104 protein-coding genes and 1 riboswitch (2 of these 105 running past the window's edge) are annotated in these 113,970 nt (G+C 71.1%); of the genes, 57 read left to right on the top strand and 47 right to left on the bottom strand.

The genetic code is table 11. The annotated features are described in order from the left end of the window. The 7 genes from D0Z08_RS03575 to D0Z08_RS03550 all read right to left on the bottom strand — a co-directional run. Positions 1-649 carry the 5' portion of an HNH endonuclease signature motif containing protein gene (locus D0Z08_RS03575; RefSeq protein WP_118922639.1) on the bottom strand. It extends 749 nt beyond the left edge of the window, so only the first 649 of its 1,398 coding nucleotides appear in the window; its start codon is at positions 647-649; its stop codon lies off the left edge, out of view. Between the two features lie 172 nt (positions 650-821). Further along, a complete protein-coding gene (locus D0Z08_RS03570) occupies positions 822-1,937 on the bottom strand; it encodes a TolB-like translocation protein (RefSeq protein ID WP_118922637.1) in 1,116 nt (371 codons plus the stop codon). A gap of 182 nt (positions 1,938-2,119) precedes the next feature. Next, positions 2,120-3,340: a hypothetical protein gene (locus D0Z08_RS03565; protein WP_118922635.1), complete on the bottom strand. Its 1,221-nt coding sequence runs from the start codon at positions 3,338-3,340 to the stop codon at positions 2,120-2,122. Beyond that, positions 3,337-3,876: a SigE family RNA polymerase sigma factor gene (locus D0Z08_RS03560; RefSeq protein WP_118922633.1), complete on the bottom strand. Its 540-nt coding sequence runs from the start codon at positions 3,874-3,876 to the stop codon at positions 3,337-3,339. Before D0Z08_RS03560 ends, D0Z08_RS03565 begins: the two co-directional genes overlap by 4 nt. A 141-nt stretch (positions 3,877-4,017) precedes the next feature. Continuing rightward, complete coding sequence (locus tag D0Z08_RS03555) at positions 4,018-5,139, bottom strand: YncE family protein (protein WP_147381304.1); 1,122 nt, start codon at positions 5,137-5,139, stop codon at positions 4,018-4,020. A 46-nt stretch (positions 5,140-5,185) separates the two neighbouring features. Further along, a complete protein-coding gene (locus D0Z08_RS31885) occupies positions 5,186-5,350 on the bottom strand; it encodes a hypothetical protein (RefSeq protein WP_182481118.1) in 165 nt (54 codons plus the stop codon). An 85-nt stretch (positions 5,351-5,435) separates the two neighbouring features. Continuing rightward, on the bottom strand, positions 5,436-6,635 hold the full coding sequence (locus tag D0Z08_RS03550) for a class I SAM-dependent methyltransferase (protein WP_118922629.1): 1,200 nt from the start codon (positions 6,633-6,635) through the stop codon (positions 5,436-5,438). 222 nt (positions 6,636-6,857) lie between these two features. On the opposite strand from D0Z08_RS03550, the gene groES reads away from it, so the two are divergent. From groES to D0Z08_RS03520, 6 genes are all read left to right on the top strand, one after another. Next, positions 6,858-7,151: a co-chaperone GroES gene (gene groES / locus D0Z08_RS03545; RefSeq protein WP_118922627.1), complete on the top strand. Its 294-nt coding sequence runs from the start codon at positions 6,858-6,860 to the stop codon at positions 7,149-7,151. Positions 7,152-7,242: 91 nt separating this feature from the next. After that, the gene (gene groL, locus D0Z08_RS03540) at positions 7,243-8,874 is read left to right on the top strand and encodes a chaperonin GroEL (protein WP_118922625.1); all 1,632 of its coding nucleotides are present in this window, start codon (positions 7,243-7,245) and stop codon (positions 8,872-8,874) included. A 126-nt stretch (positions 8,875-9,000) separates the two neighbouring features. Further along, entirely contained in the window at positions 9,001-9,750 is a 750-nt protein-coding gene (locus D0Z08_RS03535) for a DUF1684 domain-containing protein (RefSeq protein WP_118922623.1), read from the top strand. A gap of 58 nt (positions 9,751-9,808) precedes the next feature. Beyond that, positions 9,809-10,672, top strand: coding sequence for a GNAT family N-acetyltransferase (locus D0Z08_RS03530; protein ID WP_245993596.1), 864 nt, complete (start codon positions 9,809-9,811; stop codon positions 10,670-10,672). A gap of 155 nt (positions 10,673-10,827) precedes the next feature. After that, positions 10,828-12,258, top strand: a complete 1,431-nt coding sequence (locus tag D0Z08_RS03525) for a cytochrome ubiquinol oxidase subunit I (RefSeq protein WP_245993594.1) — start codon at positions 10,828-10,830, stop codon at positions 12,256-12,258. Further along, the gene (locus tag D0Z08_RS03520; protein WP_118922621.1) at positions 12,255-13,256 is read left to right on the top strand and encodes a cytochrome d ubiquinol oxidase subunit II; all 1,002 of its coding nucleotides are present in this window, start codon (positions 12,255-12,257) and stop codon (positions 13,254-13,256) included. The genes D0Z08_RS03525 and D0Z08_RS03520 overlap by 4 nt, the downstream gene beginning before the upstream one ends. An 82-nt stretch (positions 13,257-13,338) precedes the next feature. On the opposite strand, the gene zwf is transcribed toward D0Z08_RS03520, so the two are convergent. After that, positions 13,339-14,808 (bottom strand): glucose-6-phosphate dehydrogenase, encoded by a 1,470-nt coding sequence (gene zwf, locus D0Z08_RS03515; RefSeq protein WP_245993592.1) that lies wholly within the window; start codon positions 14,806-14,808, stop codon positions 13,339-13,341. 56 nt (positions 14,809-14,864) lie between these two features. Between zwf and guaB the strand changes: the two genes are divergently transcribed. After that, positions 14,865-16,373, top strand: a complete 1,509-nt coding sequence (guaB, locus tag D0Z08_RS03510) for an IMP dehydrogenase (RefSeq protein WP_118922619.1) — start codon at positions 14,865-14,867, stop codon at positions 16,371-16,373. A gap of 3 nt (positions 16,374-16,376) precedes the next feature. Here the strand turns inward: guaB and D0Z08_RS03505 are convergent, their stop codons facing one another. Then, positions 16,377-17,009, bottom strand: a complete 633-nt coding sequence (locus D0Z08_RS03505; RefSeq protein WP_182481117.1) for a TetR/AcrR family transcriptional regulator — start codon at positions 17,007-17,009, stop codon at positions 16,377-16,379. A gap of 50 nt (positions 17,010-17,059) precedes the next feature. On the opposite strand from D0Z08_RS03505, the gene D0Z08_RS03500 reads away from it, so the two are divergent. Together D0Z08_RS03500 and D0Z08_RS03495 are read left to right on the top strand one after the other, a co-directional pair. Continuing rightward, positions 17,060-18,814 (top strand): hydroxysqualene dehydroxylase, encoded by a 1,755-nt coding sequence (locus D0Z08_RS03500; protein WP_118922615.1) that lies wholly within the window; start codon positions 17,060-17,062, stop codon positions 18,812-18,814. A gap of 118 nt (positions 18,815-18,932) precedes the next feature. After that, entirely contained in the window at positions 18,933-19,787 is an 855-nt protein-coding gene (locus D0Z08_RS03495) for an alpha/beta hydrolase (RefSeq protein WP_245993590.1), read from the top strand. 28 nt (positions 19,788-19,815) lie between these two features. Here the strand turns inward: D0Z08_RS03495 and D0Z08_RS03490 are convergent, their stop codons facing one another. Together D0Z08_RS03490 and D0Z08_RS03485 are read right to left on the bottom strand one after the other, a co-directional pair. Next, the gene (locus D0Z08_RS03490; RefSeq protein ID WP_245993589.1) at positions 19,816-20,259 is read right to left on the bottom strand and encodes a GNAT family N-acetyltransferase; all 444 of its coding nucleotides are present in this window, start codon (positions 20,257-20,259) and stop codon (positions 19,816-19,818) included. 62 nt (positions 20,260-20,321) lie between these two features. Next, entirely contained in the window at positions 20,322-22,379 is a 2,058-nt protein-coding gene (locus D0Z08_RS03485; protein WP_118922613.1) for an AAA family ATPase, read from the bottom strand. 154 nt (positions 22,380-22,533) lie between these two features. Between D0Z08_RS03485 and D0Z08_RS03480 the strand changes: the two genes are divergently transcribed. Further along, positions 22,534-23,640 carry a GuaB3 family IMP dehydrogenase-related protein gene (locus tag D0Z08_RS03480; RefSeq protein ID WP_118922611.1) on the top strand — a complete coding sequence of 369 codons (1,107 nt, stop codon included), beginning with the start codon at positions 22,534-22,536 and terminating at the stop codon, positions 23,638-23,640. Next, positions 23,637-25,148, top strand: a complete 1,512-nt coding sequence (locus D0Z08_RS03475) for an MFS transporter (RefSeq protein ID WP_245993586.1) — start codon at positions 23,637-23,639, stop codon at positions 25,146-25,148. The genes D0Z08_RS03480 and D0Z08_RS03475 overlap by 4 nt, the downstream gene beginning before the upstream one ends. Before the next feature lie 23 nt (positions 25,149-25,171). On the opposite strand, the gene D0Z08_RS03470 is transcribed toward D0Z08_RS03475, so the two are convergent. From D0Z08_RS03470 to D0Z08_RS03460, 3 genes are read right to left on the bottom strand one after another with little or no spacing between them, the layout of a single operon-like run. After that, on the bottom strand, positions 25,172-25,903 hold the full coding sequence (locus tag D0Z08_RS03470; protein WP_118922609.1) for a dienelactone hydrolase family protein: 732 nt from the start codon (positions 25,901-25,903) through the stop codon (positions 25,172-25,174). A 20-nt stretch (positions 25,904-25,923) separates the two neighbouring features. Then, positions 25,924-27,039: a DUF1214 domain-containing protein gene (locus tag D0Z08_RS03465; RefSeq protein ID WP_220453995.1), complete on the bottom strand. Its 1,116-nt coding sequence runs from the start codon at positions 27,037-27,039 to the stop codon at positions 25,924-25,926. Further along, positions 27,036-27,632 carry a TetR/AcrR family transcriptional regulator gene (locus D0Z08_RS03460; RefSeq protein WP_118922607.1) on the bottom strand — a complete coding sequence of 199 codons (597 nt, stop codon included), beginning with the start codon at positions 27,630-27,632 and terminating at the stop codon, positions 27,036-27,038. Before D0Z08_RS03460 ends, D0Z08_RS03465 begins: the two co-directional genes overlap by 4 nt. A gap of 44 nt (positions 27,633-27,676) precedes the next feature. Here D0Z08_RS03460 and D0Z08_RS03455 point away from each other — a divergent pair, with 44 nt between their 5' ends. From D0Z08_RS03455 to D0Z08_RS03440, 4 genes are all read left to right on the top strand, one after another. Further along, positions 27,677-28,939, top strand: a complete 1,263-nt coding sequence (locus tag D0Z08_RS03455) for a sulfotransferase family protein (protein WP_118922605.1) — start codon at positions 27,677-27,679, stop codon at positions 28,937-28,939. Between the two features lie 73 nt (positions 28,940-29,012). Beyond that, the gene (locus D0Z08_RS03450) at positions 29,013-30,158 is read left to right on the top strand and encodes a phosphotransferase family protein (RefSeq protein ID WP_118922603.1); all 1,146 of its coding nucleotides are present in this window, start codon (positions 29,013-29,015) and stop codon (positions 30,156-30,158) included. Next, positions 30,155-31,303 (top strand): Rv3169 family protein, encoded by a 1,149-nt coding sequence (locus tag D0Z08_RS03445; protein ID WP_118922601.1) that lies wholly within the window; start codon positions 30,155-30,157, stop codon positions 31,301-31,303. Before D0Z08_RS03450 ends, D0Z08_RS03445 begins: the two co-directional genes overlap by 4 nt. Before the next feature lie 50 nt (positions 31,304-31,353). Beyond that, complete coding sequence (locus tag D0Z08_RS03440; protein ID WP_118922599.1) at positions 31,354-32,808, top strand: aldehyde dehydrogenase; 1,455 nt, start codon at positions 31,354-31,356, stop codon at positions 32,806-32,808. A 73-nt stretch (positions 32,809-32,881) separates the two neighbouring features. On the opposite strand, the gene D0Z08_RS03435 is transcribed toward D0Z08_RS03440, so the two are convergent. Further along, positions 32,882-34,522 (bottom strand): PP2C family protein-serine/threonine phosphatase, encoded by a 1,641-nt coding sequence (locus D0Z08_RS03435; protein ID WP_118922597.1) that lies wholly within the window; start codon positions 34,520-34,522, stop codon positions 32,882-32,884. Between the two features lie 85 nt (positions 34,523-34,607). Then, a complete protein-coding gene (locus tag D0Z08_RS03430) occupies positions 34,608-34,826 on the bottom strand; it encodes a DUF6458 family protein (protein WP_118922595.1) in 219 nt (72 codons plus the stop codon). Positions 34,827-34,955: 129 nt separating this feature from the next. Between D0Z08_RS03430 and D0Z08_RS03425 the strand changes: the two genes are divergently transcribed. Next, positions 34,956-35,945 carry a phosphotransferase gene (locus tag D0Z08_RS03425; protein ID WP_118922593.1) on the top strand — a complete coding sequence of 330 codons (990 nt, stop codon included), beginning with the start codon at positions 34,956-34,958 and terminating at the stop codon, positions 35,943-35,945. Then, positions 35,942-36,706 (top strand): class I SAM-dependent methyltransferase, encoded by a 765-nt coding sequence (locus D0Z08_RS03420; RefSeq protein ID WP_182481116.1) that lies wholly within the window; start codon positions 35,942-35,944, stop codon positions 36,704-36,706. Before D0Z08_RS03425 ends, D0Z08_RS03420 begins: the two co-directional genes overlap by 4 nt. On the opposite strand, the gene D0Z08_RS33345 is transcribed toward D0Z08_RS03420, so the two are convergent. Further along, positions 36,693-39,812 carry an ATP-binding protein gene (locus tag D0Z08_RS33345; RefSeq protein ID WP_182481115.1) on the bottom strand — a complete coding sequence of 1,040 codons (3,120 nt, stop codon included), beginning with the start codon at positions 39,810-39,812 and terminating at the stop codon, positions 36,693-36,695. The two genes, D0Z08_RS03420 and D0Z08_RS33345, sit on opposite strands and share 14 nt — an antisense overlap. Before the next feature lie 111 nt (positions 39,813-39,923). Here D0Z08_RS33345 and D0Z08_RS03410 point away from each other — a divergent pair, with 111 nt between their 5' ends. The 5 genes from D0Z08_RS03410 to guaA all read left to right on the top strand — a co-directional run bounded on the left by D0Z08_RS03410 (position 39,924) and on the right by guaA (position 46,886). After that, a complete protein-coding gene (locus D0Z08_RS03410; protein ID WP_118922587.1) occupies positions 39,924-40,316 on the top strand; it encodes a cupin domain-containing protein in 393 nt (130 codons plus the stop codon). A 139-nt stretch (positions 40,317-40,455) separates the two neighbouring features. Then, positions 40,456-42,090 carry a succinic semialdehyde dehydrogenase gene (locus D0Z08_RS03405; protein ID WP_118922585.1) on the top strand — a complete coding sequence of 545 codons (1,635 nt, stop codon included), beginning with the start codon at positions 40,456-40,458 and terminating at the stop codon, positions 42,088-42,090. A gap of 3 nt (positions 42,091-42,093) precedes the next feature. Then, positions 42,094-43,809, top strand: a complete 1,716-nt coding sequence (locus D0Z08_RS03400) for a GMC oxidoreductase (RefSeq protein WP_118922583.1) — start codon at positions 42,094-42,096, stop codon at positions 43,807-43,809. Between the two features lie 366 nt (positions 43,810-44,175). Beyond that, positions 44,176-45,213: a hypothetical protein gene (locus D0Z08_RS03395; protein ID WP_245993585.1), complete on the top strand. Its 1,038-nt coding sequence runs from the start codon at positions 44,176-44,178 to the stop codon at positions 45,211-45,213. A 92-nt stretch (positions 45,214-45,305) separates the two neighbouring features. Continuing rightward, on the top strand, positions 45,306-46,886 hold the full coding sequence (gene guaA, locus D0Z08_RS03390; protein ID WP_118922581.1) for a glutamine-hydrolyzing GMP synthase: 1,581 nt from the start codon (positions 45,306-45,308) through the stop codon (positions 46,884-46,886). 3 nt (positions 46,887-46,889) lie between these two features. Here guaA and D0Z08_RS03385 read toward each other — a convergent pair whose 3' ends face one another. Genes D0Z08_RS03385 through D0Z08_RS03375 form a run of 3 tightly spaced genes read right to left on the bottom strand, consistent with a single transcriptional unit; the run spans position 46,890 to position 49,396 of the window. Next, positions 46,890-47,855 carry an ATP-binding cassette domain-containing protein gene (locus D0Z08_RS03385; protein WP_118922579.1) on the bottom strand — a complete coding sequence of 322 codons (966 nt, stop codon included), beginning with the start codon at positions 47,853-47,855 and terminating at the stop codon, positions 46,890-46,892. After that, positions 47,855-48,907: an ABC transporter permease gene (locus D0Z08_RS03380; RefSeq protein WP_118922577.1), complete on the bottom strand. Its 1,053-nt coding sequence runs from the start codon at positions 48,905-48,907 to the stop codon at positions 47,855-47,857. The genes D0Z08_RS03385 and D0Z08_RS03380 overlap by 1 nt, the downstream gene beginning before the upstream one ends. Positions 48,908-48,952: 45 nt before the next feature. After that, positions 48,953-49,396: a MarR family winged helix-turn-helix transcriptional regulator gene (locus tag D0Z08_RS03375; protein WP_118922790.1), complete on the bottom strand. Its 444-nt coding sequence runs from the start codon at positions 49,394-49,396 to the stop codon at positions 48,953-48,955. 42 nt (positions 49,397-49,438) lie between these two features. On the opposite strand from D0Z08_RS03375, the gene D0Z08_RS03370 reads away from it, so the two are divergent. Next, complete coding sequence (locus D0Z08_RS03370) at positions 49,439-49,864, top strand: organic hydroperoxide resistance protein (protein ID WP_245993606.1); 426 nt, start codon at positions 49,439-49,441, stop codon at positions 49,862-49,864. A gap of 25 nt (positions 49,865-49,889) precedes the next feature. Here the strand turns inward: D0Z08_RS03370 and D0Z08_RS03365 are convergent, their stop codons facing one another. The 3 genes from D0Z08_RS03365 to D0Z08_RS03355 are packed head-to-tail and all read right to left on the bottom strand — an operon-like array spanning position 49,890 to position 53,504. Continuing rightward, positions 49,890-50,603: a flavodoxin family protein gene (locus D0Z08_RS03365; protein WP_118922573.1), complete on the bottom strand. Its 714-nt coding sequence runs from the start codon at positions 50,601-50,603 to the stop codon at positions 49,890-49,892. A 29-nt stretch (positions 50,604-50,632) separates the two neighbouring features. After that, positions 50,633-52,129 (bottom strand): SDR family NAD(P)-dependent oxidoreductase, encoded by a 1,497-nt coding sequence (locus tag D0Z08_RS03360; protein WP_220453994.1) that lies wholly within the window; start codon positions 52,127-52,129, stop codon positions 50,633-50,635. A gap of 31 nt (positions 52,130-52,160) precedes the next feature. After that, entirely contained in the window at positions 52,161-53,504 is a 1,344-nt protein-coding gene (locus D0Z08_RS03355; protein ID WP_118922571.1) for an FAD-dependent oxidoreductase, read from the bottom strand. Between the two features lie 77 nt (positions 53,505-53,581). Here D0Z08_RS03355 and D0Z08_RS03350 point away from each other — a divergent pair, with 77 nt between their 5' ends. The 4 genes from D0Z08_RS03350 (at position 53,582) to D0Z08_RS03335 (ending at position 57,855) form a co-directional block, all read left to right on the top strand. Then, entirely contained in the window at positions 53,582-54,523 is a 942-nt protein-coding gene (locus D0Z08_RS03350; RefSeq protein ID WP_220453993.1) for a LysR family transcriptional regulator, read from the top strand. 24 nt (positions 54,524-54,547) lie between these two features. Further along, a complete protein-coding gene (locus tag D0Z08_RS03345) occupies positions 54,548-55,429 on the top strand; it encodes a DUF1295 domain-containing protein (RefSeq protein ID WP_245993583.1) in 882 nt (293 codons plus the stop codon). After that, on the top strand, positions 55,426-56,574 hold the full coding sequence (locus D0Z08_RS03340) for an FAD-dependent oxidoreductase (protein WP_118922567.1): 1,149 nt from the start codon (positions 55,426-55,428) through the stop codon (positions 56,572-56,574). Before D0Z08_RS03345 ends, D0Z08_RS03340 begins: the two co-directional genes overlap by 4 nt. Before the next feature lie 63 nt (positions 56,575-56,637). Further along, positions 56,638-57,855, top strand: a complete 1,218-nt coding sequence (locus D0Z08_RS03335; protein ID WP_118922565.1) for an endonuclease/exonuclease/phosphatase family protein — start codon at positions 56,638-56,640, stop codon at positions 57,853-57,855. On the opposite strand, the gene D0Z08_RS31880 is transcribed toward D0Z08_RS03335, so the two are convergent. Together D0Z08_RS31880 and D0Z08_RS03330 are read right to left on the bottom strand one after the other, a co-directional pair. Then, positions 57,848-57,994 carry a GPGG-motif small membrane protein gene (locus tag D0Z08_RS31880; protein ID WP_182481114.1) on the bottom strand — a complete coding sequence of 49 codons (147 nt, stop codon included), beginning with the start codon at positions 57,992-57,994 and terminating at the stop codon, positions 57,848-57,850. The two genes, D0Z08_RS03335 and D0Z08_RS31880, sit on opposite strands and share 8 nt — an antisense overlap. A gap of 89 nt (positions 57,995-58,083) precedes the next feature. Beyond that, complete coding sequence (locus D0Z08_RS03330) at positions 58,084-58,569, bottom strand: DUF5709 domain-containing protein (RefSeq protein WP_118922563.1); 486 nt, start codon at positions 58,567-58,569, stop codon at positions 58,084-58,086. A 74-nt stretch (positions 58,570-58,643) separates the two neighbouring features. On the opposite strand from D0Z08_RS03330, the gene D0Z08_RS03325 reads away from it, so the two are divergent. After that, complete coding sequence (locus D0Z08_RS03325) at positions 58,644-59,252, top strand: DUF4126 domain-containing protein (protein WP_118922561.1); 609 nt, start codon at positions 58,644-58,646, stop codon at positions 59,250-59,252. A 4-nt stretch (positions 59,253-59,256) separates the two neighbouring features. On the opposite strand, the gene D0Z08_RS03320 is transcribed toward D0Z08_RS03325, so the two are convergent. Then, positions 59,257-60,447 (bottom strand): ROK family transcriptional regulator, encoded by a 1,191-nt coding sequence (locus D0Z08_RS03320; protein WP_118922559.1) that lies wholly within the window; start codon positions 60,445-60,447, stop codon positions 59,257-59,259. Between the two features lie 161 nt (positions 60,448-60,608). Here D0Z08_RS03320 and D0Z08_RS03315 point away from each other — a divergent pair, with 161 nt between their 5' ends. From D0Z08_RS03315 to D0Z08_RS03300, 4 genes are read left to right on the top strand one after another with little or no spacing between them, the layout of a single operon-like run. Beyond that, positions 60,609-61,811 carry a sugar ABC transporter substrate-binding protein gene (locus D0Z08_RS03315; protein ID WP_118922557.1) on the top strand — a complete coding sequence of 401 codons (1,203 nt, stop codon included), beginning with the start codon at positions 60,609-60,611 and terminating at the stop codon, positions 61,809-61,811. 1 nt (position 61,812) lies between these two features. Beyond that, complete coding sequence (locus tag D0Z08_RS03310) at positions 61,813-62,592, top strand: ATP-binding cassette domain-containing protein (RefSeq protein ID WP_118922555.1); 780 nt, start codon at positions 61,813-61,815, stop codon at positions 62,590-62,592. Between the two features lie 9 nt (positions 62,593-62,601). Beyond that, the gene (locus D0Z08_RS03305) at positions 62,602-64,035 is read left to right on the top strand and encodes a sugar ABC transporter permease (protein WP_118922553.1); all 1,434 of its coding nucleotides are present in this window, start codon (positions 62,602-62,604) and stop codon (positions 64,033-64,035) included. A 40-nt stretch (positions 64,036-64,075) separates the two neighbouring features. Beyond that, complete coding sequence (locus tag D0Z08_RS03300; protein WP_118922551.1) at positions 64,076-64,642, top strand: GNAT family N-acetyltransferase; 567 nt, start codon at positions 64,076-64,078, stop codon at positions 64,640-64,642. Here the strand turns inward: D0Z08_RS03300 and D0Z08_RS03295 are convergent. From D0Z08_RS03295 to D0Z08_RS03285, 3 genes are all read right to left on the bottom strand, one after another. After that, positions 64,639-67,245, bottom strand: a complete 2,607-nt coding sequence (locus D0Z08_RS03295) for a bifunctional FO biosynthesis protein CofGH (RefSeq protein ID WP_118922549.1) — start codon at positions 67,243-67,245, stop codon at positions 64,639-64,641. The genes D0Z08_RS03300 and D0Z08_RS03295 overlap by 4 nt on opposite strands. A gap of 80 nt (positions 67,246-67,325) precedes the next feature. Further along, positions 67,326-69,464 (bottom strand): MMPL family transporter, encoded by a 2,139-nt coding sequence (locus D0Z08_RS03290; RefSeq protein ID WP_118922547.1) that lies wholly within the window; start codon positions 69,462-69,464, stop codon positions 67,326-67,328. Positions 69,465-69,632: 168 nt separating this feature from the next. After that, positions 69,633-70,676 (bottom strand): LLM class F420-dependent oxidoreductase, encoded by a 1,044-nt coding sequence (locus D0Z08_RS03285; RefSeq protein WP_118922546.1) that lies wholly within the window; start codon positions 70,674-70,676, stop codon positions 69,633-69,635. Between the two features lie 95 nt (positions 70,677-70,771). Here D0Z08_RS03285 and npdG point away from each other — a divergent pair, with 95 nt between their 5' ends. After that, positions 70,772-71,500, top strand: a complete 729-nt coding sequence (gene npdG / locus D0Z08_RS03280; protein WP_245993581.1) for an NADPH-dependent F420 reductase — start codon at positions 70,772-70,774, stop codon at positions 71,498-71,500. Between the two features lie 19 nt (positions 71,501-71,519). On the opposite strand, the gene D0Z08_RS03275 is transcribed toward npdG, so the two are convergent. From D0Z08_RS03275 to D0Z08_RS03250, 6 genes are read right to left on the bottom strand one after another with little or no spacing between them, the layout of a single operon-like run. Beyond that, positions 71,520-72,161, bottom strand: a complete 642-nt coding sequence (locus D0Z08_RS03275; RefSeq protein WP_118922542.1) for a hypothetical protein — start codon at positions 72,159-72,161, stop codon at positions 71,520-71,522. Beyond that, complete coding sequence (locus D0Z08_RS03270; RefSeq protein ID WP_245993579.1) at positions 72,154-72,684, bottom strand: SigE family RNA polymerase sigma factor; 531 nt, start codon at positions 72,682-72,684, stop codon at positions 72,154-72,156. The genes D0Z08_RS03275 and D0Z08_RS03270 overlap by 8 nt, the downstream gene beginning before the upstream one ends. Positions 72,685-72,733: 49 nt before the next feature. Beyond that, the gene (locus D0Z08_RS03265) at positions 72,734-73,678 is read right to left on the bottom strand and encodes a hypothetical protein (protein ID WP_147381303.1); all 945 of its coding nucleotides are present in this window, start codon (positions 73,676-73,678) and stop codon (positions 72,734-72,736) included. Positions 73,679-73,682: 4 nt separating this feature from the next. After that, positions 73,683-74,216, bottom strand: coding sequence for a YbaK/EbsC family protein (locus tag D0Z08_RS03260; protein WP_425454038.1), 534 nt, complete (start codon positions 74,214-74,216; stop codon positions 73,683-73,685). After that, positions 74,216-74,476, bottom strand: a complete 261-nt coding sequence (locus tag D0Z08_RS03255; RefSeq protein WP_118922536.1) for a hypothetical protein — start codon at positions 74,474-74,476, stop codon at positions 74,216-74,218. The genes D0Z08_RS03260 and D0Z08_RS03255 overlap by 1 nt, the downstream gene beginning before the upstream one ends. Next, positions 74,476-75,603 (bottom strand): PspC domain-containing protein, encoded by a 1,128-nt coding sequence (locus tag D0Z08_RS03250; RefSeq protein WP_182481113.1) that lies wholly within the window; start codon positions 75,601-75,603, stop codon positions 74,476-74,478. The genes D0Z08_RS03255 and D0Z08_RS03250 overlap by 1 nt, the downstream gene beginning before the upstream one ends. A gap of 255 nt (positions 75,604-75,858) precedes the next feature. On the opposite strand from D0Z08_RS03250, the gene D0Z08_RS03245 reads away from it, so the two are divergent. From D0Z08_RS03245 to pcrA, 5 genes are read left to right on the top strand one after another with little or no spacing between them, the layout of a single operon-like run. Next, positions 75,859-77,136: an ATP-binding protein gene (locus D0Z08_RS03245; protein WP_118922532.1), complete on the top strand. Its 1,278-nt coding sequence runs from the start codon at positions 75,859-75,861 to the stop codon at positions 77,134-77,136. A gap of 2 nt (positions 77,137-77,138) precedes the next feature. Next, positions 77,139-77,792: a LuxR C-terminal-related transcriptional regulator gene (locus tag D0Z08_RS03240; RefSeq protein ID WP_118922530.1), complete on the top strand. Its 654-nt coding sequence runs from the start codon at positions 77,139-77,141 to the stop codon at positions 77,790-77,792. Between the two features lies 1 nt (position 77,793). Then, the gene (locus D0Z08_RS03235) at positions 77,794-78,702 is read left to right on the top strand and encodes a M15 family metallopeptidase (protein ID WP_220453991.1); all 909 of its coding nucleotides are present in this window, start codon (positions 77,794-77,796) and stop codon (positions 78,700-78,702) included. A gap of 30 nt (positions 78,703-78,732) precedes the next feature. After that, positions 78,733-79,089: a hypothetical protein gene (locus D0Z08_RS03230; protein WP_118922528.1), complete on the top strand. Its 357-nt coding sequence runs from the start codon at positions 78,733-78,735 to the stop codon at positions 79,087-79,089. A gap of 47 nt (positions 79,090-79,136) precedes the next feature. Next, positions 79,137-81,656 (top strand): DNA helicase PcrA, encoded by a 2,520-nt coding sequence (pcrA, locus tag D0Z08_RS03225; RefSeq protein ID WP_118922526.1) that lies wholly within the window; start codon positions 79,137-79,139, stop codon positions 81,654-81,656. Between the two features lie 3 nt (positions 81,657-81,659). Here pcrA and D0Z08_RS03220 read toward each other — a convergent pair whose 3' ends face one another. After that, positions 81,660-82,661 (bottom strand): M23 family metallopeptidase, encoded by a 1,002-nt coding sequence (locus tag D0Z08_RS03220; protein ID WP_220453990.1) that lies wholly within the window; start codon positions 82,659-82,661, stop codon positions 81,660-81,662. A 321-nt stretch (positions 82,662-82,982) separates the two neighbouring features. Here D0Z08_RS03220 and sucC point away from each other — a divergent pair, with 321 nt between their 5' ends. Beyond that, on the top strand, positions 82,983-84,158 hold the full coding sequence (sucC, locus tag D0Z08_RS03215) for an ADP-forming succinate--CoA ligase subunit beta (RefSeq protein WP_118922524.1): 1,176 nt from the start codon (positions 82,983-82,985) through the stop codon (positions 84,156-84,158). Between the two features lie 12 nt (positions 84,159-84,170). Then, positions 84,171-85,067 carry a succinate--CoA ligase subunit alpha gene (sucD, locus tag D0Z08_RS03210; RefSeq protein WP_118922522.1) on the top strand — a complete coding sequence of 299 codons (897 nt, stop codon included), beginning with the start codon at positions 84,171-84,173 and terminating at the stop codon, positions 85,065-85,067. Between the two features lie 95 nt (positions 85,068-85,162). Here the strand turns inward: sucD and D0Z08_RS03205 are convergent, their stop codons facing one another. The 5 genes from D0Z08_RS03205 to D0Z08_RS03185 form a co-directional block, all read right to left on the bottom strand. Further along, entirely contained in the window at positions 85,163-85,537 is a 375-nt protein-coding gene (locus D0Z08_RS03205; RefSeq protein WP_118922520.1) for a VOC family protein, read from the bottom strand. 81 nt (positions 85,538-85,618) lie between these two features. Further along, positions 85,619-86,341, bottom strand: a complete 723-nt coding sequence (locus tag D0Z08_RS03200) for a hypothetical protein (protein ID WP_118922519.1) — start codon at positions 86,339-86,341, stop codon at positions 85,619-85,621. Positions 86,342-86,437: 96 nt separating this feature from the next. After that, complete coding sequence (locus D0Z08_RS03195; RefSeq protein ID WP_118922517.1) at positions 86,438-88,426, bottom strand: hypothetical protein; 1,989 nt, start codon at positions 88,424-88,426, stop codon at positions 86,438-86,440. After that, a complete protein-coding gene (locus D0Z08_RS03190; protein ID WP_118922515.1) occupies positions 88,419-88,931 on the bottom strand; it encodes a SigE family RNA polymerase sigma factor in 513 nt (170 codons plus the stop codon). The genes D0Z08_RS03195 and D0Z08_RS03190 overlap by 8 nt, the downstream gene beginning before the upstream one ends. Before the next feature lie 116 nt (positions 88,932-89,047). After that, positions 89,048-90,952 carry a SigE family RNA polymerase sigma factor gene (locus D0Z08_RS03185; protein WP_118922513.1) on the bottom strand — a complete coding sequence of 635 codons (1,905 nt, stop codon included), beginning with the start codon at positions 90,950-90,952 and terminating at the stop codon, positions 89,048-89,050. 134 nt (positions 90,953-91,086) lie between these two features. Between D0Z08_RS03185 and D0Z08_RS03180 the strand changes: the two genes are divergently transcribed. Then, complete coding sequence (locus tag D0Z08_RS03180; protein WP_118922511.1) at positions 91,087-92,388, top strand: cell division protein PerM; 1,302 nt, start codon at positions 91,087-91,089, stop codon at positions 92,386-92,388. Between the two features lie 24 nt (positions 92,389-92,412). Here the strand turns inward: D0Z08_RS03180 and D0Z08_RS03175 are convergent, their stop codons facing one another. After that, a complete protein-coding gene (locus D0Z08_RS03175; RefSeq protein ID WP_118922509.1) occupies positions 92,413-92,943 on the bottom strand; it encodes a hypothetical protein in 531 nt (176 codons plus the stop codon). 62 nt (positions 92,944-93,005) lie between these two features. Between D0Z08_RS03175 and purN the strand changes: the two genes are divergently transcribed. The 4 genes from purN to D0Z08_RS03155 all read left to right on the top strand — a co-directional run bounded on the left by purN (position 93,006) and on the right by D0Z08_RS03155 (position 96,595). Continuing rightward, on the top strand, positions 93,006-93,623 hold the full coding sequence (purN, locus tag D0Z08_RS03170; RefSeq protein ID WP_118922507.1) for a phosphoribosylglycinamide formyltransferase: 618 nt from the start codon (positions 93,006-93,008) through the stop codon (positions 93,621-93,623). 11 nt (positions 93,624-93,634) lie between these two features. After that, positions 93,635-93,710: riboswitch (ZMP/ZTP riboswitch) on the top strand. Between the two features lie 34 nt (positions 93,711-93,744). After that, entirely contained in the window at positions 93,745-95,370 is a 1,626-nt protein-coding gene (gene purH, locus D0Z08_RS03165) for a bifunctional phosphoribosylaminoimidazolecarboxamide formyltransferase/IMP cyclohydrolase (RefSeq protein ID WP_118922505.1), read from the top strand. A gap of 29 nt (positions 95,371-95,399) precedes the next feature. Beyond that, on the top strand, positions 95,400-96,254 hold the full coding sequence (locus tag D0Z08_RS03160) for a bifunctional methylenetetrahydrofolate dehydrogenase/methenyltetrahydrofolate cyclohydrolase (RefSeq protein WP_118922503.1): 855 nt from the start codon (positions 95,400-95,402) through the stop codon (positions 96,252-96,254). Between the two features lie 89 nt (positions 96,255-96,343). Continuing rightward, positions 96,344-96,595: a DUF3017 domain-containing protein gene (locus tag D0Z08_RS03155; protein ID WP_245993578.1), complete on the top strand. Its 252-nt coding sequence runs from the start codon at positions 96,344-96,346 to the stop codon at positions 96,593-96,595. A gap of 67 nt (positions 96,596-96,662) precedes the next feature. Here D0Z08_RS03155 and D0Z08_RS03150 read toward each other — a convergent pair whose 3' ends face one another. Continuing rightward, on the bottom strand, positions 96,663-97,649 hold the full coding sequence (locus D0Z08_RS03150) for a malate dehydrogenase (RefSeq protein WP_118922501.1): 987 nt from the start codon (positions 97,647-97,649) through the stop codon (positions 96,663-96,665). Between the two features lie 120 nt (positions 97,650-97,769). Here D0Z08_RS03150 and D0Z08_RS03145 point away from each other — a divergent pair, with 120 nt between their 5' ends. After that, entirely contained in the window at positions 97,770-98,474 is a 705-nt protein-coding gene (locus D0Z08_RS03145) for a hypothetical protein (protein WP_118922499.1), read from the top strand. Here D0Z08_RS03145 and D0Z08_RS03140 read toward each other — a convergent pair whose 3' ends face one another. Continuing rightward, positions 98,475-99,485, bottom strand: coding sequence for an MIP/aquaporin family protein (locus tag D0Z08_RS03140; protein WP_118922497.1), 1,011 nt, complete (start codon positions 99,483-99,485; stop codon positions 98,475-98,477). A gap of 178 nt (positions 99,486-99,663) precedes the next feature. Between D0Z08_RS03140 and D0Z08_RS03135 the strand changes: the two genes are divergently transcribed. Beyond that, complete coding sequence (locus D0Z08_RS03135; RefSeq protein ID WP_118922495.1) at positions 99,664-101,850, top strand: NADP-dependent isocitrate dehydrogenase; 2,187 nt, start codon at positions 99,664-99,666, stop codon at positions 101,848-101,850. Positions 101,851-101,923: 73 nt separating this feature from the next. Here the strand turns inward: D0Z08_RS03135 and D0Z08_RS03130 are convergent, their stop codons facing one another. Next, positions 101,924-102,850 carry an NADP-dependent oxidoreductase gene (locus D0Z08_RS03130; RefSeq protein ID WP_118922493.1) on the bottom strand — a complete coding sequence of 309 codons (927 nt, stop codon included), beginning with the start codon at positions 102,848-102,850 and terminating at the stop codon, positions 101,924-101,926. Between the two features lie 141 nt (positions 102,851-102,991). Between D0Z08_RS03130 and D0Z08_RS03125 the strand changes: the two genes are divergently transcribed. Next, on the top strand, positions 102,992-103,390 hold the full coding sequence (locus D0Z08_RS03125; RefSeq protein ID WP_118922491.1) for a winged helix-turn-helix transcriptional regulator: 399 nt from the start codon (positions 102,992-102,994) through the stop codon (positions 103,388-103,390). Positions 103,391-103,415: 25 nt separating this feature from the next. Here D0Z08_RS03125 and D0Z08_RS03120 read toward each other — a convergent pair whose 3' ends face one another. Then, positions 103,416-104,042 (bottom strand): class I SAM-dependent methyltransferase, encoded by a 627-nt coding sequence (locus D0Z08_RS03120; protein ID WP_118922489.1) that lies wholly within the window; start codon positions 104,040-104,042, stop codon positions 103,416-103,418. A 23-nt stretch (positions 104,043-104,065) separates the two neighbouring features. Then, a complete protein-coding gene (locus tag D0Z08_RS03115; RefSeq protein ID WP_118922487.1) occupies positions 104,066-104,917 on the bottom strand; it encodes an alpha/beta fold hydrolase in 852 nt (283 codons plus the stop codon). Positions 104,918-104,987: 70 nt separating this feature from the next. On the opposite strand from D0Z08_RS03115, the gene D0Z08_RS03110 reads away from it, so the two are divergent. From D0Z08_RS03110 to D0Z08_RS03075, 9 genes are all read left to right on the top strand, one after another. Next, the gene (locus tag D0Z08_RS03110; protein ID WP_118922485.1) at positions 104,988-105,587 is read left to right on the top strand and encodes a TetR/AcrR family transcriptional regulator; all 600 of its coding nucleotides are present in this window, start codon (positions 104,988-104,990) and stop codon (positions 105,585-105,587) included. A 230-nt stretch (positions 105,588-105,817) separates the two neighbouring features. Continuing rightward, positions 105,818-107,041 carry an MFS transporter gene (locus D0Z08_RS03105; protein WP_118922483.1) on the top strand — a complete coding sequence of 408 codons (1,224 nt, stop codon included), beginning with the start codon at positions 105,818-105,820 and terminating at the stop codon, positions 107,039-107,041. A gap of 49 nt (positions 107,042-107,090) precedes the next feature. Beyond that, positions 107,091-108,170 (top strand): tryptophan--tRNA ligase, encoded by a 1,080-nt coding sequence (gene trpS / locus D0Z08_RS03100; RefSeq protein ID WP_118922481.1) that lies wholly within the window; start codon positions 107,091-107,093, stop codon positions 108,168-108,170. Between the two features lie 4 nt (positions 108,171-108,174). After that, positions 108,175-108,693 (top strand): 2'-5' RNA ligase family protein, encoded by a 519-nt coding sequence (locus D0Z08_RS03095; RefSeq protein WP_118922479.1) that lies wholly within the window; start codon positions 108,175-108,177, stop codon positions 108,691-108,693. Between the two features lie 19 nt (positions 108,694-108,712). Continuing rightward, a complete protein-coding gene (locus D0Z08_RS03090) occupies positions 108,713-109,774 on the top strand; it encodes a YihY/virulence factor BrkB family protein (protein ID WP_182481112.1) in 1,062 nt (353 codons plus the stop codon). Positions 109,775-109,860: 86 nt separating this feature from the next. After that, entirely contained in the window at positions 109,861-111,729 is a 1,869-nt protein-coding gene (locus D0Z08_RS03085; RefSeq protein WP_118922475.1) for an ELWxxDGT repeat protein, read from the top strand. Between the two features lie 194 nt (positions 111,730-111,923). Further along, entirely contained in the window at positions 111,924-112,409 is a 486-nt protein-coding gene (locus tag D0Z08_RS31875; protein ID WP_182481111.1) for a hypothetical protein, read from the top strand. A 22-nt stretch (positions 112,410-112,431) separates the two neighbouring features. Beyond that, on the top strand, positions 112,432-113,160 hold the full coding sequence (locus D0Z08_RS03080) for an ATP-binding cassette domain-containing protein (RefSeq protein WP_182481110.1): 729 nt from the start codon (positions 112,432-112,434) through the stop codon (positions 113,158-113,160). Then, positions 113,160-113,970: the 5' portion of a DUF7224 domain-containing protein gene (locus tag D0Z08_RS03075; protein ID WP_118922471.1), read on the top strand. The gene runs 425 nt beyond the window's last position; 811 of the gene's 1,236 nt are visible here — the first part of the coding sequence; the start codon lies at positions 113,160-113,162; the stop codon falls past the right edge of the window. The genes D0Z08_RS03080 and D0Z08_RS03075 overlap by 1 nt, the downstream gene beginning before the upstream one ends.

Below are 113,970 nucleotides of genomic sequence, written 5' to 3'. Positions count from 1 at the left end.
CCGCGGTACCGTCGAACCCGACCCGGTCGAGATCGATGTCGACGTGCCGGGCCTCCTGGGCCGCCGTGCGCTTCTCCTCCGCCGCGGCCGGGTCGTAGCGGACCATGGCTTCCTCGACCAGCCGGTCGATCTGCGCCCAGGAGACCCCGTGGGCGATGGGGGCGAGCTGCCGGTCCACGAACCCCGCAGCATCGGCCGGGAGGGTGCGGGTGGTGTCGGCGAACCGCAGTGCCTTCCACACCGGCACCCGGCCCTCGAGGACCCGGGCCCAGGTCCTGGGGAGCCGGTAGGCCAGCTCCACCACCTGACCCACATACGCACGACCGGAGTCCAACGACCGCCCCAGGAGGGCGGAGAGCTCCATCACCGCGAAATCGCTGATCAACGGGGCACCGGGTCCGGCGACCGGAAGCCCGGTGTCCAGACCCCGCTCGGTGATCGTCGAAGCCTCCGCCCCGTCGGCCACCACATGCTCGGCAGCCCACTCGGCGATCCGACGGATCTTGGAGATCTCGTGCTCGGTGATCGCGGTCTGGTCGTCACGGATCCCGGCCAACAGCTCCCGCGAACGCGTCACCGGGACACCTTCGACGGCCTCGTCCGCCACCGGGGCGGAGAGGCCGAAGAGGGGCGCGGTCCCGAGATCCATACTGAACATTCAACACCCGACCACCGACACATCGAAACGCTCGGAACCCGCCTGTGGACAGGCGGTTCGTCAAGCTGGCCTGTGGACCACAAGTGGCTCGCCGGGCGAAGACAAGAACGCCGGCCGGCCGAGGAGGATCTCGGCCGACCGGCGCCACAGGGGCCCGAAGGCGTCAGTGCTGGATCAGCGTGAACGGGTGATCGACGTCCTCGCCCGCGATCGGCTCGCCGATCTCGGTGACGGAGCCGTCGGCGGCCATCGCCATCAGGTGCCAGTTCGCGCCGTCGTACGTCTCGAAGACGACCTGCCCGTCGGTCGACCAGGCCCACTGCGAGATGAAGCCGCCCTCGGGTGAGTACTGGCCGGTGGGGTTGCCGGTCCTGGCGTCGAGGACGGAGAGGGTCGGGATGCCGAGGCCGTCGTAGTAGCTCGGCAGGCCGATGACGTGCTTGCCGTCGGGCGAGATCTGGGCGGCCTCGAACTCACAGGTCTCCCAGAGGGGCTCGCTGCCGGGGTCCTTCAGGTCGACCAGTCCGCCGCAGGAGCCGGCGTCCTCGATCTTGTCGACGTAGGAGACCAGGTTGTCGCCCGACACGTCGCTGAACTCGACGACGAACGGCACCGGGTTGTCGTTGACGCCGTGGGAGTCGAACGTCTCCGGCTCACCGAGACCCGAGTTGAGGAAGACCTGGCAGCCGTCGACGTCCTCGTGGCAGTTCGGCCCACCGGTGACGGCGGCCACGGAGTAGGCGATCGTCTCGCCGGGAGCGGAGAGGTCGACGGTGCCGATCGACACCTCGTCCCCGTCCCAGGCGGTCATGACGACGCCCTCGGTGTCGACCCACGCGATCGTGGTGCCGGCCTCGTTGACCGCCACGGTGTAGGTGGTGTCGAACGTGTCGACGAGGCTGCCGTCGGCCGCGAACACGTCGGCGGCGGCGAACACCTCACCGTCGGGGCGGGTCGCGACCAGCTGGTCGTTCCAGATCACCGCGCTGTAGTAGTCCTTGTCGGGGAGGTCCACGGTGCCGCCGTCGGCCTGGTGCCAGACGCCGTCGACGACGTAGTCGAGGCCGGTCGGGTCGGCGGTCCCGGTGGGCTCGCTCGGCTCCGTGGTCTCAGTGGTGTCGCTGGGGGAGGTGGTCTCCGTCGGCTCGGAGGACGAGGTCGCCGGGTCCGAGGCTGCGGACGAGGTGCCGTCGCCGTCGTCGCCGCAGGCGACCGCGAGGAAGGCGAGCGGTGCGATCACCGCCGCGACGGCGATCCGGGGGTGGCGCTTGATGGTCATCGTTGTTCCTTGGAGGTCTGGAGGCGGTCATCGCGATCCCGGGAGGGGACGCTGTTCGGCCTGTCTGGCAGGAGGACGCGAAAGAGGCCGAAACGGTTGCAACGGACGGTCGCCATGGCAGGGGTACGGCGAACGCCGGCCGGTCCGAGGGGAACGGACCGGCCGGCGTTGCGGTGGTGTCGTCAGGGCGCGCCGACGATGGTGAACGGACTGCTCACGTCGTCGTTGTTGGCGATCGGGTCCGCGATCTCCTCGACCTCACCGCTGGGCGCCAGCGTCATGAGGTGCCACTGCGCGCCGTCCCACGTGTCGAAGAGCAGCTTGTTGTCGTCGGTCCAGGCCCAGGTCCCGATGTGACCGCCCTCCGGGGCGAACCGACCCGCCGTCTCGACACCAGTCCGTGCGTCGAGGATCGACAGCGACAAAGGCCCGGCACTGTCGCCCTGGCTGGGGATCGCGGCGACGTACTGCGCGTCGAGCGAGAACTGCTGCGGCTGGAAGTCGCAGTTGCGCCAGGCGTACCCGAAGGTCGGCAGGGCCGCGTCGAACACGCCGCCGCACGCGGTCAGGTCGTCCTTGACCTCGTCGATGACGGAGTACAGCCGCTGCCCCAGGTCGACGTCGAAGCACTTCGAGGCCGGTGCGCCGTCGAGGGAGCCGACGACGGTGTCCGAGCTCTGAGCGTCGGAGCATCCGCCGGCCACCCCGCTGTCGTTCACGAGGTAGCGGCACTCGTCGGAGCTGCAGTCGGGACCGCCCGAGATCGCCGCAACGGAGTAGGTGCCGCGATCCGGCGTGAGCCCGGTGTGCAGGACCTGCTGTGTGCCGTCGGGTGCCACGCTGACGAGGTCGCCGCCAGGCTCGATGTAGGCGAGGGTCTCGCCGGTCTCGTTGACGACAGGCGCGGAGACCACCGGAATCGTCTCGACGATCGTCCCTTCGTCGTCGATCACGTCGATGGCGGCCTCGGTCTCGCTCGTCGCGTAGTAGCCGACGAGCTGGCCGTTCCAGAGGACGGCGGGGTCGTAGAAGTCGTTGGGCAGGTCCACGGTGTCACCGTCGGCCTGGTGCCAGACGCCGCCGAGGACGTAGTCGCCGGGGATGCGGCTGGCCGACGTGGACGTCTCGGACCCGCCGGGCGGTGCGAAGTCCGGCTCCTTGCTGTTGGTGGTGTCACCCCCGTTGGTGAGCACGGCGATCGGCGTGACGATCGCGGCGACGCCGAGGATGCCGCCCGCGACCGCTGCTCGGCGGTTGCGGCGGATCGTGCGCGCCTTGCCCTTGACCGAGTTGAAGTCGAGCGGCGCCTCGTGGAGGTCACGGACGCGCGCGTCGAAGTCGCGGCTCATCGCTTCCTCCCAGGGGGCGTCGGAGCTGGTGGGATCGTTCGGGTTCTTGTTCATGACGCGGACTCCTCGCCGTAGCGGGGGTGGAGCTCGGCGGGCACGCGCTCGCGGAGAGCGGAGAGGGCCCGACTGCACTGGGACTTGACGGTGCCGATCGAGATGCCGAGCGCGTCGGCGACCTCGGCCTCGGACATCTGCTCGTAGTAGCGGAGGACCACGACCGACCGGGCCTTCGGAGGCAGGGTCTGCACGACCTGCCAGAGCTGGTCGTGGGTGCCGTCGTCGTACGCGTCGTGGTGCGGCGCGCCCTCGGGGACCTCGTCGGTGGCGTACTCGCGCTTCTTCCACGCCCGCCGCCACAGCGAGTTGTTCTCGTTGACCATGATCCGCCGGACGTACGCATCGACGGCGCCGCGATCGTGGACCTTGTCCCACGCGAGGTAGAGCTTGGCCAGCGACGTCTGGAGGACGTCCTCGGCCTGGTGGCGGTCGCCGGTGAGGAGGTACGCCGTGCGCAGCAGCGTCGGCTGCCGTACGGCGAGGTACTCGGTGAACTCAGCGTCCCGCTGTGCCTCGCGGTCCTTCCGGCTCATCAGCCCGCCCCTCGGGGTCGCGCCATCGTGCTCTCCTCGTCAACCAGCCCCGGTCGGGACTCTTGGTGGAACTGTGTCGGGTGAAGGACGCGACTTGTCGGAGAATGGTTGCAATTGCCCTCTGCGCGTCTTCCGCGTTCGTCAGGGCCGGGTCTCGAAGGCGACCGCGAACGGCCCGTCGGTCGGCGTCCAGTCCACGGCGAGCTCGACCTCGCTGGTCCGCACGTCGATGCGTACGACGGCCGCTCGGTGCTCGAGCTCGATGCTGGCCAGCAGGTGCCGCTCGTCCTCCCAGGCGAGCTGTTCGGCGTACCACTGCTTCTGGCGGTACGGCGGCGGCGCGACGTCATGGCGCACCTCGCCCGAGCGGGCGTTCACGACCGACATCCGGCGGCGAGTGCCGACGAGGAGCTGTCGGCCGGACGGGCTGAACGCCATCGCGTAGCTGTGGGGCTGGCGCCAGAGCACCTTCCTGGTGTCGAAGTCGAGCACCTTGATCCCGACGTCGCCCAGTGCGGCAACGACGAGCCGGGCGCGGGCGCTGACCATGCTCGCCCGGTCCAGCACCGGCGTCCGGGTGAGGCCGGCCGCGCCGTCCGAGACCCATGTCTCGCCGCGTCCGCCCCAACCGGTCTGGAGGATCGCCCTTTGATCGATCACCCCCGTCACCTCGGTCAGGAACGACGGCGCGAGGTCGAGCCGGACCGTGGTGACGTCGCCGGTGTCGACGTCGCCGGTGTGCAGCAGCGTCGGCAGGTCGAGGCCGCTCTCGGGCGGGGTGAAGGTGAGCCAGTGCAGGGTCGCGCCGTCCGCGCTCAGGACGGGGTACCCCGACACCGTGGCCGCGCCGGGGACATGTCCGGGCTGGCCGGCGGACGTGTCGACCCGGCCCCGGTCGTCGAGGACGTAGACGCCGGTGCTGCCCTCGAAGATCTGGTCGCTGGTGACCAGGAATCCGTCGCCCAGCCTGGCGATCGACGTCACGCCGTGGTCGCGCAGCACCCGCACCATCCGGCCCTCGGGAGAGTGGTACGTGTTCCCGATGACGTAGCCGATCTCCGGCGGCGGCCCGACCGGCAGCCCGTCGACCCAGGCGCCGGGGCGGACGGGCGCCGTACTGGTGGCAGACGTCGGTGACGACGGGGAGGTCGGCGACGTCTCGTCGGGCGGGGCCGCCGCCTGCTGAGGGTCGCCGGCACACCCCGCGGCGAGGACGGCCAGCGCCACCAGGGTGACCGCGGCGGCGCGACTCCGAGGGCTCATGCCCGTACGACGCCCGGGCACCGGCCGCGGTTGCCTTCTGGGCCGGTCAGCCTCGAAGGCTCATGTAGACCGCGAGAACGATGAGGAGCGTGCCGATGCTGACGACGAGCACGGTGTCCGCGGTGCGGTGCGCGCGGTGGGAGCCGGCGTCCTCGGCACGGACAGGGGCGGGCAGGGTTTCGGTCGCGCGGTGCTTGCTGGTGGTGGGCATGTCGATCCTCCGAGATAGGCAACATTCACCAGTCCGGACGTACCGCTGCCCCGAAACATCACGCGATTTTGAAAGAAAGCGCGGATCAGAAGGGCGCGACGAGCAGCGCCGTACCCTGCCCGGCCACGCGGGTCAGCACCAGCGTGGCCTCCTCGTCGCCCTCGAGCGCGAGCCGCTTGCGCAGCGCGTCAGGCGCCACGTCGACGCCCCGCTTCTTGATCGTGAGCCGCCCGATGCGGCGCTCGCGGAGCGCCGCCTTGAGCTGCTTCTCGCGGTAGGGGAGGTGCTCGAGCACCCGGTAGCCGCGGGCGAACGGGCTGCGGAACGAGGCGTCCGAGGTGACGTAGGCGATCTTGGCGTCGATCAGCCGGCCCTCCACGCCGGCCGCCACTGCGGTCACCAGGCCGGCCCGGATGACCGCGCCGTCCGGTTCGTAGAGGAACGCGCCGACCTCGCCGACGCCGACCGCGTCGGCGCCGGGATCGTCCTCGTCGGTCAGGGAGGCCAGGCCGCCCGCTTGCCCAGAGGTCGTCGACGGGATCACGGTGGCGCGGCGCTGGGCGGTCGCCGTACGACCGGACCAGAGCGCGGCCTCCTTGACCTCGCCGCCGTCGCTGACCCACTCCGCCTCGACGTCCGCCGGCACCAGGGCGTGCGGGATCCCGGGGGCGACCTTCACGCACGCGTCGCGTCGCAGCAGCCCCTCGATCCAGGACCAGGGCGGCACCCAGTCGTCGACGTTGAAGCTGCGTCCGGCTCCGGTACGGCGGGCGGGGTCGGCGAACGCGAGGTCGAACCCGGCGTGGTTGACCGTGGTCGCGTCGGCGACCTGGACCGCGCCGGGCAGACCGGCGGCTGCCAGGTTGGCCTCGGCCATCGCGACCCGGACCGGGTCGAGGTCGACGCCGGCGCACACCAGGCCGGCGCGGGACGCAGCGATCAGGTCGCCGCCGATCCCGCAGCCGAGGTCGATCAGGGTCTGCGCGCCGAAGGCCCGGTAGCGGCCGGCGCGGTGCGCCGCGACCGACTGCCGGGTGGCCTGCTCGAGGGCGTCCGGCGTGAAGTAGAGCCGGTCGGCGAGGTCGCCGAACTTGGCCCGCGCCTTCTCCCGGAGCTCGACCTGGGTGAGCGCGGCAGCGACCGCGGCCGGCGGCGCCGTACGGCGGAGCTCGGCCTGGACGTGCAGCTCGCCGCCGGTCCCGGTAGCCCCAGCCAGCTCGGTGGCCTGCGCGAGGAGCGCCTGCCCCTCATCGGTGAGCAGCCACCGGAATGCGTCGAGGTCCACGCCACGATCCTGTCAGGCCCGGCCATCGGGTGGGCCGCCCTGGCACTCGTTGGATGAGAGTGCTAGTTTCGTGCTGGCACTCTCGCATCGAGTGTGCCAGCGCTTGCCGAAGAGCGTGCGACCCCCGCGACGGCGTACTCCCCAAGGCAAGCCCCAACGTGGGCGGGCGCCAGCCCGTCAGACCCCTGCACACACCCGCAATGAAAGTGGAGGTCGATCGACGTGTCGATCAACATCAAGCCGCTCGAGGACCGCATCGTCGTCAAGGCGCTCGAGGCCGAGCAGACCACGGCTTCCGGCCTGGTCATCCCGGACACCGCCAAGGAGAAGCCGCAGGAGGGCGAGGTCCTCTCGGTCGGCCCCGGCCGCATCGACGACAACGGCAACCGCGTGCCGCTGGACGTGTCGGTGGGCGACAAGGTCATCTACAGCAAGTACGGCGGCACCGAGGTCAAGTACGGCGGCCAGGAGTACCTCATTCTCTCGGCGCGCGACGTCCTCGCGATCGTTTCCTGATCTCCTGCACGGGTCGTGTGCCTGAGGCCTCGCCATAGCGCGGGCTGAGGCACACGACCCGTTTGCAGTTCCACCCCCTGAAGGAGAAGTAATGCCGAAGATCCTGGAGTTCGACGAGAACGCCCGGCGCGCCCTCGAGCGCGGCGTCGACAAGCTCGCGAACACGGTCAAGGTGACGCTCGGCCCCAAGGGCCGCTACGTCGTCCTCGACAAGAAGTGGGGCGCCCCCACGATCACCAACGACGGTGTGACCGTGGCGCGCGAGATCGAGCTCGACGACCCGTTCGAGAACCTTGGTGCTCAGCTCACCAAGGAGGTCGCGACGAAGACCAACGACATCGCCGGTGACGGTACGACGACGGCGACCGTGCTCGCCCAGGCGATGGTGCACGAGGGCCTCCGCGCGGTGGCCGCCGGCGCCAACCCGATGGGCGTCAAGCGCGGCATGGACGCCGCGGCCTCGGCCGTGTCCGACGCGCTGCTCGCCTCCGCCCGCGAGGTGGAGACCAAGGAGGACATGGCCAGCGTGGCCACGATCTCCAGCCGCGACAGCCACATCGGCGCGCTGCTCGCCGAGGCCTTCGACAAGGTGGGCAAGGACGGTGTCATCACCGTCGAGGAGTCCAACACCATGGGCACCGAGCTCGAGTTCACCGAGGGCATGCAGTTCGACAAGGGCTACATCTCGGCGTACTTCGTGACCGACCCGGAGCGGATGGAAGCGGTCATCGACGACCCCTACATCCTTCTGCACCAGGGCAAGATCTCCGCGATCGCCGACCTGCTGCCGCTGCTCGAGAAGGTCATCCAGGCCGGCAAGCCGCTCTTCATCCTCGCCGAGGACGTCGACGGCGAGGCGCTCTCGACGCTCGTGGTCAACAAGATCCGCGGCACCTTCAACGCGGTCGCGGTGAAGGCCCCGGCGTTCGGTGACCGGCGCAAGGCGATGATGCAGGACATCGCGATCCTGACCGGCGGTCAGGTCATCGCCCCCGAGGTCGGCCTCAAGCTCGACCAGGTCGGGCTCGACGTGCTCGGCCAGGCGCGACGCATCGTCGTCACCAAGGACAGCACCACGATCGTCGACGGCGCCGGTGACTCCGCGCAGGTCGAGGGCCGGGTCAACCAGATCAAGGCCGAGATCGAGAACGCCGACAGCGACTGGGACCAGGAGAAGCTCCAGGAGCGTCTCGCCAAGCTCGCCGGCGGCGTCTGCGTGATCAAGGTCGGCGCTGCCACCGAGGTCGAGCTCAAGGAGAAGAAGCACCGCATCGAGGACGCGGTCTCCGCGACCCGTGCGGCCATCGAGGAGGGCATCGTCCCCGGCGGTGGCTCCGCGCTCATCCACGCGGTGTCGGTGCTCGACAAGGACCTCGGCCTCACCGGCGACGAGGCGGTGGGCGTGCGGATCGTGCGCAAGTCCGCCGACGAGCCGCTGCGCTGGATCGCCGAGAACGGCGGTGTCAACGGCTACGTCGTCACCACCAAGGTCCGTGAGCTCGGCGTCGGCAACGGCTACAACGCCGCCACCGAGGAGTACGGCGACCTGGTCGCCCAGGGCGTCCTCGACCCGGTCAAGGTGACCCGCTCCGCGCTGGTCAACGCGACCTCGATCGCGGCGATGCTGCTCACGACCGAGACGCTGGTCGTGGAGAAGCCCGAGGACGAGGACGAGGCCGCTGCGGCCGGCGGCCACGGCCACGGGCACGGCCACGGTCACTGATCCGTCGCACACCTCGCCGAGCCGGCTCATCTCAGGATGAGCCGGCTCGGCGCATTTTTCGCGCAGAGATGAGACGGGTCGGCGGCTTCCGTGGCCTGATTTGCGCCGGGTCGGCAGGATCGAGGGGTGGTGGACGTGGTGGACGACTTTCTCGGGGAGTGGCAGGCCTGGCGGCAGGCGCGTGAGGACCGGCTGACAGCGCCGCACGGCTTCCTCTCGATCACCGGCCTGCACTGGCTGGACGCGACGCCCCAGCGCATCGACGGGGTGCCCGGCGCGTGGGCGCTGGGTCCCAGCGGCGTCGAGGTCGATCTGGGGCCAGGCGAGTCGCTGACGGTCGACGGCCGGGAGGTCAGCGGGCACGTGCTGCTCGGACCGGTCGATGACGCCGGCATCCGGGTCCATTCCGGGGAGCTCGTCGTGGAGGTGGCCAGCCGTGGCGCCGGCGTACTGCTGCGACCGCGGGACCCCGCCCATCCGCTGCGGACCGGTCACCGTCCGACGCCCGTCTACCCGCCGTCGCCCGACTGGGTTCTGACCGCGCGGTTCCACCCGTACGACGGCGACCGGCCCACCGCGGACGCGGTCGGCGAGGTCTCGTTCACCGTCGCGGGGGAGCCGGTACGGCTGGTGGCGTACGACGACGACGGCGGCCTGTGGCTGGTCTTCGCTGACGCGACGTCGGGCCGGGCGACGTACCCCGCCGGCCGCCAGCTCGTCGCCCCGCCGCCGTCCGCCGACGGCATGGTGGTGCTCGACTTCAACCGCACGACGAACCTGCCCTGCGCCTACACGGAGTTCACGACCTGCCCGGTCCCGCTGCCGCAGAACCGGCTGACCGTCGCCATCGAGGCGGGCGAGAAGATTCCGGACTGACCGAGTTTCGCAACGCTGACGATCGCCGCGCGTGACCTTGATGCGGCATGCTGGACCCATGCTGTGGAGGGTGCGCGCGAACCTGCCGGATCGTCCCGGGGCTCTCGGGTCGCTGGCTCACGAGTGCGGCAAGAGCGGCGTCAACATCCTGCGGGTCCAGGTCTTCCCGGGCCGGTCCTCGGTCACCGACGAGCTGGTCGTGGACGCGCCGGAAGGTTTCGGCGTCGCGGACATGGTCGGCCTGATGCAGCGCGCCGGTGCCGAGTCGGTGGTCGCGATGGAGTGCACCGAGGCGGCGCTCGACGACCAGCCGACGCGGTTCGTGAAGGCGGCGCTCGCGGTCCTCGACCAGCCCGCGACGTTCCCCGACGTCGTCGCGCACCTCTTCGACGCCGATCTCGCTCCTGCCGGCGGCCACGAGGACGTGCTGGAGATGACTGTCGGCAACGCGACCGTCCAGATCCGACGGTCCACGTCGTTCACCTCGACCGAACGGGTCCGCGGGGCTGCGATGGCCGAGCTGGTCACCCACGTGCTGAGCCGGGAAGCACCGCCCGCGCCGCAGAGTGCGCGCGAGACCGCCGAGCTGGAGTACGTCGCCACCGGCGATGCCGTCGCCGCGCTGTCCGGTGGCCGGGTGGCCGGTCGCGCCTCGGTGGCACCGGCCGCCGCCGAAGGCGATCCGTGGCCGGTCGACATGTGGGTCGACCCGTCGTGGCAGCGGCGCGGCATCGGCACCCGACTCCTCGCCGACGTCGCCCGGATGGCGCGGGCGCGGGGCGCCGAGGAGATCGTGCTCACCGCGCCTTCCGACACGCAGGCGGTCCTGCCGATGGTGCTGTCCGCCGGGCTGCGCGGCCGGATCCGGATGGTCGGCGAGACCGTGAGCGTGCGGATCGCCGTGAGCGAGCTCCGGGTCTGAGGAGCGCGTCGTACCTGAAGTTTCGGCCCCAGAACCGGCCGGATCGGGGCCGAAGCTTCAGGTACGACGCCCTCCAACGCCCGCCGCGGCACCGACTTCGTGAAAAGATTCACAAACTCGTGATCGAGGCGTGAACACCGCCTAGCGTCGGGACTGTGCTGACGCCCGCAGTCCTCACCGAAGTAGTGGTCCAGCTCTCCGGAGCCGCCGAACCCGCGGGCCTGCTGCCCGCCCGGCAGCAGATGGCGCTCTCGCTCGGCTGGCACATCGTGCTGGCCTGCTTCGGCGTCGCCTTCCCCGCGATGATCTTCGTGATGCACCTGCGGGGGATCCGCCGCGACGACCCGGTCGCCCTCGGTCTCGCCCATCGGTGGGCCAAGGTCTCGGCCGTGCTGTTCGCCATCGGAGCCGTGTCCGGCACGGTGCTGAGCTTCGAGATGGGCCTGCTGTGGCCGGGCCTGATGGGGACGTACGGCGACGTCCTCGGCCTGCCGTTCGCGTTCGAGGGGCTGGCCTTCTTCCTCGAGGCGATCTTCCTCGGGATCTACCTCTACGGCTGGGGCCGGATCCCGCCGAAGCGGCACGTCCTGATGGTGCTGCCGATGGCGGTCACCGGCATCGTCGGCGCCTACTGCGTGCTGGCGGTCAACGCCTGGATGAACGATCCGACCGGCTTCCGGATCGTGGGCGGCGAGGTCACCGACGTCCAGCCGTGGGCGGTGCTGTTCAACCAGCAGGCGTTCCTGCAGTTCGCGCACATGTGGGTCGGCGCCTACATGCTGACCGGCTTCTCCGTCGCCGGTGTGTACGCCGTCGGCATGCTCCGCGGTCGCCGCGACGCCCACCACCGGCTGGGCTTCATGGTGCCCTTCGTCTTCGCGTCGATCGCGGCCGTGACCCAGCCCTTCGTCGGCCACGTCCTCGGCTTCGGCCTGGACGAGCGGCAGCCGGCCAAGCTCGCGGCGTTCGAGCTGGCCGAGACGACCGAGAGCCCCTCGCCGCTGCGGCTGGGCGGGGTGCTGGTCGACGGCGAGGTCAAGGGTGCGATCGACATCCCGGTGCTGGGATCGCTGATCGCGATGAACTCGCCCGACGAGCCGGTGCCCGGTCTCGACACGATCCCCGAGGAGGACCACCCGCCGGTCAACCTGGCGCACCTCGCGTTCCAGGCGATGGTCGGCATCGGGACCCTGCTGGCGGCCGGCGTCGTGTGGTTCTGGTTCCAGCGGCGCCGCGGCCGGGACCTGCTCGAGCGGCGTTGGTTCCTCCGCTCGGCCGCCGTGGCCGGACCGCTCGCTGTCGTCGCGCTCGAGGCGGGCTGGATCGCGACGGAGGTCGGACGCCAGCCGTGGATCGTCTACGGGGTGATGCGGACGCCCGAGGCGGTGGGTGACTACACCGCAAGCCTGTGGTGGCTCCTCGGCGTCAGCACCGTGGTCTACGCCGGCATGACGGTCGGCGCGGTCGTCGTGCTCCGCTCCATGGCGCGCCGCTGGCGGGCCGGCGAGGTCGACCTGCCCAGCCCCTACGCACCGGAGGTCTCGACCGACAAGACCTCGACGGACAAGGCGGAGGCCGGCCGATGAGCCTGGAGGTAGCCGTCGCCGCGGCGCTGTTCGTCGGCGTCGTCGCGTACGCCGTGCTCGGCGGCGCCGACTTCGGATCGGGCTTCTTCGACCTCACCGCAGGCAGCAGCCGCCGCGGCGCCGAGCTGCGCACCCTCGTCGACCACAGCATCGGCCCGGTGTGGGAGGCCAACCATGTCTGGCTGATCTACGTCCTGGTGATCTGGTGGACCGGCTTCCCGGAGTCCTTCGCGGCCGCGATGTCGACGCTGGTGCTGCCGCTGCTGTTCGCGCTGCTGGGCATCGTGCTGCGCGGCGCCAGCTTCGCGTTCCGCAAGTACGCCGAGACGCTCGGCCAGGCGCGCCTGTTCGGTGTCGTGTTCGCGACGTCGTCGGTGCTGACGCCGTTCTTCCTCGGGACCGTGGCCGGCGGGATCGCCTCGGGGCGGGTGCCGCTCGACGGCACCGGCGACCGGTGGGCGTCGTGGGTCAACCCGACCTCGCTGTTCGGAGGCGTGATCGCGGTCGGCACCTGCGCGTTCCTCGCCGGCGTCTTCCTGGTGGCCGAGGCCGCGCGGCGGGGACAGAACCGGCTGGCCGACGAGCTCCGGGTGCGGGCGCTGCTCGTCGGGGTGGTCACCGGGGTGGTGGTCTTCGCCGCGCTCGTCCCGATCGCCGACGACGCACCCACCCTGAGCGACGGTCTCGCGGGCAGAGCCGCTCCGCTCGTCGTGCTGGCCGCGGTGGCCGGCCTCGCGACGCTCGCGCTGCTCTGGCGCCGCAGCTACGGCGCCGCGCGGCTCACCGCCGTCACGGCGGTCGCGTCGGTCGTGTCGGGGTGGGGGATCGGGCAGTACCCCTGGCTGCTCGTCGACGAGGTGCGGATCGCCGACGCCGCCGGAGCGACCGCGACGCTCCAGGGGCTCCTGGTCGCGGTCGGGCTCGCGGTCGTTGTCGTCGTACCGCCGCTGGCGTACCTGTTCCGGCTCACCCAGAGCGAGGAGTGGTCCCGCCACTGAGGCGCACGTCGTACCTGAAGTTTCGGCCCCAAAATCGACCGAATCGGGACCGAAACTTCAGGTACGACGCACGCCGCGTCGCTCAGCTGGTGAGCGACCGGTCCGGCGGGTGGTTGCCGAGCCGCCAGCCGCCGAGCGGCAGGTCGATCGCGGGCTGCGGACCCCAGGACCCCTGCGGGTAGGGCTCCGGTGCCGGGCGGCGCTCGAGGACCGGCTGGCAGATCTCCCACAGCCGCTCGACCTCGGCCGAGCCGATGAAGAGGGTGCGGTCGCCGCGCATCACGTCGAGGATGAGCCGCTCGTACGCCTCCAACGGGTCGGCGTCCGGGACGTCGCAGACGAGGTCGAGGCGGAACACGCCCTCGACGATGTCCATGTCCGGGCCGGGTCGCTTGGCGCGGACGTCGATCGCGATCCGCGGCTGGTCGGCGAGCTCGATGACCAGCTCGTTGGGCGCCGGCACCCCCTGGTCGGCGGGCTTGAGCCAGCGGTGCCGGGGGTCGGAGAACCGGACGGTGATGGTCCGCCGGCCCTCGGCCATCGCCTTGCCGGTGCGCAGGTAGAACGGCACGTCGCGCCACCGGTCGTTGTCGATCCACATCTCGATCGCGACGAACGTCTCCACGTCGGAGTCGGGTGCGACGTCGGCCTCGGCGCGGTAGCCGTCGTACTGGCCGAAGACCACGCGCTCCGGGTCGAGCGGCCGCACTGCCGCGAACACGGCGGACTTCGCCGCCCGCAGTGCGGACTCGCGGTAGGCGTGCGGGTCCTCGAGCGCGACGAAGCCGAGCAGCTGGCAGAGATGGGTGGTGACCATGTCGCGCAGGCAGCCGGTGCCCTCGTAGAAGCTGCCCCGGCCCTCGACCGTCAGCCGCTCCGGCACGTCGATCTGCACCGACTCGATGGTGTGCCGGTTCCAGGCCGGCTCGAACAGCCCGTTGGCGAAGCGGAGCGCCAGGATGTTCTGCACCGCCTCCTTGCCGAGGAAGTGGTCGATCCGGAAGATCTGCCGCTCCTCGAAGGCGTTGAGGAGTACGACGTCGAGTGCCCGTGCAGTGGCCAGGTCGGTGCCGAACGGCTTCTCCGCGACCAGTCGCGAGCGGTCGACCAGGTCCTCCTTCGCGAGCATCTCCACCGTGCCGGAGACGGCCGACGGCGGGATCGAGAGGTAGAGCAGGCGCCGTACGTCGGACAGCAGGCAGCCCGCGTCCTCGAGCAGTCGGTCCTCGGCGTCACGCACGGCCGCCGACAGCGCCGTACCGTCGTCGGCCGAGGAGGTGACGAACGTGATCCGCTCCAGCAGCGGCCCGGCCACCGCCTCGTCGACGTCCTTCACGAACTCGTCGAGAGCCGTCCTCACCTGGCCGCGGAACTCCTCGTCGGTGCCGGGGGAGCGCCGGCCGCTGCCGATCACCCGGTAGTGCTTGGGGAGCCGCCCCGCCGCGGCCAGCCGGTACAGCCCGGGGAAGAGCTTGCGGGACGCGAGGTCGCCGGTCGCGCCGAAGAGGACCAACACGTGCGGGGGCAGGTCTTTGATCACGGGAAGGTTCACGCGCCCCAGTCTGTCCCGGTTCGTCCTGCAGGCAAGGCGACACGTAGGATTCCGTCATGGAGGCCACTGAAGTTCCGGCGAAGTTCGCACCTTTGGGTCTGACCTACGACGACGTTCTGCTGCTGCCCGGGCATTCCGACCTGGCGCCCGACGACATCGACACGACGACGCGGCTCACGCGCGAGATCAGCATCAAGGCGCCGCTGATCAGTGCCGCGATGGACACGGTCACCGAGTCCCGGATGGCGATCGCGATGGCCCGCCAGGGCGGTATCGGCATCCTGCACCGCAACCTCTCCGCCGAGGAGCAGGCCTATCAGGTCGACCTCGTGAAGCGGACCCAGACCGGGATCATCTCCAACCCGGTCACCATCGGCCCCGACGCGACGCTCGAGGACCTCGACCGGATCTGCGGTGAGTACCGCGTCTCCGGCCTCCCCGTCGTCGACGCCGACAACCGGCTGCTCGGCATCTGCACCAACCGCGACCTGCGGTTCACCCCAGTCGCGGAGTGGGCCTCGACCAAGGTCGACGAGGTGATGACGCCGATGCCGTTGATCACCGGACCGGTCGGCATCAGCCGTGACGACGCCAACCTGCTGCTGCGCAAGCACAAGCGCGAGCGGTTGCCGCTGGTCGACGAGCAAGGCCGGCTGGGCGGGCTGATCACCGTCAAGGACTTCGTGAAGTCCGAGCAGTTCCCCGACGCGTCCAAGGACGGTCAGGGCCGGCTGATGGTCGGCGCCGCAATCGGCTACTTCGGCGATGCGTGGGAGCGTGCCACCGGCCTGATCGAGGCGGGCGTCGACGTGCTCGTCGCCGACACCGCCCACGGCCACGTGACCCTCCTCCTCGACATGGTCCGGCGGCTCAAGAGCGACCCCGCCACCAAGCACGTGCAGGTGATCGGCGGCAACGTCGCCACCCGTGAGGGCGCACAGGCGTTCGTCGACGCCGGCGCCGACGCGGTCAAGGTCGGCTTCGGCCCGGGCTCGATCTGTACGACGCGCGTGGTCACCGGCTGCGGCGTACCCCAGGTCACCGCCGTCTACGAGGCCTCGCTCGCGGCCCGCCCGGCCGGCGTACCCGTGATCGCCGACGGCGGCCTGCAGCAGTCCGGCGACATCGCCAAGGCGATCGTCGCGGGTGCGGAGTCGGTGATGATCGGCTCGATGCTCGCCGGCTGCGAGGAGTCGCCCGGCGAGGTGATCTTCGTGCAGGGCAAGCAGTACAAGGCCTACCGCGGCATGGGTTCCCTCGGCGCGATGTCCTCGCGCGGCAAGAAGTCATACTCCAAGGACCGCTACTTCCAGGCCGAGGTCACCAGCGACGACAAGATCGTCCCCGAGGGCGTCGAGGGCCAGGTGGCCTACCGCGGGCCGCTCTCCGCGGTCGCCCACCAGCTGCTCGGCGGCCTCAACCAGTCGATGTTCTACGTCGGCGCCGGGACGATCCCGGAGCTGCAGGAGAAGGGCCGGTTCATCCGGATCACCTCGGCCTCGCTCAAGGAGAGCCACCCCCACGACGTGCAGATGACGGTCGAGGCGCCCAACTACCACGGCTGAGGATCAGGCGTCCCCGGCGCGCGGCAGGCCGTTCCAGAGCAAGCGGGTGGCGGCGTCGACGACGTCGTCGAACGGCGTGTCCGGGTGCAGGGCCCACCACTGGGCCAGACCGTCGGCGGCACCACTGACGACGGCGACGATGACCGGCAGGCTGGTGGAGCCGAGGTCCACGCCGGCTCCGGCGAGGTCGGCCGACAGCAAGCCGCTGATGGCGTCGGCCCGGTCGTCGAGGTAGCCACGGACGACCTGGTCGAGCTCGGGGTCGCCGGACGGGATCGGGTCGAGGAGCAGCCGCCGGGTCGCGGGGTGCTCCCGGGTGAACTCGAGGTACGCCGCCAGCGTCGCCCGCACCCGGTCGCGCGGCCCGCCCTCGCTGGTGATGCCGCGCGCGATCTCGGTGAGCATCAGCTCGTGCTGGGAGGCCAGCACCTGCAGGAAGAGCGCGCGCTTGGTGGGGAAGTGGTCGTACATCACCGTCCGGGTGACCCCGGCTGCGGACGCGATCTCGCCGAGCGACGTTGCGTCGTACCCCCTGTTGGCGAACGCGACGACCGCGGCCGCCTCGACCCGGCGGCGGCGCTCGGCACCCCGCAGCCGTCGTCGCGGCTGGTTGACGGAGACGCCGGGAGAGGACACAATCCCCATGCTAACCGACACCAGTGTCGGTTACGGAAGATCGGGGTGTCATGGAGTCACTGTCTCGCCGGAACGTGCTGCGAGGATCCGGGGTCGCAGCGGCAGCGCTGGTCGCCGCCGGTCCGTTGTCGCCGGCGCTCGCCCTCCAACGACGCCGGGTCGCCGTGCTCGGTGGCGGCATGGCCGGCCTGGCCGCCGCGCACGAGCTGATCGAGCGCGGGTTCGAGGTCACCGTCTACGAGCGCAAGGCGCTCGGTGGCAAGGCGCGCAGCATCCCGGTGCCCCGTACGGCGTCCGGCGGTCGCCGCAACCTCCCCGGTGAGCACGGCTTCCGGTTCTTCCCGGGCTTCTACAGCCACATCCCCGAGACCATGGCGAGGATCCCGTTCGGGACCAACGAGAACGGCGTCCTCGACAACCTCGTCAACGCACCGATCCCGCTGTTCCCGCGATCCGGAGGTCGGGACGACCAGAACCTGTTCGGACTCATCCCGGACCCGCGCCACCTGGCCACCCCCGACGCGCTGAAGCGCTTCATCGTCGACGAGCTCGTGGGCGGGCAGATGGTGTCGCCCGACGAGGCGGCCTACTTCGCGACCCGGGTCGTCGTCTACATGTCGAGCTGCGACGAGCGGCGGTTCGGTCAGTGGGAGAAGACGTCCTGGTGGGACTTCGTCCGCGCCGAGCAGCGCTCGGCCGAGTACCAGACCGTCGCCGCCCGCGGCCTCACCCGGGCACTGGTGGCCGCCAAGGAGGAGATCGCCAGCACCCGCACCATCGGCAACATGGCCGAGGCCTTCCTCAACGCCATCGCCGGTCGGGGGACGCAGGGCCGGCACGCCGACCAGGTCCTCAACGGCCCGACCAACGAGGTGTGGATCGACCCCTGGGTCCAGCTGCTGCGGGGCAAGGGCGTCCGCTTCCGCACCGGTACGACGATCGTCGGGCTCGACGTCGCGAACGCGCGGATCACCGGGGCCCGGGCGAGCACCCCCACCGGTCCGACCACGATCGAGGCCGACTGGTTCGTGTCCGCGATGCCTGTCGAGCGGGTGACGCCGCTGCTCTCGAGCAGCGTGCTCCGGCTGGCTCCGAAGCTCGAGGGCCTGAACGGCCTCGTCACCGACTGGATGAACGGCATCCAGTTCTACCTGAAGCGCCCGGTCAACATGACGCGCGGCCACGTCGCCTTCCTCGACTCGCCGTGGTCGCTCACCTGCCTGACCCAGGGCCAGTTCTGGACCAACGACTTCGCGTCGACGTACGGCGACGGCGCGGCCGTCGACTGTCTCTCCGTCGACGTCTCCGACTGGACGGAGCCCGGCATCCTCTTCGGCAAGCCGGCCAACAGGTGCACCAAGGAGCAGGTGCGGGCCGAGGTCTGGGCGCAGATGAAGGCGTCGTTGGAGGACACCGGCCGCTCGGTGCTCCCCGACGACGTGCTGCACTCGTGGTTCCTGGATCCGGCCATCAAGTGGGACGCCACCCGCCGGGCCAACACCAACGACGAGCCGCTGCTGATCAACACGGTCGACTCGTGGAAGCTGCGGCCGACGGCAAGATCCGGCATCCCCAACCTCTTCCTCGCCGGCGACTACTGCCGAACCAACGTCGACCTGGCCACCATGGAGGGCGCCAACGAGTCCGGACGGCAGGCCGCCAACGCGATCCTCGACGCCTCCGGCGTCGGCGGCACGCCCGCTCCGATCTACAAGATGTTCCGCCCGCCGGAGTGGGAGGCGCTGAAGATCGCCGACAAGGCGCTCTACCGGCTCGGGCTGAAGAACGCGTTCGACGTCGGGTGAGCGGTCAGGAGAAGTTGAGGCTCCCGCGCCCGCTGCCTGACTCGAAGCGGCGGGTTCCTCCGGTGGGCGCGCACTGACCACGATTGCGGACCCGCCCAGGACCGAACACCATGAGGTAGTGGCACACCAGCGGAGGCGCTCTCGGCTGCGGGCCGCGCTGAGAGCGGGCCTTGTCCTGGCGGTGGTCCTGGGGGTGGTGATCGGAGCGATGTGGGCGATACAGCGTCGGCTCATCTACTTCCCGGATTCGTCCCCGGTGCCACCGGCGGACGAAGTGATCGCCGGTGCGCGTGACGTCACGCTGCACACCGAGGACGGCCTCACGCTCGGCGCCTGGTTCGTGCCGGCCCGCGGTAGGCGCGACCGGGACATGGCGGTGCTCGTCGCGCCCGGCAACGGCGGCAACCGGCTCGGGCGCGCGGACTTCGCGGACGAGCTGAGCGACCTCGGGCTCGCCGTGCTCCTCATCGACTATCGCGGGTACGGCGGCAACCCCGGCTCGCCGAGCGAGGACGGACTACTCGCCGATGCGCGGGCCGCTGCCGAAGCGCTGGAATACCTCGGCTACCCGCCGGAGCGAACCCTTTACTTCGGGGAGTCGCTCGGCACGGGCGTCGTTGCTGCCCTCCAGGCCGAACGCCCACCGGCCGGTCTGGTGCTGCGTTCGCCCTTCACCGAGCTGGCCGACGTCGGGTCTCACCACTATCCCTGGCTGCCGGTGCGAGTCCTCCTACGAGACGGTTTCCCCGTGCTCGACCACCTGAAGGACAGCGAGGTCCCCGTGACCGTGGTGTACGGCGACCGGGACAGCGTGGTTCCGTCGCGGCTCAGCGCCCGGGTTGCGGACGAGGCCCCGTCTCTGGCCGAGGAGCTGGTCCTCCAGGGAGCCGATCACAACGACCCGGTGATGTTCGGACCCGAGGTTGCGCGGGCGGTGGCACGTCTCGCTGCCTCGGTCGACAAGGGAAGCTGAACACCGGTGTCGATCGGGGCCGAGGCAGCTAGTCGATCGGTTTCGCCATCTTCACCAGCGCAACCGCGACGCCTCCACGGTCATCGGTGAGTCGCTCGGTCGGCACGAAGCCATCCTTGGTGTAGAGCGGTTCGCCGGACATCGTTCCCATCAGTTCGAGGCGCTTGAATCCCTCCTCCTTGGCCGCTTGCTCACACCAGGTCAGGATCAGCCGACCGACTCCACTGCGCGCGTACGCGGGGTGGGTGTACATGGCACGCACTCTCGCTGCGTCGACCGCGGGATCGAGGAGCTCCGGGTCGCGGCCGGGGGTGTGGTCACCGCCGTACAGCGTGGCTCTACGGCTCCAACCGCCGCATCCGGCGACCGCCTCTCCCGCAAGCACCACGTAGTAGGCGCCGTCCTTGATCAGTTGAGTGTCAATGCCCATGATCGCGCGGCTGGACTCGATCTCTTCCGGAGGCTTCTGCAATCCGTCTCCGTCAACCGAGCGTCGGCAAAAGGGGCGGTCACGACTGGCATCCTCCGGCGGCCTCACAGGTAGAGGCCGGTGCCCGTCGATGGCTTCTCGTCGGGCGGCGGCGTGGTGGGCAGGTCCTGCCAGCGGAGCATCCGGATCTCCTCGGGGGTCGTCGCTCCGGTGCTGACGATCCGCTGGGCCTGGCGCGCGACCGTCTCCTCGAACACGTTGCGCACGAACCGGCCGTTGCCGAACCCTTCCGGCCGGGGCCGTGGGAAGAGCAGCCGGAGCTGCTGGGTGACGTACTCGTCGAGGTCGTAGCCGGCGCGGCCGCGCAGCAGCTCGAAGATCGCGACCAGCTCGTCGTCGCTGTAGTCGGCGAAGCCGATCGTGGTCGGGAACCGGGAGGCGAGGCCGGTGTTGACGGTCAGGAACCGCTGCATCTCGCGGGGGTAGCCGGCCACGATCACCACCACCTCGTCGCGCCGGTCCTCCATCAGCTTGAGGAGGGTCGAGATCGCCTCGTGGCCGAAGTCACGGTGGGAGTCCGGCGGCACCAGTGCGTAGGCCTCGTCGACGAAGAGGACACCGCCGGCCGCGCGGTTGAACGCTGCAGTCGTGCGGGGCGCCGTCTGGCCGATGAACTCACCGACCAGGTCCTGCCGGCTGACCTCCACCAGGTGGCCGTTGTCGAGCACGCCGAGCTGGGCGTAGACCCGCGCCAGCAGCCGCGCGACCGTCGTCTTCGCGGTGCCGGGATTGCCGAGGAACACCATGTGGCGCGAGCGGTCCGACGCCGGCATGCCGATCTCCCGGCGCAGCTGCTCGGCCCTCACCTCGGCCACCAGCCGCTGCACCTGGTCCTTGACCGCCTGCAGGCCGATCAGGTCGGCCAGCTCGCCCATGGGGTCCCCGATCTCCACCGGCGGGGGAGCGGCATCGACCGCGTCGCCGTACTCATCCTCGCGGAGGCGCTCGCCGACGCCGGGCCCGGTCGCACCAGCGGTGGGAGCGACGGGCGAGCGGGCCTGGAGCTTCGAGGCGAACGGGTTCCGCACGGTCGGTGCCGGCCGGAAGATCGCCCGGACGTCCTCCCAGAACCCGATCCGGTCGGGGCAGCTGGTGCTGGCGTCGGGATTGGCGAGCCGGACGTTGAAGTAGGCGACGTGGGTCGCCATCGCCATCCAGATCCGGGCGGCGTCGATCTCGCCGGTGACCAGCGACCGGGCGATCCAGCCGCGGGTGTCGCCGAGCCAGTCGACGGAGTCGAAGCCGGAGCGCAGCCGCTCGATCTCGGCACTGACCTCCTGGAACCTGGCCGGGCCGAGGATCGCGGTGAACGCGGCGGGCAGCTCGTCGATGCCGTCGTACAAGGTCATCGAGGCGATCAGCTGGTTGGCGGTCTGGCCGCGGCTGACCCGGTCGGTGAGGTGGGCGTGCGCGGCGTCGAACCCGTGCAGACCCCAGGCCAGCAACGACGTCCAGCCCCGGAGCTCCGGCAGTACGGCGGCGTCCTCGTCGGTCACGAGCGTGTGGTCCTGCTGCCAGCGGGCGTCGACCTCGGGCCAGGAGGCGCGCTGGATCGCTGCCACCAGCGACTCGTCGGCCAGGGCACGCCGCAGCACCCGCGCGGCCGCGGTCGCCCGGTCCCGGTGGGTCGGCGCGGCCGCGAGGAGCTCGCAGGCGGCGATCGAGACCTCCAGCGCCTCCGGTACGGCGGACGGGTCGACGCCCCGCGCGTTGTAGGCGAGGTCGAGGAGCCAGTCCCAGCGCCGGATCGCGAACGTCTGCACAGCGCCTGGCGAGACCTTGTCCGAGGGGATGTACCACGGCTCGAGCAGCGTCTGCGCCAGCTGGGTGTAGGAGCCGACGAAGATCGGTGCCGGCGTCGGCAGGTAGCTGATCGCCGACCACAGGTACGGCAAGGTCCGCGGCAGACCCGAGCGGTACGGCGACGACGTCTCGCCTGCCTGGGCCGGACCGAGCCGCTCGACCAGCCGCCGCAGCTCCTGCTGCGTGTCCTCCAGCCAGCCGTCGGGCACGACCCACGGGTCGGAGGTCCCGACCACGTCGATGAACTCGGCCGCGCCGAGCAGGGGGGCGAGGTGGTCGGGGAGGACGAGTCCGGTCATGGTCGTCCGAGTCTGCCCGGACTGATCGGCCTGATCCAGCGAAGGCTCAACCTTGTCTCAGCCCGGTGGTCCAGCCCGTCCCGACCGACACCCCGACATCCGGGTAAGCATCCCGTAGCGAGCCGAACGGGGACGCACACTCTAGAATCCACCGGTGACCGACATCGAGATCGGCCGTGCCAAGCGCGCCCGCCACGCCTACTCCTTCGACGACATCGCGATCGTGCCGTCCCGGCGCACCCGCGACACCAACGAGGTCAGCGTCGACTGGCAGATCGACGCCTACCGGTTCTCGCTGCCGATCCTCGCCGCCCCGATGGACTCGGTCATGTCTCCGGCGACGGCCATCGCCTTCGGGCAGTACGGCGGACTCGGCGTGCTCAACCTCGAGGGCATCTGGACCCGCTACAGCGACCCGGAGCCGCTGCTGGAGGAGGTCGCGGGTCTCCAAGGCGACGCCGCGACGCACCGGCTCCAGGAGATCTACGCCGAGCCGATCAAGCCCGAGCTGATCACCGAGCGACTGCGCCAGGTCCGGGAGGGCGGCGTGACCGTCGCCGGCTCGCTCTCTCCCCAGCGGACCAAGGAGTTCGCCAAGGTCGTCACCGACGCCGGCGTGGACCTGTTCGTCATCCGCGGCACCACGGTGAGCGCGGAGCACGTCTCGAGCCAGGCCGAGCCGCTCAACCTCAAGGAGTTCATCTACGAGCTCGACGTGCCGGTCATCGTGGGCGGCTGCGCCACCCACCAGGCCGCGCTGCACCTGATGCGGACCGGCGCGGCCGGCGTACTGGTCGGGTTCGGTGGCGGTGCGGCGCACACCACCCGCACCGTGCTCGGCGTCGCCGTACCGATGGCTTCCGCGGTGGCCGACGTCGCCGCCGCCCGCCGCGACTACCTCGACGAGTCCGGCGGTCGCTATGTCCACGTGATCGCAGACGGCTCGATCGGCCGGTCCGGCGACCTCGCCAAGGCCATCGCCTGCGGTGCCGATGCCGTCATGGTCGGCTCGCCGTTCGCCCGCGCGACCGACGCGCCCGGCCGCGGCTTCCACTGGGGCGCCGAGGCGCACCACCACGACTTGCCGCGCGGCCAGCGGGTCCAGTTCGAGCAGATCGGCACCATCGAGGAGATCCTCTTCGGCCCGAGCCGGGTCGCCGACGGCACCATGAACCTGGTCGGCGCACTCAAGCGGTCGATGGCGACCACCGGATACACGGATCTCAAGGAGTTCCAGCGGATCGAGGTCGTCGTCGAGTGAGCTCGCCGGCGGCGGCGCCCGCCGCCTTGCGGATGGGCAGTGCCCGCGGTCGCTGGGTGCTGCTGACGACGGTGCTGGGCTCCGGCCTGACGATGCTCGACGCGACCGTCGTCAATGTCGCGCTGGGGCGGATCGGGGAGGACCTGGACGCCGGGTTCGCCGGGCTCCAGTGGACGGTCAACGCCTACACGCTGACCCTCGCCGCGCTGATCCTGCTGGGCGGCTCCTTGGGTGACCGGATCGGCCGGCGCCGGATCTTCCTCGTGGGCGTCGTCTGGTTCGCGCTGGCCTCGCTGCTCTGCGGCCTCGCGCCCGACGTCAACACGCTGATCGCCGCCCGTGGCCTCCAGGGTGTCGGCGGGGCGCTGCTGATGCCCGGAAGCCTGGCGATCATCGCGGCGTCGTTCCATCCCGACGACCGGTCGGCCGCCGTCGGCGCCTGGTCCGGGCTCGGCGGCATCGCCGCGGCGATCGGCCCGCTCGTGGGTGGCTGGTTGGTGGAGCTGGACTGGCGCCTGGTCTTCCTCGTCAACGTCCCGGTCGCCGTGCTGATCATCGTGGTCGCGGTCCGCCACGTCCCCGAGAGTCGCGACCCCGACGCGGACGGGCGCCTCGACGTGACCGGGACCTGCCTGGCCGCGGTCGGGCTCGGCGCCCTCACGTTCGGGCTGACCCGCGCCGGTGACGCGGGCTTCAGCGGGTCGGTGGTCACCACCGCCTGCGCCGGACTCGCGCTGCTCGTCGCGTTCGTGGTCGTCGAGGCGCGGTCGTCGTCGCCGTTGGTGCCGCTGGAGCTGTTCCGCAACGCCCAGTTCAGTGCGGCCAACGTGGTGACGTTCCTGGTGTACGCCGCGCTCGGCGTGATCTTCCTGCTCCTGGTCCTGCAGCTCCAGGTGGTCGCCGGCTGGTCGCCGGTCCTGGCCGGCTCGGCGATGCTGCCCGTCACCATGATCATGCTCGCCTTCTCGTCCCGGGCGGGCGCGCTGGCCCAGCGGATCGGCCCCCGGCTCCCGATGACGCTGGGGCCGCTGCTGTCGGCCGGTGGGGTCCTCTGGTTGAGCGGGGTCGGCGCGGACGCGTCGTACCTCGCCGACGTGCTGACGCCCGTGCTGCTCTTCGGTGCCGGGCTCGCGCTGATGGTCGCGCCGCTGACGGCGACGGTCCTCGACTCCGCCGACGACCGGCACGCCGGCATCGCGTCCGGGGTCAACAACGCCGTCGCGCGTACCGCCGGTCTCCTCGCGGTCGCCGTCATCCCGGTCGCTGCGGGGATCGGTGGTGCCGACTACACCGACGCCACGGCGTTCGATGCCGGCTACGGGCGGGCGATGGTGATCAGCGCCGGGCTCCTCCTGGCCGGCGCCGCGCTCGCCGCAGCGTTCGTACGGCGACCGCTCGCCGCCGCTCCGGAGGGTCCCGGTGACGGACACCGGATCCATGTCGAGGAGTGCGTGCACTGCGGCGTGGCCGGCCCGCCGCTGCATCCGGCCGACCGCGCGCACGACTGAGAACCCGCCGCGAGGCGGCCCGGTCAGCCCGCCAGCTTCTCCTTGAAGAAGGCCAGGACCCGGTCGACGCCCTCCTGCTGGCGATGCAGGGTCAGCGTCGAGTGCTTTCCCCCGGGGAACTCGACGGCGATGAAGTTCTCGCCGAGCTCATTGCGGAGCGTGTCGAAGCGGCTCCCGACCGCCAGGTCGTTCCTGTAGCGGAGCCCGAGGACCTCGCAGCCCGCGCTGACCTTCTGCTTCACGGCGTCGAGGTCGGCGGGGCTGAGGCCGAGGTCACGGCCCCGTCCCGGCGTGACGGCGAAGGGTGCGGACGGCTGGGCGAGGACGGGTGCCGCGATCGGTGCGTCCGCGAGCATCGCGAGCGCGTAGCCGCCCGTGAAGCACATGCCGACCGCGCCGACGCCGGGCCCGCCGAGCTCTGCGTGCAGGTCTCTCGCCAGCGCCCGGAGCCAGATCGCGACCGGCGTCGTGGTGCCGGTCGCCATCCGCAGGAACTCCCGGCTGATGCAGATCTGCCGGGCCGCCTGCGCCATCGACCGCGGCCCGACCTTCGCGTTGGGCGTGCCGAACAGGTGCGGCATCACCACGGTGTGGCCCTGCTCGACCACCTCCTCGGCGAAGGCGAGCAGCTGGGGGGTGATCCCCGGGATCTCGTGGATCACGATCACCCCGGACCCCTCGCCCTTGCGGTACGTCGGATGCGTCACGTCGTCGGCGGTGTAGTCGCTGAGGGCCCATCCCGGGAGAGCGGTCATGCGCCGGAGACTACGCGGGGTCACGAGGTGGTCGTCGGCGCGTCGGCGGCCCGCACCAGGCGAACCTCGGGCCTGGCCGGGACCTCGTCGGCGAGGAACCAGCGGAACGCGAGGTTGCCGCGGGGGTAGTCCACCGTCGACACCGCGTTGGGATGCTCGAGCCGTCCCCGCGCGACCACGATCGTGACGCTGCCGTCGCTGTTGGCCACCGCCTGGGTGCCGTTGACCGAGCATCGGTCGTCGTCGGCGTTGTGGGTCGCCATGAACTGGTTCCAGACGACGAAGTTCCAGAACCGGCACGCCGGCGGGCGGTGCGTGACGACGAGCGCCTCGTCGTCCTCGAGGACGAAGCTGCCGAACGAGTACGCCGCGTCGCGCGCGGACCAGCCGAAGTTCGCGTCGCCCACCTGGTAGGGATCGCCGAAGTCGTTGGCCCGCTGGGTGATCTCGTGGCCGATCGTGTGGACGTCGTCGCTGCGGACACCGACGGTGAGCGGGACGATCGCGAACATGGTCCGGAGCCAGGCGGCGCTGGCCCGCAGGGCGGATGCCGTCTCGTCCGCGCCGTGCCGGATCGGCTCAGGCTCGTCGTACGCCTCGATCTCCCAGGTCACCCGGCGATCCGTCAGCGGGTCGGCCTGGTAGTCGCGGGTGAGGAGCACGGCGGCGTCGGGGAGCGGTCCGAGGTCGAAGGAGAAGGAGCCGTCCGCGTCGTACTCCAGGTCCGTGTCGCGCACGATCGCGACCACCCGGTCCGACCACGCGCCGGGCTCCGGCTCGTTGTAGGCGGTCACCGAGAAGTAGACGCTGTCCCCGCGGTTGCCGCTGATCCGGTACCGGCGCGTCGGATCGACCGGGCACAGTGCGTAGTAGCAGTCGGTGTTGTCGCCGCCCCACCGCCGGTCGCGGCGGAAGGGCGTGTTGGTGTCGACGAACCGGGGTCGGCTGGGCTCGGCGAACAGGTAGGTGTCGAGGGCGACGCCGAGCGTCGTGAGGATCTGCCGGTAGCCGTCGGCGACGTGCCGGTCGTCGGTCACTGCGCGGTCACCCTCCAGGAAGGTGCGGTCGAGGTCGCGCAAGGTGTCGAGCAGCTCGCGGAACGCAGTGGTCGCCTCGCTGGTCCCTGTCATCTTCATGGTCGGACTCCCTCCAGGAGGACGGCGGTGATCCGCTCGGCCCAGGCGTCGTCGAGCTGCTCGGGGCCGAGAAGCACGCCGAGGAGGACCGCGCCGATCATCAGCCGCATCAGGTCCTCGGACCGCGCGTCCTCGCGCACCTCGCCGGCGCCGATGGCGGCCCGGAGCCGGTCGTCGACGGTCGCGAACACGCCGGCGAAGCGGGAGAGCAGTGCGTTGTGCAGGGCCGGGTGGGTGGAGAACTCGGCGAGCAGGCCCGGGAGGGCGGCGGCCGCCACCGGCGTCGTGAACGCGTCCCGGGTGCCGATGACGATGCCGGCCAGGTCGGTGCGCAGGTCCGACCCGAGCTGCCAGCCGGCGAGGAGCTCGTCGGGGAACGCCGCCTCGTAGACGAGGTGGGGCAGCGAGGGCCAGCGGCGGTAGAGCGCCGCCTTCGTCGTACCGGCGCGGCCGGCGACCGCCGCCACGGTGAGCCGCGCATAGCCGACCTCGACGAGCAGGTCGCGGGTCGCGGCGAGCGCTGCCTGCTCGATCCGCGGGTCGCGGGGGCGGCCGGCGCCGCGCTGGGACTCGCTGTTGGCTGCCGTCGTCATCAACCCCTTCCGCTAATACGGAACCGAGCGTATCGTAATCGTCCATGCAAGGACAGGAGATCGCGCCGGTCACCCTCGATGACCTGGCCGAGCCGCAGTTCGGTACGGCGGGGCAGGAGCTCCTCGTCATGATGGAGTCGATCGCCGAGCTGTGTCCGCTCGACAGCGCCACGCTGCACGCGCAGGCCGCGGCCGAGCTCGGGCTCGACGACTTCGGGCCGCGTGACTACGTGGAGCGGCTCGAGCTGCTGCTCGACTGCTACCGCTCGGTGCCGGGGCTGTCGCCTGCCGGTCAGGTCAACCTCTACGCCCAGTTCCTCCAGCTCCTCAAGAACCGCCTCCTCCTCGCCGACCTGATCCGGCGCGAGCCCGAGGTCCTCGAGACCGAGCTGGTGCCCCCGATGGTCATCGCCGGCCTGCCCCGCACCGGCACCACCCACCTCCAGCAGCTGCTCGCCGCCACCGGCCTGTTCCGGACGCTGCCCTACTGGGAGAGCCTGGAGCCGTTCCCGCTGCCCGGTGAGCGAGGCACCGAGCCGGACCCGCGGATCGGGCGCACCGCGCAGGCGATGGACGCCATGCACACGGCGATGCCGCACCTGATCCTCATGCACGAGATGGACGGACCCGAGCACGTGCACGAGGAGATCGCGCTGCTGGCCGCCGACTTCTCGACGATGTTCTTCGAGACGCTGACCGACGTCCCGCGCTGGGTCGATCACTATCGCGCCCACGACCAGGCGCCGCACTACGCATATCTGCGCCTGCAGCTGCAGGCGCTCCAGCACCTCCGGGGTGGCCGCCGGTGGCTGCTGAAGTCGCCGCAGCACCTCGAGCAGCTGCCGGTCGTCGCGCAGGTGTTCCCCGGGGCGACGGTCGTGATCACCCACCGCGACCCGGTGCACGTCGTCACCTCGCTGGCGACGATGGTGGCCTACACCGAGCGGATGTTCCGGTCCGCTCCGCTCGACGTGCCGGCGACCGGCCGGCGCTGGGCCGATCGGCTCGCGGTGATGCTCGACGCGCTGCTCCGCGACCGCGCCGTCCTCGGACCGGAGGCTTCGATCGACCTGCCGTTCGACCAGTTCATGGCCGACCAGGAGGGCGCGCTCGAGCGGGTGCTGGCGCTGGCGGGCGAGGACTTCACGCCGTCGGCACGTGCCGGAGTCGCGGACTACCTCGCCGGACACGCGCGCGGGCACCTCGGCCGGGTGGACTACCGGCCCGAGGCGGTCGGCCTCGATCCCGACGAGCTGCGTGCGCGGTTCGCGCCGTACTCCGAGCGCTTTCTTGCGAGCGCTGGTTGAGAACTCCTAGAACGTGTTCTAGTTTGATCCACGACGCGGCCCCGTCCGCGGCACACCCCCGGAGGAACCCCGTATGACGCAGGCACCGCTGCCCGCCGACATGACCATCCAGCGCTCCAGCCGCGACCCGGTGACGGTCCGCGCGCGGCTGGAGGAGTGGCTCGCAGGAGTGATGCCGCCCGGCTCCGAGCCCGAGGTGACCCTGCACGAGGGCATCCAGAGCAACGGCATGTCCAGCGAGACCGTGCTGCTCGCGATCACCGCGACCGAGAACGGCGCCCGCACGACGAAGGAGTACGTCGCCCGGGTCGCGCCGGCCGCGGAGGACCTGCCGGTCTTCCCGAGCTACCGCCTCCAGGACCAGTACGACGCCATGCGGCTGGCCGGTGAGCTCGCCGGGATCCCGGTCCCACCGGTGGGCCTGATCGAGCCGACCGGCGCGGTGCTCGGCACGCCGTTCTTCCTGATGGGCCGGCTCGAGGGCGCCGTACCTCCGGACGTGCTGCCCTACACCTTCGGCGACAACTGGCTCTTCGACGCCGCGCCCGAGGAGCAGGCCGCGCTGCAGCGCAACAGCGTCGAGGTGCTCGCCCGGTTGCACGGGATCCCCGGCGCAGCCGAGCGGTTCGCGTTCCTCGACCCCGCGGTGACCGGGCACGCCGGGGCGACGCCGCTCGCCCGCAACGTCGCCAAGACCCGCGCCTGGTACGACTACGCGCTCGAGGCCGCCGAGGGCAGCCCGCGCTCGCCGCTCATCGAGCGTGGTCTGGTCTGGCTCGAGGCCAACCTGCCCCCCGAAGGCGAACCCGTGCTGGTGTGGGGCGACTCCCGGATCGGCAACGTCATGTACCGCGACTTCGCGCCCGTCGCCATCCTCGACTGGGAGATGGCGACCCTCGGGCCGCGCGAGATGGATCTCGCCTGGATGGTGTTCGCCCACGCCGTGTTCCAGGAGATCGCCACCATGCTGGGACTGCCCGGGATGCCGGACTTCCTGACCGAGGAGGGGGTCGTCTCGACGTACCAGGAGCTGACCGGGGTCGAGGTCGGCGACCTCGCCTGGTTCCAGGTCCTCGCCGCCGTGAACTGGGGCATCGTGTTCCTGCGCACCAGCGCCCGGCAGATCCACTTCGGTGAGATCGAGCGCCCGGACGACCCCGAGGCGGTCATGCACCACCGCCCGCTCTTCGAGCGGCTGCTCGACGAGGTGGGCGCATGAGCCTCCATGGCGAGTACGTCGGCCTCGGCCCGCTCGACGAGTACCCGATCCACCAGCTGCCCCGTCCGGTCGCCTGGGCCGGCAGCAGCGACCGCAACTTCTACGACCGCTGCTACCTCAACGCGCACGACCGCACCGGCGACCTCTTCCTCATCACCGGGCTCGGCTTCTACCCGAACCTCGGCACCAAGGACGCGTTCGTCCTGCTGAGGCGCGGTGACGAGCAGACCGCGGTCCACCTCGGTGATGCGGCCGACCCGCGGGGCGGGGACCGGATGGAGCAGCGCGTCGGCAACTACCGGGTCGAGGTGATCGAGCCGCTGCGCAAGCTGCGGCTGGTGCTGGAGGAGACCGAGGGCATCGCCCTCGACCTCACCTGGGAAGGGTCGTTCGACGTCGTCCAGGAGCTGCCGCACGTCATGCGCCAGGGCTCGGGCACCATCCTCGACGCCCAGCGGTTCGCGCAGGTCGGCACCTGGGAGGGCACGATCGCGGTCGACGGCTCGGAGATCGCGGTGACGCCCGATCGCTGGGTCGGCTCGCGGGACCGGTCGTGGGGCATCCGTCCGGTCGGCGAGGCGGCGCCGGCGGGGAAGCCCGCGGACCCGGCGTTCGAGGGCATGTGGTGGCTCTACGTGCCGATGCGGTTCGACGACTTCTGCGTGGTGATCATCATCCAGGAGACGCCCGACGGCTTCCGCACCCTCAACGACTGCACGCGGGTCTGGAAGGACGGCCGGGTCGAGCAGCTCGGCTGGCCGCGGGTCGAGATCCGCTACACCCCGGGCACCCGGGTGCCCACCGGCGCGACCATCACCTGCCAGACGCCGGAGGGCAAGGACCTGGTGCTCGAGGTGACCTCGAAGCTCCCGGTGCCGATCCACTTCGGCGGCGGCTACGGCGGCGACTCCGACTGGACCCACGGTGTCTGGAAGGGCGCCGGTTTCACCGAGCGGCTCACCTACGACCTGAACGACCCGGCCGTCGCGGGGCGGGTGATGTTCGGCGTGATCGACCACGTCGGGCACGCCGTCGCCCACGGTCCGGGAGCAGACGGCGCGGAGGGCTGGGGGCTCTTCGAGCACGGCGCGCTCGGCCGGCACGACCCCAGCGGCTTCACCGACTGGTTCGACCTCGCACCCTAGGTCTCGAGACGGTCGCCAGAGCGACCTCCTCGACCAACGAAAGGCAAGGAATGACTCTCGACCGCGACGCGCTGTTCATCGGCGGCACCTGGACAAAGCCGGCCACCGACGCCGTGCTGGAGGTCGTCTCACCGCACTCGGAGGAGGTGGTCGCGCGGGTGCCCGAGGGCAGCGCGGCCGACATCGACGCCGCGGTCGCGGCCGCCCGGCGGGCCTTCGACGAGGGTCCGTGGCCGCGCCTGGCTCCCCACGAGCGCATCGACGTCGTACAGGCTCTGTCCGGTCTGTACGCCGCGCGGCTCGGCGAGATGGCCGAGGTGATCACCACCGAGATGGGCTCGCCGATCTCGTTCAGCAACCTCGCCCAGGCGCCGGCGCCGTGGATGCAGATCGAGGCGTTCCTCGGCATCGCCCGGGAGTTCCCGTGGGAGTCGACCCGGCCCGGTGTGCTCGGCGCGGACGTGATGGTGCGGCACGAGCCGATCGGCGTGATCGCCGCGATCCCGCCGTGGAACGTCCCGCAGTTCACGGTGCTGTCGAAGCTGATCCCTGCGCTCCTGGCGGGCTGCACGGTCGTCGTGAAGCCGGCGCCGGAGAGCCCGCTGGACTGCTACCTGCTGGCCGAGATGCTGCAGGAGGCGGGCGTCCCCGAGGGCGTCGTCAGCATCGTCGCCGGCGGGCGTGAGGTGGGGGAGCACCTGGTGTCCCACCCCGGCGTCGACAAGGTCGCGTTCACCGGATCGACCGCGGCCGGTCGCCGGATCGGCGCGATCTGCGGCGAGCAGCTCAAGCGGTGCTCGCTGGAGCTGGGCGGCAAGTCCGCCGCGATCGTTCTCGACGACGCGGACCTCACGACGACCCTCGAGGGACTCAAGTTCCTGGGCGTCATGAACTCCGGGCAGGCCTGTGTCGCCCAGACCCGGGTGCTCGTCAGCCGCGACCGCCACGACGCGTTCGCCGCCTCACTGGCCGACGCGATCGCGGGCATGAAGGTCGGCGACCCGATGGACCCGGCCACGGAGATCGGGCCGATGGTGGCGCGCCGCCAGCAGGAGCGGGTCGAGAAGTACATCGCGCTGGGCCAGGAGGAGGGTGCTCAGCTGCTCACCGGTGGCCAGGGCATGCCCGAGGGCCTCGACCGCGGGTGGTACGTCCGGCCGACCGTCTTCGCCGCCGTCGACAACCGGATGCGGATCGCCCAGGAGGAGATCTTCGGGCCGGTGCTGTCGGTGATCCCGTACGACGACGTCGCCGACGCCGTCCGGATCGCCAACGACTCCGAGTACGGCCTGGCCGGCACCGTGTGGACGGCCGATGCCGAGGCCGGCGCCGACGTGGCCCGCCAGGTCCGCACCGGCACGATCGGCGTCAACACCTACACGATGGACTTCGCGGCGCCGTTCGGCGGCTACAAGGCCTCGGGCGTGGGTCGGGAGTTCGGGCCGGAGGGACTGGCGCAGTACACCGAGCTGAAGTCGGTCTACCTCTCCTCGCCGCCGATGTAGCCCCTGCCGGCAGCGGCCTCGCCCGACGGCTGGCTGCGGCGCACCTCCTGACGGGTGCGGACCCGGCCGGTCCTCAGTCCGCCGTCTGCCGTCGCAGCGCGAGCAGGGCGATGTCGTCCGCCGCACCCTCGCCGCGCAGTGCGTCCAGCAGCGAGGTCAGGAGGTCGGAGACCGACGCGTCCGCGTGCAGCTGTGCGGCCTCGGCCAGCCGGTCCAACCCGGTGTCGATGTCCTCACCGCGACGCTCGACCAAGCCGTCGGTGTAGGCGAGGAGCGTGGACCCGGGCGGCATCGTGAACGTCTCGGTCTCGTACGACGACGGCCCGACGCCGAGCGGAGGCCCGACCGGCATCCGCATGTGGGCGACCCCGTCGTCCGACACCAGCAGCGGCAGCGGGTGACCGGCGTTGGCGACGACGACCTCGCCGGTGCGCCAAGTGCCGAGACCGACGACGGCGGTGATGATGTGGGCGTCCCGGGTGACGTCGAACTGGCGCGAGCACTTCTCGAGGGCCTCGGCCGGAGTGCTCCCGTCGACGAGGTAGGCCCGCAGGGTGAATCGCGCCCGTGCCATCTCGGCGACCGCGTCGACTCCCTTCCCGGAGACGTCGCCCACGACGAAGCCGAACTGGTCCTCGCCGATGTCGATGATGCTGTACCAGTCACCGCCGATCTCGACGCCTTCGGCCCCGGCGACGTACCTCGATGCGATCTCGAGCTGGGGTATCTCCGGGGTGACGTGGGGCAGCAGCGCTCGTTGCAGGCGCACGAAGACCTCCCGCTGCTCCTCGTACAGGCCGTTGATCCGCTGGTAGAGGTCGTTGATCGTCGCCGCGTCGGACTCCACCCGGATCCGGGCGCCGACCCGCTGGCGCATGACGAGCGCGGTGGCGATGGTCAGCACCAGGCCGCTGAGCAGCAGGATCACCGGGAGCCGCTGGCTGAGCGAGCTGCCGAGGTGCTCGGTGGGCTGGGTCACCAGGGTGAGCACCGTGTCACCGAACGGGACCTCCTCCTCGTGGCTGGGGTCGTCGAGAGGCAGGTCCGCGGGGTCCATGTCGGTGGTCGTCATGTCCTCCAGGCGGGTCCGCTCGCCCAGGTAGATGGCGTAGTGGATCTGTGAGAACGCCGAGTCGTCGTCGACGGTGGCGCGACGGCCGGCCGGGATCGGGCGCTCGACGTAGACGATGAAGCCGGTGCTCATGTCAGCGAGGGCGTAGGCGATCCGGCTCCGCTTGCCCACGACGACCCGCTCGACGACCGACGTCTTGCTGTCGACCGCCCGGCGCAGGAAGTCGCGCATCTCCTGGTCGCGTGGGTCGATGCCGGGCGCCGCTCCGACCGCTGCGAGGCGGTCGAACCCGCGGCCGTCGCGCTGCCAGAGGGAGGCCGTGACGAAGTCCCCTTCCTTGCCGACGTTGACCGCGAACGTACGGCGGAACACCGACGGATCGCCGTCAGCGCCGGCTGCCGCCTGGACCTGCAACGCAGTCGTCAGCGGCTGCTGGATGATGAAGATCGCGGTGGAGAGCACGGCCGCGGCCTGCCGCGACTGGGTCTCCAGCAGGCGCTCCTCGGTGGCCTTGTCGGCGCGGTAGGCCGCCCAGGAGGAGACCGCGGTGAGGACCAGGCCGATGAGGCAGGTGATGACCACCGCCCGTGCTGGTCGGCTCAGGCCGCCCCTGCTCCCGGCGTCCTGGAAGAACTGAGCCACCTGACGCCCTTCCAGCCGACCGACGAGAGTGGGTGCACGGTAGCCGATCGAGGGGGCGGCCGAGGGGAGTTTTGAAAGACGCGAGCTACGCCGCCGGCCCGTCGTCGTACGACCGGTGCACGACGGTCTCGCGCCGTCGCCACGGTCCGGCGAAGATGAGGGAGAGGACGATCGCGAGGATGCCGCCGAGGATCAGGATCGCTCCCAGCGCGTCGTCGTTGACGAAGTTCAGGTCCACGGTGACCACGTCGAAAGCGAGGATCAGACCGAGGACGAGCAGGACGATGCCGAGGCCGATGTACATGTCGAATTGGTGCCCAATCGGGCACCGGGCATACCCCCATCAGCCGTTCGCTCGCGTGGCTGCAAGGCCTCTGCAAGGCTGACCACGGACCCTCGGGCTGTCCGTCGAGGCCCACGTGAGGAGCACCGGATGTACGTCGCGACGTCGGTCGACGAGCTGCTCGCCGGCGCGACCGACCGGCGGCGGCTCGACGGCCCCGGCAAGTCGGGGGCGCTGCTGGAGCGGGTGACGCTCGACGGACAGCAGTACGTCGTGAAGTACCTCGACCACGACGCCGACTGGACGCTCCGGGTGGCGAACATCCCCGGCAGTGCGTCGGTCGAGCTCTGGCGGCGCGGCGTCCTCGCCGAGCTGCCCGACTGCATCAACCAGCCGATCGTCGCGGTCGCCCACGAGGCGCAGCGGCCGGCGGTCGCGGCGCTGCTGATGCACGACGTCGGCCGCTGGCTGGTGCCGGCGACGGACGATCTCGTCCCGCCCGACCAGCACGAGCGGTTCCTCGACCACATGGCGGCCCTGCACGCCGCGTTCTGGGAGCGCCGGATCGACGTCGTCTCCCCGACGGACCGCTACCTCGAGCTGTCTCCGCGGATGGCCGCAGCCGAGGCCGCGCTCGGCTCGGACCACCTGGTGCCGCGGCTGGTCGCGCAGGGGTGGCCGCTGCTGGCCGAGGTGGCTCCGGCGCTGGCCGGCGTCGTCGTACCACTGGTGCGCGAGCCGGGCCCGCTCGTCGATGCCCTCGACACCACGCCGGCCACGTTCGTGCACGGCAACTGGAAGCTCGACAACCTCGGCTCCGACGACCGCGACCGCACCGTGCTGCTCGACTGGGAGCTGCCGGGCGTGGGCGCCGCGGCCAGTGACCTCGCGTGGTACCTCGCGATCAACTGCCGTCGGCTGCCCACGACGAAGGAGCAGACGATCGCGTCCTACCGGGCCGCGCTCGAGCGGCACGGGGTCGCGACCGAGCCGTGGTGGCACCTTCAGCTCGGTCTCTGCCTGGTCGGCGCGATGGTCCAGTTCGGATGGGAGAAGGCGCTCGGCGGGTACGACGACGAGCTGGCCTGGTGGGAGGAGCAGGTGCTGCGCGCGGCGCCGCTCCTGGGGACGCCGGCGTGAGCGGCGACGGCGTCGGCGCGTCGTACGACGCCGCGGCCCAGGGCTGGCGCGCCGGACCGGAGCGGATGTACCGGCGGCTGGCCGAGGCGATGGCCGGGCACGCCCCGGTCGAGGTCCGCGACGCCCGGGTGCTCGACGCCGGGGCCGGCACCGGCGTGGCCGGCGATGCCCTGCGCCGGCGGGGTGCCCGGTCGGTGGTCGCGGTCGACCTGGCGCCGGGCATGCTGCCCGGAGCGCCGGCGCTGGCGACGGTCGGCGACCTGACCCGGCTGCCGTTCCGGGACGGCTCGTTCGACCTGGCGGCGGCCGCGTTCTCGCTCAACCACTTCGCCGACCCCACCGACGCGATGACCGAGCTGCACCGGGTCGCCGGCGCGCTGGTCGCCACCGTCTTCGCGCCCGGCTGGGACCACCCGGCCAAGGAGGCCGTCGACGGGGTCATGGCCGGCTACGGGTTCGTGCCGCCGGGCTGGTACGCCGACTTCAAGGCCAGCGGTGCCTACGAGCTCGACCCGGCCGGGTTCGAGGCCTACGCCCGAGCCGCCGGCTTCGGCTCCGCCGACGCCGAGGTGGTCGAGGTCGACACCGGTCTCGGCGCGCCCGCCGACCTCGTCGGCTGGCGGCTCGGCATGGCCCACCTGGCGCCGTACGTCGCCGGCCTCGATCCTGAGCAGCGCCAGCGGGCCCGGCGCGACGCCGAGGAGGCCGTGACCGGGATGCCGCCGCTCGTCGTGCGGATGGTCGTGCTCAGGGCTCGCTGAGCCTCCGCCACCGGGAGAGGTGGCGGTCTGCCTCGGCGCGGAGGCCGTCGCCGTAGGAGCCTGCGCTCCGGGCGAGCTCGTCGGCCAGCTGCTCGGACCGCTCGAGCCACCGCGCCTCGCCCAGGTCGGCGCCGGTCTGGCCGGCCCACCACCAGGCCTCGACCCGGACCGCGCGCTCGAGGTCGCCGAGGTCGCGCCATGCCTGGTCGGGGTCGACCGGCTCGCCCAGCGCGGCCAGGGCGCGGTGCCGGACCAGCCGGGCGCACGTCTCGTAGCGCGGGACGCCGATCCGCGCCGCGGCCGCCTGCAGTGCGTCGGCCGTGCGCAGGGCGTCCTCGGGCGAGCCGGACAGCAGCTGCACCTGCGCCTCGAGCAGGTCGAGCTTCATCGCCAGCCGCCACCCGAAGACCAGGTCGCCCGCGAGCCCGGCGCGGGCGCGGGCGAGGAGCGGAGCCGCGCCCTCCGGGTCTGCCGCGCGGATCCGGTCCTCCGCGAGATCCTCGAGCGCGGCGACGTACATCTCCGGGAACCCGACCGTCTCCGCGACCTCGAAGCTCTGGTGGTGGTGCTCGAGACCCTCCTGCGTCGCTCCCAGGTTGCGCAGCGCCCACCCGCGGAAGTTGATCCCGCGGCCGGCGAACCGCGGTACGTCGCGCCGGGTCACCTCGGCGGTGTAGGCGTCGAACCACGACAGCGCCTGCTCGGCCCGGCCGGCGACCGCGAGGGCGTGCCCGGTGAAGAGCATCGCGTGCAGGGTCGCCGCGGTGTGGTCGGCACTGGCGGCGGCCCGGGTGAGCGGCCGGAGCAGCTCGACCGCCTCGCCGGCGCGGCTGCGGTGGGCGTGCACGACGCCGAGCCAGGCCGCCGCCTCCAGCCGTTCGTCACCGCTGCCCGACTCCATCGCTCGGGACAGCCGGTCGTGGGCGCTCTCGAGGTCGCCGCGCGCGTGCAGGATCCGGCCCGACGCGACCCGGCACCGGGTCCGCGTCTCGTCGTCGTCGGCGGCCAGGGCGCCGTCCTCGGCGTACCGGAGCGCGTCGTCGAAGCGCCGGTCGAAGTACGCCGCCCACGCGCCGACCTCCCAGCGCCGGACGCCGGCCCCGGTCGCGGCCGTCACGTCCTCCTCGGCGGCGCGGTAGCGACCACGGCGGATCCGCACCTGGGCCCGGGCGATCACCGTCTCGTGGTCCGGGACCAGCGCCAACGACTGGTCGAGGAGGTCCTCCGCCGTCGCATGGTCGAACCGCTCGGCCGCGCGGGCAGCGGCGATGCGCAGCCAGGTCGCGGCCAGGGTGTGATCGTCCCCGAGGCGCGCGTGGTCGGCGACCACCGCGGGGTCCGCGTCCGGGCGACCGGCGAGGACCCGGCCGGCCTCCCGGTGCAACAGCGCCCGACGACCCGGCGTGGTCCCGGTGACCAGCGCCTCCCGCACCAGCTCGTGCCGGAACCGGTGTCGTCCTGCGTCCTCGACGAGGAGGCCGTGCTGCTCCGCGAGCTCGACGTCGCCCAGCACGTGCAGGGAGCGCCGGCCGAGGACGGCCGCGAGCAGCTCGACGTCGAGGTCGCCGATGATCGCGGCCGCCCGGACCAGGTCCCCTGCGCTGCCGAGCTGGTCGCACCGCGCCGACACGGCGGCGACGAGCGAGGGCGGCAGCGCGCCAGCCGGCACCGCCGCCAGCTCGGAGAGGAAGAGCGGGTGGCCGCCCGAGCGGAGGTAGAGGTCGTCGGCGCGGTCGTTCCCGACCAGCTCCGCCACCTGGTCCCGGTCGAGCGGTCCGAGCCCGATCTCGTCGGTGGCGGGCAGCGCAGGTCCCTCGGCCGGCCGCACGCCGACCACCACCAGGACCGGGAGCGGCCGGCGCAGGACGTAGCCGAGCCAGTCGGCGAACGCCTGGCCGGCGAGGTGGGCGTCGTCGATGACCAGGATCGCTCCGTTCGCGCCCGCGATCCGCCCGAGCACCGCCGTCACTGCGGCGAACAAGGTGGCCGGGCCGAGCGCGGGATCCACCCCGCGCGGCTCGCCGGCGCCTGCGGCGGTCAGCCCGAGGAGGGGAGCGAGGACGCCCGTCTCCGGGCCGAGGAGCGCGTCCGCGTCGGCCGACGCCCGCAGGTGGTCAACGATCGCCGTCAGCACGACATCGAGCGGCGCCGCGTGGTCCAGCGCGCCGCAGGTGCCGGACAGCACCAGGTCGCCGGCGTCGCGCCGCGCGCGGGACCACACGTCGAGGAGGGTCGTCTTGCCGATCCCGGCTTCGCCGGCGACCTTCGCGACCCGCGCGCTGCCGTCGTCGAGGGCCCGGCGGGCGAGGGCGTCGAGGTGCCCGGCCTGGCTGGTCCGCCCGACGAGGGCGGTCGGCTGTCTCGCGGCGGCACGGACCGGCACCTCGCCGCGGAGGATCGCGGTGTTCAACGCCTCGGTCTCGGGGGACGGGTCGGTCCCGAGCTGCTCGGCCAGGGTCGCGCGGAGCGCGGCGTACGACGCCAGGGCCAGGCCCGGGCGGCCGCCGGCCGCCTGTGCCTGCATGACCGCCCGCACCGCCTCCTCGTCCAGCGGGTCGGCGAGCGCGTCGGCCGCCGCGAGGTCGAGGGCGTCCCGCCAGTGCCCGGCCTCGAGGAACGCAGCCGTCGCGTCCTGGCGCGCCCGCTGGACCAGTCTTACGGCGTCCGCGTGCTCCGCCAGCGCCCACGGCGACGCCGTCCGGGGCTCGGGCACCCGGCCCCGGGCCAGGGACAACCCGACCCTGGCCGCTGCGACCGCGCCGGCGACCTCGCCCGCAGCGCTCCGCCGCTCCGCCTCGCCGACGACCGCCTCGAGCTCGGCGACGTCCAGCCAGTCGGCCCTGAGTCGATAGCCGGCGTCGGTGCGCTCGATCCGGTCCCGGCCGAGCTCGCGACGCAGCCGGCTCGCGAGCACGGCGAGCTGGTCGCTCGGGCGGGCCGGCGGCTCCTCGCCCCAGAGCGCGTCGACGAGGGTGTCGGCAGGGACCGCCCGGCCGCGGGCAAGTGCCAACAGCTGGAGCAGGCTGCGTGCCTTCCTGTCCAGTCGTGTCAGGTCGGTTCCGTCGACGGTGAGTTCTCCGAGCACCCGCACGGACAGTGCGCTCACGGCGCTGAGCGTACGCCGTCCTGGCCGGCTGCAACCTGGCTGCAAGGTGGCCGGGCGAGCCTTCCGGTCACAGCCCGGCGAGAGGCGCCGGCACCCCCCGAGGAGACCGCGATGACCCAGCAGATCGACCAGTCGCACCAGAAGACCGAGCAGAAGACCGAGCAGAAGAGCTTCGACAAGCCCGACGAGACGCGTTCCTTCGAGCGCGGCATCGTCGACCTCGTGAACATCGGCGGCGCCGAGATCGGCCGCCTGGTCCTGCAGCCCGGCTGGCGCTGGTCCGAGCACGTGAAGCCGATCGCCGGCACCGACCTGTGCGAGGCTCCGCACTTCCAGTACCACGTGAGCGGCACCCTCGGCGCCCTGATGGCGGACGGCACCGAGCTGGTCTTCCGGGCCGGCGACGTGTCGTCGGTTCCCGAGGGCCACGACGCCTGGGTGATCGGCGACGAGCCGGTCGTCATCGTGGACTGGTACGGCGCCTCCAACTACGCCAAGCGCTGACGCACTGCGGGCCTGTCGAGGCGTCTCGACAGGCCCGGCGAGCGTGTTTTCGGCCGTTGACACAGAAACTGGATGTGTAAAGCAGCACATCTGCTACCGATCAGTAGCCGCAAGTGACGGCACTCACTACCCTCGACTCATGAGCGCTTCGAATCCCGGCCATCCCGAAGGCGTCGGCGGCGGGCCCCTCGTCGAGGGTCCGCACGACCCCGAGCACGACCCGCGGGCGTCGTACGTCCTCGAGCCGGAGTACGTCGCGACCCTGACGGAGCGCGTCCACGCGACGAGCGGTACGACGGTGTCGCTGATCTCGCCGCTCGACGGCGCCCCGCTGGCGAACATCCCGCAGTCCAGCACCGACGACGTCGCCGAGGCCTACCGCCGGGCGCGGGTCGCGCAGGCGGCGTGGGCGAAGACGCCGATGGAGCAGCGCGCGGCCGCGATGCTGCGCCTCCACGACCTGCTCATCGAGCGGATGCCCGAGCTGCTCGACATCATCACGCTGGAGAACGGCAAGGCCCGCAAGCACGCGTACGACGAGGTCGCCCACACCGCCCTCACCGCGCGCTACTACGCGCGGATGTCGGAGAAGTTCATGGCGACCGAGCGGCGCGGGGGAGTGCTGCCGGTCTTCACGCGGATCGACATCAACCACGTCCCCAAGGGCGTCGTCGGCATCATCTCGCCCTGGAACTACCCGCTGACGATGGCACTGTCCGACGGCCTGCCCGCGCTGATGGCCGGCAACGCCGTCGTCGCCAAGCCGGACGCGCAGACCATGCTCACCGCGCTGATGGGCGTGAAGCTGATGGACGAGGCCGGGTTCCCGCGCGACCTGTGGCAGGTCGTCGCCGGTCCGGGCCGCCAGCTCGGCGGGCCGATGATCGAGCGCTCCGACTACATCTGCTTCACCGGCTCGACCGCGACCGGCAAGCTGATCGCGAAGCAGTGCGCCGAGCAGCTGATCGGCTGCTCGCTCGAGCTCGGCGGCAAGAACCCGCTGCTCGTGCTGCGCGACGCCGACGTGGAGAAGGCCGCTGAGGGTGCGATCCGGGCGAGCTTCTCCAACGCCGGCCAGCTGTGCGTCTCGGCCGAGCGGATCTTCGTCGCCGACCAGGTCTACGACCGGTTCGTCGAGCGCTTCGTCGCCCGGGCCCAGGCGATGACCCTCGGCGCCACCCTCGACTGGGAGGTCGACATGGGGCCGCTCATCTCCGCCGACCAGCTCGAGACCGTCACGACCCAGGTCGGCGACGCGGTCGACAAGGGCGCGCGGGTGCTCACCGGCGGCAGGGCACGGCCCGACCTGGCGCCGTACTTCTACGAGCCGACGATCCTCGAGGGGGTCACCCCCGAGATGACCTGCTTCGGCAACGAGACCTTCGGCCCGGTGGTGTCGCTCTACCGCTTCAACGACGAGTCCGACGCGATCGCGCGGGCCAACGACGGCGAGTACGGCCTCAACGCCGCGATCTACAGCCAGGACGGCGACCGTGCGCGGGCGATCGCACGCCAGATCAAGTGCGGCACGGTCAACATCAACGAGGGCTTCGCCGCGACCTTCGGCAGCCTCGCCGCGCCCATGGGCGGCATGCGCGAGTCGGGCATGGGGCGTCGACAGGGCGCGGACGGCATCCTGCGCTACACGGAGACCCAGTCGGTCGGCACCCAGCGGGTGCTCCGGATGGCTCCGCAGTTCGGCCTCAACGCCGAGCAGTACGCCAAGCTCCAAGTCGTCGGGCTGAAGGTGCTCAACAAGCTGGGAAGGGCCTGACCCATGACTGACGGCTTCGACTACGACGTCCTCATCATCGGCTCGGGCTTCGGCGGGTCGGTCTCGGCCCTCCGGCTGACGGAGAAGGGCTACAAGGTCGCCGTCCTCGAGGCCGGCGCACGGTTCACCGACGAGGACCTGCCGGAGAACGGCGCGCAGGCGCGCAAGTTCATCTTCCGACCGGAGCTGGGCCTCTACGGCATCCAGCGGATCGACGTCGTCAACGACTGCTTCATCCTCGCCGGCGCGGGGGTCGGCGGTGGCTCCCTCGTCTACGCCAACACGCTCTACGAGCCGCTCGAACCGTTCTACCGCGACAAGGCGTGGGCGCACATCACGGACTGGAAGGCGGAGCTCGCGCCGTACTACGACCAGGCGAAGCGGATGCTCGGCGTCACCGAGTACGCCGACATGACGCCCGCCGACGAGGTGATGAAGAAGGTCGCCGAGGAGATGGGTGTCGGTGACACCTTCCACCCGACTCCGGTCGGCGTGTTCTTCGGTGGTCCCGGCCAGCCGGCCGGAACCGAGGTCGACGACCCTTACTTCGGTGGCGCCGGCCCCGCCCGCAACACCTGCCTCAACTGCGGCGAGTGCATGACCGGGTGCCGGCACAACGCGAAGAACACCCTGGTCAAGAACTACCTCTACCTCGCTGAGCAGAACGGCGCGACCGTCCACCCGCTGACGACCGTCACCGACGTACGCCCGCTTCCCGAGGGCGGCTACGAGGTCAGGGCACGCTGGACGAAGGCCAAGGCCTCCCGCCGTACGGCGGTGAAGACGTTCCGCGCCGAGCAGGTCATCTTCGCCGCGGCGTCGCTCGGCACCCAGCGCCTCCTCCACCGGCTCAAGGCGGAGGGCTCGCTGCCGGAGATCTCCGACCGGCTCGGGGTGCTGACGCGCACGAACTCAGAGGCGATCCTCTGGGCGACTGCCGTCGACGACTCGGTCGACTGGACCGAGGGCGTGGCGATCACCTCGTCGTTCCACCCCGACGAGCACACCCACATCGAGCCGGTGCGCTACGGCAAGGGCGCCAGCGTGATGCCGTTGATGGCGACCGTCCTGGTCGACGAGCTTGAGCACGAGCCGCGGGCACTCACCTGGGTCAAGGAGGTGTGGAAGGGGCGCCGGAGCCTCAGGGACCTGTACGGCCTGTCGAGCTGGTCGCGCCGTACCGTCGTCGCGCTCGTGATGCAGACGCTGGACAACTCGATCACGACCGTGTGGCGCCAGCGCGGGCCGATCGGGTACATGTCCTCGACCCAGGGCCACGGCGCGCCCAACCCGACCTACATCCCGGTCGCCTACGACGCCGTACGGCGGATGGCGCGACTGATGAAGACGAAGTCGGTCTTCGGCAGCGTCGGCGAGCCGCTGGGCATGCCGCTGACGGCCCACTTCATCGGCGGCTGCACGATCGGCGACAGCCCGGAGACGGGCGTGATCGACCCCTACCAGAGGGTCTACAACTACCCGGGACTGCACATCGCGGACGGCTCGGCCATCTCGGCGAACCTCGGCGTGAACCCCTCGCTGACGATCACCGCCCAGGCCGAGCGGGCGATGGCGTTCTGGCCCAACAAGGGTGAAGTCGACACCCGACCGGCCATGAGTGCGTCGTACCAGCGGATCCAGCCGGTGGCCCCAAAGCAGCCCGCGGTTCCCGACAGCGCCCCCGGTGCCCTCCGGCTGCCCATCGTCGGGGTCTCCTGAGCCAGGAATCGGCGGAGAAAATAAGTTCAGAGGAACTGCCCGCGGGCGTAACCCGCCCCGAATGCCATCGTTGATCGAATCGAGCCCGGGCATTCACGCTCCCTCCCGAAGCCTGGGCTCGGTCCAGGCACTGTCCAGCAGCTGCATGGACGATCAGGGCCCGACCACCCTCCCTCCCCGGTCGGGCCCTGGTGCATTTTTCGGGTAATCCGGGCTCGGGGATTGCGTCGTACCTGAACTTTCGGCCCCTCTTCGTGCGAATCAGGGGCCGAAAGTTCAGGTACGACGAACTGCCCGGCTGGCCACGGCTGTGGATATCCGGCGAACCCCGATTCGGGTCTCGCGGCGCGTGGCACTCGGCTGCACATGGGAATCGAGGACATCACCCGTGCCGGAGTCGTTCTACCGGTCCGCGTGGACCCGAAGGGCATCGACGGGCCGACACCCAAGGCAGTCCGGAACAAGAAGAAGTGGCGCCGGGTCGGCCGAGGGTGGTACGTCCCGACCGAGGCCGACCCGGATCGGCTCGACCAGCGGATCGTCGAGGCGATGGCGGGTCTTCCCGACACGGCGGCGGTGACGGGATGGGCGGCCCTGGGGTGGGAGCGTGGCCGGTGGTTCACCGGACTCGGCGCCGACGGCGCGACGAGACTCCCGGTTCCGGTCGCGCTGGATGATCAGCGCCTCACGGCCCAGCGTTCCGGATTGTTGCCGTCGGAGGACTGGCTGTTCGAGAGCGACATCACCACGGTCGATGGTCTTCGTATCACCGTGCCCAACCGGTCCGTCACCTTCGAGACCAGGCGGGCGCGAACCCTGGTCCGGGCGGTGCAGGTCATCGACATGGCGGCTTACGACGACTTCATCGACCTTGAGGACCTCTCGACGTACGTCGACCGCCTGGTGGCACGTCAGGGCATCAAGCTGACGCGACGTGCGCTGCCGCTGGCACGGGAGAACACGTGGTCTCCCCAGGAGGTGACCATGCGACTGATGTGGGACGCCGCGGTCACCTGCCCCGTCCTCCTGTGCAACGCACCGGTCTTTGACCGCAGCGGCAACCACCTCTTCACACCCGACCTGTTCGACCCCATGACGGGCGTTGCGGGCGAGTACAACGGCCGGGTGCATCTCGACGAGGATCCGTTCCGCCGCGACCTCGACAAGGAGGCCGCCTACCGGCACCACGGCATCGAGGTGGTGACCATGATGTCGGCCGACCGCTACGACGTCGACAACGTCGAGCGCCGACTCCGCGCCGCCTATGACCGGGCGGGTCGCCGTCCACTGAGCGGCTCGTGGACCCTGGACCAGCCCGACTGGTGGGTCGACACCTCGACGGTGGCCCGTCGTCGGGCGTTGAGTCAGTCGGAGCGCGCGATCTGGCTGCGTCGTCGTACCTGAACTTCCGGCCCCAATTTCCGCGATTCCAGGGCCGAAAGTTCAGGTACGACGCGGATGCCGGACCGACCCCCGACGCTCGATAGGATCCGGCCATGACGGCGCCTGGCAATTCTGAGCACGATCTGGTCCTGGTGGTCGACTTCGGGGCGCAGTACGCCCAGCTGATCGCCCGGCGGGTGCGGGAGGCGCGGGTCTACTCCGAGATCGTGCCGCACACGATGCCGGTGGCCGAGATGGTGGCCAAGGGGCCGAAGGCGATCATCCTCTCCGGGGGCCCGTCGTCGGTCTACGCGGAGGACGCGCCGAGCCTGGACCCGGCCATCTTCGAGACCGGTACGGCGGTCTTCGGCATGTGCTACGGCTTCCAGCTGATGGCGCAGGGACTCGGTGGCCAGGTCGACGCGACCGGCGCCCGCGAGTACGGCCGCACCCGCGTGCACGTCGGACACGCGGGGACCCTGCTCGGCGGCATCCCGACCGAGCACAACGTGTGGATGTCCCACGGCGACTCGGTGACCGCGGCGCCGGAGGGCTTCGAGGTGCTCGCGTCCACCGCGGTCACGCCGGTCGCGGCGTTCGAGAACGTCGACCGTGGCTTCGCCGGCGTCCAGTGGCACCCGGAGGTGCTGCACACCGAGCACGGCCAGAAGGTGCTCGAGCACTTCCTGTGGGACATCGCCGGCTGCGGCCAGACCTGGACGATCGGCAACATCGCGGACGAGCAGATCGAGCGGATCCGCGAGCAGATCGGACCTGACGGACGCGCGATCTGCGCGCTGTCCGGCGGGGTCGACTCCGCCGTCGCGGCCGCCATCGTGCAGAAGGCGGTCGGCGACCGGCTCACGTGTGTCTACGTCGACCACGGCCTGATGCGGAAGGGCGAGACAGAGCAGATCGAGCGCGACTTCGTGGCGGCGACCGGCACCAAGCTGGTCGTCGTCGACGCGGAGAAGCAGTTCCTCGAGGCGCTCGCCGGCGTCACCGACCCCGAGACCAAGCGCAAGATCATCGGCCGCGAGTTCATCCGCACGTTCGAGGCGGCCGAGGTCGAGATCATCAAGAGCGCCCCCGAGGGCGCCACGGTCTCGTTCCTCGTGCAGGGCACGCTCTACCCCGACGTCGTCGAGTCCGGCGGGGGAGCGGGCACGTCCAACATCAAGTCGCACCACAACGTCGGCGGGCTTCCGGAGGACCTCGAGTTCGAGTTGGTCGAGCCGCTGCGCACCCTCTTCAAGGACGAGGTCCGGCTGGTCGGCGAGCAGCTCGGCCTGCCGCCCGAGATCGTCTGGCGGCACCCGTTCCCCGGCCCCGGCCTCGGCATCCGGATCATCGGCGAGGTCACCCGCGAGCGGCTCGACATCCTGCGCGAGGCCGACGCGATCGCCCGCGCCGAGCTGACTGCGGCGGGCCTGGACCGCGACATCTGGCAGTTCCCCGTCGTACTCCTCGCCGACGTTCGCTCCGTCGGCGTCCAGGGTGACGGCCGCACCTATGGCCACCCGGTCGTCCTGCGGCCGGTCACGTCCGAGGACGCGATGACCGCCGACTGGGCACGCATTCCGTACGACGTCCTCGAGCGGATCTCGACCCGGATCACCAACGAGGTCCGGGAGATCAACCGGGTCACGGTGGACATCACGTCCAAGCCGCCCGGCACCATCGAGTGGGAGTAGCCCCTACGACTTCGCCAGCCAGTGCGAGGGGTGGTTCTGCCGGAACCGGCGCAGCGTGTAGCCGGTGACCACCGCGTTCCCGACGGCCCGGACCGAGGCGCTCCGCGGCAGGCGGAGCAGCGGTGCGAGCTCGCCGACGTAACGGCCGGGACCCAGGACCTCGACCCGTTGCTCGCGGCCGTCGGAGAGCTCGTGGTAGATCTCCACGGAGCCGATCTTCACGACGTACACCAGCTCGCCAGGGTCGCCCTGGCGGAAGAGCACCTCGCCGTCGGCGAGTACGACGTCCTCCGGCTCGCGCTCGGCGACCGGGCCGCTCGCGGCCAGCTCGACGACCCGGTCGGCGATGTAGGTGATCCGGTCGTCGTGGGTGGCGACGACCACGATCCGCCCGGGCTGCGCGAGCTCGCGGACCAGACGGAGGATGCCCTCGACCTGGATGTGGTCGAGGTGGGCGGTCGGCTCGTCGGCGAGCACCAGTCGCGGGTCGTGGACCAGGGCCCGGGCGATGGCGACCCGCTGTTGCTGACCGCCGGACATCTTGCTCGGCCGGTGGTGCATCCGTTCCTCGAGCCCCACATTGGTGAGCAGCGTCTCGGCCCGCCGGCGCGCCTCGGGACGACGTACCCCGGCGAGGGTCATCGGCGCGACCACGTTGCCGAGCGCGGTGAGGCTGGGGATGAGGTTGAACGCCTGGAAGACCACACCGACGTGCCGGCGGCGGTAGTCCGCCAGGTCCTTCTGCCCCATCGTGAGCGGCTCGGTGTCGCCGAGCCTGATCCTCCCCTCCGCCGGCGTGAGCAGCCCGGCCAGGCAGGCCAGGAGGGTCGTCTTGCCGCAGCCGCTCGGCCCGAGCAGGACGACCAGCTCTCCGTCTGCCGCCGTGATGGACAGGTGGTCCAGTGGGCGGATCGGATAGCCGCCCGAGTCGAACTCGACGGTGAGGTCGCTGACCACGAGGTCCGGCATCAGCTGCCCCCGAACGCGAGCGCCGGGTCCGCCTTGACGGCTTGTCGCAGCGCGACCAGCGAGGAGAGGAGTCCGACCCCGATGGCGATCAACGGGGTCAGGAGGTACGCCGTACCGGGCACCTCGACGGGAACCTTGTAGAGCGGGCGGAGGAAGCCGGAGACCGCGAAGGCGAAGGCTGCAGCCGCGAGGCACACGAGCACCGCCTGGAGTGCGACGCCGAGGAACAGCGACGTCGACGACGCGCCGACCGCCTTGAGTACGGCGAAGTCGCGCGTCCGCTGGAGCGCGGAGACGTAGATGAGCGCCGCGACGATGATCGTCGCGACCGCCCACATCAGGTAGCGGGAGGCGTCGACGGAGGAGACTGCGTCCTTCATCGGGCCGAGGCTGTCCTCCTCGACCTCGTCGTTCGTCATGACGACGAGCCCGTCGGGCAGGGCTTCGGGCTCTCCCTGCACCACGATCGTGGTGACGATGTCCTCACCCTGGAAGAGGGCGTCCTGTGCTGCGGGCAGGCTGATCCACGCGTTCGGCGTACCGCCCAGCATCGTCAACCCCGAGACCAGGCCGACGATCTCGAACTCGCTCCCACCCAGTGTGAAGGTCTCGCCGATCTCGAGGCCGAGCCGCTCGTCCGCAACCGCTTCGTCGTCGCCGCCCACGGGCTCGCCCTCGTCCGGGGTGACCTGTCCCGGGCGTCCCACGTCCGCGCCGATCATCATGATCCGGAACGGGTCACGCCCCTCCCGGAACACCGACTGCAGGGAGAGGACCATCCCGCTGGCGTCGTCGATGCCCTCGACCGAGGCGAGCTCGCTGACCGTGGACCCCGGAATGCCGCTGGTCGAGGTGAACGGGCCGGACGTCCCGCTCTGGACGACCCAGCCGTCGGCTTCGGCGGACGCCACGGTGCGGTCGATCTCGTTGTGGAAGCCGCTCACCATCCCGGAGAGCAGCAGCGCGAGGGCGAAGGTCACGCCCGCGCCGACGACGGCGATGAAGAACTGCCGGAACCGCATGCGGAGGTCTGCGAACGTGATCGCCAGCAAGCCGCACCTCCTGCGGTTCCAGGCCCTCCCGGACGCATGCTAGTCCTACGCGCTGGCGTCCAGCCCGTCCAACAGCCGGTCGAGGAGCCCGCGCAGCTGCCGGGCGTCGGCGGCAGTGAGCGCCGTACCCTCCCAGGCGCGCTCGGGTACGTCGGCGACCTGCTCCCGGAGCCGCGCACCCTCGGGCGTCACCTCCACGAGGACCCGCCTCTCGTCGGCGCTGTCGCGGCGGCGGGCCACGTGTCCCGCGCTCTCGAGTCGCTTGAGGACCGGCGTCAGCGTGCCCGAGTCGAGTCGCAGGCGCTCGCCGATCTCGCCCACGGTCAGCGGAGCGTCCGCGTCCCAGAGCGCGAGCATCGTCAGGTACTGGGGATACGTCAGGCCGAGGTCGCTCAGCACCTCGCCGTAGCGACGCGTGACGGCGCGCGCGGCGGCGTACAACGGGAGGCAGAGCTGCGCGCTGAGGGCGAGCTGCGGGTAGCCGGTCATGTGACCCAGCATAACTTGCACAAATCAATTGTGCGCAATATAGTGGTGCACATGGATATTCTCTACACGGCAGGCGCGGTCGCCACCGGCGACGGGCGCAACGGTCACGTCCAGTCCACGGACGGCCACATCGATACCGACGTCCGCGTCCCGCGCGAGCTGGGCGGCGCCGGCGGCGCGACCAACCCCGAGCAGCTCTTCGCGGCCGGCTACGCGGCCTGCTTCCACTCCGCGCTCCAGCTCGTCGCCGGCAAGGCGAAGCTCGACGTCACCGACTCCGAGGTCGTCGCCGACGTCTCGATCGGCGCGAACGGCGTGGGCGGGTTCGGCCTCGCGGTGCAGCTCGAGGTCGCGCTCCCCGCTCTCGAGCGCGCCGAGGCCGAGAAGCTGGTGGAGCAGGCCCACCAGGTCTGCCCCTACTCCAACGCCACCCGCGGCAACGTCGAGGTGACGCTGTCGGTCGCCTGACCTCGGTCAGCGCGAGCGGCACGGGTCAGGCGCGGTACTCCGGGTTCTCCCAGTCGAACCGGGTGCCGGCGTTCCACTCCGAGCGCTGGTTGCCGTAGCCGGGGACGCCGCCGGCGTCCTTGAGCATCTTCGCGAGGTGGAGCAGGTTCCACGTCATGAAGGTCGTGTTGCGGTTGGTGAAGTCGTTCTCGGGACCGCCGCTGCCGGGATCGAGGTACGACGGACCGGGGCCGGCCTCGCCGATCCAGCCGGCGTCGGCGTTCGGCGGGATCGTGTAGCCGACGTGCTGCAGCGAGTAGAGGACGTTCTGGGCACAGTGCTTGATGCCGTCCTCGTTGCCGGTGATCAGGCAGCCGGCGACGCGGCCGTAGAAGAGGTACTGGCCCTTGTCGTTGAGCATCGAGCTGAGGGCGTAGATCCGCTCGATGACCTGCTTGGTGACCGAGGAGTTGTCGCCGAGCCAGATCGGCCCCGCGACCACGAGGATGTCGCTGTCGAGGACCCGCGGATAGATCTCGGGCCACGCGTCGGTCTCCCAGCCGTGCTCGCGCATGTCCGGGTAGACCCCCGTGGCGATGGGATGGTCGATCGCCCTCAGCACCTCGACCTCGACCCCGTGCTTGCGCATGATCGCCGCCGAGCGGTCGACCAGGCCCTGCGTGTGGCTGGGCTCCGGGCTCCGCTTGAGCGTGCAGTTGATGAACATGGCCCGGAGGCCGGTGAAGTCCCACTCGGTCATCGGGCCAGCATCCCGTGAAGGCGAGCGCGTCACCAGGGGGCGGGCTTGTAGTCCTTCACGAAGCAGCCGTAGAGGTCCTCGCCGGCCTCGCCCAGCACGATCGGGTCGTAGACGCGGGCGGCGCCGTCGACCAGGTCGAGCGGTGCGTGCCAGCCCTCGGCCGCGATCCGGAGCTTCTCCTGGTGCGGACGCTCGTCGGTGATCCAGCCGGTGTCGACAGCTGTCATCAGGATCTTGTCGGTCTCGAACATCTCGGCGGCCGAGGTCCGGGTCAGCATGTTGAGTGCCGCCTTCGCCATGTTGGTGTGCGGGTGGCCGGCGCCCTTGTAGCGACGACCGCCGAACTGCCCCTCCATCGCGCTGACGTTGACCACGTAGGCGCGGCGCGCGCCGGCGTCGACGGCCGCCCGCATCGCCGGCCGGAGCCGCGAGACCAGCAGGAACGGAGCGATCGAGTTGCAGAACTGCACCTCGAGCAGCTCCAGCGGGTCGACCTCGTCGACGACCTGGGTCCAGGAGTTGTTGGTCTGCGTGTCGGGGAGCAGCCCGCCGGCGTCGACGGCGGTGCCCGCCAGGTGTGCGTCCAGCGAGGCGTGGCCGGCCGTCAGCGCGAGCGAGGTGAGCGACGCGGCGCTCTGCGCGGCCAGCGCAGCCTCGACGGACTCGCCCTCGTGGTGGGCGACCGCATGGGCCTCCAGCGCGCCGGCGATCGCCGCCGGATGGGCCTCCGAGATCCGGTCGAACGTGACCATCTCCGGCAGCTCGATGGCGCCCGGGAGGGGCGCCGACTCCATCTCGACCAGCTGGGCGTACGCGCCGGGCGATCGTCGTACCGTCTGGCACGCGTTGTTGATCAGGATGTCGAGCGGGCCGGCCGCCGCGACCTCCTCGGTCAGCGCGATCACCTGGGTGGGGTCGCGCAGGTCGATGCCGACGATCTTGAGCCGGTGCAACCAGTCGCCGGAGTCCTCCATCGCGGCGAACCGGCGTACGGCGTCCTTCGGGAACCGGGTGGTGATCGTGGTCTCGGCGCCGTCGCGCAGCAGCCGGAGCGCGATGTACATCCCGATCTTGGCCCGGCCGCCGGTCAGCAGCGCCCGCTTGCCGGTGAGGTCCGTGCGCTGGTCGCGCTTGGCGTGGGAGAACGCGGCGCAGTCCGGGCAGAGCCCGTGGTAGAACGCGTCGACGAGCGTGTAGTCCGTCTTGCAGATGTAGCAGCCGCGCGCGGTGATCAGCTCGCCGGCGAACGCACCCGCCGCGCTCGAGACGAGCGGGATCCCGGCCGTCTCGTCGTCGATGCGCAGGGCGGAGCCGGTCGCCGTCAGCTCGATCACCGCCTGGTCGTGCGCGGCTCGCTCCTCCCGGAGCGCCGCCCGCCGGGCCTTCTTGATCAGCTTCCACATGTGCCCGGTGGCGTGCTTGACCGTGCGCACGTCGGGGTGCGCGGGGTCGAGATGATGGAGCTGGCCCAGCACCTTGAGGGTGGTGGCGAGCTCGTCCGGATCGATCCGGTCCAGGTCAGGCACCTGGCGACTTTAGTCGCTGGGGGCGCAGCGGTCAGATCGGGCGGCCCACCCTCAGCATCTCCTCGCGCTCGCCGACCTTGACCCGCTCGCGTCCCTCGGCCTCGCCGAGGGCGATCTCGTGCTGGTTGAGCCGCTCCCAGTGGTCGAAGGTCGCGACGTCGACCTGGCGCTCGGCCAGGTAGGCGTCGACGTCGGCCGGGTCGCGGAGGACCGCGGTCGGGGTGGTCTCCGCCAGCAGGTGGCCGATCGTCTCGGCTGCGTCGCTCTTGGTGTGACCGATGAGGCCGACCGGGCCGCGCTTGATCCAGCCGGTGACGTAGGTGCCCGGGATCGGGTCGCCGTCGAGGTCGAGCACCCGGCCGCCGTCGTTGGGGATAACGGCGGCGCGGTCGTCGAACGGGAGGCCGGGCAGCGCCGTGCTCCGGTAGCCGACGGCGCGGTAGACGGCCTGGACGTCCCAGTTGGTGACCTGCCCGGTGCCCTCGACGCCGCCGTCGCCGAGCGGACGGGTGCGCTCGGTGCGCAGCGTGGTCACGCCGTCCTCGCCGAGGATCTCGACCGGCGCCTCGGCGAAGTGCAGGTGGATCCGGTGTGCCTTGCCGACCGGCTCGCGGCCGACCCAGTTGGCGAGCGTGTCGAGCACCATCTTCTGGGCCTTGTGCTTGCCGATGTGCTCCATGCCGTGCTCGTCGACGTCGAAGCCCTCGGGGTGGACGATCACCTCGACGTTGGGCGAGTGGTTGAGCTCGCGCAGCTCCATCGGCGAGAACTTCGCGTACGCCGGGCCGCGGCGGGCGAAGACGTGGACGTCGGTCGTGGTCTTGGCCTTCAGTCCCTCGAAGACGTGGGCAGGGATGTCGGTGGTGAGCATCTCGTCGCCGGTCTTGGCGAGGATCCGGGCGACGTCGAGCGCCACGTTGCCGACACCGAGGACCGCCACGCTGGTGGCGTCCAGGGGCCAGGTCTGCGGCACGTCCGGGTGGGCGTCGTACCAGGAGACGAAGTCGGCGGCGCCGTACGACTGGTCCTCGCCGGGGATGCCCAGGTCGCGGTCGGCCATCGCGCCGGTGGCGACGACCACGGCGTCGTAGAAGTCGCGGAGGTCGTCGAGCTTGACGTCGACGCCGTACTCGACGTTGCCGAGGAGGCGGACCTCCGGCTTGGCGAGCACCCGCTGGAGCGCCTTGACGATCTCCTTGATCCGGGGGTGGTCGGGCGCGACGCCGTACCGGACCAGGCCGAAGGGCGCCGGGAGCCGCTCGAGGATGTCCACCGAGACGTCGGCATCGGACTTGGTCAGGATGTCGGCGGCGTAGATGCCGGCCGGTCCGCCGCCGACGATCGCAATGCGCAGTTGTGAGGGGCTCTGGGTCATGTCCTCCAGTCTGGACACGGATGGCCCGTCACAGAACGAGGTTGTGGTTGTGGGGTCACAAGGTAGGCTTGTGTCTCGTGTTGGGATCCCACGTGCCGGAGCTGCGCGCGCTCGAGCTCCTCGTGGTCGTCTCCCGCACCGGGAGCCTGAGTGCGGCTGCTGCCGAGCTCGGCATCACCCAGCAGGCGGCCTCGTCGCGGGTACGGACCATGGAGTCGCTGGTCGGCGCGGCGCTGCTCGACCGTTCGCGGCGCGGATCGGCGCTGACCCCGACCGGCGAGCTGCTCGTGCAGTGGGCAGCAGGCGTGCTGGAGGCCGCCGAGCAGCTCGACGCCGGCATCACCGCGCTCCGCGCCGATCGTCGCGGCCACCTCAGCATCGCCGCCAGCCTGACGATCGCCGAGCACCTGCTGCCGGGCTGGCTGGTCGCGCTCCGCGCGCGGCAGGCGCAGCTCGGTCGGGTGCCGACCGACGTCACCATGACGGCGACCAACAGCGAGCGGGTAGCGGCTCTGGTGGCGACGGGCGAGGTCGACCTGGGCTTCGTCGAGGGCCCCGCCGCGCCTGAGGACCTGCAGCACCGGCTGGTCGGCACCGACACCCTGGTGGTGGTCGTCGGGCCCGGTCACCCCTGGGCCCTGCGGTCCAGCCGCCGGGTCACCGCCTCCACGCTGGCCGCGACGCCGCTCGTCGTCCGAGAGCGCGGCTCCGGCACCCGCACCGTCCTCGAGCGGGCGCTCGAGGGTCTCCCGACCGCGCCGCCCGCCCTGGAGCTCTCCAGTACGGCGGCCGTCCGGTCCGCTGTTGCCGCCGGAGCCGGTCCCGCGGCCCTCGGCGCGCACGCGATCCGCGACGACCTCAGCACCGGCCGGCTGGTGCCCATCAACGTCGCCGGACTCGACCTCACCCGCCGGCTGCACGCCGTGTGGCGCGGCGGTGCCCACCCGCCCGAGGGTCCCGCGCGCGACCTGGTGGCCTGGGCAGCCGATCACACGAGACCCGTGCGAGCGAAAAACTAGAACACGTTCCTCTATCCTCGGCAGGTGAGCAAGGCAGAGTCGATGGTCCGCGTGGCGGTCGCCTACCTGCTCGCCTTCGGTACGGCGACCGCATGGCTGGTCCGGGGGCCGGACACGGACCGGCTCTGGCTGGACGCGCTGGTCGCCGACCTGATCGCCACCGTGGTGGTGTTCGCTGCCAGCCGCTGGCACCACAACTCCAGCTTCTACGACCCGTACTGGAGCGTGCTGCCGCCGTACCTCGCCGTCTACTGGGTGGTCGCGAGCGGCGGTGAGGGCGACGACATCCGGACGATGCTGGTCCTCGCGGTGGTGTTCCTGTGGGCGGTCAGGCTCACGGCCAACTGGGTGATCGGCTTCCCGGGCCTGCACCACGAGGACTGGCGCTACCCCATGCTCCGCGAGCGTGCGGGGCGGTTCGAGCTCCCGGTCGACTTCTTCGCGATCCACCTGGTCCCGACGTTCCAGGTCTTCCTCGGCGTGCTGCCGGTCTACGCCGCCGTCGCGCGCCCGGGCCGGGACGTCGGATGGCTCGACGGCGTCGCGCTCGTTGCCGGCGTCGGTGCGGTGGTCCTCGAGCTGGTCGCGGACGGCCAGATGCGGCGCTTCATCCGCGACCGCCGGCCCGGCGAGGTGATGGACCGCGGGCTGTGGGGCTGGTCGCGGCATCCCAACTACTTCGGGGAGATCAGCTTCTGGCTCGCCCTCGGGCTGTTCGGGCTCGCGGCCGCGCCGGGCGACTGGTGGTGGGTCCTGGCCGGCACCGTCGCCATGCTCGCGATGTTCCTCGGTGCGAGCATCCCGATGATGGAGGCCCGGAGCCTGGAGCGGCGTCCGTCGTACCAGGCGGTGATCGACCGGGTGCCCATGCTCGTCCCGCGCCCGCCGCGACGGAACCGTCCGTGACCCGGCCCCGGGTCCTGGTGGCCGGCCTCGGCGACAGCGGGCTGCTGACGGCGATCCACCTCGCCCGCCATGCCGACGTCGTCGGCATCTCGACCAAGCCCGGGCTGGTCAGCGGCCAGGAGCTCGGCCTGCGCCTGACCCGGCCGGAGACCTGGAGCCGTGACTACTGGCACCCGTTCGACCGCTACCGCCGGCTCGACGGCGTCCGCACCGTCCACGGCACGCTGACCGGTCTCGACGCCGACGCGGCCGCGGTCGCTGTCACCCTGCCGGACGGGTCGCTCCGGACCGAGCCGTACGACGTGCTCGTCCTCGCCACCGGCGTCACCAACGGCTTCTGGCGCCGACCCCACCTGCAGACCGCCGACGAGGTCGCCGCCGACCTCCAGCACACCCACCAGCGCCTGGCCGACGCGGCCACGATCGTCGTGGTCGGCGGCGGCGCCGCGGCCGTCAGCAGCGCGCTCAACCTCGCCGTCCGGTGGCCGGAGAAGCGGGTCGACCTCTGCTTCCCCGGGGAGCGCGCCCTGCCGCGGCACCATCCCCGCGTCTGGTCCCACGTCCACTCCCGCCTGACCGACGCAGGGGTCCGCCTGCACCCCGGTCACCGCGCGCAGGTCCCGGACGGCTTCGCGTGTGACCGGATCACCGACGGTCCGGTCTGCTGGAGCACCGGCCAGCAGCCGATGCAGGCGGACGCCGTCCTGTGGGCCGTCGGGCAGGTCCGCCCCAACACGGCGTGGCTGCCGGCGGAGGTGCTCGACGACGACGGGTTCGTCCGGGTCCGCCCGACTCTTGAGTCACCGGCCCGGCCCGGGATCTTCGCGATCGGCGACGTCGCGGCGACCGATCCGCTCCGCTCATCGGCCCGCAACCGGGCCGACCGCCTGCTCGCGCACAACATCCGCGCGCACCTCGCCGGCGGACGGCTGCGGTCGTTCCGCGCTCCGCGCTCCCGCTGGGGCTCGGTGATCGGCCCGCAGGCCGACGGGCTCCAGGTGTTCGCGCCGTCCGGTCTGCCGTTCCGTTTCCCGGCCTGGTCCGTGCGGCACCTGCTGCAGCCCTGGATCGTCCGGCGTGGCATCTACAAGGGCGTCCGGCCCGCCGAGCCGGGGTTCACCGAACCTTCATCGACGACGCGCTAGCGACTGTCGGGGCGACGACGTACCTTCTCCACGTCCCGCCATCGCCCCTGCTCGGAGGCCGCCATGCGCCGTACCCCTCTCTTCCTGCTCGCTGCTGTCCTCGCCTTCGGCGGCAGCCTGACGGCCACGGCCACGGCCACAGCGGCACCCGACGCCCGCGGCGGCGGTGACCCGGAGCGGTTCGCCACGTTCAACGCGTCGCTCAACCGCGGCGCCGAGGGCCAGCTGGTCAGCGACCTGTCGACGCCCGACAACCAGCAGGCGCGCAACGTCGCCGAGACCATCCAGCGCGTCGACCCCGACGTGGTGCTCATCAACGAGTTCGACTACGCGCCCGCGGCCGTCGACCTGTTCCGCGACAACTACCTCGAGGTCGGCCAGAACGGCGCCGACCCGATCGAGTACCCCTACGCCTTCATCGCGCCGTCCAACACCGGTGTCCCGAGCGGCTTCGACCTCAACAACAACGGCCAGGTCTCGGGCGGCGACGACGCGTTCGGCTTCGGGCTCTTCCCCGGTCAGTACGGCATGGTCGTCTACTCCAAGCACCCGATCCTGGCCGGCCAGGCCCGCACGTTCCAGCACTTCCTCTGGAAGGACATGCCGGGCGCGCTGCTGCCGGACGACCCGGCGACGCCGGAGCCCGCGGACTGGTACTCACCCGAGGAGCAGGCGGTCTTCCGCCTCTCCTCCAAGTCGCACTGGGACCTGCCGATCCAGGTCGGCAGCAAGGTCGTGCACTTCCTCGTCTCGCACCCGACGCCGCCGACCTTCGACGGCGCCGAGGACCGCAACGGCACCCGCAACCACGACGAGATCAGGTTCTGGGCCGACTACGTGTCCGGCGGCCCGCGGGCGTCGTACATCTACGACGACAACGGCCGGTACGGCGGGCTCCGGCCGGGCACGCAGTTCGTCATCGCCGGCGACCAGAACGCCGACCCCCACGACGGGGACTCGGTCGACGACGCGATCCTGCAGCTGCTGGACCATCCGCTCATCGGCGAGAGCGACCCCACCTCCGAGGGAGGTCCCGAGGCGAGCCTCCTCCAGGGTGGGGCAAACGCGACCCACGAGGGCGACCCGGCGTACGACACCGCCGACTTCGCCGACGGTGCGCCCGGCAACCTCCGTGTCGACTACGTCCTGCCCTCGCGCCAGTTGCGGACCGTCGGGTCCGGCATCTTCTGGCCGACCACGACGGACCCGCTCTACCGGCTCACGGGGACCTTCCAGTTCCCGACGTCAGATCACCGGATGGTCTGGATCGACATCAGGTGAAGAGGCTGACGCCGCCCGGGCCCACGAGCAGTCCGACGACGATGAGCAGGATGCCCCACAGCAGCTCACCGCGGAACAGGCTGACGATCCCGGAGACCACCAGCACCACCGCGAGAATCCACAGAATGAAAGCGAGCATCGTTTCAACCTCCTGATCGGTGACAGATCGCGCTGATCTGCCGGCCTAGTGGTACCCGCGGGGTGTGATCGCAGACGGGCGGGAGGGGGCTACAGCGGCTCGACGGGCTCCTCCGGAACCACGTGCACAGCGGCTTCCTCGGCGCTGGCAGCCGCGCCGTCGATCCCGACGTCGGTGCCGACCATGCCTTCCTCGGTGTCGCCGCGGACGCCCTCGTCGGGCTCGACGAGCCGGCCCGCCCGCTCGCCCCCGACCTCGCCGCTGTCGACATCGTCGTCGACGATCGCGTCGGGGCCCTGGTCGATCCACGCGTAGGGGTCGGGCTCCGGCTCCTCCTGCGCGACCCGCTGCTCCAGGGTCTCGCCGCGTTCCTCCTCGGCGGGCGTGTTGCCGAAGCCCTGTGCCGCCGAGTAGCGCTCCGGCGGTGAGTAGCCCCGGTCCAGCGCGTCCTCGACATCGGGGTCGTCCAGGGTGTCGGCCGGCTGGAGCTGGTCCTCGTCGTCGACGCTGTAGTCGCCGTAGCTCTCGGTGTCCGGGTCTGGGCTGAGGTCGCCGTTCGGATCGTCGATGGTCATGTCGGGGGAGTACCCGGTCCCGACGGCAACAGACGGCGATGGCGGGATGAGGAGGCACGCCCTAGCCTTCCGGCGTGGAGACCCTCGCCCTGACCTTCTCGAGCGGCTGGGCCAGCGGCGTCAACGCCTACCTGGTCGTCCTCGTGCTCGGCATCGCCGAGCGCGTCGGCGGCTTCGAGCAGATCTCCGACGAGCTCGGTCGTTGGGACGTGCTCGCGGTCGCCGGGCTGATGTACGCCTTCGAGTTCGTCGCCGACAAGGTTCCGTACGTCGACTCCGCGTGGGACGTGATCTCCACCGCGATCCGGCCCGTGGTCGGCGGTGCCATCGGGGTGCTGCTGGCGGGCGACTCCGAGTCCATGAACGCGCTGGTGGGCGGCATCGTCGGCGGCAGCAGCGCGCTGGGCTCGCACTCGGTGAAGACCGGGACCCGGCTGGCGATCAACAGCGTCCCCGAGCCGTTCAGCAACGTGACCGTGAGCGCGACCGAGGACATCGTCGTGCTCGCGCTGGTCTGGTTCGCGATCGAGCATCCCTACATCGCGGCCGGGATCGCCGGCACGTTCCTGCTGATCGGCCTGGTGGTGCTGTGGTTCGCCATCAAGCTGATCCGGCGCGGCTGGCAAAGGTTCAAGGGCTGGTGGGACCGGCGGAAGGCCCGCAAGCAGGAGCAACCTCAGTAGGCGATCAAGTCTGGACAAGCAGCTCGGTGCGCTCCGCGGCGAGCAGTACGGCGCCGACGAGGCTGGCCCGTTCGCCGAGCTGGCTCGCGAGGACGGGTGTCTGCGCGACGGCGTCGAGCGCGTGGCGGCGCAGGCCGATGCGGGCCGGCTCGAGGAGCAGCTCGCCGGCGCGGGCCATGTCGCCACCGACGACGATCACCGACGGGTTGAGCAGGTTGACGATGGTGGCCAGGCCCCAGCCGAGGTGGAGCCCGGCGTCCTCGAGGGCCCGCCGCGCGGACACGTCGCCGTCCTGGGCGGCCTGGACGATGTCGTCGAGGGTGGCCTTCGGGTACTGGCCGGCGATCATCGCCGTCACCGCGCCCACCGACGTGTAGGCCTCGAGGCAGCCGCGACTTCCGCAGCGACACATCGGTCCCTGCTCGTCGAGGGTGAGGTGGCCGATCTCGCCGGCGGTCCCGCCGGCGCCGTGGAACAGCGAGTTGTTGATGATGATGCCGGCGCCGACACCGGACGAGATCTTGACGAACACCGAGCTGTCGCGACCCCGGCCGACGCCACAGCGGTGCTCGGCGAGCGCTCCGAGGTTGGCGTCGTTCTCGACGTCGACGGGTGCGCCGAGCACCTCGGCGGCCGCGCGGGCCGCGTCGACGCCGCGCCAGCCCGGGAAGATGGCCGGAGTGCGGATGACGTCCTCGGTGACGGGCGCCGGCAGACCCATCCCGATGTGTCGCAGGGCGCTGCCGGGTGGGCGCATGCCGTCGATGAGCTCGGCGGCGAGTGCGAGGGCCTCGTCGTGCTCGAGCGAGGCAGCCAGGTGCCGCCGCTCCTCCACGAGCACCTGACCGGTCAGGTCGCCGATCGCCACGGCGAGGTGGCTGTGGCCGAAGTCCACGCCGGCGACGACACCGGCCGCCGGAGAAAGGCTGACCGCTGAGCCGCGCCGGCCACTGCCGGCCTCGCTGTCGACGAGACCGGCAGCGCTGAGCTCCCGCACGATGTTGGAGATCGTCGCGCGGGCGAGACCGGTCTCGCGCGCGAGCTCTGCCTGGGTGAACGCCGTCGGGCGGCCCCCCGCGTCAGCGACGTGCGGACCCGGGGCCGCGGTCCGGAGCACGTCGAGCACCCGCTGCTGGTTCGCGGTCCGCAGGGACGCGGGGGAACCCGGAGCGGAGTCGCCGGGTACGGAAGGCATGGCGGAACTGTGCCCTGTCGATGGGTTTGTGGTCAAGCAGCGATCACTACTGCGAGTCTTTGGCGGGAAAAGAGAGTTTTTGTGTTCAAGTCTTGACGGCAACAGCGTGACGGTCGACACTCGATCAAAGTTCGCGTTCCACCCCTGCGTCGAGGAGTCCCATGTCCACACCAGCCTTCCGCCGCTCCACCGCGTTCGGTGCCGCCGTACTTCTCGGCGCCACCGCGTTGGCCGCCTGCGCCGATTCCGACGGCGGAGGGGGAGGCGGCGACGCCGACATCACCGCCGCCTGCTCCCTCGAGAACCCGCCCACGAGCGAGGCGTCGGCCCCGCCGCCGGTCGACACCTCCGCGCAGGCGTCGGGCAAGGTCGGCGTGATCCTGCCGGACACCACGTCGTCCACGAGGTACGAGCTGTACGACGCACCGCTGCTGACCGAGGCGCTCACCAACGCCGGCATCGAGGCCGACGTGCAGAACGCCCAGGGCGACAAGAACAAGTTCACGTCGATCGCGCAGAGCATGATCGGCCAGGGCGTCGACGTCCTGATCATCGACTCGATCGACGCCGCGTCGGGCGCCGGTGTCGAGCAGGCCGCGGACGAGGCCGGTGTCGACGTCATCGACTACGACCGCGTCAACCTCGGCGGCTCCGCGCCGTACTACGTGTCCTTCGACAACCAGGACGTCGGCCGGCTGCAGGCGCAGACCCTGGTCGACTGCCTGGAGGCCCAGGACATCGACAAGCCGCGGATCATCATGATGAACGGCGGGACCGACGTCGACAACAACGCGGTGCTCTTCGCGAAGGGCGCCCACGAGGTGCTCGACCCGCTGGACGAGGCGGGCGACATCGAGATCGTGTCCGAGGCCACGGTCAAGGGCTGGGACGTCGAGAACGCCGCGCCCACGTTCAACCAGGCGCTCACCGCGGCCGGCGGTGACGTCCAGGGCGTGCTCGCGGCCAACGACGACATCGCGAACGCCGTGATCGGCGTCCTGAAGGACCCCGGACTGGACGGCCACGTCGTGGTGACCGGACAGGACGCCAGCGTCGAGGGCCTGCAGAACGTCATCACCGGCCAGCAGAGCCTGACGATCTTCAAGGACGTCACGCTCGAGGCCACCGCCGCCGCCCAGCTGGCGATCGCGCTCATCCAGGGCACGGACCCGGCCGACGCGGGCATCGTGCTGGAGCCGTTCGAGGACCCGGAGGCTCCGAGTCACGACCTGCAGGCGGTGCTCCTGCCCGCCCAGGTGATCACCCAGGCCAACGTGCAGGACATCATCGACGCCGGGGCGCTCACCGTCGACGAGCTCTGCGCCGGCATCGAGGACGACTGCGACGAGCTCGGGCTGAGCTGACGTGACCGAGCCGCTCCTCCAGATCTCGAAGCTCAACAAGAGCTTCGGTCCAGTCCACGTGCTGCACGACGTCGACTTCGACGTCTATCCCGGCGAGGTCACGGCCCTGGTCGGCGACAACGGCGCCGGCAAGTCGACGCTGGTGAAGTGCGTCGCGGGGATCAACGGGATCGACAGCGGTGAGATCCGCTTCGAGGGGCGGCCGGTCACGATCGCGGACCCGCGGGACGCGACCGCCCTCGGGATCGAGTTCGTCTACCAGGACCTGGCGCTCGCCGACAACCTCGACATCACCCAGAACATGTTCCTGGGACGGGAGCTGCGGCGCTTCGGCTCGTTCCTCTCGGACGGTGCGATGGAGCGCCAGGCCCGCGAGACGCTCGCGAGCCTCTCGGTGCGCACGGTGTCGTCGGTCCGGCAGCTGGTCTCCAGCCTCTCGGGTGGGCAGCGGCAGACCGTCGCCATCGCCCGGGCCGTCCTCTGGAACAGCAAGATCGTGTTCCTCGACGAGCCCACCGCCGCGCTCGGCGTCGCCCAGACGCGTGAGGTGCTCGACCTGGTCCGGCGGCTCGCCGACCAGGGGTGCGGCGTGGTCTTCATCTCCCACAACATGAACGACGTGATGGAGGTCGCCGACCGGGTGGCCGCCCTCTACCTCGGCCGGGTCGCCGCCGAGGTGAGGACGAAGGACACCACGACCACCCAGATCGTCGAGTTGATCACGTCCGGCCGCAGCGGCGACATCGGGCTGGCGCCCGCGGTCGCCAGCGAGAACATCTGAGAGGCACGCATGCCCACCGAAACCCCGGAGACCAGGGTCGAAGCCGGCTCGTTGCCCGAGCCCGAGCGGGCGAGCGGGTTCTCGCTCGACGCCGAGGAGGTGTCGATCCGCGGCGCGATCCGTGCGTGGTTCGGCAAGCTGCGCACCGGTGATCCCGGCGCGCTGCCCTCCGTGCTCGGGCTGGTCGTGCTGGTGCTGCTGTTCAGCCAGGTGAGCGACCAGTTCCTGTCGGCGTACAACATCGGGAACATCCCCGGCCAGGGCGCCTACATCGCGGTGATCGCGATGGGCCTGGTCTTCGTGCTGCTGCTCGGTGAGATCGACCTGTCGGCGGGCACCGCCGGCGGGGCGTGTGCGGCGTTCGCCGCGGTCGGCGTGTTCAAGGGCAGCCTGCACGACGGGCTCCCCGCTTCCCTCTACTGGTCGATCGTGGTCGGGCTGGTGCTGGCCATCGGCCTCGCGATCTGGGTCAAGACGTACGCCGGCGCGGTGGTCGTCGCGGTCGGCCTGGTGCTGGTCCTGACCAACCAGACCCAGCACCTGGTGCCGGCCCTGATCGCCGCCGTCTGCATCGGCGCCGCCATCGGCATCTTCAACGGCTACCTCGTCGCGAAGGTGGGGATCCCGAGCTTCGTCGTCACCCTCGCGTTGTTCCTCGCCTGGCAGGGCGTCCTCCAGTTCGCATTGAGCGGTCAGCCGGTCAACACCTCCAACTACGACCTGTGGCACGAACTGACCTACGGCAGGCTGAGCGTGACGAACAGCTGGATCTTCGTCTCGGTGATCGTCCTGGGCTACGTCGGCTACACCGTGCTTCGGTCGGTGCGGGCGAAGGCGGCCGGGCTGGCGCACGAGACGATGAGCCTGGTGCTGACCCGGGGCGCGGCCCTGGCGGCGATCGCGGTGGTGATCACCGCGTGGGCCTCGCAGAACCGCAACACCAACCCGTTCAAGGTGATCTCGGGCATCCCGGTGCCCGCCGCGATCGCGATCGTCCTGATGATCGGGTGCACGATCGCGCTGACGAAGACCACCTGGGGGCGCCACCTCTACGCCACCGGTGGGAACCCGGAGGCAGCGCGGCGGGCCGGCATCGACGTCGTCCACATGAAGGTGACGGCGTTCGCGCTCTGCTCTGCGTTCGGCGCCCTCGGCGGCATCATGCTCGCCTCGTCGCAGTCGTCCGCGTCGCTCGACCTCGGCTCCGGCAACGTGCTGCTCTTCTCGGTTGCGGCAGCGGTCATCGGCGGTACGTCGCTCTTCGGTGGCCGCGGCCGGCCCCGGGACGCCATCCTCGGCGCGCTAGTCATCGCGATCATCCCGAACGGGCTCCTGCTCCGGCCCAGCCTCGATGCTCAGTGGCAGCAGGTCATCACCGGTGTGGTGCTGCTGATCGCGGCTGCTGTCGACGCGATCTCGAGGCGGCGCGCGGCACGCGGATAACCGGTCGCGACCCGGGCGGTCCGGGTGCCAGGTTGGTCCGGTGCAGATCCGGCCCGCCGACCCCGACGACTCCGACGCCATTGGGCAGGTGATCGCGAACGCCTTCGGTGACGAGGGTGCCACGGTTGCCGCCGTCTGGACGGACGTCGTGAGCCGCGGCCTCGACCGGGCGAGCCTGGCCGCGGTCGAGGAGGGCGCTGTCGTGGGCCACGTCGGCCTGAGCCATGCCTGGCTCGACGCCCGCGAGCGGCTGGTCGACGTACTGGTCCTGAGCCCGCTGTGCGTGCAGCCGGGGCGCCAGGGCCACGGCATCGGTACGGCGCTGCTGGCGGCGGCGCTCGACTCCGCCCGCGCGCTCGGTGCGCCCGCGGTGTTCCTCGAGGGAGATCCGCGCTACTACGGCGCGCGCGGGTTCGCCCGGGCGAGCGACCACGGGTGCGAGGCGGCCTCCCGCCGTACTCCCGATGCGGCCTGCCAGGTCGCGCTCCTCGACGCGCACGAGCCGTGGATGACGGGACGCCTCATCTATCGCGACGTCTGGTGGGAGCACGACTGCGCCGGACTCCGCGACCCGGTGCTGGCCGAGGTCGAGCGGGCGCTCGGTTAGCTCTTCTGGCGCGTCGGCGGCACGCCGTACGTCGTCGTCCGCTCGCGCACCGGCCGGCCGATCCCAGCGCCGATCTCGGTGAGCTCGGCGACGGTCTTGGCGGAGCCGTGCTCGGAGCCGGCCATCCGGGAGATGGTCTCCTCCATCAGGGTGCCGCCGAGGTCGTTGCACCCGGCCTGCAGCATGGCGCGGGTGCCGTCGACGCCGAGCTTGACCCAGCTGGTCTGGATGTTCGAGATCCGGCCGTGCAGCAGGATCCTGGCCATCGCGTGGACCGCGAGGTTGTCGCGCAGGGTCGGCCCCGGCCGGGCCACGCCGGCGAGGTAGATCGGCGAGGACGTGTGGACGAACGGCAGCGGGACGAACTCGGTGAAGCCCGTGCTGTTGTTCTCGAGCGCCTGGTCCTGGACCCTGCTGAGGACGCGGAGGTGGGCCACCCAGTGGCGGGGGTTGTCGACGTGGCCGTACATCATCGTCGAGGTGGTCGGGATGCCGAGCCGGTGTGCGGTGCTGACGATCTCGATCCAGGTGCGGGCCGGCAGCTTGCCCTTCGTGAGCACCCACCGGACCTCGTCGTCGAGGATCTCGGCCGCGGTGCCGGGCAGCGAGCCGAGGCCGGCCTCGCGGGCCTTGATCAGGAAGTCCTCGATCGACAGGCCGGTGCGGGCGGTGCCGTTGACGACCTCCATCGGGGAGAAGGCGTGCACGTGCATCTCGGGCACCCGCTGCTTGACGGCGGCGACCAGGTCGAAGTACGCGGTGGCCGGCAGCTCGGGGTCGATGCCGCCCTGCATGCACACCTCGGTGGCGCCCAGGTCCCAGGCCTCCTGGGCGCGGTCGGCGACCTCGGCGTAGGACAGCGAGTAGGCGTCGGCGTCGGTCTTGCGCTGGGCGAACGCGCAGAACCGGCACCCGACGTAGCAGACGTTGGTGAAGTTGATGTTGCGGTTGACGACGTACGTCACCTCGTCCCCGACCGTGTCGCGGCGCAGCTCGTCGGCCAGCCGCACCACCTCGCGCAGCAGGTCGCCCTCGGCCGTCATCAACGTCAGCGCGTGCTCGTCGGACAGGTTGCCGGGGTCCTTCTCGGCCGCGCGCAACGCGGATAGTCCCTGACGATCCTGTCGTGAATTGGGCCGACCGACGACAGAATCGTCAGGGACTACCCCGATTTCGGCGGTCGAGCGCGCTGCCGCCTTCACCTCGTCCCAGTCGCCGTAGACCGTGGTGAAGTCGCTGCGGCGGTCGTCGGTGCGGCCCTCGGTGTCGACAGCGGCGTGCAGGTCGGTGCGGCCGGCGGACTGGAATCCGCCGTCGGGCTCCTGCCAGGGGAGGCCGGTGGGGCGGATGCCCGGGACGGCGAGGCCGGCCATGGGTCCGTCAAGGACAGCCAGGGCGGCGACGTGGCCGGCGACCCGGGGGTCGAGCCAGGGCTCGCCGCGCTGGAGGGCGCCGACGACGTACTCCGGGTGCACGGTGAGCCGGGCCCTCAGCTCGAAGCCGCACTCGGCGGTGAGCTCGCGGAGTCGGTCGAGGGAGGGCCAGGGGCGCTCGGGGTTGACGTGGTCGGGCGTCAGCGGTGAGACGCCACCCCAGTCGTCGACGCCGGCGTCGAGGAGGAGCCGGCACTCGGTGAGGTCGACCAGGTTGGGGGGAGCCTGGACCCGGGCCTTCGGGCCGAGGACCAGGCGGGTGACCGCGATCGCCGCGCGGTAGTCGTCGAGGCCCAGGTCGTCGACGTGGCGCATCGCGGTGTCCGGCTTGGCCCGGAAGTTCTGGACGATCACCTCCTGGACGGCGCCGAAGGCGCGAGAGGTACGGCGCAGCGCGAAGATCGTCTCCGCCCGCTCGGCCAGGGTCTCCCCGATGCCGACCAACAGGCCGGTGGTGAACGGCACCGAGAGCCGGCCGGCGTCGTCGAGCACCCGCAGCCGGACGTCGGGATCCTTGTCGGGGGAGCCGTAGTGCGCCTCGCCCTTGGTCTCGAACAGCCGCCGCGAGGTCGTCTCGAGCATCATGCCCATCGACGGCGAGACCGGCTTGAGCCGGTTGAGCTCCTCCCACGACATCACGCCGGGGTTGAGGTGCGGCAGCAGGCCGGTCTCCTCCAGCACCCGCACCGCCATCGCCCGGATGTAGGCCAGCGTCGAGTCGTACCCCTGCTCGTCCAGCCACGCCCGAGCCTCGGGCCAGCGGTCCTCGGGACGGTCGCCGAGCGTGAACAGCGCCTCCAGGCACCCCAGCGCGGCGCCCTCGCGGGCGATCGCGAGGATCTCGTCCGGCGAGAGGTACGGCGACCGCCCCTCGCGCGCGGCCTGCTTCGGCGTCTCGACGAACGTGCAGTAGTGGCACTTGTCGCGGCACAGTCGGGTGACGGGGATGAAGACCTTGGGGGAGTAGGTCAGCACTCCGGGGCGGCCGGCGGCGACCAGACCCGCGTCGCGCACCTTGGCGGCGGCGGCGGTGAGGCGGGTGAGGTCCTCCCCGGTCGTCGCCAGGAGGACGGTCGCCTCGTCGAGATCGAGCGCGGCGCCTCGTTCGGCGCGCGCCAGGGCGCGGCGGACCTGCTGGGGGGTGGGCTGGTCGGCCCCGGTGTCGGACATCGCGGCCAAGCGTAACGGACCCCCGCCGGAACTAGAACGAGTTCTAGGCCAGCGGGGGTCCGTTGTGAGACTGTCCAGCCTTACAGCGCCGGCACCTTCTCCCGCTCCGGCTCCTGCCCCGGCTCGGGCAGCGGGTGGTCGTGGCTGTCGATCTTGCTCGGCCACCAGATCTTGGCGCCGAGGTCGAGGTTGAGCGCCGTCACCAGCACCGACCGGACGATCATCGTGTCGAGCAGGACTCCGAGCGCGATGGTCGTGCCGAGCTGCAGCGTGAAGGTCAGCGGCATCGTCGCGAGCATCGCGAACGTCGCTGCCAGCACCAGTCCGGCCGAGGTGATCACGCCGCCCGTCGACGACAGGGCGATCAACGATCCCTTGCGGGTCCCGTGGTTGATCGTCTCCTCGCGGACCCGGGTCATCAGGAAGATGTTGTAGTCGATGCCCAGGGCGACGAGGAACACGAACGCCCAGAGTGGGAACCCGGGATCGGTGTTCTCGTGACCGTAGATGAAGTCGAACACGAGTCCCGAGAGACCCAGTGCGGCGCCGAACGACAGGATCACCGTGCCGATCAGGAGGACCGGGGACAATATCGATCGGAGCAGCACGAACAGGATGAGCAGCACGGCCACCAGGACGATCGGGATGATCACCTTGTTGTCACGGTCGGACGCATCCATGATGTCGACCGTCACGGCGCTGAGGCCTGTCGTGAGCGCGTTCGCTCCGTCGACGCCGTGGACGGCGTCCCGCACGTCCTCGACCGCGGTGAACGCGTCCTCGGAGTAGGGGTCGCTCAGCACGTTGGCGGCGATCAGGGACGTGCCGTCCTTGCTGCCGACGATGACCGGCTCGGCGATGCCGTCGATGCCCTTCATCGCGGCGGCGACGTCCTCGGCCTTGTCGGAGTTGGCGACGACCTGGATCGGCGTGCTGGCGTCCTCCATCCCGTGGTCGACCAGGACGGCCTGACCGGTGACGGAGTCCTGGTCGGTCGTGTACTGCTCGTCGATGGGAATGCCGCCGGTGTCGAGCCGGAAGAAGCCCAGGCAGACCACGCCGAGAGCGATGGCCGTGCCGATCCAGACCATCCGCGGCTTGCCGCTGATCGACGTGCCGACCTTGGCCCAGAGTCCGGACGCCGTCGGCTCCTCGGAGCCGAAGTGCGGGACGAACGGCCAGAACATCCAACGACCGAAGATCACCAGCAGCGCCGGCAGCAACGTAACCATGACCAGCACGGTCACCACGATGGCGACGGCGTTGGCCGGCCCCAGGCCCGCGGTCGAGTTGAGGTCGGCGAACATCAGGCACAGCAGGCCGATCGTGACCGTCGCGGCGCTGGCCAGGATCGCCGGGGCGGCGCGGTGCAGCGCGAACGCCATCGCCTCGTGCCGGTCCTCATGACGGCGGAGCTCTTCTCGATAGCGGGCGATCAGCAGGAGCGCGTAGTCGGTGCCGGCACCGATCACGAGCACCGTCATGATGAACTGCGTCTGCCCGTTGACGGTCAGGTCGGTGTTCTTCGCCAGGAGGTAGAGCAGGCCCATCGAGGCACCGAGCGACACCACAGCGCTGATGATCGGCAGCAGCCAGAGCAACGGGCTGCGGTAGCTGACGAGCAGGATCAGGATCACCGCGAGCAGCGTGACCAGCAGCAGCTTGCTGTCGAAGGACGTGAAGATCGTCGCCGCATCGGCGTTCTGCCCGCCGGCACCGGCGAGGTAGACCTCGCCGCCGTCCGGGAGCGAGGTGATGTCGTCGACCTCCGTCTTGAGGTCGGGCAGCTCCTCCCACAGCTTGTCGCCGAAATTGACGGTGAACTCGATCTTCGCGACCTGGCCGTCCTCGGACACGAACGGCACCGGTGCCTCGGCCGCGGCGGCCCGGGCAGGCGTGAGCACGTTGGTGATGCCGTCGAGCTCCTCGATCTCGGCTGCCTGCTCCTCGATCGCGGCGAAGTCGGCCTCGGTCAGGCCGGCGGCGCGGTAGTAGACGACGGTGGTGCCGACGTCGTACTCGTCCTGGAACGCGCCCAGCTTCTCGAACGCCTTGGTCGACTCGGCGCTCTCGGGGAGCCAGGACTGGGTCTCGTTGTTCTGGACGTCCACGAGCTTCCCGGCGAGGGAGCCCAGGCCCCCGGCGATCAGGATGACTCCGACGAGGACGATCCATTTGGTGATGGGGCCGGTGAGCTTGCCGGCTATCTGACGGTGCATGGAACACAGCCTTTCAGGGACCACGGACATCGGCATCAGGGTTTCGCCGGATCCGACCCTGAGAGCGTCAGGGATTCATCGCGTCGTAGGTAAAAACAGACGAGACCGGCCCGGCGTGGCGTCATCTAGGACACCGCGCCGGGCCGGTTTGTGACAGCCAGCCGTCGATCAGCCGTCGATCAGCTCCTTCATCCGGCGCACCAGGGCGGGAGCGTCCTCGACCGCCGGGGTGATCTGCAGGTTGGTCACGCCCGACTCCTGGTAGGCCGCGATCCGCTCCTTCACGTAGGACTCGGGGCCGACCAGGTTCATCGCCTCGAGGAACTCCATCGGGACCAGCGCCTCCGCCTCCTGCTTCTTGCCGTCGAGGTAGAGGTCCTGGATCTCCTTCGCCTCCTTCTCGAAGCCGTAGTCGCAGAAGAGGTCGTTGTAGAAGTTCTTGCCGCGCGCGCCCATCCCGCCGACGTACAGCGCGATCAGGGGGCGGGCGAAGTCGAGCAGTGCCTTGGTCTCGGGACCCTCGCCGATGGCGCACATGCCGCCGGCGACGACCTCGAGCGGGGCGAGGCTGTCGGGTCGCTTGGCGGTGCCGTTGGCCACGACCTCGCCCCAGACGCTCTTCGCCTTCTCGGGGTAGTAGAGGAACGGCAGCCAGCCGTCGGCGTACTCGGCGGTGCCCTGGACGGACTTCTGGCCGAGGGCCGCGATGTAGATCGGCACGCTGTCGCGCTCGGGGTGGGTGAGCAGCTTGAGCGGCTTGCCGAGGCCGGTGACGGCGCCATCCTCCTTGCTCAGCGGCAGCTTGAAGATGCCGTCGTTGGTGAGCTTCTCGCGACGCAGGCCGCGCCGGATGAGGTCGACGATCTCGCGGGTGCGGCCGAGCTGGTTGGCGTAGGGGACGCCGTGGAAGCCCTCGATCACCTGCGGGCCGGAGGCGCCGAGACCGAGGATCGCGCGGCCCCCGCTGACGTTGTCGAGGCCTGCTGCGGTCTGGAGCAGGGCGCCCGGCGTGCGCGAGTAGATGTTGAGGATCGCGGAGCCGATCTCGATGGTCTCGGTCTTCGCGGCCAGGTAGCCCATCAGCGTGGGGGAGTCGAAGCCGTAGGCTTCGGCGACCCAGATGGTGTCGAGTCCGGCCTGCTCGAGAGCGGTCACCTGGTCGGCGGCCTCGCGGGGGTTGCCGGCGTACATCAATGAGCTGGAGAGCTTCACGGGCGATCCTTCGGGTACGGGTAGCGTTCGACGTCAACTGTGACAGTAGTACTGTCACGTTCGCAACGTCGACCGGGTGTGACTCAGGAGGACCAGTGACGGAGACAGTGGCGGACACGGCGTCGGACGCCAGGTACCGCGTGGCCGTGATCGGCGGCACCGGGCCGCAGGGCAAGGGCTTGGGCTACCGCTTCGCCCTCGGTGGGCACGACATCGTGCTCGGCTCGCGGGCCGCGGAGAAGGCCGAGGCGGTCGCGGACGAGGTCCGGGAGAAGATCGCCGGTACGACGGGCGCGGGCCCCGTCGGCACAGTGGGCGGCGCGAGCAACGCCGACGCCGTCGCGCAGTGCGACGTCGTACTCCTGGCCGTGCCGTACGACGGGCACGACGAGCTGGTCGCTTCCCTGGCATCGGGTGGGGCGCTGGCCGGCAAGACGGTGATCTCCTGCGTCAACCCCCTGGCGTTCGACAAGCGGGGCGCGCACGGCCGGATCATCAACAACGGTGAGGGCTCCGCCGCCGAGTCGGCCCAGGAGCTTGCCCCCGAGGCGACCGTCGTCGGCGCCTTCCACAACGTCTCGGCCGTCGGCCTCTGGGAGGAGCCCGGCTTCCTCGACGAGGACGTGATCGTCGTCGGCGACGTGGTCGAGGCCAAGCAGGTCGCCATGGCGCTCGCAGCGTCGGTGACGGGCCGGGTCGGCATCGACGGCGGCAAGCTCCGGCTGGCGCGCCAGCTCGAGCCGTTCACCGCCGTGCTGATCTCGATCAACCGGAAGTACAAGGTGCACTCCGGCCTGCGGATCACCGGCCTCGGCGAGCACTGACGACTGAGCCGGCCCCGCCCTACTGGGTGCCGAGGCGCGCCAGGAACGCGGCCTGGGCAGCCTCCGGCTCGGACCGGTAGCCGTTGCCGACCACCAGCGTCCGGCACCCGTAGAGCTGGCCGCTGACGACGAACGTCGAACCGTCGTCGTACCCGAACGCGATCCGGAAGCCCGGGCCGAGGTCCATCGTGCAGACCTCGGGCTCGCCGGTCTCCGGGAGCGCGTTGACCTCGGCGACCAGCCCGTCGACGTCGGTGACCAGCGCGTCGTCCGGCACCTCGAAGGTCGTGCCTGGGCCCTGGCAGAGCCGCGCCGACGTGGCGCCCTCGGGCACCGCGCCCGGTGCGTCCGGGTCGGGCTGGTCGATCGCGGAGCCTTGGGCCGTCCCGTCGTGGATCTTGATCGGCGGGCACTCGACGACCGGAGGCGGGTCCGCTGCGGTCTGGTCATCGGGCCTGTCCGGGTCGTCGCCCCCGGAGGTCAGCGTCGCGGTGAGCACGGCCACTGCCGCGACGGCACCGACGGTGCCCAGCACGGCCAGCGACGTCGTACGGCGCCGGCGGCGGGCCAGCCGCTCCGCGGCGCGGGCTCGGTCGGGGTTGGTGGGCGGCGGAGGTACGGCGTCCGCCAGCCCCTCACGCAGCCACTGCTCGTCACTCATGGTCGTTGTCCTCTCGTTGCAGCCGGGGAGAGGAGCGCAGGGCGGTCAGGGCGCGTGAGCACTGACTCTTGACGGTGCCGACGTTGATGCCGAGCACGTCGGCGGTCTGCTGCTCGGTGAGGTCCTCGAAGTAGCGCAGCACCACCACCGCCTTCTGTCCGCGCGGCAGGTCCGCCAGCGCGGCCACCAGGTCGTTGCGGGCATCGGTGTCGACCGTCGTGGTCGCCTTCTCCGGGAGCTCCGCGGTCGGGCGCTCGCCGCGCCACTTCCGTCGCCACCAGGAGATGTAGGTCGTGAACAGCACCCGTCGCACGTAGGCCTCGAAGCTGTCCGGACCCACCCGTGCCCAGGCCCGCCAGCTCTTGGCGAGTGCGGTCTGCACCAGGTCCTCGGCCAGCTGGTGGTCACCGGTCAGCAACCAGGCCGACCGCCACAACGCATCGCCACGGGCCGCGACGAACGCGTCGAAGCCGTCCGTCCCGGCGCTCCGCCCGTCCGTCACCCTCACCACCATCTGCTCCATCGGCCCTCCTCTCACCTAAGTCAAAGCGGTGAGGGATGCCGGAAGGTTGTCAGCGCGCTCGATCGATCAGCCGATTGACGAGCTTGGCCGCCTTTCCGCGGGGCTTCCAGGCGCGTTCCTCGGTCATCATGAAGTCGAGGCACTCCTGGGTCATCGTGATCGGATCGCCCCAGACGTTGGTGCCGACGATCCATGGCTCCTGGGGGTTGAACGCCCCACAGCCGAACGTCGCCCTGGGAGGCCCGCTGTCGGTGCGGATGCTCGCGAGGACCGTCTCCAGCTCGCCCGCCCGGATCTCCGTCCGCCGCGCGCCCTGCGGGCTGTCGGGATCGCCGACGCACATCACGGCGGCGATCAGCCCGGTGGGATCAGCGAGCGGCCAGGTGTGCTCCTCGCGCTGCTGCGCGCAGTCGAGGTCGGCGGGGTCGATCGCACGGTCGGGCGGGGCTGCGGTCGCCCGCTGGGCGACCAGGGAGTCGACGAACGTGCGCAGCGGCGGCCCCGCCTTGGCCCGGCGGCCGCTGCCGACGAGCACCTCCGCGCACCCGGTGAACCTGCCGGCGACGACGAAGGTCGAGCCGTCGGGGTAGCCGAACGCCAGCTGGTACGTCGGCAGCCGGCGGTCCGCACAGCCCCGCGTGACCACGGGCTGGTCGTTGACCTTCGCCACGACGGCCGCGACCTCGGTGACGAGCGCGTCCGTCGGTGGCGTCACCTCGTCGTCACCACCCGCGCACAGGCGGACCGACGTGGCGCCCTCGGGCACCTCGTCCGGCAGCTCCGGGTCGAGCTCCACGACGCCGGCGGGACAGGCGACCGCCTCGTCCTGCGAGATGGGGGCGTCGGTGGTGGGGGCGGTCGTCGCGTCGCTGGACACGTCGCTGGAGCCGTCGCCCGCGCTCGCGCTCGGGCTCGGGTCGGCCTCGCCGCCGGAGCCGTCGCACCCGGCGAGGAGTACGACGGCGGCAGCCGCCGCGAGCATCCGGCGCATCATCGGGTCAGCCTGCCAGACCCTCGACCACCTCGGCACCCGGCAGCTCCGCGAGCAAGGACCCGGGCAGCAGCAGCTTGGAGCGGCGGAGGCCGGAGCCGATCACGGCCACCTCGACGTCGACGACCCGGGCGTCGAGCAGCAGCCGCCACCCGCCGGGGAGACCGACGGGCGTGATGCCGCCGTACTCCATCTCGGACTCGGCCACCGCCCGCTCCATCGGCAGGAACGACGGCTTGCGCACGTCCAGCAGCCGCTTGACGGTGTGGTTGACGTCGGCGCGGGTGTCGGCCCGCACCAGGCAGGCGGCGATCCGCTCCTCGCCCTCCCGCTTGCCGGCGACGAGCACGCAGTTGACGCCCGCGGAGAGTGGGAGGTCGTACGCCGCGCTCATGGCTGCCGTGTCGGCGAGGTCCGGGTCGATCTCCACGACTGCCAGGCCGGCCGCGGCCGGCCAGTCGGCGAGCGCGGCCGCGACCCGGGGTGCGACCAGCTCGGGGTGGGTGAGCGCGGGCAACGAGGTCAGGCCGGGCAGCGAGATCAGATCCACCCGGACATCTTGCCGGGTCGTCGGCCGGCGTTCCGGAGCACGGTGGCGGCCAGGCCGACCACGCCGGCGATCAGCCACGGGAGCGGCAGCAGCCAGTGCGCGTCACCGAGCTCGACGGTGTCGGAGCTGATCAGGGCCCACACCGTGAAGAGCCCGACGAACGCCGTACCCATCACCAGGTGGCCGACGTTGACGGGGTGCCGGCCGCTCGGAGCCTTGCGGTCCTCGGGCGGGAGCTCGGGCTCGGTCATCACGCTGCCTCCTCCTCGGTCTTGACCTCGATCTGGCCGAACAGCACCTCGAGGTCCAACGTCACGTCCGGGTCGGCATCGCTGTGGCCGTAGGTGTTGTCGGCGGAGCCGTCGGTCTGGTCGCCGAAGAGCACGCTCTCGCCGGCGCCCTCGATGGTGCTGTTCACGACCACGTCGAGTCCGTCGTCGGGCACCACGACCAGGATGTGCCCGAACCGGGCCTCGGCCTCGATGGTCCGCTCGTCGAGCTCCGCGAGCTCGACCCGCGACAGGTCGGTCAGGTCGATGATGATCTCGCCGGCGCCGATGGAGTAGCGGTCGTCGACGGCCGCCGCGGTGGTCGGGTGGGCCTTGATCTGGCCGGTCGAGAGGTCCTGGACCGCGGTCCCGGCCAGCGTCGCCAGCGCGGCGACCAGCCCGACGAAGATCAGCCCGCCGGCGCGGCCGTACAAAGAGCCGACGAGCAGCATCACGCCGCAGGCCGCGAGCACGGCGGCGGGGTACGCCGAGATCGGCGCGTCCCAGCCGGCGAGGTCGACGGTCGCGACGAGGGCGATGGCGACCCCGGCCAGCGCCATCGTGAACCAGAAGAGGATCGGGCCACGCCGCCGGATGTCGACCGGCAGCGGCTTGGGCCCCGGCCGGTAGCCCGGGTACGTCGGGCCGTACCCGGCCTCCGCGCCGGGCACCTGGCCGGGCGTGCCCGGCGGGATCCAGCCGCTGCTCGGCAGCGGGCCGGGGTGGGGCTTCGGGCGGCTGGCCGCGGCGATGGCCGCGATCACCAGCCCGATGATCGCCAGCGGCCACGGGAAGTCCCAGCCGCCGATGGAGTCTCCGACGAGCGACAGCGCGGCGATCGCGCCGACGATCGTGAGCAGCACCGTCCGGGTGCGGTGCTCGACCTTGATCACGCCCCCGTCGCTGCCCTCCTCGGGGATGAGCAGCCAGCCGGCGGCGTACACCAGGACACCGCCACCGCCGAAGATCGCCAGCAGCACCAGGCCGACCCGCACCAGCAGCGGGTCGACGTCGAAGTGGCGCGCGATGCCGCCCGCGACTCCGGCGATCTTGCGGTCGGTCCGGCTACGCCGGATGCGCCCGAGGTCCTTGGCTTCCTCGCGGGTCACACGAGGGCCGCGCGAGGGGGGAGGCTCGGAATCTGCCCATGAGCTGGGAGGACCCGGCGGACTCGAGGGCTCGGTCGAGCCGCTCGGGGCCTCGGGAGGGGTGGTGGTCATGGGATCCAGACTGTGCCGTCGCGCGGTCGCGCACCATCGGGGAGTGCCCTGATCTTGCCGCATCCACCGGCCCCGGCTCTCGGGGTCGGGTCAGGGTTCTACCCGCTGCTCCCGAGCCGATCGCTGTGTGACGATGGATGCATCATGAGCACCGCTGCGACCGCGCCCGGGACCCAGGCACCCCGGGACGTACGACGCGCCTACCGCGACCTCCGCGAGCCCGTGCTCGGCGGGGTCGCCGCCGGGCTGGCCGAGCACCTCGGCCTGTCCGTGCTGATGGTGCGGGTCGGCTTCGTGGTGGCCGCCGTGCTCGGCGGCTCCGGCATCGCGGCGTACGCCGTGCTCTGGGCGATGCTGCCCGCCGGCACGCACGCGACCCCGCTGGCCCCCGGCCTCGCGAGCGCCACTCGCGGCGGGCGACGGCCGGGGCCCGTCCGCCGGATCTTCGACGTCGGTCCGGTGGTCGTGCTCGGGGCGCTCGGGATCGGAGCGGTCTTCATCCTGGAGGGCTTCCTCGGCGCGGGCGGCTGGATCTGGCCGCTGGCGATCGCCATCGCCGGCGTCGGGCTGCTGTGGCGCCAGGCCGACGAGGCGCAGCGGGAGCGGTGGGTCGACGGCCGCGGGCGGATCGATCCGATGCGGATCGTGTTCGGCGCGGGCGGCTGGGCGTCGTACGCCCGTCTCGCCGCCGGGCTCGGCCTGGTCGTGGTCGCGATCGTGCTCTTCTCCCTGCGCGGGGGCTCGATCTCACTCGCCCGCGACGTGACCTTGGCCGTGCTGCTCGGCCTCGGCGGTCTGGCGATCGTCGCCGGCCCGTGGATCTACCGGCTCGCCGCGGAGCTCAGCGACGAGCGGGAGGAACGGGTCCGCACGCAGGAGCGCGCGGACGTCGCCGCCCACCTGCACGACTCCGTCCTCCAGACGCTGGCCCTGATCCAGAAGAACCCGTCCGACGCGGCCCGGCTGGCACGCGCTCAGGAGCGGGACCTGCGGTCCTGGCTGTTCTCGACCGAGTCCATGGACGACAGCACCGTCGCGAGCGCACTGCGGGCGATGGCCGGCGAGGTCGAGGACGCCTGGAACCTCTCGGTCGTCGTGGTCTCCGTGGGCGACTGCGACCTCACCGAGGCGATGCGGCCGATCGTCTCGGCGGCGCGGGAGGCGACGACCAACGCGGCCAAGCACGCCGGCGTGCCGCGGGTCGACATCTACACGGAGATCACGCCGACCGCGGTCGACGTGTTCGTGCGCGACCGGGGCGCCGGGTTCGACCCGGACGCCACCCCGGAGGACCGGCTCGGCGTACGGCGCAGCATCATCGACCGGATGGCTCGCCACGGAGGCACCGCGGACGTGCGGTCCGCGCCGGGCGAGGGCACCGAGGTGCGGCTGCACCTCGGACGCGACAAGGAGGGGGAGTGACCATGACGGTCAAGGTGGTGGTGGTCGATGACCACGCGATGTTCCGGCGCGGGGTGACCGCAGAGCTGGAAGCCGCGGGGTCCGACGTCGTCGAGATCGTCGGCGAGGGCGAGGACGTGGACACCGCGGTGGCCACGATCGCAGCGACCGCGCCCGACGTGGTCCTGCTCGACGTGCACCTCCCCGGAGGTGGCGGGGTCGAGGTGATGCGGAAGCTGTCCACGATGGCGGGCGACCCGCCGCGCTTCCTCGCCCTGTCGGTGAGCGACGCGGCCGAGGACGTCATCGGGACGATCCGGGGCGGTGCCCGCGGCTACGTCACCAAGACCATCACCGGCCGCGAGCTGGTCGACGCGATCCGCCGGGTGGCCGACGGCGACGCGGTCTTCTCGCCGCGGCTGGCGGGGTTCGTGCTCGACGCGTTCGCCGGCTCGATCGAGGTCGCGGACATCGACGAGGACCTCGACCGGCTCACCGAGCGGGAGCGGGAGGTGATGCGGCTCATCGCCCGCGGCTACTCCTACAAGGAGGTCGCGAAGGAGCTCTTCATCTCGATCAAGACGGTGGAGACCCACATGTCCGCGGTGCTTCGCAAGCTGCAGCTGTCCTCGCGCCACGAGCTGACCAAGTGGGCCTCCGACCGGCGGCTCCTCTGAGGTGACCGTGCGGAGGTTCGGGAGGTACGCCGCCGCGCTGCTGCTCGCGCTCACCCTGACGGGCTGCGGCCTCGGCGACGATGACGCCGCCGACGGCGACCGTACGGCGCCCACGGCCGGGTCACGCTCCGAGAAGGACCGTCCGCGCCACCGTCCGACGGACCAGCAGTCGCCGACGAAGCGCCCGACCGACCGCGCGTCGTCGTACTCCGACTGGGACCTCGGCGCCCACCCGCTGCCGCTCCGCCCCGACGGCTTCGGCGTGATGGGCCCGACGCCACCCGCCCTGGTCGAGCGCCGGTTCGCGACCGTCGACCTGCTGCCGCCGCCCGAGGACGGGCGGTTCCACTCGACCGTGGGCCCGGTCACCGACGAGATCCGGCGGCGGATGGGGAAGACCTGGTCTCCGGCGTGCCCGGTCGGGCTTGACGACCTCCGGTACCTGACCGTGTCGTTCCGCGGGTTCGACGGGCGGGCGCACACGGGGGAGCTGGTCGTCGCTGCGAGCGAGGCGGCCGACGTGGTGTCGGTGTTCGACGCCTTGTTCGCAGCCGCCTTCCCGATCGAGGAGATGCGGCTGCCGACCACCGCCGACGTGGACGCGCACCCGACCGGCGACGGCAACAACACCGCCGGCCTTGTCTGCCGCGCGACGAGGGGCGGCGGCTCCTGGTCGGCGCACGCCTACGGGCTCGCGATCGACGTCAATCCCTTCAACAACCCCTACCAGAAGGGCGACGTGGTGCTGCCCGAGCTGGCGTCGTCGTACCTCGACCGCTCCTGGCGCCGGCCCGGCATGATCCAGCCGGACTCGGTCGCGGTGCGGGAGTTCGCCCGGATCGGCTGGTCGTGGGGCGGCGCCTGGTCGTCGCTGAAGGACTACCAGCACTTCACGGCGACGGGCCGCTGACACAGGCGACCAACGCCCTAGAGTGCAGCCATGGACACGCTCCGCCTGATCCTGCTGATCCTCCACATCCTCGGTTTCGCCGCGCTGATCGGCGGTCTCCTCGCGCAGGCGGGTGACGAGACCAAGCGGGTGACCGGCGTGATGCGCGACGGCGTCGGCACGGCGTTCCTCGCCGGCCTCGCGCTGGTGGGCGTGCTCGAGGCCGGCGACGGCGACGTCAACCACGCGAAGATCGGGGTGAAGTTCGCGATCGGGCTCGTGCTGCTGGTGCTGGTGATGGCCAACATGCGCAAGGCGTCGATCCCCAAGGGGCTCTGGGCCGGCCTGCTCGTGCTCGCCGTCGCCGAGGTCTGCATCGCGGTGGTCTGGTCGCCCGTCCACAGCTGATCCCGGCCGGCACTTCTGACGGTGCCGCGCCGTAGGCTGGCCGAAGCATGAGTCACCTGCAGCCGCTGCCCGGCCTCGAGGGCATCACCCCCGCTGAAGAGCCACGTACGACGCGGCGCGGGCCGACCGCGCAGGAGCTCCTCGAGGGCCTCAACGAGCCGCAGCAGGAGGCCGTCAAGCACGCCGGCCCGCCGCTGCTCGTGGTGGCCGGCGCGGGCTCCGGCAAGACCCGGGTCCTGACCCGGCGGATCGCCTGGCTGATCTCCGAGCGCAAGGCCCACCCGGGCTCGATCCTGGCGATCACCTTCACCAACAAGGCCGCTGCCGAGATGAAGGAGCGGGTGGCAGACCTGGTCGGCGGTCGCGCCAAGATCATGTGGGTCAGCACGTTCCACTCCGCCTGCGTCCGGATCCTGCGCAAGGAGGCCGAGCACCTCGGCTACGCGCGGCTGAAGTCGAACTTCTCGATCTACGACGCCCAGGACCAGAAGCGGCTGATCACGCTGGTCTGCAACGACCTCGACCTCGACCCGCGGCGCTACCAGCCCGGCCCGGTGCTGCACTGGATCAGCAACCACAAGAACGAGCTGCGCGACCCCGACGAGGTCAAGGCCGACGCCCGCAACAGCATCGAGGAGAGCTACGCGGCGGCGTACTCCCTCTACCAGCGCCGGCTCCGCGAGGCCAACGCCCTCGACTTCGACGACCTGATCATGGAGACGGTCCGGCTCTTCCAGGCACACCCGGAGATCCGCGAGACCTACCGGCGGCGGTTCCGCCACGTCCTGGTCGACGAGTACCAGGACACCAACCACGCCCAGTACGCCCTCATCCACCAGCTCTGCGGGCAGAGCCTCGAGGAGCCGGTCGAGGGTGCGTACGACGACGCGGCCGCCGGCAGTGGCGATGGCGACCGGGTTCCTCCCGCGGAGCTGATGGTGGTCGGCGACGCCGACCAGTCGATCTACGCGTTCCGCGGCGCCAACATCCGCAACATCCTCGACTTCGAGCAGGACTTCCCCGACGCGCGGACGATCCTGCTCGAGCAGAACTACCGCTCCACGCAGACCATCCTCTCCGCCGCCAACGCGGTCATCGGCCACAACCAGGGCCGCAAGGAGAAGCGGTTGTGGTCCGACGCGGGCGAGGGGCCGAGGATCGTCGGCTACGTCGCCGACGACCAGCACGACGAGGCGCGGTTCGTCTCCGACGAGATCGACAAGCTGACCGACAAGGGCTGTCGGGCGGGCGACGTGGCCGTCTTCTACCGCACCAACGCGCAGTCCCGGGTGTTCGAGGAGATCTTCATCCGCACCGGCCTGCCCTACAAGGTCGTCGGCGGGGTCCGGTTCTACGAGCGGCGCGAGGTGCGCGACGCGCTCGCCTACCTGCGGATGCTCGTCAACCCCGACGACCAGGTCTCGCTGCGCCGGATCCTCAACACCCCCAAGCGCGGCATCGGCGATCGCGCCGTCGAGTGCGTCAACGAGCTCGCCAACCGCGAGCAGATCACCTTCTGGGAGGCGCTCCAGCGGGCCGACGAGGCGCCCGGGCTCGCGACCCGCAGCCAGGCCAACATCGAGGGCTTCGTCCTGTTGGTCACCGAGCTGCAGTCCATGGTCGAGGGCGGCGAACGGCCCGACGTGGTGCTCGAGACCGTGCTCGACCGGTCCGGCTACCTCGCGTCGCTCGAGGCGTCCGACGACCCGCAGGACGAGACGCGGGTCGAGAACCTCGGCGAGCTCGTCGCCGTCGCCCGCGAGTTCGCCGAGGACCCCGTCGCGGCGCCGAGCGCCGACCCGGCCGACGTCGACGCCGGCCTGGTCGAGCCCGGCCTCGCGGACTTCCTGGAGCGGGTGGCGCTGGTGGCGGACACCGACCAGATCCCCGACGCGCCGGACGGTGACAGCGACGATCCCGACGCCCCGCCGGAGCAGGGGGTCGTCACGCTGATGACGCTGCACACGGCCAAGGGCCTGGAGTTCCCGGTCGTCTTCCTCACCGGTCTCGAGGACGGCGTCTTCCCGCACTCACGCTCGCTCGGCGACCGCCCCGAGCTGGAGGAGGAGCGGCGACTGGCGTACGTCGGCATCACCCGCGCGCGTCAGCGGCTCTACGTCTCCCGCGCCATGGTCCGCTCCGCCTGGGGCGCGCCGGCGCACAACCCGCCGTCGCGGTTCCTCGGCGAGCTGCCGGTCGACCTCGTCGACTGGCGTCGCACCGAGGCCGACCAGACCCGCTGGTCGCGGCCGACGTTCGCGAGCGAGAGCGGGTCGACGTACTCCTCGGCAGGCTCGGGCCAGGCTGCGCGGCTCGGTTCGCCGACCGCTGCCGGGCGCCGCAACTTCACCTCGGCCGCTGCCCGCGCCGATGCCGCCGCGAAGGCGAAGCCCAGCCGCCCGATCCCGGTGCTCGAGCCCGGTGACCGGGTCACGCACGACAGCTTCGGGCTCGGCACGGTCGTGTCGGTGGAGGGTCAGGCCGACAAGTCGGTCGCGTCGATCGACTTCGGCTCCGACGGCGTCAAGCGGCTCCTGCTGCGCTACGCCCCGGTGGAGAAGCTCTGAGCGCTAGGGGTTGACGCCGTTGACCACGAGGGCGGCGAACGGGTCGACCGGGTCGCCACCGCCGGGGCGGACCTCGAGGTGGAGGTGCGGGCCGGTGGAGTTGCCGGTCGAGCCGACGTAGCCGATCACCTGTCCGGCGATCACGTTGTCGCCGGCCGACACGGTGTAGGACGTCTGGTGGTTGTACCAGATCTCGGTGCCGTCCTCGAGGGTGACAACGGTCTGGTTGCCGTAGGCGCCTTCGTAGCCGACCGACGTCACGACGCCGTTGGCGACGGACATGATCGGAGTGCCGCTCGGAGCGGCGAAGTCGAGGCCGGTGTGGTAGCCGCTGGACCAGTAGCTGCCGGCCTGGCCGAAGGTGGCGGAGAGCCGGTAGATGCCAGCCTCGATCGGCAGCGACCACCGATTGAGGTTGATGTTCTTGACTTCCTTCTCGACCTGCTCCACCAGGTTGCCGAGCGCCTCGTTGCGCTGCTCGGCCTGGAGCTCGACCTCCTGGACGAGCGAGGCGTCGCTCGCGTCGTCGAGTGCGTCGCGGTCGGAGTCGCGGCTCAGCACGGGGGAGCGGCCGGTCGAGTCGTAGACGGCGGAGCCGATCTCACCGGACGCGGCGTTCGCCGCCGAGAACCGCGGCGGCGCGTCGTTGCCGACGAGCTGGGTGCCGTTCGTGCTGAGGACGCCTCCCGCGGAGACGGCCAGCGCGGCGATGCCGACGACGACCGGCATCGACGGCAGCGCGCGCATCAGCGGCGTGCGCGGAGACCGGGCGGCGCGACGCTTGCCGGGGACGGCCGGTCGGAGCGAGCCCGTCGTGGTGTCGGTGAAGAGCGAGGCGGGGAGCTCGACCGTTGCCGGCGGCAGCTCGGGAGCCGCGGCACGGACGACGTCCGGCGTCGGTGAGTCGCTCGCGCGGCTGGCGACCCTGCGTCCGACGCACCCCTCAGCTGGACGCTCCGAGCGGCCTCGCGACGTAGCGCGTCGTGCCCCTCGGTGGTTGCCCATAGGTTCGTGTGTCCCCGCGTCGGTGATCAGTGGCTCGCCCATCCCTGGCGTTCGAGACCGACCCCCACGGCGTCCCGACGACAGTGGCCGTCTGCCAGATTGCGCCGACGACCGGGATGAAACGAATGCCGACGACCTTAACCGATCGACTGCGAAGCCGGAAATCTGCGGACGGCCGCTGTGGAATAGTCCGGTCGGACGGTGTAACCCACGTCACGTCCTTTGTGGGCACCCTCGTCGCGGGGGACGCGACCCTACTAGGGTGCCCGAGGACCCGCACAGCAGCGCGGCCCGCACCCGAACAGCTGAGGACATATACCAGTGGACCTGATGGAGTTTCAGGCGAAGGAGCTCTTCGCCAAGCACGGTGTGACGACCACCCTCGGTGTGGTCGTCGAGACCGCTGAGGAGGCGAAGGCGGCCGCGGAGGAGATGGGCGGAGTCGTCGTCGTCAAGGCGCAGGTCAAGGCCGGCGGCCGCGGCAAGGCCGGGGGGGTCAAGCTGGCCAAGACGCCGGACGAGGCGTTCGAGCACGCCACGAACATCCTCAACCTGACGATCAAGGACCTGCCGGTCAACCGGGTCCTGATCACGCCCGCGACCCCGCCGGAGGAGGAGTACTACTTCTCCTTCCTGCTGGACCGGTCGAACCGCCAGTACCTGTGCATCGCGTCGGTCGAGGGTGGTGTGGAGATCGAGGAGGTCGCCAAGACCAACCCCGACGCGGTCAAGAAGATCGCGATCGACCCGGGGACCGGCGTCGACGCCGACAAGGCGCGGGAGATCGCGACCGAGGCCGCCTTCCCGGAGCCCGTCTTCGAGCAGGCCGTGAAGATGATCGAGGACCTCTACAAGGTGTTCGTCGAGGAGGACGCGACGCTCGTCGAGGTCAACCCGCTCGCTCGCCTGGCCGGCGACAAGCTGGAGGCCCTCGACGGCAAGGTGTCGCTCGACGACAACGCCTCGGAGGTCCGGCACCCCGACCACGAGGAGTTCGAGATCCGTGAGGAGGCCGACCACCTCGAGTCGAAGGCCAAGGACCTCGGTCTCAACTACGTCAAGCTCGACGGTGAGGTCGGCATCATCGGCAACGGCGCGGGTCTCGTCATGAGCACCCTCGACGTCGTCGCGTACGCCGGCGAGGCCCACGGCGGTGTGAAGCCCGCCAACTTCCTCGACATCGGCGGCGGCGCCAACGCCGAGGTCATGGCCAACGGCCTCGACGTGATCCTGCACGACCCGCAGGTCAAGTCGGTGTTCGTCAACGTCTTCGGTGGCATCACCGCCTGCGACGAGGTCGCCAACGGCATCGTCGGCGCGCTGAAGATCCTGGGTGACGAGGCGACCAAGCCGCTCGTCGTCCGGCTCGACGGCAACAACGTCGAGCTGGGACGCCAGATCCTCGCCGACGCCAACCACCCCCTGGTGACCTTGGCCGACACGATGGACGGTGGAGCCGACAAGGCCGCCGAGCTCGCCAACAACCAGGCTGCCTGAGAGGACGACGACATGAGCATCTACCTGAACAAGGACTCCAAGATCATCGTCCAGGGCATCACCGGCGGCATGGGTGCCAAGCACACCGCCCTGATGCTCGACTCGGGCGCGACCATCGTGGGTGGCGTCAACGCCCGCAAGGCCGGCACCACGGTCACCCACAAGGACGCTTCCGGCGCCGACGTGGAGCTTCCGGTGTTCGGCACCGTCAAGGAGGCGATGGCCGAGACCGGCGCCGACGTGTCGGTCCTCTTCGTACCGCCGGCGTTCACCAAGGACGCCTGCGTCGAGGCGATCGACGCCGAGATCCCGCTGATCGTCGTGATCACCGAGGGCGTTCCGGTCCAGGACACCGCCGAGGTGTGGTCCTACCTGCAGGGCAAGAAGACCCGGATGATCGGCCCCAACTGCCCGGGCATCATCACGCCGGGCGAGTCGCTCGCCGGCATCACCCCGCACACCATCACCGGCTCCGGCCCGGTCGGTCTCGTGTCCAAGTCGGGCACGCTGACCTACCAGATGATGTACGAGCTGAAGGACTTCGGCTTCTCCACCGCCATCGGCATCGGCGGTGACCCGATCGTCGGCACGACGCACATCGACGCGCTCCAGGCCTTCGAGGAGGACCCGGACACCAAGCTGATCGTCATGATCGGTGAGATCGGTGGCGACGCGGAGGAGCGGGCCGCGGCCTACATCAAGGACAACATCACCAAGCCGGTGGTCGGCTACGTCGCGGGCTTCACCGCCCCCGAGGGCAAGACCATGGGCCACGCGGGTGCGATCGTGTCCGGCTCCGCCGGCACCGCGGCCGCCAAGCAGGAGGCCCTCGAGGCCGTGGGCGTGAAGGTCGGCAAGACGCCGTCCGCGACCGCCGAGCTGGCTCGGGAGCTACTTCGTGACCTCTGATCCTCACGCTGGTTGAGGCGCTCGCTCCCGCGAGCTTCACGTCCCACGCGAGGGGCCGCCGTCCGATCCGGACGGCGGCCCCTCGTCGTACGTCCTCAGTCGATCGGGGCGTTGTGGCAGACGGCCTCGACGTTGTTGCCGTCGGGGTCGCGCACGAAGGCGCCGAAGTAGCGCTCGTGGTACTCCGGCCGGAGCCGCGGCGCGTGCAGCGACTCGGCACCGAGACCGACCGCGGCCTCGTGGAAGGCCTCGACAGCTTCGGGGTCGGCGGCCAGGAACGCCACGTGCACCTCGCGGTTGGGCGGCATGTCGTCGTACTGACTGAGCCAGAAGTCGGGCTTGTCCTTGCCGTAGCCGACGGCGACGTCGTAGTCCAGCAACCGGCGGTAGCCGAGGGTGCCGAGCACGGTGTCGTAGAAGCGCTTCGCGGTGTCGAGGTCCGCGCAGTTGATGCCGAGGTGATCGATCATGCGCCGATCCTGGCACCCGGCGCCGACTCCTGGGCCTGGGACTGCTCGTGGTGTGTGTCAGTGGCGGGGTCGGACTGGCCGTCAGCCCTGGAGCTCGTACGTCGCACCGATCACGTCGGCCAGGTTCTCCCGGGCCTCGGTGGCGAGGTCGATGACGGGGAAGTCGTCGGGGTCGGCCTCGTCACCCAGGGCGTCGACGACCACCGCGTTGCCGATCCGGACCACCTGGATGACGGCACGACCGATGCCGTCCGAGACCCGAGTGATGACGAGGGAGTGCTCGCCCAGCGCACCCTGGTTGACCTCGGTGGTGTAGGTCGGGGGTGTGCCGTTCTGGTCGCTGGTCGGGCACGCGCGGTAGACGTCGCGGACCGAGTCGACGAACTGCTCGGCCGCGGTCGGGTCGGCGAACAGCTGGATCTCGCGGGCATAGCCCGCCGAACCCCAGCTCAGCCGGGTGGTGAGCCGATCGACCGGGTCACCGGCGTCGGCGGAGGTGTCGCAGGCCGCCAGGTCGCCGGCCGCCACCATGCCCTCGTTGTCCGGGCTCGGCTCGGTCAGCCGGTACTCGCTGCTGCCGTCGTCCTCGGGCCAGCCCGACGTCAGCGGGAAGTCGTCCGGGATCGCGGTCGGCCCGGACGCCGGCGGGGTCCCGGTCGGGTCGTCCGACGGCTCCGGGATGGTGACCGGGTCGGACGCCGACGAGTCCCCGACGGAGGGATCGTCGCCACAGGCGGCGAGGACGAGCGCGGCTGCCGCGAAGGTGGCGGCGAGCAGGTGCTGGGTGGACCGGCGGACCTTCATGGCAGCTACCCCTTCCTTGGTGCGAGGGAGTCACTCGGTTGACGCGCCAGGGGGTCATCCGGTTGACCGTTGTCCTCGTACGGCGATGCGGGCCGCTCAGCACCCGTCGACGGTGAACACGCACAGGCTGGGCGCGATCGCCGTGGTCACGTCGGTGCGATCCTGGGCACCTTCCTCCACGCCGGAGATGCTGCCCTCGCCGTACCGGTGGACCAGGAGGACCGCGTTGCCCACCCGGGTCGCCTGGAAGTCGTCCTTGCCGAGGCCGTTGGTGTACGTGCGGCTGAAGGTCACCGAGTCGTAGCCGGTGAGGATGTCCGTCACGGTCCACACGGTCGAGTCCTCGCTCGAGCAGTCCTGCAGCGCGACCCGGATCGCCTCGACGGCTGCGACCGCCTCGTTGACGGTGGCGAAGGTGACCAGCTCGCGGCGGTCGCCGTACTCCGGGCCGGTGGCCCAGGCCCACAGCCGGTCGACGGTGTCGGCCACCGGCCAGACGCTCTGTCCGCAGAGGTCGACGGTGAGGCCGGTCTCCGTGGCGTCTGGACGGTACGGCGTGTGGAACTCGCCGTCCGAGCCCATGTCGGCCATGTCGACGTCGAGCGGGATGTCGTCCGGGATCGTGGTGGTCCCGGCCGGCTCGTCGAGGTTCGGGTCGGCGCCCTCCGTCGGGCTGGCGTACGCACCGGTCTGCAGGTCCGTGACCGCGTCGAGGAGGGTCGCCAGACCTTCGGCGACCCCGACCCACATGCGGTCGATGTCTCCCGCGGCTCCGCTGCCGCTCTCGTCGCTCTCGATCGCGACGAGCACTGAGTTGCCGACCTGCGACACGATGATGACCTGGCGACCGGCGCCGTCGGACCACCGGATGTCCAGCCGCGACGGGGCGTCCGGGCTGTCCCCGGTGAAGTCGACCTCGTAGTCGGGCGACTCGGCCTCACAGGCGCTGTAGGCGTCTTGGATCGAGTCGAGGTAGCTGCGCGCCTCCTCGTCGTCGGCGAACAGCTGGAGCTCGCGGGCGTAGTAGGACTCGTTCGTGGTGAGGCGGGTGGTGAGACGGTCGACCGCGTCGGGGTTGTCGATCTGCTGGCACTCCTGCAGGTCGCCACCGGGCAGCAGCGCCTCGTTGTCCTCGCTCGGGTCGGCGGGGTCGAACCCGCTGCTGCCGTCGTCCGTCGGGAACCCGCTGTCGAGCGGGAAGTCGTCCGGGATGGTGGTGGGCCAGTCGCCCTCGGCCGGCTCGTCCCCGACGCCGTTGCCCCGCACGAGTCGTTCCGCGGCGGCCGGCAGCATCTCCGCGGCCGGGGGTGGCTGTCCGTTGTAGTCCTGGCCGTGGCTCAGTGCCGTCACCACGGCGACCCGATCGCCCGACACGACCAGCCCCGTGTCGAGGAACCAACCCTCGTCCCCGAACGGGTCGAGCTCTTCATCGACCGGACCGTAGGTGGCGAGCATCTGGGCACCCTGGCCGTCGACGGGGATGGGGACGGGGGCGAACTCGCCCGCCTCGAACCTCTCGGCCCCGGGCGGCCGGCAGTCGTCGTACCAGCCCTGGATCTCGTTGTACGCCGTGAGTGCGTCCTCGGGGCTCGCGAACTCGCCGATGATCTCGTTGAGCTGGGGACCGATGTCCGTCCCGCTCGTCTGCAGCTTCCACCGGAAGTCACGCTGGAAGACCGTCTCGGCGCCGAGACCGGCGAAGGAGCTCTGGAAGCACGGGCTCGGCGGCGCCTGGCCGTCACCCGGATAGGTCTCCGACACCTCGAACTCGGTGCCGACCTCGTTCCAGGCCGCGTCGTCCGCGGTGATCAGGTTCTCCACGCTCAGGGCAGCGGCCGGAACCGGGTCGGTGATGGACGGCTGGGGAGCAAGGTTGTCGGGGTCGTCGGAGCCATTGCCCACCGTGAGGGCGACGACGGGGACGGCGACGGCAGCGACCACCGCGGCGCTCGCGCCGGCGACGAGGGCGTGCTTGCGGCGGCGGATCCGGTCGCCCCGTGCGCGGATCTCGGAGGCTGGAAGTGGCATCGGTGCGCCCTCCAGCGCGTCGCCGAGACGGGTCAGCTTGTCGATCGGGTCAGACATGGCTCATTCCTCCAGCCAGACCGCCGTTGGTCTCGTCGGTCAGCAGCACGGCGAGCGCGGCGCGTCCGCGGCTCAGCCGGGCCTTGATGGTTCCTTCGGGTACGCCGATCTCGGCCGCGATCTGGTGGATCGGGAGATCGGCGATGTGGTGCAGCACCAGCGCCTGGCGCTGCGCCTCGGGCAGCTTCCTGAGGGCGGCGACGAGAGCGACGTGCGACTCGTCGACGGCCGGCGTATTGGTCGCGGCGCCGACTGCTCTGTCGGTCGGCCGCTTCCCGAGCTGGACGCGGCGCCAGCGGCTGACGGCCAGGCGGTACGCCGTCGTACGGATCCAGGCTTCGGGGTACTCCGCCTTGTCGAGCTTCCGGCGGTTGGCCCAGGCGCGTGCGAAGGCCTCCTGCACGCACTCGGTGGCCTCGTCCAGGTTGCCGATCATGGCGTAGACCTGGCTGGTGATCCGACGGAACGACGCGGCATAGAGCTCGTCGAACTCATGTGCCTCCACGGCCGTCCCCCTCTCGAGCCCGAGTCCGGAGCTCGCGCTCCGGAGTGTTGATGTCGATGGTGGTACGCGCCGGCCCCGGGACGGGTTGCATCCGCCCCGGCGATTCTTTCGGTCGCTCAGCCCGCGTACGGCGGAAGCTGCGGCAGCCGCTCGAGCGAGCGCCGGGTGAGGGTCACGAACTGGGCGTCGGTCATCCGCGCGCCGGGTGCGGAGACGAAGACCAGCTGGGAGACGGCGGAGCCGCTGCGGAGGAAGGCGACGGAGTACTCGACCGTCCGCTCACCCGGCAGCCGGGTGCTGAGGTGCCAGGCGGTGAACGAGCTGTCGCCCTCGTCGTCCGCCCCGAGCACCCGGACCTCGGTGCCGGCGCTGGCGTCGCGCTCGGGGCAGCCGTTGATCGCCGACCGGAAGTCCGCGAGCAGCGCTCCCGCTGCCTTCGTCGGCAGGGCGGCGACCGCCTGGGTGAGGCCGAACTCGGCGGGGAGGTCGCTGTCGACCTTCACGAAGGTGCGGACCAGGTCGGTGCGGAAGCGGTCGCCGTCGTACTCCCCGGTGAGGCTCGGGTGGACGCAGCCGAGCACGTCGATGTCGGTGCGGGCGTTGGTGATCTCGTGGGGCGGGGTGCCCATCCACGGCTGGTCCGGTTCGCCGACGAACGGCAGGTCGACGGGCGCGAGCATCGCCGGCACCTGGCCGGCGGCGTACGGCGGCAGGTCCTCGAGCTCGGCAGGCTTGTCGGCGCAGCGCCCGGCGTCGGGCAGCGTGCAGAGGCGGTTGACCGCCTCGCCCAGCAGCTTCGCGATGCCGGGACGGTTGGCGGTCTCCGGGCCGACGTCGGTCCGGAGGGCGACGGCGGTGGTGAGCAGACCGGTCCGCGCGACACCGACGACGTACGTCGCCAGCGCGGGGTGCTGCTCGGTCAGGACGAAGATCGCCGACGCATCGGCCAGCCCGGGGCTGGCCGACGTACTGACGAGACGCACGCCCGGGGTGACGCAGTCGGCGACCCAGCCGCGGAGCCGGTGGTACGTCTTGCGGGCGCGCTCCGGGTTGCGCGAAGCCTCGACGACCTCGGTGAGCTTGCGCGGTGACTCGCCCGCCGGTCCGTTGCGGAACACCCGGACCCACGCGGCGGTGCCGTGCGGGTCGGCGTAGCGGGCGTCCGCCTCCGCGGGCTGGCAGGGCAGGTTGACGCCGTTGCCGACGGAGTTGTCGTGGGTCGGGCCCTGCTCCCAGTCGCCGACCAGCGTGTCCCGCACGACGTCGGCCGGGAGCAGGGTGGTCTGGGGCAGCACCATCTCCGGGCCGGGGGCGGCCGAGCCACCGTTGGGCCCGGCCGTCGGCTCCCGGTCGAGGGTCGGGCGGACACCGCTCGCGTCGGTGACCGCGGCGCCGCTGGCGACCAGGACCGCGACGACCGCCCCGGCCCCGACCACGGTGTGCATCCGGCGGCGGGCCGCGCCAGCCCGGCGGATGATCGTGACCCGCGGCCAGGTGACGTTGGTCATCGCGGTCGCGAGCGCGGCGAACGCCATCGGGATCGACGCGGTCGAGATGTTCTTCTGGGTCGCGAACTGGGTGGCCGCGGTCTGCAGCTCCCGCTCGGCGAGGTCGCTCGGCAGCCCGATCTCACGGGCCATGTCCTGCATCGAGACCGCCGCGAGCTGGGTCAGCAGCAGCGCGCGACGCTGCTGCGTCGAGAGCGCGGCGAGGGCGTCGAGGGTCGCCCGGTTGTCGGCGTCCAGCCCCTTCTCCTTGTGCCACGGCCGGACCGTCGCGCGCCGCAACGCGTGCCGCCAGGCGTGCGGCCGCACCGACGACTCGGGGTCGTCGAGCCGCGAGAGCTTCCGCCAGTGGTGCCAGGCGACGACGTACGCGTCCCGCACGGCGCTGCGCGCGGCCCCGAGGTCACCGGTCAGCGCATAGGTCTGGAGCAGCAGCCGATCCCGCGCAGCCTTGTAGAAGGCGTCGAACTCGGCCGTGGGGTCCGGCGGGAGGGCGGTGTCGGCGTTGTCGGGCATGACCGGAACAAGGTACGACGCCGCCGCTGCTGGGGCCCAACCGGCCGCCCTTCGTGGACCTCTGGTGCGGAAGGTTCGCAGCAGCGGCGTGGCACCGCAGCTCGGCCCCGGTCCGGCGTGAAGATGAGTGGGTCATGACGTCGCTCCACTCGCCACCCGCACGGACGACCGCCCGCCCGGACGCCCGCAGGGAGTCCGATCTCCGACAGTTGCTGGGCACCCGCCGTCCGCTGGTGCCGACCGCCACGCTCGGCGGTGCGCTGGCAGCCGCCGGCCCGCTGCTGATCTGCATGGCAGTGGCGGTGGTCGGCTGGTTCCTGACCGACGCGGGTGGCCACGGCACCCCCAGCGGTGCGCTGCGGGTCGGTGCTCTCGGCTGGCTGACGGCCCACGGGTCCGGAGTCAGCATCGAGGGCATCCGGATCACCGCGGTGCCGCTCGGCCTCACCCTGCTCTGCGTCTGGTCGGCCTGGCGGGTCGGCCATCGGGTGGGGGAGTCGATCTCCGGTCACGGTCCGGACGCCGACCGGATCGCCGACGGCGAGCGCGACTGGACGGTGCCGATCGCGGGGGGCCTGTTCACGGTCGGCTACGCGGTCGTCGGCGTGCTCACCACCGCCCTCGCCTCGACGATCGAGACGACGCCCAGTGTGGGCAAGGTCGTCCTCTGGTCGATCCTCATCGCCGCTGGTGCAGGCGTCCCTGCGCTCGCCCGCGGCTCCGGGCGGGCGGCGATCTGGCTGCCGGCGATCCCGGTCGCGGTCCGCGACACTGCCGTCCTCGTCCGCTCGATCCTGCGCGCCTGGCTCGCGGTTGCGCTCGCGGCGCTGCTGGTCGCGCTGGTCCTCGACTTCTCGACGGCCGCGAACATCGTCTCCCAGCTCGACGGCGACGCCGGCGACATCGCGATGATCGGCGCACTGACGCTCCTGGTCCTGCCGAACGCCGCTCTCTTCAGCAGTGCCTACCTGTTCGGGCCCGGCTTCACCGTCGGCACCGGCACCCTGGTCTCACCCGGGGCGGTCGTGCTCGGCCCCCTTCCGCTGTTCCCGCTGCTCGCGGCGCTGCCGGACTCCGGCACGTCCCCGGGCTGGGCCGGCTGGCTGATGCTGACCCCGGTGCTGGTCGCGTTCGCCGCCTCGGCCTGGGCGCACCGGTCCCGGCCGGCCGCCGCGTGGGACCAGGCGGCGATCCGCGGTTGCGGCAGCGGGCTCGTCGCCGGGCTGCTGCTCGGCATCCTCACCTCCCTCGCGGGCGGTGCGGTGGGTCCGGGCCGGATGGCCGACGTCGGCCCGTCCCAGTTCGACGTACTCCTGCACGCCGTCACCGGCTTCGGCATCGGCGGCCTGCTCGGCGCCCTCGCCATGACCTGGTGGCAGCGCCGCGGCGGGGAGCTCGCGCGGCGGGGGCTCGGCCGGCTGCGGGCCGGTCGCTGACCGCAGCCGCGCGGCCAGGCGCGACTAGAAACTGTCGGCGACCCGCACCTCGTCGAAGTCCCCCATGAAGTCGTCGATCGAGTAGCAGTCCGCGACGCTGCTCTCGTCGGGCCCGAGGGACGCCGAGGTGCAGGTGATCTCGCCGAGGATCGTGTCGTCGCGGTAGACGGAGAACTCCAGGTACGCCGTCCGGGTGTCGTCAGACTCGTTGGACAACGTGAGACCGGTGATGTCGAAGTCACCGATGTCGTCCCGGGTGACGGTCCAGCCCGACTCGGCGACGAAGTCGTCGTGCTCGAACTCCTCACCGACCGCGACCTGCCTCGGGGTGTCGTTCTCGCGCTCCTCGTCGATCTGGTTGTCGACCTCGTTGACGAAGAGGCCGAACACGACGACCCCGCTGCCACAGCACAGCAGCAGCACGCCGCCGACGATGCCGAGCACGATCCAGAGCGTCTTGTTGCCCTTCTTCGGCGGCTGACCGTACGGCGACGGCTGCTGGCCGTAGGGCTGCTGGCCGAAGGGCTGGTACGGCGGCGGGGGCGGCTGGGTCATCGTTCTCCTCCGAGTCGGGCTCGCGCGGAGCCTACCCACCCGCGCGCACTAGACTCCGGGCCGTGCCTGCCACCCCCGCACGCCTCGTCGTGCTCGTCTCCGGCGCCGGCACCAACCTCCAGGCACTGCTCGATGCCTGTGAGGACCCGGCCTTCGGCGCCGAGGTGGTCGCGGTGGGCGCCGATCGTGACGGCATCGAGGGGCTGGCGCGGGCCGAGCGCGCCGGGGTCCCGACCTTCGTCGCGAAGGTGAAGGACTACCCGTCACGGGATGACTGGGACCGTGCGTTCACCGACCTGGTGGCGGCGTACGAGCCCGACCTGGTCGTCCTGGCGGGCTTCATGAAGCTGGTCGGGGCGTCGTACCTCCCGGTCCTCGGGCGCCGCACCGTCAACACCCACCCGGCGCTGTCGCCGGCGTTCCCCGGGATGCACGGGCCGCGGGACGCACTGGAGTACGGCGTGAAGATCACCGGCTGCACCTTGTTCGTCGTCGACGACGGCGTCGACACCGGCGCGATCGTCGCCCAGACGGCGGTGCCGGTCGAGGACGACGACACCGTCGAGACCCTCCACGAGCGGATCAAGGTCGCCGAGCGCGCGATGCTCGTCGAGACCGTCGGGCGGATGGCCCGGGAGGGCTGGCGCGTCGAGGGCCGGCGGGTTCGCCTCGGTGGCTGACCAGCCTTAGACTGGGCGCACACGACTGGCGTAGGTGGGACAACCACCAGGGAGTGTGAGCCGGCATCGACCGCCTGGGTGCCCTCATCGACAGCACCGACCGATGAGGAGCGACACCCGCATGACTGAGCCGACTGGGCCCACTGGCGACCGGATCCCGATCAAGCGGGCACTGGTGTCCGTCTACGACAAGACCGGCCTGGACATGCTCGTCCGCGGCCTGGCCGAGGCTGGCGTCGAGCTGGTCTCCACCGGCGGCTCGGCTGCGCTGATCGAGTCCCTCGGCCTGCCCGTCACGAAGGTCGAGGACCTCACCGGCTTCCCCGAGTGCCTCGACGGCCGGGTGAAGACCCTGCACCCGCGGGTGCACGCCGGCATCCTCGCCGACCGGCGGCTTCCGGAGCACGTCGCGCAGCTCGACGAGCTGGGCGTCGCGCCGTTCGACCTGGTGGTCGTCAACCTCTACCCGTTCACGGCGACGGTGACGTCGGGCGCGTCGGTGCAGGAGTGCATCGAGAAGATCGACATCGGCGGCCCGTCGATGGTCCGCGCGGCGGCGAAGAACCACGCCTCGGTCGCGATCGTCACCGACGGCGCCGACTACGCCCGTGCCCTCGACGCCGCGCAGGGCGGCGGCTTCACGCTGGCCGAGCGCGAGGTCCTCGCTGCGAAGGCGTTCGTCCACACGGCGACGTATGACGTGCACGTCGCGTCCTGGATGGGCAACGTGCTGACGGACTCCTCCAAGGACGAGAACGGCTCCCCGACCGGCTTTCCTTCTTGGGTGGGCGCGACGTGGGACAAGAGCGCCGTGCTGCGGTACGGCGAGAACCCGCACCAGCCCGCCGCGCTCTACCGCAACGGCTTCGGGTCGGGTGGTCTCGCGGCCGCGCAGCAGCTGCACGGCAAGGAGATGTCCTACAACAACTACATCGACACCGACGCGGCCCGGCGGGCGGCGTACGACCACGGCGACGCGCCCACCGTCGCGATCATCAAGCACGCCAACCCGTGCGGCATCGCGGTCGGCCCAATCGGCACAGACGTCGCCGCCGTTCATGTGCGTGCGCACGAGTGCGACCCGGTGTCGGCGTTCGGCGGCGTGATCGCCACCAACGTCCCGGTCTCGGTCGCGATGGCCGAGCAGGTCGCCGAGATCTTCACCGAGGTGATCGTCGCTCCCGGGTACGACGACGGCGCGGTCGAGGTGCTCCAGGGCAAGAAGAACCTCCGGATCCTCGTCGCCGAGCCGGTCTCGCAGGGTGGCGCGGAGATCCGCCCGATCAGCGGCGGGCTGCTCATGCAGCACACCGACACCTTCCAGGCCGAGGGTGACGACCCGGCGAGCTGGACCCTGGCGACCGGCGAGGCCGCCGACGACGCGACCCTTGCCGACCTGGCCTTCGCCTGGCGCGCGGTCCGGGCCGCCAAGTCCAACGCGATCCTGCTCGCCGCCGAGGGTGCCGCTGTCGGCATCGGCATGGGCCAGGTCAACCGGGTCGACTCCTGCCGGCTCGCGGTCGAGCGCGCCAACACGCTCGCCGAGGGTCGGGAGCGGTCCCGCGGCGCCGTGGCCGCGTCCGACGCGTTCTTCCCGTTCGCCGACGGCGCCCAGGTGCTCATCGACGCCGGCGTGCGGGCGATCATCCAGCCGGGCGGCTCGATCCGCGACGAGGAGACCATCGAGGCGTGCAAGAAGGCCGGCGTCACGATGTACTTCACCGGCACCCGGCATTTCGCCCACTGACAGCATTCGGCCTGAGGGAGGATCCAGACGTGACGGCACAGAAGCTCGACGGCACCGCGACGGCCGCGGCGATCAAGGGTGAGCTGCGCGAGCGCATCGCCAAGCTCGCCGAGCAGGGGATCACCCCCGGCCTCGGCACCGTGCTCGTCGGCGACGACCCCGGCTCGCGGTGGTACGTCAACGGCAAGCACAAGGACTGCGCCGAGGTCGGCATCGCCTCCATCCGCGTCGACCTCCCCGAGGTCGCCACCCAGGAGGAGATCGAGGCCGCGGTCGCCGAGCTCAACGCCGATCCCGCGTGCACCGGCTACATCGTGCAGCTGCCGCTGCCGCGCGGCCGCGACGAGAACCGGGTGCTCGGGCTCATCGACCCGGCCAAGGACGCCGACGGCCTCCATCCGACCAACCTCGGCTGGCTGGTCCTCGGCAACGAGGCGCCGCTGCCGTGCACGCCGTACGGCATCGTCGAGCTGCTGCGTCGCCACGACGTGCCGATCGCCGGCGCGGAGGTGGTCGTCGTCGGTCGCGGCATCACCGTCGGCCGGCCGCTCGGCATGCTGCTGACCCGGCGTTCGGAGAACGCCACCGTCACGCTGTGCCACACCGGCACCGTCGACCTCGCCGCCCACGTGCGGAAGGCCGACATCGTGGTCGCCGCCGCCGGCGTCCCGAGCATCATCACCGGTGACATGGTCAAGCCCGGTGCGGCCGTGCTCGACGTGGGCGTCTCCCGTGTCGACGGCAAGCTCGCCGGCGACGTCGCGGCCGACGTCTGGGACGTGGCGGGCTGGGTGTCGCCCAACCCCGGTGGCGTCGGTCCGATGACCCGCGCCATGCTGCTCGCCAACGTCGTCTCCATGGCCGAGAAGCAGGTGTCCCGCTGAGCGACCAGCCGATCCCCGCGCCGGAGCCGCCGGCGGAGGACTCAGCCGACTCCCCGTCCCGGCGGCGCTTTCCGTCGACGATCGGAGGCGTGCTCTACATCGTGGTCCTGGTCGTGATGGCGGTCGGCATCGGGATCACCTGGGGCGCGCACGACTGGCGGCTCGGGATCCGGGTCGTGGCCGGCGCGCTCGCGGCGGCGGCGGGCCTGCGCCTGGTGCTGCCCCAGCGCGACGCGGGCATGCTCGCCGTACGCCCGCGACTGGTCGACGTCATCCTCGCCGGCTCCGTCGCCGCCGCCCTGTTCGTCCTTGCGGAGAACATCCCCGACCAGCCCGTGTGAGGGGCATGCAGGAATCCCCGGTCGACAGGGATCACCGGTCAGCCGGGGATTCCTGTTGCGCGTGGGATCAGATGAGGCCCAGGTCCGTGACGGCCTGACGCTCGTCGGCGAGCTCGGCGGCCGAGGCGTCGATCCGGGCGCGCGAGAAGTCGTCGATGTCGAGGCCCTGGACGATCTCCCAGCTGCCACCGCTGGTGGTGACGGGGAAGGACGACACCAGGCCCTCGGGCACGCCGTACGAACCGTCGGAGAGGACGGCCATCGAGACCCAGTCGCCCTCAGGGGTGCCGTTCAGCCAGTCGCGGGCGGCGTCGCACGTGGCCGACGCGGCCGAGGCGGCCGAGGAGGCGCCGCGCGCGTCGATGATCGCCGCGCCCCGCTTGGCGACGGTCGGGATGAAGTAGTCCTCGATCCAGGCCTGGTCGTCGACGGTCTCGGCGGCGTTCTTGCCGCCGATCTCGGCGTGGAAGATGTCGGGGTACTGGGTCGCCGAGTGGTTGCCCCAGATCGTCATCTTCTTGATGTCGGTGACCGCGGCGCCCGTCTTGGCGGCCAGCTGCGAGATGGCGCGGTTGTGGTCGAGGCGGGTCAGCGCGGAGAAGCGCTCGGAAGGGATGTCCGGGGCGTTCTTGAGCGCGATCAGCGCGTTCGTGTTGGCCGGGTTGCCGGTGACGCCGATGCGGACGTCGTCGGCGGCGACCTTGTTGAGCGCCTTGCCCTGCGCGGTGAAGATCGCGCCGTTGGCCGACAGCAGGTCGCCGCGCTCCATGCCCGGGCCGCGGGGACGGGCGCCGACGAGCAGGACGAGGTTGACGCCGTCGAAGATCTGCTCCGCGTCGGCGCCGATCTCGATGCCGGCGAGGTTCGGGAACGCGCAGTCGTCGAGCTCCATGACGACGCCCTCGAGAGCCTTCAGCGCGGGCTCGATCTCGAGCAGGCGGAGCTCGACGGGGCGGTCGCCTGCGATGGCGCCGCTGGCGATGCGGAAGAGCAGGCTGTAGCCGATCTGGCCGGCGGCGCCGGTGACGGCGACCTTCAGAGGCGTGTCGCTCACGGGTACTCCTTCGATGAGTGCGGCTCGGCCCATGACATCGACCGAGACAGACGATGCACGGGACGCTAGCAGCGTGACCGCCCGCGGGCGTACCGGGGCGGAGGTGCGAGACTGACCGCCATGACGAGAGGCTCCCGGGTCGCCGCCGTAGCCGTCCTGGGGATCCTCGTGAGCGGATGCGGGAGCGCGTCGGAGCCGAGCCCGCCGACCGGGGTCGACCAGCTGGTGATCCCCAGCCCCTCGCTCGACCCCGCGGACTTCGTCGCGAGCATCGACAATCAGTGGCTGCCGCTGGCCCTGGGCAGCGAGTGGAAGTACCGCGCGACGTCGGGAGGTGAGCTCGCGCGGATCACCGTCACCGTGCTCGACGAGACCCGTGAGGTCCAGGGCGTCGCGGCGACCGTCGTGCTGAGCGAGGTCGTGAACCAGCGCGGCCGGGTCGTCGACCAGACCCGGGAGTGGTTCGCCCAGGACGTCGACGGCAACGTCTGGCGCGTCGGCGAGGACGGCGTGTGGGAAGCAGGGGTCGGCGGGGCCGAGGCCGGGCTTGCGATGCCGGCGAGGCCGAGGGTCGGCGACGGCTACCGCCAGGAGTACGCCGAGGGCGTTGCGGAGGACCGGACCGAGGTGCTCGGTCTCGACGGCTCCGCCTCCGTGCCGTACGGCGACCTCACCGGTCTCCTGGAGACCGAGGACAGCAGCCCGCTCGAGCCCGGTGTCGTCGAGCTCCGGTCCTACGCGCGGGGCATCGGACTGGTGCGGGTCGCGAAAGACGACGAAGGCGACGAGCTCGCGCTCGTCGCCTTCGTCAGTGCCGCTGGTTGATCAGGCGTCCGGCGGACGCACCTGGGTGTGCTCGCCACCCGGCGGCGCCCAGCCACCCGGCTGCTCGGCCTGCGGGGCCTGAGGCGCCGGCGGCTGCTGGGCGGGGATCCACTGCTGCGTGGAGGGGTCCCACTGCCAGCCGTCCTGGATGATCGGCTGCTCGGCGGGCGCCGGTGCGGCGTACCCGCCCTGGTCGGCAACCGGCTGGTTCCACTGCTGCTGGAAGGCGTCGGGGGCGCCGAAGCCGGGGACGGTCGCGGTCGCGCCGCCGCTCGGGATGCCGGACCCGGGGATGGGCGTCGCACCGTGGCCGAACAGCAGCGGGTAGAGGAACCCGGCGGCCGCGCCACCGATGAGCGGCGCCACGATGAACACCCACAGGGCGATCAGCGCGTCGCTGCCGGAGAACCACGCCACGCCGATCGAGCGGGCCGGGTTCACCGACGTACCCGTGAAGTTGATGCCGACGAAGTGGACGGCGGCGAGCGCCAGCCCGATGACGAGCGGCGCGAACGCGACGGTGTCGTTGCGCTCGTCGGTCACGCCGACGATCACGAAGACGAAGACGAACGTCAGCACGATCTCGAGGATCAGCGCGCCGAAGAGCTCGATGTTGCCCGAGTCGCCCCAGCCGTTGCTGCCGAGCGGCTCGCCGAAGTCCCAGCCGAGGTCACCCGCGAGGACGATCACCATCAGGACCACGCCGCCGACCAGCCCGCCGACGACCTGCGCCGCGGCGTAGAGCGGCGTGTCCTTCCACGCGATCCGGCCGGCCAGGGCGGCGCCGACGGTGACGGCGGGGTTGAAGTGTCCGCCGGAGACCCGGCCGAACGTGTAGGCCATCATCACGATGGTGATGCCGAACGCGAGGCCCGTGGCGACGACGTCTGCTCCCGTCGCGACGGCCGCGCCGCAGCCGATGAGGACGAGGAAGGCCGTTCCGATGGCCTCCGCTGCGAGCTTCTGGACAAGGGTGGGCGGAGCGGGCTCCGCGGTCATCTGCTCGGTCATGGATTGAGCACTCTCCTTCGGTAGGTTCCCGAAACCCGCCGGTTTCGCCAGAAGACTAGCCATATTGCCGCCTCAGTCAGGGGATGCGAGGCTGGCACAGCCCGCGAGCCGAGCGTTCGCCCGCGTGAGATATCTTGACGTCAAGCAAAAACCATCGTCCCAGGAGCGTTGCCCGAACATGTCGAGCATCATCTACACCCACACCGACGAGGCGCCGCTGCTGGCGACGTACTCCTTCCTGCCGATCGTCGAGGCGTACGCCGCCAAGGCCGGCGTCAACATCGAGACCCGCGACATCTCGGTCGCGGCGCGGATCCTCGCGCAGTTCGGCCTCGCCGACGACACGCTGGCCGAGCTCGGCGCGCTGGCCAAGACGCCGGAGGCCAACATCGTCAAGCTCCCCAACGTCTCCGCGTCGGTCTCGCAGCTCAAGGCCGCGATCAAGGAGCTGCAGGACAAGGGCTTCGACATCCCGAACTACCCGGAGTCGCCGGACAACGACGCCGAGCGTGAGGCGCGGGCGAAGTACGACAAGGTCAAGGGCTCGGCCGTCAACCCGGTGCTGCGCGAGGGCAACTCCGACCGCCGGGCCCCGGCGTCGGTGAAGAACTACGCGAAGACGCACCCGCACACCAACAAGCCGTTCGGCGAGGGTTCGAAGACCACCGTCGCGACGATGGGTGAGCACGACTTCGCGAGCAACGAGAAGTCGGTGACGATGCCCGCCGACGACACGCTGTCGATCGTCCTCGAGACCGCTGACGGCACCACCACCCTGAAGGACGGCCTCGCCGTCCTCGCCGGCGAGATCGTCGACGCGACCCGGATGGACGCCGCGGCGCTCAACGCCTTCCTCGCCAAGACCATCGAGCAGGCCAAGGCCGACGACGTCCTCTACTCGCTGCACCTCAAAGCAACGATGATGAAGGTCTCCGACCCGATCATCTTCGGCCACGCGGTGAAGGTCTACTTCGCCGACGTCTTCGAGAAGTACGGCGACGACCTCGCCGCCGCCGAGCTCTCGCCCAACGACGGGCTCGGCGGGATCATGTCAGGTCTAGACGCGCTGGCCAACGGCGCCGAGATCAAGGCCGCCTTCGAGGAGGCGCTCGCCAACGGACCGCGGCTCTCCTACGTGAACTCCGACAAGGGCATCACCAACCTGCACGTCCCGTCCGACGTCATCATCGACGCCTCGATGCCGGCGATGATCCGCAACGGCGGCAAGCTCTGGGGTGTCGACGGCGGCGAGGACGACACGCTCGCGGTGATCCCCGACTCGTCGTACGCCGGTGTCTTCCAGGCCGTCATCGACGACGTGAAGGCCAACGGTCCGCTCGACCCCGCGACCATCGGCACCGTCCCGAACGTCGGCCTGATGGCGCAGGCCGCCGAGGAGTACGGCTCGCACGACAAGACCTTCGAGATCCCCGCGGCCGGTACCGTGAAGGTGCTCAACAGCGCGGGGGAGACCCTGATCGAGCACGAGGTCGGTGCCGGCGACATCTGGCGCGCCTGCCAGACCAAGGACGTCCCCGTCCAGGACTGGGTCAAGCTCGCCGTGGGCCGCGCCCGCGCGACCGGCTCGCCGGCGGTGTTCTGGCTGAACGAGGAGCGCGCCCACGACCGCCAGGTCATCGAGAAGGTCAAGGCCTACCTGCCCGAGCACGACACCGACGGCCTCGACATCCGGATCATGGCGCCGGCCGCGGCCGCCGCGCTGTCCGTCGAGCGGATGCGCAAGGGCGAGGACACGATCTCGGTCACCGGCAACGTGCTGCGTGACTACAACACCGACCTGTTCCCGATCCTGGAGCTCGGCACCTCGGCCAAGATGCTGTCGGTGGTTCCGCTGATCGCGGGCGGCGGGCTGTTCGAGACCGGTGCGGGCGGCTCCGCGCCGAAGCACGTGCAGCAGCTGGTCGAGGAGGACTACCTGCGCTGGGACAGCCTCGGTGAGTTCTTCGCGCTGGTGCCGTCGCTCGAGAAGTACGCCGAGCAGGCCGATGCGCCGGCCGCGCAGGTCCTGGCGGACGCCCTCGACCGCGCCACCGGCACGTTCCTCAACGAGGACCGGTCCCCGGGTCGCAAGCTCGGCACGACCGACAACCGCGGCTCGCACTTCTACCTCGCGCTCTACTGGGCCGAGGAGCTCGCCGCGCAGACCGACGACGCCGCGCTCGCGGAGGCGTTCGCGCCGCTCGCCAAGACCCTCCGCGACAACGAGACGGTCATCGCCGAGGAGCTGATCGCGGTCCAGGGCAAGCCGGCCGACATCGGCGGCTACTACGTGCTGGACCCGGAGAAGACCACTGCGGTGATGCGTCCGAGCGCGACCTTCAACGAGGCGCTCGCCGCCTTCTGACGACGGCGCGAGACGTACGACGGCCTGCGGCCGGGGCGCTGAGGTGTCCCGGCCGCAGGCCGAACTCGAAAGGTCAGGGGACCAGGACGACCTTGCCCTGGACTCCCGTGGCGAGCTCGTGGTGCGCCTCGCCGGCCTTCTCGAGCGCGTACGTCGCCGACACGTGCGGCCGCAGGTGGCCGGAGTCGACCAGGGCGGCGATCGCCGTGAGCTGCTCGCCACTGGGGTGGACGCTGATCTGCTCCACCCGGACGTCCCGGGCGGCTGCCAGCTCCCTCGTCTCGTCGTCGACGTCGAGGAGCGCCACCACGATGCCGCCCGACCGGACGACCTGAAGCACGTCCGGGGTGTTCGCCGACCCGAACGGGTCCAGTGCGACATCGACCGGCTCGACGGAGTCTGTGAACGGCCCGGCCGTGTAGTCGATGACCTCGTCGGCGCCGAGCGCCCGGACGAACGCCTCCTTCGCGGGGCTCACGACGGCGATCACGTGGGCGCCGCGGGCCTTCGCGATCTGGACGGCGAAGTGGCCGACACCGCCGCCGGCGGCCTGGACGAGCACCCGCTGGCCGGGTTGGACGTCGGCGACCTCGACCAGGCCCTGGTACGCCGTGAGCGCGGCGAGTGGCAGTGCTGCCGCCTCGACGTCGCTCAGCGCGTCCGGCGTACGGGCTAGCTGGTCGGCAGGAGCGACGACGGCGTCGGCGTACGCCGCGGCCTGTGCGGGGAAGCGCGGCATGCCGAAGACCCTGTCGCCCACCCGGTGATCGGTGACCCCCTCACCGATCGCCTCGACGGTCCCGGCGACGTCCCACCCGATCGTGAACGGCGGCTCACCGAGCAGCGGGAAGTAGCCGGCCCGGACGGCGGCGTCGGCCGGGTTCACCGCGGCGCCCCCGACCCGGACCAGGACCTCGCCGGCGCCGGGTGCCGGGGTCGGCACCTCCTCGACGACGAGCACGTCGGGGTCGCCGACCGTGTGCTGGGTGATGATGCGCATTTCTCCTCCTGTGGATGGCTGTTTCCCTGACTGCGGTGGCCCTCGGGTTGACCGGGCCGCCCGCGAGTGGAACCGTATGAGCCCTAGGAACCAAATCGGTAGTAGGCACCTGACAGTGCCTAAGGCACGAGGGAGATCGAGATGCCGACGATGACCGCGTCCCAGCGCCGCGCGCGGGCGAAGGACGAGTTCGACGCCTTCCTTGCGTCGTGCCCGTCGCGGCAGCTCCTCGACGTGGTGGCGAACAAGTGGGTCTGCCTGGTGCTGGCCGCGCTCGCCGACGGCTCCCTGCGGCACGGTGAGCTGCGGACCCGGATCGCCGGCGTGAGCCAGAAGATGCTCACCCAGACGCTGCGCGAGCTCGAGCGCGACGGCCTGGTCACGCGCACCGTGACGGCCAGCGTCCCGGTGCGGGTCGACTACGAGCTCACCGATCTCGGCCGGGACCTGCAGCAGGTGTTGCAGGGCCTCAAGGACTGGGCCGAGCGCAACATGGCCCAGATCCTCGAGAACAGGGCCGCGCACGCCGCCTTGTCCTGAGCCCGTCGCCCGCGCCCGTTGCGGGTCAGGGGCGGACCAGCTCACAGATCAGCAGCCGGTCGTCGGCGTGCTCCCAGGTGGTGTCACGCGCGAGCCGGAAGCCGTGCGAGGCGAGCGCGTCCGCTACGAGCTCGGGCGTGCGGAAGCTCTCGTGCCGCCGGACGAAGCCGCCCGCCGGTGGCGCGACGACCTGCTCCGGTGCCGCGCCGAAGGACGCCGTCACCACGCGGCCGCCGGGAGTGAGCAGCCGCGCCCACTCTGCGAGCACCGCGTCCGGCTGCTCGAACAGGTGCAGCGCGGTGACGCAGGTGATCAGGTCGAAGCTCGCGTCGGGCAGCAGGACCTCGGTCGCGTCGCCGACCAGGAACCCGGCGCCCGGGAGCCGCGGCCGGGCCACGGCCACCATGGCGGGGGAGAGGTCGAGGCCGATCAGCAGCGGACGGTCCTGCGGGATGCGGGCGGCGATCGCCCGCAGCATCAGCCCGGTGCCCGTGGCGACGTCGAGGACGGAGCGGACGCCGTCGAGGTCGATGAACCGGGCGACCTCGTCGGTCAGGCCCCGGTGCAGCGCGCTGTCGTCGTACGACGCCGCCCGCTCGTCGTAGTGGGCGACCACGGCCCGGGCGTGGTCGGATCCGCCGAGAGCTGTCACCCCGTCTTCCTACCAGGGCGGCCTCAACGCTGGGCGATGGCGACGATCGCGTCGGTCAGCTCGTCGGGGGCGTCGAGCGCCAGCAGCGTGCGGGCGCCCTCGACCGGGACGAACTCGGCGTCGGTGAACGCGGCGTGCAGCCGACGGCCCAACGCCGGCCGGAACGCCCGGTCCGCCATGCCCCACACGACCGTGACCGGGATCTTCACGTCCGCGAGACGGGTCGACACGTCCAGGAGCTCATGCGGGCGGATGTTCTTGAGGAGCCGTACGGCGTCGCGCCGTACGCCCGCGTTGGTGCGCGCGGGCTCGATCCAGGTGCGGGTGAGGTCGGCCGGGAGGTTCTTCGCGAGCAGCCCGAACCCGAGCCAGGACTGCCGGAGCGGCCGGATCCGCATCTGGCCGGCCAGGAACCTCGCCCGGCGCTCGTTGCGGAGCAGCGGGAACAGCACCGTGAAGGGCGCGGGTGGGAACTGGTCGAACGCGTCGCAGTTGGCGAGCACGAGGCGGGTGACGCGGGAGCTGTCCGCGTCGAGCGCGGGATCGACGAGGAACTGGCAGATCGCACCGCCGGTGTCGTTGCCGACGAGCGTCACGTCGGTGAGGTCGAGCGCCGCCAGGAAGTCGAGCACCAGCCGGGCCACCCCGCGCGGCGACTGGTCGGCGTCGTCCGGGAGCGGGATCCGGTGGGAACCGAGCGGCCAGTCCGGCGCGTAGGAGCGGATGCCGCGCGCGGCGAGCCGGTCCGCCACCGGCGCCCAGAGCGCACCGTCGCTGAGGATGGGGTGGATGAAGACGACCGGGGGCGCGGTGGAGTCCGCGGGGCCGGCGACGTGGTAGTTCAGGGTCGCGTGAGGCAGTTCGATGGTGGGCATGGAAGGGGCTCCGTCTTCGTGCGACTATTACCGACATCCTGTAGGTAAGTTACGGACAGACTGTAGGTAAATGACGAGACGAAAGCAAGCAGACCGCTCCGCGGCGACCCGCTCGGGGCTGGTCGCCGCGGGCCGACGGCTGTTCGCCGAGCACGGCTTCGCCGGCGTCGGCACCGAGGCCATCGTTGCCGAGGCCGCCGTCAGTCGCGGCGCGCTCTACCACCACTTCGCGGACAAGACGGAGCTGTTCGCCGGCGTGCTCGAAGCGGTCGAGGCCGACGTCGCCGAGGAGATCGCCGCCCAGGCGCTGGCCGGCGACGACCCGGCCTTCGCCGCCGTCATGATGCGCGCCGTCGAGGCGTGGCTCGACGCCTGTGAGGCGCCGGAGGTGCAGCGCATCCTGCTGACCGACGGCCCCTCCGTGCTCGGGTGGGCCCGGTGGCGGGAGATCTGCCAGCCGTACGTGCTCTCGCTCATCGAGACCGCGGTGGTCCAGGGCATCGCCTCCGGCGAGGTGGCCGACCTGCCCGCCCGGCCGCTTGCCCACGCACTGATCGCGGTCGCCGACGAGGCGGCCATGTATGTCGTCTCCGCCGACGACCGGGAGGCCGCGCGGAAGGACATGACGGTGATCTTCGAGCGGACCCTGAGGGCCCTGGCTGCTGGATAGCTGCCGCCTCGGCTCGCCGTGGGCGTGAGCAAGTCAGGCGCCATCGAGTTCGGCCACAACCATGCACTGTGCACGGTTGTGACGTCGCGCCGGCGGCCTCGAGCGTGACAACCGTGCAGCAGGACGGTTGTAACGGGGACCTGCGAGCCAGGATCGTCGCCGAACGGAATGCTGGACGGGCCATCGGGGTTGTGACCCCACGTGACTCCCACGCCGTTCACGCCTGCCCGATGACCGCCGCCGACCTCGTGACCGAGGCCGGGGCTCCGGTCGTCCGCTCCCCACGGCCGGGATTGGCGATCCTGACGCTGGCGGTCGGCGGCTTCACGATCGGCACCACCGAGTTCATGACGATGGGCGTCCTGCCGGAGATCGCCGACGGGGTCGACGTCTCGGTGCCGGCGGCGGGGCACGTGATCTCGGCATACGCCCTCGGGGTCGTCGTCGGCGTGCCGGTGCTCGCGTTCTTCGGCGCGAGGCTCCCGCGGCGCGCGATGCTCGTCGGCCTGATGGGGGCGTACGGCGCCTTCAACCTGATCTCTGCCGCAGCGCCCGACTACCGCGTGCTGACCGCCGCGCGGTTCCTCGACGGACTCCCGCACGGCGCCTACTTCGGCGTCGCCAGCCTGGTCGCGGCCAGCCTGGTCGTGCCGGCCCGGCGCGGCCGGGCGGTCGCGAGCGTGATGCTCGGGTTGTCGGTGGCCAACGTGCTCGGGGTCCCGCTCGCCACCTGGCTCGGGCAACAGGTGGGCTGGCGGTCGACGTACCTCCTGGCGGCCGCGCTCGCGCTCGTCACCGCTGCCCTCGTGCTGGCCGCGGTGCCGTCGGTGCCGGGCGACGCGGAGACCAGCGGCCGCAAGGAGGCCCGGGAGTTCTTCGGGAGCCTCCAGGTCTGGCTGACCATGGCGGCCGGCGCGATCGGCTTCGGCGGGATGTTCGCGGTCTACTCCTACATCGCCAAGACGGTGACCGTCACCGGTGGACTCGACCGCGGCACGGTGCCGATCTTCGTGCTGGTGCTCGGCCTCGGCATGGTGGTCGGCACCTGGGTCGCCGGTGAGCTCGCAGCGTGGTCGGTGTTCCGCAGCCTGCTGCTGTCCGCCGGGTTCGGGGCGTTGATCCTGCTCGCCTACTTCGTCGCGGCCCCGGGCGGCTGGACGCTGCTGCCGGTCGCGTTCCTGGTGACCGCCACCGGCTCGGTGCTCGTGGTCAACCTTCAGCTGCGCCTGATGGACGTCGCCGGCGGCGCCGTCACCCTCGGCGCGGCCATGAACCACGCGGCGCTCAACGTCGCCAACGCGCTCGGCGCCTGGCTCGGCGGCGTCGTGATCGCCGCCGGTTGGGGCTATCGCGCACCGGCGCTCGTCGGCGCCGCCCTCAGCGTGCTGGGCGTCGGGATCCTGCTGTGGTCGGCCGTAGCCCACCGGAGGGGCCGGGCCGCGCCGGTGTCCTGACCGCGAGCCGCCTTCGCACCCGCCGCGGCGTCCTGAGAGAATCAGGCCCATGCCCGCGACGACTGAGCAGCCGCTTCCGGAGACGGCACAGCCGGTGACTCCCGAGGGCGGGGCGCGGCCCCGGGTCCTGTCGGGGATCCAGCCGACGGCGGACTCGTTCCACTTCGGCAACTACCTCGGTGCGCTGCGGCAGTGGGTCGACCTCCAGCGCGACCATCAGCCGTTCTTCTTCATCGCCGACCTGCACGCGATCACCGTGGAGCAGGACCCGACGGTGCTCCGCGAGCGCACCCTGCGGGCCGCCGCACAGCTGTTGGCGATGGGCATCGACCCCGCCCGCTCGGCGATCTTCGTGCAGAGCCAGATCCCCGAGCACGCCCAGCTCGGGTGGGTCCTCAACTGCCTCACGGGGTTCGGCGAGGCGCGCCGGATGACCCAGTTCAAGGACAAGTCGGCCAAGCAGGGGGAGGGCGCCGCGTCGGTCGGCCTGTTCACCTACCCGATCCTCCAGGCCGCCGACATCCTGCTCTACCGTCCGCACTTCGTACCCGTCGGCGAGGACCAGCGGCAGCACCTCGAGCTGACCCGCGACCTCGCGCAGCGCTTCAACAGCCGCTACAAGAAGACCTTCCGGCTGCCGGAGCCCTACATCCTCAGGTCGACCGCCAAGATCTACGACCTTCAGCTCGTCGACAAGCAGATGTCGAAGAGCCTCGGCGGCAGTGGATGCATCTGGCTCCTCGACGACCCCAAGACCACCGCGAAGCGGATCCGGTCCGCTGTCACCGACTCGGGCACCGAGATCCGGTTCGACCGTGAGGAGAAGCCGGGCATCAGCAACCTGCTGACGATCCACTCGGCGCTCAGCGGCGAACCGGTCGCCACGCTGGAGGAGCAGTACGTCGGTCGCGGCTACGGCGATCTCAAGGGCGACGTCGCCGAGCTCGTGGTCTCGTTCGTGACGCCGTTCCGGGACCGCACCCTGGAGCTGCTGGACGACCAGTCCTACCTGACGGCGGTGCTCCAGAAGGGCGCGGAGACTGCCGGTGCCGTCGCCGAGGCGACGCTGCGCGACGTCTACCAGCGGGTCGGCTTCGTCGCCGCCCACCGCGGACCGGCCGGGGCCTGACGGCGTGCCGACGATCGGCGTCGCGATCGCGATCCCGGAGCCCTGGGCCACCGAGCTCGAGGAGTACCGGTTCCGGATCGGCGATCCCACCGCGTCCGGCGTACCGACCCACATCACGCTCATCCCGCCGATCGACGTGGACGACAGCATCGTCACCGACATCGAGGACCACCTCGACCGGGCCGCCCAGCTGCACGAGGCCTTCCGGGTGCATCTGCGCGGGACGGGTACCTTCCGGCCCGTGTCGCCGGTCGTGTTCATCGGGCTCGTCGAGGGGATCGCCCAGACCGAGCTGCTGGCGGACTCGGTCCGCGGCGGCCCGCTCGACCTCGAGCTGGACTTCCCCTACCACCCTCACGTGACGGTGGCCCACCACCTCGGTGACGAGGAGCTGGACCGGGCGTTCGACGACCTGGCCGGCTTCGAGTGCTCCTTCGACGTCGTCGACTTCCACCTGTACGTTCACGAGGGCGAGCAGGGCTGGCAGTCGAGCCGCACGTTCCCACTCAAACGCCCCAACTGACGCAGGCGAGGTGTTCTCGGTGCCTTCGATCGTCGACAAGGTCAAGCAGCGGGTCACCGACGCGCGCAAGCACCGGCCGTGGCTGGACCAGGTGGTGCGCACCGTCGAGCACTACGGAGTGGTGAAGGGCAACATCCAGGCCGGCGCGGTCACCTACTTCGCGTTCATCTCGTTCTTCCCGATCCTCGCGCTGGCGTTCGCGGTCATCGGGTTCGTCGCCCGCGTCTACGACGGCGCCGAGCGGGACCTGGTCGACGCCATCAACTCGGTGCTCCCCGGGCTGGTCGGTGAGGGCGAGGGGGAGATCTCGCTCGACGACATCCGCGAGTCCGCGCCCGGCATCCTGTCGGTCGGCATCGTGGTGGTCCTCTACTCCGGTCTCGGCTGGCTGTCGAGCATGCGGGACGCGCTGCTCGTGGTGTTCGAGATGCCGCCGGGAGAGCAGCCGAGCTTCGTGGTCGGCAAGATCCGCGACCTGGTCGCCCTGGCGATGTTGGGGCTGATCCTCGTGGTGAGCGTCGGCGTCTCGGGTGTCGTCCGCGGTCTCTCCGAGGAGATCCTCGACCTGGTGGGCCTCGGCTCCGGTCTCGGCTGGCTGCTCGGACTGATCGCCGTCGTCGTCGGCCTGGCCGCCAACGCGGTGCTCTTCTTCGCGCTGTTCGAGGTGCTGGCCGATCCCGATGTGCCCCGCCGGGCGCTCTGGTCGGGGGCGATCCTCGGAGCCGTCGGCTTCGAGGTGCTCAAGCAGATCTCGCAGCTGCTGCTGCAGTCGACCGCCAACTCGCCGGCCTTCCAGGCGTTCGGCATCGCCCTGATCCTGGTCGTCTGGATCAACTACTTCTCGCGGGTCGTCATGTACGCGGCCGCCTGGGCCTACGTGCATCCCCTGGCCCGGGCAGCGACGAAGTATCAGGGTTGGTCGTCCGAGGTGTCAGAAGGCGCGAGCGAAGAACGTCGTACGTCGACACCTCGGACGACCAACCCTGACACTTCGTCGGGGTGGGTCACCCCGTTCGTGGCCGGCAGCGCAGCGACGCTCGCCCTGGTCGCCGTACTGCGTCGAAAGAAAAAGGGAATCTGAGCAACCGATCCAGATCGCCGCGCGTCATGTGGATAGTGCTGCATACTGCAGCAGCGCTTTATCAGTGACCCACCGGAGGTCGGAACATGAGTCGACGTCAGCGTTCGGCAAGAAACCAGGCACATCGTTCGCGCGTCGCGCTCGAGAAGACCCTCCGGCGACGGGCTCGCACGCGGCGAGCGGCGACCGCCGCCGCCGCCGCGGTGACCCTGGCCGGCGCCGGGACCGCTGCGGTGTCGCCCGCCGCGAGCGCGGCGACGGGGGGACTCGCACGTGCCTCGCTGGCGCTGTGCGACGGGGCCACGACCCCCGGGAGCTCGCCGGACAACCTCACCGACGTCGACGGGACCCTGTTCTTCACCGCGTCCGACTCAAGGGGTACGGCGCTGTGGCGGTCCAACGGCACCGCTGGCGGCACGGTCCTGCTCAAGCGGCTCGGGTCGGGTGACGACTACTACGACTACGGCTACAACACGCTGGTCGGCGTCGGCAGCACCTTGTTCTTCACCGTCGACGGCGACGACAGCACCGAGCTGTGGAAGTCCAACGGCACCAGGACCGGGACCGTCCTGGTCAAGCGCTTCGCGGAGAGTGACGGCGGCTACGACGACTACGGCAGTGACGGCCCCGACAACCTCACGGCGGTCGGCAACAGGTTGTTCTTCACCGCCTCGACCGACGCCCACGGCGAGGAGCTGTGGAAGTCCAACGGCACCCGGGCCGGCACCGTCATGGTCAAGGACATCACCCCCGGCCCCGGCGAGGGCGACAGCGACTACTCCTACGGCCCCGACAACCTGACGGCGGTCGGCAACACCCTGTTCTTCACCGCCGACGACGGCACCCGCGGCCAGGAGGTGTGGACGTCCGACGGCACGAGCGCCGGGACGGTCATCACCAAGAACATCCGGGCCGGCTCCTACAGCAGCTACCCGAGTCGTCTCACCGCCGTCGGCGACACGTTGTTCTTCCGGGCGAGGGACGGAGTCCACGGTCGGGAGCTGTGGAAGTCCGACGGCACGAAGGCCGGGACGGTCCTGGTCGAGGACATCCGCCCAGGAGGAGCGTCCGCCAACCCCGACTCGCTGGTCGGGGCGGGTGACACCCTGTTCTTCACCGCCGACGACGACGACTCCGAGGCCCAGGACCTCTGGCGCTCGGACGGCACGGCGGCCGGCACCTTCCTCGTGAAGGAGTTCAACTCCACCGGCAACGAGTACGACTACGGCCTCTACGAGATCGCTCCGGTCGGCAACAGCGTGTTCTTCGCGGCCGACGGCGGCGGCGGCGAGGGCCTCGAGCTGTGGAGCTCGGACGGCACGGAAGCGGGCACGGTCCTGGTCAAGGACATCCGGCCCGGCGACTACCCGAGCTACCCGTCCTCCCTGACCGCCGTGGGCAGCACGCTGTTCTTCACGGCACGGGACGGCGTGACCGGGCGGGAGCTGTGGAAGTCGGACGGTACGGCGGCCGGGACGGTCCTGGTGGAGGACATCCGGCCCAACGGCAGCTCCAACCCCGATGAGCTGACCGCGTCCGGCGACGCCCTGTTCTTCGAGGCCGACGACCGCATCCACGGTGACGAGCTGTGGCGGTCGGACGGCACCGAGGCCGGGACCGCCATGGTCGTCGACATCCACCGGGGTGGCGCCTTCGAGGTGTCCTCCAGAGCGGTGGCCAACGCGGACAACAGTGCCGCACGGGTCCGCGCCGTCTTCGACGGCCCTGGCACGGTCTCGGTGGCCCCGGCCCGTGTGGGCGGTATCAGGACGCTCGAGCGGGAGATCGCCGGCACGGACTCGATCGACGTCACCCTCACCCTGCGGCTGACCCGGGCCGCGACCCGGACGCTCCGGCGGAGCGGCCGGGTCGAGATCGGCGCGAGGTTCACGTTCACGTCGTGCGGCGGCGCGGTCAAGAGCGTGACTCGGGAGTACACGGTCAGGAAGCGCTGACCGGGCCGCATTCCAGGAACCCCACGACGAGGGTCAGGGCGTCGCGCGCAGGTCGACCGTCACGTAGCCCCGCGGCTGGCCGGTCCGTTCGTGGCCGGCGACATCTCCCTCTTGCGTCTCCGGAGGCGGCGACATATAGTCCCAATCCGAACAGCCGGGTAGTCGGACCACGGTTGACTGTGAGGGAGCTTGACATGTCGATGGCACGTGGATTGGGGATGGGAGCGGGCGCGTTCGTGCTCGTGGTGGCACTCGGCCAGCCGGCGGTGGCCGCCGGCTGGTGGTGCAGCAAGGACGACCCGCTGAACGTCTATGAGGACGGCGTGGTGCAGGGCCAGGCTTACGGCCACTACTACGACTACGGCGACGGTCGCGCAATGAGCACCGCGTGGTATCGCGATGCCCGACCCGGGGACGGGACCGGGAACCCGGTGCGGGTCGAGACCGACTTCTACTGGTACGGCTCCAACTCGTCCTGCGGCGAGGCCGGCACGTGCTTCTGGTTCGACGTCTCGAAGCAGACCGACGAGACCCACAGTAGTTCATGGCAGAAGCATGCACGTGCGCGGTACCTCGACCAGACCGCGTGGCGATCTCGGGGACGGATGGACATCTGCGAGGTTCAGCGGTTCAGCAACGACCCGTGCAGCGCGAAGATCGTCGAGACCTTTGACTACTAGGTCAGCGGACTCTGCATCCCTGGTGCGTCTGTCCAGCGTCGGGCACTCCTATGACCGGACGGACGTCTTCGATGACGTGACCCTGGCCTTCCCGCCCGGGCGCGTCGGCCTCATCGGGGTCAACGGCGCAGGCAAGACCACTCTCCTACGGTTGCTGGCGACAACGCTTGAGCCGTCCCGCGGCGAGGTCTGCTTCCCGGGTCTCGGTGGCTTGCCCGTAGCGGCTCGGCGCCACATCGGGTTCATGCCCCAGTCGCTGGCACTCCCGAGATCGCTCAGGGTCCTCGACTTCCTCGCCTATGTGGCCTGGCTCAAGGAGATCCCACGGAGCGAGCGGGCCGACGAGTGCGCTCGCGTCCTGGAACTGGCCGACCTCGAGTCTCATCACCGCTCCACGGTCGGTCGGCTGTCGGGGGGCATGCATCGTCGACTGCTGTTCGCGCAGGCGATGATCGGCCGACCCAGGGTGCTTCTGCTCGACGAGCCAACAGCCGGCCTCGACCCCGAGCAGCGGATCCGGTTGCGCGAGCGGCTACGGTCCGCGGACGGTGTCGAGGTCCTGCTGGTGAGCAGTCACCTGATCGAGGACCTTGTCCCGGTCGTCGAGCGGATCGTCATGCTCGATGACCACCGCATCGCTTTCGACGGGTCAGTCGAAGGGTTGCGTGAGCTCGGCGTGCAGCATGCCGCCGTCGAGGGGATGTCCGCCTACGAGGCGGCATTCCTGCGCCTGCAGAAGTCGCGGACCTGATGGACAGCCGGATCAGAGCGGCACTCGTCCTCCCCGTGGCGGGGGTGGGCGCTTACGTCCTGTTCTCGGAGACCCATTGGATGGGGGGCTGGGCAGCCACGATCGATATTGTCACCGGCTCGACCGTCCTGACCGGTCCTGTCATCGCCTCGGTCGCGGCCGGACTCCACTTGACATCGCTCCGGATGCGGCCGATCAGCGACGCGGCAGCGCGCGGCTGGCAGGTTCCCTACCGCTCGGCTCTCGACGGATGGCTCGTCGGTGTTGTCGCCTACCTGGTGACACTTGCGCTCGCTGTCGCGAGCACGCTCCTGATCCCGCACGGTGGCCCCGCGCAGTGGTGGGTGTTACTGGCCGGCGTGCTCGTCCTGGCGTTGGCCGCGCTGTTCGGGACGCTGGTCACCCAGGTCCTGCCCCATCCGGTGGCCGTCCTCGCGGCCGGGCCGGTGCTGTTCCTCATCGGTGCGTTCGGACCGGCGCCGCTGCCCGAGGTGCTGCGGTTCGGCCCCACGGGCAGCATGACCGGAGGCCAGATCATCCCGTCCGTCTACCTGACGCGGTTCGCGGCCGTGGTCGCGATCTGCATCGGTCTCGCCGTCGCGTCGGCACCGTGGCGGGAGCGGCAGCGTCGGCCACGTCTGGTCGCCGCCGCCGGCGCCGCCGTCGTGGCCGTCCTCCTCGGCGCCGGGGGAGTCTTCGCGACGGCGACTGGGATCAGCGAGACCCGGCTCGAGGCGTCGGGGGAGCGGCCGACCGCGTGCGCGGGGGAGGATCCGACCGTCTGCGTGATGCCCTCCCATCGGCGCTACC

Origin of the sequence: Nocardioides immobilis (genome assembly GCF_003515065.1) — a bacterium.
Taxonomy (GTDB): Bacteria; Actinomycetota; Actinomycetes; order Propionibacteriales; family Nocardioidaceae; genus Nocardioides; species Nocardioides immobilis.
This window is presented reverse-complemented; position numbering and strand designations above follow the sequence as displayed.

Excerpts from the sequence above, each read along its gene's own strand:
- D0Z08_RS03570 (WP_118922637.1), bottom strand. The coding sequence starts at position 1,937 with ATGACCATCAAGCGCCACCCCCGGATCGCCGTCGCGGCGGTGATCGCA.
- D0Z08_RS03565 (WP_118922635.1), bottom strand. The coding sequence starts at position 3,340 with ATGAACAAGAACCCGAACGATCCCACCAGCTCCGACGCCCCCTGGGAG.
- D0Z08_RS03560 (WP_118922633.1), bottom strand. The coding sequence starts at position 3,876 with ATGAGCCGGAAGGACCGCGAGGCACAGCGGGACGCTGAGTTCACCGAG.
- D0Z08_RS03555 (WP_147381304.1), bottom strand. The coding sequence starts at position 5,139 with ATGAGCCCTCGGAGTCGCGCCGCCGCGGTCACCCTGGTGGCGCTGGCC.
- D0Z08_RS31885 (WP_182481118.1), bottom strand. The coding sequence starts at position 5,350 with ATGCCCACCACCAGCAAGCACCGCGCGACCGAAACCCTGCCCGCCCCT.
- groL (WP_118922625.1), top strand. The coding sequence starts at position 7,243 with ATGCCGAAGATCCTGGAGTTCGACGAGAACGCCCGGCGCGCCCTCGAG.
- D0Z08_RS03530 (WP_245993596.1), top strand. The coding sequence starts at position 9,809 with ATGCTGTGGAGGGTGCGCGCGAACCTGCCGGATCGTCCCGGGGCTCTC.
- D0Z08_RS03520 (WP_118922621.1), top strand. The coding sequence starts at position 12,255 with ATGAGCCTGGAGGTAGCCGTCGCCGCGGCGCTGTTCGTCGGCGTCGTC.
- guaB (WP_118922619.1), top strand. The coding sequence starts at position 14,865 with ATGGAGGCCACTGAAGTTCCGGCGAAGTTCGCACCTTTGGGTCTGACC.
- D0Z08_RS03500 (WP_118922615.1), top strand. The coding sequence starts at position 17,060 with ATGGAGTCACTGTCTCGCCGGAACGTGCTGCGAGGATCCGGGGTCGCA.
- D0Z08_RS03485 (WP_118922613.1), bottom strand. The coding sequence starts at position 22,379 with ATGACCGGACTCGTCCTCCCCGACCACCTCGCCCCCCTGCTCGGCGCG.
- D0Z08_RS03470 (WP_118922609.1), bottom strand. The coding sequence starts at position 25,903 with ATGACCGCTCTCCCGGGATGGGCCCTCAGCGACTACACCGCCGACGAC.
- D0Z08_RS03465 (WP_220453995.1), bottom strand. The coding sequence starts at position 27,039 with ATGAAGATGACAGGGACCAGCGAGGCGACCACTGCGTTCCGCGAGCTG.
- D0Z08_RS03460 (WP_118922607.1), bottom strand. The coding sequence starts at position 27,632 with ATGACGACGGCAGCCAACAGCGAGTCCCAGCGCGGCGCCGGCCGCCCC.
- D0Z08_RS03455 (WP_118922605.1), top strand. The coding sequence starts at position 27,677 with ATGCAAGGACAGGAGATCGCGCCGGTCACCCTCGATGACCTGGCCGAG.
- D0Z08_RS03450 (WP_118922603.1), top strand. The coding sequence starts at position 29,013 with ATGACGCAGGCACCGCTGCCCGCCGACATGACCATCCAGCGCTCCAGC.
- D0Z08_RS03445 (WP_118922601.1), top strand. The coding sequence starts at position 30,155 with ATGAGCCTCCATGGCGAGTACGTCGGCCTCGGCCCGCTCGACGAGTAC.
- D0Z08_RS03440 (WP_118922599.1), top strand. The coding sequence starts at position 31,354 with ATGACTCTCGACCGCGACGCGCTGTTCATCGGCGGCACCTGGACAAAG.
- D0Z08_RS03430 (WP_118922595.1), bottom strand. The coding sequence starts at position 34,826 with ATGTACATCGGCCTCGGCATCGTCCTGCTCGTCCTCGGTCTGATCCTC.
- D0Z08_RS03425 (WP_118922593.1), top strand. The coding sequence starts at position 34,956 with ATGTACGTCGCGACGTCGGTCGACGAGCTGCTCGCCGGCGCGACCGAC.
- D0Z08_RS03410 (WP_118922587.1), top strand. The coding sequence starts at position 39,924 with ATGACCCAGCAGATCGACCAGTCGCACCAGAAGACCGAGCAGAAGACC.
- D0Z08_RS03405 (WP_118922585.1), top strand. The coding sequence starts at position 40,456 with ATGAGCGCTTCGAATCCCGGCCATCCCGAAGGCGTCGGCGGCGGGCCC.
- D0Z08_RS03400 (WP_118922583.1), top strand. The coding sequence starts at position 42,094 with ATGACTGACGGCTTCGACTACGACGTCCTCATCATCGGCTCGGGCTTC.
- D0Z08_RS03395 (WP_245993585.1), top strand. The coding sequence starts at position 44,176 with ATGGGAATCGAGGACATCACCCGTGCCGGAGTCGTTCTACCGGTCCGC.
- guaA (WP_118922581.1), top strand. The coding sequence starts at position 45,306 with ATGACGGCGCCTGGCAATTCTGAGCACGATCTGGTCCTGGTGGTCGAC.
- D0Z08_RS03385 (WP_118922579.1), bottom strand. The coding sequence starts at position 47,855 with ATGCCGGACCTCGTGGTCAGCGACCTCACCGTCGAGTTCGACTCGGGC.
- D0Z08_RS03375 (WP_118922790.1), bottom strand. The coding sequence starts at position 49,396 with ATGACCGGCTACCCGCAGCTCGCCCTCAGCGCGCAGCTCTGCCTCCCG.
- D0Z08_RS03365 (WP_118922573.1), bottom strand. The coding sequence starts at position 50,603 with ATGACCGAGTGGGACTTCACCGGCCTCCGGGCCATGTTCATCAACTGC.
- D0Z08_RS03355 (WP_118922571.1), bottom strand. The coding sequence starts at position 53,504 with ATGACCCAGAGCCCCTCACAACTGCGCATTGCGATCGTCGGCGGCGGA.
- D0Z08_RS03335 (WP_118922565.1), top strand. The coding sequence starts at position 56,638 with ATGCGCCGTACCCCTCTCTTCCTGCTCGCTGCTGTCCTCGCCTTCGGC.
- D0Z08_RS31880 (WP_182481114.1), bottom strand. The coding sequence starts at position 57,994 with ATGCTCGCTTTCATTCTGTGGATTCTCGCGGTGGTGCTGGTGGTCTCC.
- D0Z08_RS03330 (WP_118922563.1), bottom strand. The coding sequence starts at position 58,569 with ATGACCATCGACGATCCGAACGGCGACCTCAGCCCAGACCCGGACACC.
- D0Z08_RS03320 (WP_118922559.1), bottom strand. The coding sequence starts at position 60,447 with ATGCCTTCCGTACCCGGCGACTCCGCTCCGGGTTCCCCCGCGTCCCTG.
- D0Z08_RS03315 (WP_118922557.1), top strand. The coding sequence starts at position 60,609 with ATGTCCACACCAGCCTTCCGCCGCTCCACCGCGTTCGGTGCCGCCGTA.
- D0Z08_RS03305 (WP_118922553.1), top strand. The coding sequence starts at position 62,602 with ATGCCCACCGAAACCCCGGAGACCAGGGTCGAAGCCGGCTCGTTGCCC.
- D0Z08_RS03295 (WP_118922549.1), bottom strand. The coding sequence starts at position 67,245 with ATGTCCGACACCGGGGCCGACCAGCCCACCCCCCAGCAGGTCCGCCGC.
- D0Z08_RS03290 (WP_118922547.1), bottom strand. The coding sequence starts at position 69,464 with ATGCACCGTCAGATAGCCGGCAAGCTCACCGGCCCCATCACCAAATGG.
- D0Z08_RS03275 (WP_118922542.1), bottom strand. The coding sequence starts at position 72,161 with ATGAGTGACGAGCAGTGGCTGCGTGAGGGGCTGGCGGACGCCGTACCT.
- D0Z08_RS03270 (WP_245993579.1), bottom strand. The coding sequence starts at position 72,684 with ATGGAGCAGATGGTGGTGAGGGTGACGGACGGGCGGAGCGCCGGGACG.
- D0Z08_RS03265 (WP_147381303.1), bottom strand. The coding sequence starts at position 73,678 with ATGATGCGCCGGATGCTCGCGGCGGCTGCCGCCGTCGTACTCCTCGCC.
- D0Z08_RS03255 (WP_118922536.1), bottom strand. The coding sequence starts at position 74,476 with ATGACCGAGCCCGAGCTCCCGCCCGAGGACCGCAAGGCTCCGAGCGGC.
- D0Z08_RS03245 (WP_118922532.1), top strand. The coding sequence starts at position 75,859 with ATGAGCACCGCTGCGACCGCGCCCGGGACCCAGGCACCCCGGGACGTA.
- D0Z08_RS03240 (WP_118922530.1), top strand. The coding sequence starts at position 77,139 with ATGACGGTCAAGGTGGTGGTGGTCGATGACCACGCGATGTTCCGGCGC.
- D0Z08_RS03230 (WP_118922528.1), top strand. The coding sequence starts at position 78,733 with ATGGACACGCTCCGCCTGATCCTGCTGATCCTCCACATCCTCGGTTTC.
- pcrA (WP_118922526.1), top strand. The coding sequence starts at position 79,137 with ATGAGTCACCTGCAGCCGCTGCCCGGCCTCGAGGGCATCACCCCCGCT.
- D0Z08_RS03220 (WP_220453990.1), bottom strand. The coding sequence starts at position 82,661 with ATGGGCAACCACCGAGGGGCACGACGCGCTACGTCGCGAGGCCGCTCG.
- sucD (WP_118922522.1), top strand. The coding sequence starts at position 84,171 with ATGAGCATCTACCTGAACAAGGACTCCAAGATCATCGTCCAGGGCATC.
- D0Z08_RS03205 (WP_118922520.1), bottom strand. The coding sequence starts at position 85,537 with ATGATCGATCACCTCGGCATCAACTGCGCGGACCTCGACACCGCGAAG.
- D0Z08_RS03200 (WP_118922519.1), bottom strand. The coding sequence starts at position 86,341 with ATGAAGGTCCGCCGGTCCACCCAGCACCTGCTCGCCGCCACCTTCGCG.
- D0Z08_RS03195 (WP_118922517.1), bottom strand. The coding sequence starts at position 88,426 with ATGTCTGACCCGATCGACAAGCTGACCCGTCTCGGCGACGCGCTGGAG.
- D0Z08_RS03185 (WP_118922513.1), bottom strand. The coding sequence starts at position 90,952 with ATGCCCGACAACGCCGACACCGCCCTCCCGCCGGACCCCACGGCCGAG.
- D0Z08_RS03180 (WP_118922511.1), top strand. The coding sequence starts at position 91,087 with ATGACGTCGCTCCACTCGCCACCCGCACGGACGACCGCCCGCCCGGAC.
- D0Z08_RS03175 (WP_118922509.1), bottom strand. The coding sequence starts at position 92,943 with ATGACCCAGCCGCCCCCGCCGCCGTACCAGCCCTTCGGCCAGCAGCCC.
- purH (WP_118922505.1), top strand. The coding sequence starts at position 93,745 with ATGACTGAGCCGACTGGGCCCACTGGCGACCGGATCCCGATCAAGCGG.
- D0Z08_RS03145 (WP_118922499.1), top strand. The coding sequence starts at position 97,770 with ATGACGAGAGGCTCCCGGGTCGCCGCCGTAGCCGTCCTGGGGATCCTC.
- D0Z08_RS03140 (WP_118922497.1), bottom strand. The coding sequence starts at position 99,485 with ATGACCGAGCAGATGACCGCGGAGCCCGCTCCGCCCACCCTTGTCCAG.
- D0Z08_RS03135 (WP_118922495.1), top strand. The coding sequence starts at position 99,664 with ATGTCGAGCATCATCTACACCCACACCGACGAGGCGCCGCTGCTGGCG.
- D0Z08_RS03130 (WP_118922493.1), bottom strand. The coding sequence starts at position 102,850 with ATGCGCATCATCACCCAGCACACGGTCGGCGACCCCGACGTGCTCGTC.
- D0Z08_RS03125 (WP_118922491.1), top strand. The coding sequence starts at position 102,992 with ATGCCGACGATGACCGCGTCCCAGCGCCGCGCGCGGGCGAAGGACGAG.
- D0Z08_RS03115 (WP_118922487.1), bottom strand. The coding sequence starts at position 104,917 with ATGCCCACCATCGAACTGCCTCACGCGACCCTGAACTACCACGTCGCC.
- D0Z08_RS03110 (WP_118922485.1), top strand. The coding sequence starts at position 104,988 with ATGACGAGACGAAAGCAAGCAGACCGCTCCGCGGCGACCCGCTCGGGG.
- D0Z08_RS03105 (WP_118922483.1), top strand. The coding sequence starts at position 105,818 with ATGACCGCCGCCGACCTCGTGACCGAGGCCGGGGCTCCGGTCGTCCGC.
- trpS (WP_118922481.1), top strand. The coding sequence starts at position 107,091 with ATGCCCGCGACGACTGAGCAGCCGCTTCCGGAGACGGCACAGCCGGTG.
- D0Z08_RS03085 (WP_118922475.1), top strand. The coding sequence starts at position 109,861 with ATGAGTCGACGTCAGCGTTCGGCAAGAAACCAGGCACATCGTTCGCGC.
- D0Z08_RS31875 (WP_182481111.1), top strand. The coding sequence starts at position 111,924 with ATGTCGATGGCACGTGGATTGGGGATGGGAGCGGGCGCGTTCGTGCTC.